Annotated in this window: 117 protein-coding genes and 7 pseudogenes; 23 read left to right on the top strand and 101 right to left on the bottom strand. The window is 40.2% G+C overall.

What is annotated here, in order from left to right:
* The first annotated feature begins 108 nt into the window (after positions 1-108).
* The 3 genes from M2444_RS27660 (at position 109) to M2444_RS27650 (ending at position 2,089) form a co-directional block, all read left to right on the top strand.
* Positions 109-1,101 (top strand): helix-turn-helix domain-containing protein, encoded by a 993-nt coding sequence (locus M2444_RS27660; RefSeq protein ID WP_280788596.1) that lies wholly within the window; start codon positions 109-111, stop codon positions 1,099-1,101.
* On the top strand, positions 1,098-1,565 hold the full coding sequence (locus M2444_RS27655) for a hypothetical protein (protein WP_280788595.1): 468 nt from the start codon (positions 1,098-1,100) through the stop codon (positions 1,563-1,565). Before M2444_RS27660 ends, M2444_RS27655 begins: the two co-directional genes overlap by 4 nt.
* Before the next feature lie 98 nt (positions 1,566-1,663).
* Positions 1,664-2,089: a hypothetical protein gene (locus tag M2444_RS27650; RefSeq protein ID WP_280788594.1), complete on the top strand. Its 426-nt coding sequence runs from the start codon at positions 1,664-1,666 to the stop codon at positions 2,087-2,089.
* Between the two features lie 356 nt (positions 2,090-2,445).
* Here M2444_RS27650 and M2444_RS27645 read toward each other — a convergent pair whose 3' ends face one another.
* Positions 2,446-2,787, bottom strand: coding sequence for a hypothetical protein (locus M2444_RS27645; RefSeq protein WP_280788593.1), 342 nt, complete (start codon positions 2,785-2,787; stop codon positions 2,446-2,448).
* A 539-nt stretch (positions 2,788-3,326) separates the two neighbouring features.
* Here M2444_RS27645 and M2444_RS27640 point away from each other — a divergent pair.
* Together M2444_RS27640 and M2444_RS27635 are read left to right on the top strand one after the other, a co-directional pair.
* Positions 3,327-3,818 (top strand): hypothetical protein, encoded by a 492-nt coding sequence (locus tag M2444_RS27640; protein ID WP_280788592.1) that lies wholly within the window; start codon positions 3,327-3,329, stop codon positions 3,816-3,818.
* A gap of 595 nt (positions 3,819-4,413) precedes the next feature.
* Complete coding sequence (locus M2444_RS27635) at positions 4,414-5,286, top strand: coiled-coil domain-containing protein (RefSeq protein WP_280788591.1); 873 nt, start codon at positions 4,414-4,416, stop codon at positions 5,284-5,286.
* A gap of 398 nt (positions 5,287-5,684) precedes the next feature.
* Here the strand turns inward: M2444_RS27635 and M2444_RS27630 are convergent, their stop codons facing one another.
* From M2444_RS27630 to M2444_RS27620, 3 genes are all read right to left on the bottom strand, one after another.
* Positions 5,685-5,864 (bottom strand): hypothetical protein, encoded by a 180-nt coding sequence (locus M2444_RS27630; protein ID WP_280788590.1) that lies wholly within the window; start codon positions 5,862-5,864, stop codon positions 5,685-5,687.
* The gene (locus M2444_RS27625; protein WP_076315906.1) at positions 5,852-6,079 is read right to left on the bottom strand and encodes a helix-turn-helix domain-containing protein; all 228 of its coding nucleotides are present in this window, start codon (positions 6,077-6,079) and stop codon (positions 5,852-5,854) included. The genes M2444_RS27630 and M2444_RS27625 overlap by 13 nt, the downstream gene beginning before the upstream one ends.
* A 201-nt stretch (positions 6,080-6,280) precedes the next feature.
* Entirely contained in the window at positions 6,281-6,520 is a 240-nt protein-coding gene (locus M2444_RS27620; RefSeq protein ID WP_280788589.1) for a type II toxin-antitoxin system HicB family antitoxin, read from the bottom strand.
* 167 nt (positions 6,521-6,687) lie between these two features.
* On the opposite strand from M2444_RS27620, the gene M2444_RS27615 reads away from it, so the two are divergent.
* Complete coding sequence (locus M2444_RS27615) at positions 6,688-7,443, top strand: LytR/AlgR family response regulator transcription factor (protein WP_280788588.1); 756 nt, start codon at positions 6,688-6,690, stop codon at positions 7,441-7,443.
* A 273-nt stretch (positions 7,444-7,716) separates the two neighbouring features.
* Here M2444_RS27615 and M2444_RS27610 read toward each other — a convergent pair whose 3' ends face one another.
* Positions 7,717-8,286, bottom strand: coding sequence for a transposase (locus M2444_RS27610; RefSeq protein WP_280788587.1), 570 nt, complete (start codon positions 8,284-8,286; stop codon positions 7,717-7,719).
* Between the two features lie 297 nt (positions 8,287-8,583).
* On the opposite strand from M2444_RS27610, the gene M2444_RS27605 reads away from it, so the two are divergent.
* Positions 8,584-9,342 (top strand): hypothetical protein, encoded by a 759-nt coding sequence (locus tag M2444_RS27605; RefSeq protein WP_280788586.1) that lies wholly within the window; start codon positions 8,584-8,586, stop codon positions 9,340-9,342.
* Positions 9,343-9,852: 510 nt separating this feature from the next.
* The gene (locus M2444_RS27600; RefSeq protein WP_280788585.1) at positions 9,853-11,574 is read left to right on the top strand and encodes a hypothetical protein; all 1,722 of its coding nucleotides are present in this window, start codon (positions 9,853-9,855) and stop codon (positions 11,572-11,574) included.
* 644 nt (positions 11,575-12,218) lie between these two features.
* Here M2444_RS27600 and M2444_RS27595 read toward each other — a convergent pair.
* The 11 genes from M2444_RS27595 to M2444_RS27545 all read right to left on the bottom strand — a co-directional run bounded on the left by M2444_RS27595 (position 12,219) and on the right by M2444_RS27545 (position 25,676).
* Positions 12,219-12,797 carry a hypothetical protein gene (locus M2444_RS27595; protein ID WP_280788584.1) on the bottom strand — a complete coding sequence of 193 codons (579 nt, stop codon included), beginning with the start codon at positions 12,795-12,797 and terminating at the stop codon, positions 12,219-12,221.
* Positions 12,798-12,838: 41 nt separating this feature from the next.
* Positions 12,839-18,778 carry an RHS repeat domain-containing protein gene (locus tag M2444_RS27590; protein WP_280788583.1) on the bottom strand — a complete coding sequence of 1,980 codons (5,940 nt, stop codon included), beginning with the start codon at positions 18,776-18,778 and terminating at the stop codon, positions 12,839-12,841.
* A 286-nt stretch (positions 18,779-19,064) separates the two neighbouring features.
* Positions 19,065-21,449: a CBM96 family carbohydrate-binding protein gene (locus tag M2444_RS27585; protein WP_280788582.1), complete on the bottom strand. Its 2,385-nt coding sequence runs from the start codon at positions 21,447-21,449 to the stop codon at positions 19,065-19,067.
* A 506-nt stretch (positions 21,450-21,955) separates the two neighbouring features.
* Positions 21,956-22,291, bottom strand: a complete 336-nt coding sequence (locus M2444_RS27580; protein ID WP_280788581.1) for a YolD-like family protein — start codon at positions 22,289-22,291, stop codon at positions 21,956-21,958.
* Positions 22,292-22,303: 12 nt separating this feature from the next.
* Positions 22,304-22,612, bottom strand: a complete 309-nt coding sequence (locus M2444_RS27575) for a helix-turn-helix domain-containing protein (protein ID WP_280788580.1) — start codon at positions 22,610-22,612, stop codon at positions 22,304-22,306.
* Positions 22,605-22,826, bottom strand: a complete 222-nt coding sequence (locus M2444_RS27570) for a hypothetical protein (RefSeq protein WP_280788579.1) — start codon at positions 22,824-22,826, stop codon at positions 22,605-22,607. The genes M2444_RS27575 and M2444_RS27570 overlap by 8 nt, the downstream gene beginning before the upstream one ends.
* Positions 22,823-23,023 (bottom strand): hypothetical protein, encoded by a 201-nt coding sequence (locus M2444_RS27565; RefSeq protein ID WP_280788578.1) that lies wholly within the window; start codon positions 23,021-23,023, stop codon positions 22,823-22,825. The genes M2444_RS27570 and M2444_RS27565 overlap by 4 nt, the downstream gene beginning before the upstream one ends.
* Positions 23,024-23,360: 337 nt before the next feature.
* Positions 23,361-23,876 (bottom strand): hypothetical protein, encoded by a 516-nt coding sequence (locus M2444_RS27560; RefSeq protein ID WP_280788577.1) that lies wholly within the window; start codon positions 23,874-23,876, stop codon positions 23,361-23,363.
* Positions 23,877-24,045: 169 nt separating this feature from the next.
* Positions 24,046-24,285: a type II toxin-antitoxin system HicB family antitoxin gene (locus M2444_RS27555; protein WP_280788576.1), complete on the bottom strand. Its 240-nt coding sequence runs from the start codon at positions 24,283-24,285 to the stop codon at positions 24,046-24,048.
* A gap of 123 nt (positions 24,286-24,408) precedes the next feature.
* Positions 24,409-24,789, bottom strand: a complete 381-nt coding sequence (locus M2444_RS27550) for a hypothetical protein (RefSeq protein ID WP_280788575.1) — start codon at positions 24,787-24,789, stop codon at positions 24,409-24,411.
* A gap of 20 nt (positions 24,790-24,809) precedes the next feature.
* The gene (locus M2444_RS27545; protein WP_280788574.1) at positions 24,810-25,676 is read right to left on the bottom strand and encodes a phosphoadenosine phosphosulfate reductase domain-containing protein; all 867 of its coding nucleotides are present in this window, start codon (positions 25,674-25,676) and stop codon (positions 24,810-24,812) included.
* Positions 25,677-26,162: 486 nt separating this feature from the next.
* Between M2444_RS27545 and M2444_RS27540 the strand changes: the two genes are divergently transcribed.
* Positions 26,163-27,800, top strand: a complete 1,638-nt coding sequence (locus M2444_RS27540) for an outer membrane protein assembly factor BamB family protein (protein WP_280788573.1) — start codon at positions 26,163-26,165, stop codon at positions 27,798-27,800.
* 156 nt (positions 27,801-27,956) lie between these two features.
* On the opposite strand, the gene M2444_RS27535 is transcribed toward M2444_RS27540, so the two are convergent.
* From M2444_RS27535 to M2444_RS27415, 25 genes are all read right to left on the bottom strand, one after another.
* Entirely contained in the window at positions 27,957-28,382 is a 426-nt protein-coding gene (locus M2444_RS27535) for a hypothetical protein (RefSeq protein ID WP_280788572.1), read from the bottom strand.
* Positions 28,383-28,504: 122 nt separating this feature from the next.
* Complete coding sequence (locus M2444_RS27530) at positions 28,505-30,403, bottom strand: reverse transcriptase/maturase family protein (RefSeq protein WP_280788571.1); 1,899 nt, start codon at positions 30,401-30,403, stop codon at positions 28,505-28,507.
* Between the two features lie 542 nt (positions 30,404-30,945).
* On the bottom strand, positions 30,946-31,380 hold the full coding sequence (locus M2444_RS27525) for a ThiF family adenylyltransferase (RefSeq protein WP_280788570.1): 435 nt from the start codon (positions 31,378-31,380) through the stop codon (positions 30,946-30,948).
* A complete protein-coding gene (locus tag M2444_RS27520) occupies positions 31,381-32,112 on the bottom strand; it encodes a hypothetical protein (RefSeq protein WP_280788569.1) in 732 nt (243 codons plus the stop codon).
* A complete protein-coding gene (locus M2444_RS27515; protein ID WP_280788568.1) occupies positions 32,069-32,704 on the bottom strand; it encodes a hypothetical protein in 636 nt (211 codons plus the stop codon). Before M2444_RS27515 ends, M2444_RS27520 begins: the two co-directional genes overlap by 44 nt.
* Positions 32,705-32,754: 50 nt before the next feature.
* Entirely contained in the window at positions 32,755-33,447 is a 693-nt protein-coding gene (locus M2444_RS27510; RefSeq protein WP_280788567.1) for a hypothetical protein, read from the bottom strand.
* Positions 33,444-34,133, bottom strand: a complete 690-nt coding sequence (locus M2444_RS27505; protein ID WP_280788566.1) for a hypothetical protein — start codon at positions 34,131-34,133, stop codon at positions 33,444-33,446. Before M2444_RS27505 ends, M2444_RS27510 begins: the two co-directional genes overlap by 4 nt.
* Before the next feature lie 15 nt (positions 34,134-34,148).
* The gene (locus tag M2444_RS27500; RefSeq protein WP_280788565.1) at positions 34,149-34,484 is read right to left on the bottom strand and encodes a hypothetical protein; all 336 of its coding nucleotides are present in this window, start codon (positions 34,482-34,484) and stop codon (positions 34,149-34,151) included.
* A gap of 344 nt (positions 34,485-34,828) precedes the next feature.
* Positions 34,829-35,599: a hypothetical protein gene (locus M2444_RS27495; protein ID WP_280788564.1), complete on the bottom strand. Its 771-nt coding sequence runs from the start codon at positions 35,597-35,599 to the stop codon at positions 34,829-34,831.
* A 153-nt stretch (positions 35,600-35,752) separates the two neighbouring features.
* Complete coding sequence (locus M2444_RS27490) at positions 35,753-36,115, bottom strand: hypothetical protein (RefSeq protein WP_280788563.1); 363 nt, start codon at positions 36,113-36,115, stop codon at positions 35,753-35,755.
* A 409-nt stretch (positions 36,116-36,524) separates the two neighbouring features.
* Positions 36,525-37,253, bottom strand: a complete 729-nt coding sequence (locus M2444_RS27485) for a metal-dependent hydrolase (RefSeq protein ID WP_280788562.1) — start codon at positions 37,251-37,253, stop codon at positions 36,525-36,527.
* A 19-nt stretch (positions 37,254-37,272) separates the two neighbouring features.
* Positions 37,273-39,219: an ATP-dependent DNA helicase gene (locus tag M2444_RS27480; protein WP_280788561.1), complete on the bottom strand. Its 1,947-nt coding sequence runs from the start codon at positions 39,217-39,219 to the stop codon at positions 37,273-37,275.
* A gap of 425 nt (positions 39,220-39,644) precedes the next feature.
* A complete protein-coding gene (locus tag M2444_RS27475) occupies positions 39,645-39,854 on the bottom strand; it encodes a hypothetical protein (RefSeq protein WP_280788560.1) in 210 nt (69 codons plus the stop codon).
* A gap of 372 nt (positions 39,855-40,226) precedes the next feature.
* A complete protein-coding gene (locus tag M2444_RS27470) occupies positions 40,227-40,850 on the bottom strand; it encodes a hypothetical protein (protein WP_280788559.1) in 624 nt (207 codons plus the stop codon).
* A 650-nt stretch (positions 40,851-41,500) separates the two neighbouring features.
* Positions 41,501-41,788 (bottom strand): hypothetical protein, encoded by a 288-nt coding sequence (locus M2444_RS27465; protein WP_280788558.1) that lies wholly within the window; start codon positions 41,786-41,788, stop codon positions 41,501-41,503.
* Between the two features lie 631 nt (positions 41,789-42,419).
* On the bottom strand, positions 42,420-42,614 hold the full coding sequence (locus M2444_RS27460) for a hypothetical protein (RefSeq protein WP_280788557.1): 195 nt from the start codon (positions 42,612-42,614) through the stop codon (positions 42,420-42,422).
* A gap of 68 nt (positions 42,615-42,682) precedes the next feature.
* Positions 42,683-42,937, bottom strand: a complete 255-nt coding sequence (locus M2444_RS27455) for a hypothetical protein (RefSeq protein ID WP_280788556.1) — start codon at positions 42,935-42,937, stop codon at positions 42,683-42,685.
* Positions 42,934-43,197 (bottom strand): hypothetical protein, encoded by a 264-nt coding sequence (locus M2444_RS27450; RefSeq protein WP_280788555.1) that lies wholly within the window; start codon positions 43,195-43,197, stop codon positions 42,934-42,936. Before M2444_RS27450 ends, M2444_RS27455 begins: the two co-directional genes overlap by 4 nt.
* 29 nt (positions 43,198-43,226) lie before the next feature.
* A complete protein-coding gene (locus tag M2444_RS27445; RefSeq protein ID WP_280788554.1) occupies positions 43,227-43,706 on the bottom strand; it encodes a hypothetical protein in 480 nt (159 codons plus the stop codon).
* A 191-nt stretch (positions 43,707-43,897) separates the two neighbouring features.
* The gene (locus M2444_RS27440) at positions 43,898-44,056 is read right to left on the bottom strand and encodes a hypothetical protein (RefSeq protein WP_280788553.1); all 159 of its coding nucleotides are present in this window, start codon (positions 44,054-44,056) and stop codon (positions 43,898-43,900) included.
* 29 nt (positions 44,057-44,085) lie between these two features.
* Positions 44,086-44,466 carry a hypothetical protein gene (locus M2444_RS27435; RefSeq protein ID WP_280788552.1) on the bottom strand — a complete coding sequence of 127 codons (381 nt, stop codon included), beginning with the start codon at positions 44,464-44,466 and terminating at the stop codon, positions 44,086-44,088.
* A 967-nt stretch (positions 44,467-45,433) separates the two neighbouring features.
* Complete coding sequence (locus M2444_RS27430) at positions 45,434-46,111, bottom strand: hypothetical protein (RefSeq protein ID WP_280788551.1); 678 nt, start codon at positions 46,109-46,111, stop codon at positions 45,434-45,436.
* A 17-nt stretch (positions 46,112-46,128) separates the two neighbouring features.
* Entirely contained in the window at positions 46,129-46,506 is a 378-nt protein-coding gene (locus tag M2444_RS27425) for a PadR family transcriptional regulator (RefSeq protein ID WP_280788550.1), read from the bottom strand.
* 57 nt (positions 46,507-46,563) lie between these two features.
* Positions 46,564-46,875: a hypothetical protein gene (locus M2444_RS27420; RefSeq protein WP_280788549.1), complete on the bottom strand. Its 312-nt coding sequence runs from the start codon at positions 46,873-46,875 to the stop codon at positions 46,564-46,566.
* Between the two features lie 1,025 nt (positions 46,876-47,900).
* On the bottom strand, positions 47,901-48,893 hold the full coding sequence (locus tag M2444_RS27415) for a hypothetical protein (protein ID WP_280788548.1): 993 nt from the start codon (positions 48,891-48,893) through the stop codon (positions 47,901-47,903).
* A gap of 307 nt (positions 48,894-49,200) precedes the next feature.
* Here M2444_RS27415 and M2444_RS27410 point away from each other — a divergent pair, with 307 nt between their 5' ends.
* Positions 49,201-49,893, top strand: coding sequence for a hypothetical protein (locus M2444_RS27410; protein WP_280788547.1), 693 nt, complete (start codon positions 49,201-49,203; stop codon positions 49,891-49,893).
* A gap of 108 nt (positions 49,894-50,001) precedes the next feature.
* Here the strand turns inward: M2444_RS27410 and M2444_RS27405 are convergent, their stop codons facing one another.
* The 6 genes from M2444_RS27405 to M2444_RS27380 form a co-directional block, all read right to left on the bottom strand.
* A complete protein-coding gene (locus tag M2444_RS27405) occupies positions 50,002-50,856 on the bottom strand; it encodes an ATP-dependent DNA ligase (RefSeq protein WP_280788546.1) in 855 nt (284 codons plus the stop codon).
* A 255-nt stretch (positions 50,857-51,111) separates the two neighbouring features.
* Positions 51,112-51,858: a hypothetical protein gene (locus tag M2444_RS27400; protein ID WP_280788545.1), complete on the bottom strand. Its 747-nt coding sequence runs from the start codon at positions 51,856-51,858 to the stop codon at positions 51,112-51,114.
* Positions 51,859-52,020: 162 nt separating this feature from the next.
* The gene (locus tag M2444_RS27395) at positions 52,021-53,268 is read right to left on the bottom strand and encodes a replication initiation protein (protein WP_280788544.1); all 1,248 of its coding nucleotides are present in this window, start codon (positions 53,266-53,268) and stop codon (positions 52,021-52,023) included.
* A gap of 1,227 nt (positions 53,269-54,495) precedes the next feature.
* Positions 54,496-54,825 carry a hypothetical protein gene (locus tag M2444_RS27390; RefSeq protein ID WP_280788543.1) on the bottom strand — a complete coding sequence of 110 codons (330 nt, stop codon included), beginning with the start codon at positions 54,823-54,825 and terminating at the stop codon, positions 54,496-54,498.
* Between the two features lie 219 nt (positions 54,826-55,044).
* Positions 55,045-55,356 carry a hypothetical protein gene (locus M2444_RS27385; protein WP_280788542.1) on the bottom strand — a complete coding sequence of 104 codons (312 nt, stop codon included), beginning with the start codon at positions 55,354-55,356 and terminating at the stop codon, positions 55,045-55,047.
* A gap of 61 nt (positions 55,357-55,417) precedes the next feature.
* Positions 55,418-55,780: a hypothetical protein gene (locus M2444_RS27380; protein WP_280788541.1), complete on the bottom strand. Its 363-nt coding sequence runs from the start codon at positions 55,778-55,780 to the stop codon at positions 55,418-55,420.
* Positions 55,781-56,056: 276 nt separating this feature from the next.
* Between M2444_RS27380 and M2444_RS27375 the strand changes: the two genes are divergently transcribed.
* The gene (locus tag M2444_RS27375; protein WP_280788540.1) at positions 56,057-56,593 is read left to right on the top strand and encodes a DUF3267 domain-containing protein; all 537 of its coding nucleotides are present in this window, start codon (positions 56,057-56,059) and stop codon (positions 56,591-56,593) included.
* A gap of 95 nt (positions 56,594-56,688) precedes the next feature.
* Here the strand turns inward: M2444_RS27375 and M2444_RS27370 are convergent, their stop codons facing one another.
* From M2444_RS27370 to M2444_RS27245, 26 genes and pseudogenes are all read right to left on the bottom strand, one after another.
* Positions 56,689-58,350 (bottom strand): P-loop NTPase family protein, encoded by a 1,662-nt coding sequence (locus M2444_RS27370; protein WP_280788539.1) that lies wholly within the window; start codon positions 58,348-58,350, stop codon positions 56,689-56,691.
* A 228-nt stretch (positions 58,351-58,578) separates the two neighbouring features.
* Positions 58,579-60,369: a group II intron reverse transcriptase/maturase gene (gene ltrA, locus M2444_RS27365; protein WP_280788538.1), complete on the bottom strand. Its 1,791-nt coding sequence runs from the start codon at positions 60,367-60,369 to the stop codon at positions 58,579-58,581.
* A 712-nt stretch (positions 60,370-61,081) separates the two neighbouring features.
* Entirely contained in the window at positions 61,082-62,230 is a 1,149-nt protein-coding gene (locus M2444_RS27360) for a Cdc6/Cdc18 family protein (protein WP_280788537.1), read from the bottom strand.
* Between the two features lies 1 nt (position 62,231).
* The gene (locus tag M2444_RS27355; protein ID WP_076179615.1) at positions 62,232-62,882 is read right to left on the bottom strand and encodes a hypothetical protein; all 651 of its coding nucleotides are present in this window, start codon (positions 62,880-62,882) and stop codon (positions 62,232-62,234) included.
* A 29-nt stretch (positions 62,883-62,911) separates the two neighbouring features.
* Positions 62,912-63,958 carry a DUF6094 domain-containing protein gene (locus M2444_RS27350; protein ID WP_280788536.1) on the bottom strand — a complete coding sequence of 349 codons (1,047 nt, stop codon included), beginning with the start codon at positions 63,956-63,958 and terminating at the stop codon, positions 62,912-62,914.
* A 111-nt stretch (positions 63,959-64,069) separates the two neighbouring features.
* Positions 64,070-65,257 (bottom strand): DNA polymerase III subunit beta, encoded by a 1,188-nt coding sequence (locus tag M2444_RS27345; protein WP_280788535.1) that lies wholly within the window; start codon positions 65,255-65,257, stop codon positions 64,070-64,072.
* The gene (locus M2444_RS27340) at positions 65,229-65,477 is read right to left on the bottom strand and encodes a hypothetical protein (protein ID WP_280788534.1); all 249 of its coding nucleotides are present in this window, start codon (positions 65,475-65,477) and stop codon (positions 65,229-65,231) included. The genes M2444_RS27345 and M2444_RS27340 overlap by 29 nt, the downstream gene beginning before the upstream one ends.
* A 65-nt stretch (positions 65,478-65,542) precedes the next feature.
* Positions 65,543-66,466 carry a hypothetical protein gene (locus M2444_RS27335; protein WP_280788533.1) on the bottom strand — a complete coding sequence of 308 codons (924 nt, stop codon included), beginning with the start codon at positions 66,464-66,466 and terminating at the stop codon, positions 65,543-65,545.
* Positions 66,467-66,656: 190 nt separating this feature from the next.
* Entirely contained in the window at positions 66,657-67,067 is a 411-nt protein-coding gene (locus M2444_RS27330; RefSeq protein ID WP_280788532.1) for a hypothetical protein, read from the bottom strand.
* Between the two features lie 40 nt (positions 67,068-67,107).
* On the bottom strand, positions 67,108-67,386 hold the full coding sequence (locus M2444_RS27325) for a hypothetical protein (protein ID WP_280788531.1): 279 nt from the start codon (positions 67,384-67,386) through the stop codon (positions 67,108-67,110).
* Between the two features lie 87 nt (positions 67,387-67,473).
* On the bottom strand, positions 67,474-67,767 hold the full coding sequence (locus M2444_RS27320) for a hypothetical protein (protein WP_280788530.1): 294 nt from the start codon (positions 67,765-67,767) through the stop codon (positions 67,474-67,476).
* A gap of 781 nt (positions 67,768-68,548) precedes the next feature.
* Positions 68,549-68,806, bottom strand: a complete 258-nt coding sequence (locus M2444_RS27315) for a hypothetical protein (protein WP_023559076.1) — start codon at positions 68,804-68,806, stop codon at positions 68,549-68,551.
* A gap of 257 nt (positions 68,807-69,063) precedes the next feature.
* Positions 69,064-69,259, bottom strand: a pseudogene (locus M2444_RS27310) (phospholipase D-like domain-containing protein); the annotation flags it as partial.
* A gap of 26 nt (positions 69,260-69,285) precedes the next feature.
* A pseudogene (locus M2444_RS27305) lies at positions 69,286-69,474 on the bottom strand (SpoVA/SpoVAEb family sporulation membrane protein); the annotation flags it as partial.
* Positions 69,475-69,649: 175 nt separating this feature from the next.
* Positions 69,650-69,805 (bottom strand): hypothetical protein, encoded by a 156-nt coding sequence (locus M2444_RS27300; protein ID WP_159067864.1) that lies wholly within the window; start codon positions 69,803-69,805, stop codon positions 69,650-69,652.
* 293 nt (positions 69,806-70,098) lie between these two features.
* Positions 70,099-70,446 carry a hypothetical protein gene (locus M2444_RS27295; RefSeq protein ID WP_023559073.1) on the bottom strand — a complete coding sequence of 116 codons (348 nt, stop codon included), beginning with the start codon at positions 70,444-70,446 and terminating at the stop codon, positions 70,099-70,101.
* A gap of 105 nt (positions 70,447-70,551) precedes the next feature.
* Positions 70,552-70,989 carry an Hsp20/alpha crystallin family protein gene (locus M2444_RS27290; protein WP_054943631.1) on the bottom strand — a complete coding sequence of 146 codons (438 nt, stop codon included), beginning with the start codon at positions 70,987-70,989 and terminating at the stop codon, positions 70,552-70,554.
* Between the two features lie 196 nt (positions 70,990-71,185).
* Positions 71,186-72,229, bottom strand: a complete 1,044-nt coding sequence (locus tag M2444_RS27285) for an ATP-binding protein (RefSeq protein WP_127600890.1) — start codon at positions 72,227-72,229, stop codon at positions 71,186-71,188.
* A gap of 158 nt (positions 72,230-72,387) precedes the next feature.
* Positions 72,388-74,562: a PAS domain-containing protein gene (locus M2444_RS27280; RefSeq protein WP_280788528.1), complete on the bottom strand. Its 2,175-nt coding sequence runs from the start codon at positions 74,560-74,562 to the stop codon at positions 72,388-72,390.
* 325 nt (positions 74,563-74,887) lie between these two features.
* The gene (dpsA, locus tag M2444_RS27275; protein ID WP_054943629.1) at positions 74,888-75,814 is read right to left on the bottom strand and encodes a dipicolinate synthase subunit DpsA; all 927 of its coding nucleotides are present in this window, start codon (positions 75,812-75,814) and stop codon (positions 74,888-74,890) included.
* A gap of 37 nt (positions 75,815-75,851) precedes the next feature.
* Positions 75,852-76,165, bottom strand: a pseudogene (locus tag M2444_RS27270) (YunC family protein).
* Positions 76,166-76,324: 159 nt separating this feature from the next.
* Positions 76,325-77,842: a phospholipase D-like domain-containing protein gene (locus tag M2444_RS27265; protein ID WP_054943628.1), complete on the bottom strand. Its 1,518-nt coding sequence runs from the start codon at positions 77,840-77,842 to the stop codon at positions 76,325-76,327.
* Positions 77,843-77,922: 80 nt separating this feature from the next.
* On the bottom strand, positions 77,923-78,129 hold the full coding sequence (locus M2444_RS27260) for a DUF1657 domain-containing protein (RefSeq protein WP_029197844.1): 207 nt from the start codon (positions 78,127-78,129) through the stop codon (positions 77,923-77,925).
* 116 nt (positions 78,130-78,245) lie between these two features.
* Positions 78,246-78,794, bottom strand: a complete 549-nt coding sequence (locus M2444_RS27255; protein WP_245237779.1) for a CBO0543 family protein — start codon at positions 78,792-78,794, stop codon at positions 78,246-78,248.
* Between the two features lie 62 nt (positions 78,795-78,856).
* Positions 78,857-79,330 carry a hypothetical protein gene (locus M2444_RS27250; RefSeq protein WP_280788527.1) on the bottom strand — a complete coding sequence of 158 codons (474 nt, stop codon included), beginning with the start codon at positions 79,328-79,330 and terminating at the stop codon, positions 78,857-78,859.
* Between the two features lie 715 nt (positions 79,331-80,045).
* Positions 80,046-80,249 carry a hypothetical protein gene (locus M2444_RS27245; protein ID WP_054943627.1) on the bottom strand — a complete coding sequence of 68 codons (204 nt, stop codon included), beginning with the start codon at positions 80,247-80,249 and terminating at the stop codon, positions 80,046-80,048.
* A gap of 237 nt (positions 80,250-80,486) precedes the next feature.
* Here M2444_RS27245 and M2444_RS27240 point away from each other — a divergent pair, with 237 nt between their 5' ends.
* Positions 80,487-80,660 (top strand): hypothetical protein, encoded by a 174-nt coding sequence (locus tag M2444_RS27240; protein ID WP_153784608.1) that lies wholly within the window; start codon positions 80,487-80,489, stop codon positions 80,658-80,660.
* 174 nt (positions 80,661-80,834) lie between these two features.
* Here M2444_RS27240 and spoVAE read toward each other — a convergent pair whose 3' ends face one another.
* Genes spoVAE through M2444_RS27220 form a run of 4 tightly spaced genes read right to left on the bottom strand, consistent with a single transcriptional unit; the run spans position 80,835 to position 83,587 of the window.
* Positions 80,835-81,185, bottom strand: coding sequence for a stage V sporulation protein AE (gene spoVAE, locus M2444_RS27235; protein ID WP_054943626.1), 351 nt, complete (start codon positions 81,183-81,185; stop codon positions 80,835-80,837).
* Positions 81,182-82,201, bottom strand: coding sequence for a stage V sporulation protein AD (spoVAD, locus tag M2444_RS27230; RefSeq protein WP_054943625.1), 1,020 nt, complete (start codon positions 82,199-82,201; stop codon positions 81,182-81,184). Before spoVAD ends, spoVAE begins: the two co-directional genes overlap by 4 nt.
* Position 82,202: 1 nt before the next feature.
* Positions 82,203-82,682: a stage V sporulation protein AC gene (gene spoVAC / locus M2444_RS27225; RefSeq protein WP_005832062.1), complete on the bottom strand. Its 480-nt coding sequence runs from the start codon at positions 82,680-82,682 to the stop codon at positions 82,203-82,205.
* A 44-nt stretch (positions 82,683-82,726) separates the two neighbouring features.
* Positions 82,727-83,587 carry a DUF421 domain-containing protein gene (locus M2444_RS27220; protein WP_054943624.1) on the bottom strand — a complete coding sequence of 287 codons (861 nt, stop codon included), beginning with the start codon at positions 83,585-83,587 and terminating at the stop codon, positions 82,727-82,729.
* 210 nt (positions 83,588-83,797) lie between these two features.
* Here M2444_RS27220 and M2444_RS27215 point away from each other — a divergent pair, with 210 nt between their 5' ends.
* The 3 genes and pseudogenes from M2444_RS27215 to M2444_RS27205 form a co-directional block, all read left to right on the top strand.
* Positions 83,798-84,004, top strand: coding sequence for a DUF1657 domain-containing protein (locus tag M2444_RS27215; protein WP_007781230.1), 207 nt, complete (start codon positions 83,798-83,800; stop codon positions 84,002-84,004).
* 508 nt (positions 84,005-84,512) lie between these two features.
* Positions 84,513-84,938: a phospholipase D-like domain-containing protein gene (locus M2444_RS27210; RefSeq protein ID WP_280788526.1), complete on the top strand. Its 426-nt coding sequence runs from the start codon at positions 84,513-84,515 to the stop codon at positions 84,936-84,938.
* A 71-nt stretch (positions 84,939-85,009) separates the two neighbouring features.
* Positions 85,010-85,128: pseudogene (locus M2444_RS27205) on the top strand (DUF421 domain-containing protein); the annotation flags it as partial.
* A gap of 182 nt (positions 85,129-85,310) precedes the next feature.
* Here the strand turns inward: M2444_RS27205 and M2444_RS27200 are convergent.
* The 4 genes from M2444_RS27200 to M2444_RS27185 form a co-directional block, all read right to left on the bottom strand.
* Positions 85,311-86,354, bottom strand: a complete 1,044-nt coding sequence (locus M2444_RS27200) for a YkvI family membrane protein (RefSeq protein WP_107338601.1) — start codon at positions 86,352-86,354, stop codon at positions 85,311-85,313.
* 221 nt (positions 86,355-86,575) lie between these two features.
* Positions 86,576-87,028 (bottom strand): CBO0543 family protein, encoded by a 453-nt coding sequence (locus tag M2444_RS27195; RefSeq protein ID WP_280788525.1) that lies wholly within the window; start codon positions 87,026-87,028, stop codon positions 86,576-86,578.
* A gap of 279 nt (positions 87,029-87,307) precedes the next feature.
* On the bottom strand, positions 87,308-87,781 hold the full coding sequence (locus tag M2444_RS27190; protein WP_107338600.1) for a hypothetical protein: 474 nt from the start codon (positions 87,779-87,781) through the stop codon (positions 87,308-87,310).
* Between the two features lie 79 nt (positions 87,782-87,860).
* A complete protein-coding gene (locus M2444_RS27185) occupies positions 87,861-88,211 on the bottom strand; it encodes a hypothetical protein (RefSeq protein ID WP_054943620.1) in 351 nt (116 codons plus the stop codon).
* A gap of 157 nt (positions 88,212-88,368) precedes the next feature.
* Here M2444_RS27185 and M2444_RS33670 point away from each other — a divergent pair.
* Positions 88,369-88,485, top strand: a pseudogene (locus M2444_RS33670) (bacterioferritin-associated ferredoxin); the annotation flags it as partial.
* A gap of 45 nt (positions 88,486-88,530) precedes the next feature.
* Here M2444_RS33670 and M2444_RS27180 read toward each other — a convergent pair.
* From M2444_RS27180 to M2444_RS27160, 5 genes are all read right to left on the bottom strand, one after another.
* Positions 88,531-89,628, bottom strand: coding sequence for a Ger(x)C family spore germination protein (locus M2444_RS27180; protein WP_054943619.1), 1,098 nt, complete (start codon positions 89,626-89,628; stop codon positions 88,531-88,533).
* Positions 89,609-90,766 carry a GerAB/ArcD/ProY family transporter gene (locus tag M2444_RS27175; protein ID WP_107338598.1) on the bottom strand — a complete coding sequence of 386 codons (1,158 nt, stop codon included), beginning with the start codon at positions 90,764-90,766 and terminating at the stop codon, positions 89,609-89,611. The genes M2444_RS27180 and M2444_RS27175 overlap by 20 nt, the downstream gene beginning before the upstream one ends.
* Positions 90,766-92,256, bottom strand: coding sequence for a spore germination protein (locus M2444_RS27170; RefSeq protein ID WP_280788524.1), 1,491 nt, complete (start codon positions 92,254-92,256; stop codon positions 90,766-90,768). The genes M2444_RS27175 and M2444_RS27170 overlap by 1 nt, the downstream gene beginning before the upstream one ends.
* A gap of 279 nt (positions 92,257-92,535) precedes the next feature.
* Positions 92,536-92,781 carry a hypothetical protein gene (locus tag M2444_RS27165; protein ID WP_054943617.1) on the bottom strand — a complete coding sequence of 82 codons (246 nt, stop codon included), beginning with the start codon at positions 92,779-92,781 and terminating at the stop codon, positions 92,536-92,538.
* Between the two features lie 12 nt (positions 92,782-92,793).
* A complete protein-coding gene (locus M2444_RS27160; RefSeq protein ID WP_028407024.1) occupies positions 92,794-92,997 on the bottom strand; it encodes a hypothetical protein in 204 nt (67 codons plus the stop codon).
* Between the two features lie 24 nt (positions 92,998-93,021).
* On the opposite strand from M2444_RS27160, the gene M2444_RS27155 reads away from it, so the two are divergent.
* Positions 93,022-93,255, top strand: coding sequence for a hypothetical protein (locus M2444_RS27155; protein WP_280788523.1), 234 nt, complete (start codon positions 93,022-93,024; stop codon positions 93,253-93,255).
* Positions 93,216-93,308, top strand: a pseudogene (locus tag M2444_RS33665) (YuzF family protein); the annotation flags it as partial. The gene M2444_RS27155 and the pseudogene M2444_RS33665, both read left to right, overlap by 40 nt.
* A 20-nt stretch (positions 93,309-93,328) precedes the next feature.
* Here the strand turns inward: M2444_RS33665 and arsB are convergent.
* The 4 genes and pseudogenes from arsB to M2444_RS27135 form a co-directional block, all read right to left on the bottom strand.
* A pseudogene (gene arsB / locus M2444_RS27150) lies at positions 93,329-94,012 on the bottom strand (ACR3 family arsenite efflux transporter); the annotation flags it as partial.
* Between the two features lie 55 nt (positions 94,013-94,067).
* Positions 94,068-94,412 (bottom strand): ArsR/SmtB family transcription factor, encoded by a 345-nt coding sequence (locus M2444_RS27145; protein WP_042131163.1) that lies wholly within the window; start codon positions 94,410-94,412, stop codon positions 94,068-94,070.
* Between the two features lie 109 nt (positions 94,413-94,521).
* Positions 94,522-94,845 carry an ArsR/SmtB family transcription factor gene (locus M2444_RS27140; RefSeq protein ID WP_375102297.1) on the bottom strand — a complete coding sequence of 108 codons (324 nt, stop codon included), beginning with the start codon at positions 94,843-94,845 and terminating at the stop codon, positions 94,522-94,524.
* A gap of 237 nt (positions 94,846-95,082) precedes the next feature.
* Complete coding sequence (locus tag M2444_RS27135) at positions 95,083-95,508, bottom strand: arsenate reductase ArsC (protein ID WP_042131164.1); 426 nt, start codon at positions 95,506-95,508, stop codon at positions 95,083-95,085.
* Positions 95,509-95,805: 297 nt separating this feature from the next.
* Here M2444_RS27135 and M2444_RS27130 point away from each other — a divergent pair, with 297 nt between their 5' ends.
* The gene (locus M2444_RS27130) at positions 95,806-96,300 is read left to right on the top strand and encodes an arsinothricin resistance N-acetyltransferase ArsN1 family A (RefSeq protein WP_042131165.1); all 495 of its coding nucleotides are present in this window, start codon (positions 95,806-95,808) and stop codon (positions 96,298-96,300) included.
* 109 nt (positions 96,301-96,409) lie between these two features.
* Positions 96,410-96,769 carry a helix-turn-helix domain-containing protein gene (locus M2444_RS27125; RefSeq protein WP_042131166.1) on the top strand — a complete coding sequence of 120 codons (360 nt, stop codon included), beginning with the start codon at positions 96,410-96,412 and terminating at the stop codon, positions 96,767-96,769.
* A 198-nt stretch (positions 96,770-96,967) separates the two neighbouring features.
* On the opposite strand, the gene M2444_RS27120 is transcribed toward M2444_RS27125, so the two are convergent.
* Positions 96,968-97,387, bottom strand: a complete 420-nt coding sequence (locus M2444_RS27120) for a universal stress protein (RefSeq protein WP_042131167.1) — start codon at positions 97,385-97,387, stop codon at positions 96,968-96,970.
* A gap of 24 nt (positions 97,388-97,411) precedes the next feature.
* Positions 97,412-98,875, bottom strand: a complete 1,464-nt coding sequence (locus M2444_RS27115; protein ID WP_081954204.1) for a SulP family inorganic anion transporter — start codon at positions 98,873-98,875, stop codon at positions 97,412-97,414.
* Positions 98,876-99,033: 158 nt separating this feature from the next.
* On the opposite strand from M2444_RS27115, the gene M2444_RS27110 reads away from it, so the two are divergent.
* The gene (locus M2444_RS27110; protein WP_042131169.1) at positions 99,034-99,576 is read left to right on the top strand and encodes a recombinase family protein; all 543 of its coding nucleotides are present in this window, start codon (positions 99,034-99,036) and stop codon (positions 99,574-99,576) included.
* A 423-nt stretch (positions 99,577-99,999) separates the two neighbouring features.
* Positions 100,000-100,536 (top strand): cupin domain-containing protein, encoded by a 537-nt coding sequence (locus M2444_RS27105; RefSeq protein WP_042131170.1) that lies wholly within the window; start codon positions 100,000-100,002, stop codon positions 100,534-100,536.
* Between the two features lie 696 nt (positions 100,537-101,232).
* Here M2444_RS27105 and M2444_RS27100 read toward each other — a convergent pair.
* Positions 101,233-102,489 (bottom strand): toprim domain-containing protein, encoded by a 1,257-nt coding sequence (locus M2444_RS27100; protein ID WP_280788522.1) that lies wholly within the window; start codon positions 102,487-102,489, stop codon positions 101,233-101,235.
* 955 nt (positions 102,490-103,444) lie between these two features.
* Here M2444_RS27100 and M2444_RS27095 point away from each other — a divergent pair.
* The gene (locus tag M2444_RS27095) at positions 103,445-104,437 is read left to right on the top strand and encodes a helix-turn-helix domain-containing protein (protein ID WP_280788521.1); all 993 of its coding nucleotides are present in this window, start codon (positions 103,445-103,447) and stop codon (positions 104,435-104,437) included.
* 38 nt (positions 104,438-104,475) lie between these two features.
* Here M2444_RS27095 and M2444_RS27090 read toward each other — a convergent pair whose 3' ends face one another.
* From M2444_RS27090 to M2444_RS27055, 8 genes are all read right to left on the bottom strand, one after another.
* Complete coding sequence (locus tag M2444_RS27090; protein ID WP_280788520.1) at positions 104,476-105,564, bottom strand: hypothetical protein; 1,089 nt, start codon at positions 105,562-105,564, stop codon at positions 104,476-104,478.
* 285 nt (positions 105,565-105,849) lie between these two features.
* Positions 105,850-107,571 (bottom strand): competence protein CoiA, encoded by a 1,722-nt coding sequence (locus M2444_RS27085; protein WP_280788519.1) that lies wholly within the window; start codon positions 107,569-107,571, stop codon positions 105,850-105,852.
* A gap of 533 nt (positions 107,572-108,104) precedes the next feature.
* Complete coding sequence (locus tag M2444_RS27080) at positions 108,105-108,278, bottom strand: aspartyl-phosphate phosphatase Spo0E family protein (RefSeq protein WP_280788518.1); 174 nt, start codon at positions 108,276-108,278, stop codon at positions 108,105-108,107.
* A gap of 53 nt (positions 108,279-108,331) precedes the next feature.
* Positions 108,332-110,044, bottom strand: coding sequence for an LPD1 domain-containing protein (locus tag M2444_RS27075; RefSeq protein WP_280788517.1), 1,713 nt, complete (start codon positions 110,042-110,044; stop codon positions 108,332-108,334).
* 105 nt (positions 110,045-110,149) lie between these two features.
* Entirely contained in the window at positions 110,150-112,015 is a 1,866-nt protein-coding gene (locus M2444_RS27070) for a phosphoadenosine phosphosulfate reductase domain-containing protein (RefSeq protein ID WP_280788516.1), read from the bottom strand.
* Positions 112,016-112,778: 763 nt separating this feature from the next.
* The gene (locus M2444_RS27065; protein WP_280788515.1) at positions 112,779-113,204 is read right to left on the bottom strand and encodes a hypothetical protein; all 426 of its coding nucleotides are present in this window, start codon (positions 113,202-113,204) and stop codon (positions 112,779-112,781) included.
* Positions 113,205-113,259: 55 nt separating this feature from the next.
* Entirely contained in the window at positions 113,260-113,709 is a 450-nt protein-coding gene (locus M2444_RS27060) for a hypothetical protein (RefSeq protein WP_280788514.1), read from the bottom strand.
* 330 nt (positions 113,710-114,039) lie between these two features.
* Positions 114,040-115,038 carry a DNA cytosine methyltransferase gene (locus M2444_RS27055; protein ID WP_280788604.1) on the bottom strand — a complete coding sequence of 333 codons (999 nt, stop codon included), beginning with the start codon at positions 115,036-115,038 and terminating at the stop codon, positions 114,040-114,042.
* Positions 115,039-115,343: the final 305 nt, after the last annotated feature.

Genomic DNA, 115,343 nt, shown 5'->3' with positions numbered 1-115,343 from the left:
TCAGCTGTAACGTGAGATTGGCGTTTGAAGGTGTCTTAGATCGCCGCTCTCTTCTTCAGATGGATTTGTAAGTATAAGATATGCAATAAGAGAAGAGGAGTCGAATTAATGGGAGAATATTTAAATATCAATCAAGTGTCCGAAGAACTTAAAGTAACCTTGTCCACTGTATATAAATTAATTGATCATCCTGATCCATTAAAGAAGCTTGAACCGGTTAATCCAGAGTCTTATCGGGGCGAAGGAGGTTATCGTTTTCGCAAAGAAGATGTGGAGCGGATAAAACCTTTATATATAAGCAAAGATCTCACTACAACTCAAGCTGCTGCACGTATAGGTAGATCCAAAACTTTTCTTCAAAATCTGATGAGAAACGGTGAGCTGTCGTATTACGAAGCATATTTTCGAGGAAAGAATACATTCTTTATAAAGGAAGAGGATCTTCTAGAGTATGAACAGAGCAAACCCTCTAACGTAAAGTCTAATACCCTTTATGATAAAAAAACAGGTGCATTCTTGTTCCAGCCCTACTTAAACAAAGAAAACGGTAGGATCGCTCGAATTATGGAAATGGAGCGGATAAGTACTATGAAAATAAAGGCTAAAATGATAGACGAAGGTGGAAAGGAAATTTCATATGAGGAAGCGATCGCTACATGGAAGCCGCTTATTCAATTAGAACGTAAGGAAACTAATAGCGCGTATGGGTATGCTTGTTTCAATTTCCCCATTCCTACTTTTTTAGATTCCATGATTTATACGATAATTGAGCAATTCTATCAGCATGTAGGGCCTGCTAATATGCGTATTTCAAAAGAAGAAGCTTCTCTAGTAGTGGAAGTGAAAAAATGTGTGTTGAAAGGTATTTCCCCTTTAACGTATCCAGACTTCATAGATAAGCTTAAATTGTATATTAGATCCGGAGAAATCATATCTGAAGGGGAAGATACAGTCATTAACACGTGCTTTTCACCGATAACATTCTACCTTCAGGAAAGTCGGAAATCCTTGATATTAAAACAAGCGTCTGAAAAAGGCATGACTATCCAGGAATGGCTCGAAGATCATTTTAATAACTATGAATGGGGAGAAGGCGTGTGATACAAATAAGAGTTTCATACAACATATATCTGATCAGTTTGCTGGATGAACTTGTATCCGATTTACTAGTAAGCAATCCTGAATATCGTATTGCAGGAGATATTGGTGATAATCCGATAGTTAATACACTAAGTCGTGAAGTTGGCCACAATCCTATGTATTATGCCTTACCCACGAAACGAGGGGTCACGTTTGATCTAACTAAATTGAGGTCATTGAGACAAGAGTTAGTTCAAATGAAAGAAGAATCTATTCAAATTGCTTTAGAAGTTATTACTTTTGAATTAAGCAGGATTAAATTAGATAACTATATAACTTGTTCAATAAAAGTTGATGTATTTGAGCTGCAGTATAAAGATTTTTCCTGGAGCGGCTCTGCAGAGAGTATCATTGCTGCAACTCTAAAAGTTGATGAAACTTGTGATGCTTCTGATTTCTGGATTGGAATTACTAGAGTTTCCTAATGATGTTGACTTGATTTGATTTATTGAATAGGTCGAGCGATATTAGCAGAAACACCACCGGCTGAATGAATAAGAACTAATACATAAGGAGTGGACTGATGAGAATGAATAAACACACAAAAAATATTATCATCACATCTGTGGTTACATTAATAGTAGTAGCAGTTACACAAAGCGTTGTAGATCAGCATTACTTTAAAAAAACAATGAAGTTGCAGAATGCTATGTTTACAACGACATTAAATAATTATCATATTTTAGAATTCAGAGAAATGATCGTAGATTACGCTAACGGTGATTTATCAAAAGAATATGTTCAAATACGAATAAATAAAATAGTGGATCCATTGTACAGTGACCAAGATACTAAGGAGTTAGCTTTTCTAATGGAAAAAGCTTCGGGCATTATTGAAGATGGGACAACTGAGGATTTGAAAGCATTTACTTCTAATGACTTTTCAGCTGCTTTAGCTAGTTACGCAGAAAAATCTAATATCGATCTTAAAAAATTATTTCCATTCTAAAAAAGGCGATCAGATTTATGGAGATAACTGCTTTCTTGGTTTATTCAAACAGCATGGACTTAATAAAGTAATTCACACTAGCGTAGATCTTAAAAGAGTCACAAGTAATGTTATGTGATCTAAAGTTGAAGTCTGGAAGAATAACCAACGTCAAAATATCTTGCTCAGCTATCTTGGAAATGAAGAAATGCTGAGGTTCTCACAGCTTTACGTCTGAAAGATGCACAATATAGATTTGAGGAATATAAGACGCATACTGCTCACTAGCGAATTCTAAAAGAGCCCGTTTTTAGGGCTCCAATATACAAACCAACTGCTTTCTTAAACAAAGAATAAGGTCTTAGACTACTGTTGGTTTATTGAACTGACGTTTCCCGATAGCTCAAGGACCGACTTAAAGGGGACTGCTTGCCATCAACTCCAGGTGTTGAAGTTGGGAATATCATTCCGAATATACCTACACCCCCGTAGTAGGAGTACTCGGTCATAAGGTCCGTCTGTTGCCTTACAATCGATAGTTCATGTACTGAGAAAAACAAATAATTTTTACTTCGAAAACCAACAGGTTCTAAAGGAGTACTTCTTTGGAAATAGGTCACTTCTTTCTTATAGACCCACTTTTCAAAATCCGAGCTATCAGGGTTTGTCCAAAGTAGAACAAGTAAGACTATACCCACCACGAGAATCAGTAGTCTCAAACCGAGCCCCCCTACACAGAAAGTACACTTAATAATATGTATGTCCAGCGCAATAAGGAGATGACTTGTTTTCTCGTTCATTATTGGTATTAAGTTTATTTATACTGCCCGTTAGATGATGCACAGTACGAAAATTTGATGAAAAGGGGATAGATGGTTGCAGAATGATTGTAGTTGTGTGGATAAGAGTGAAGAACGTTTTTGGGATGAAGATTTGGAATGTTGGTATGTAGTGCGTGAGTGTGACGATTGTGAATATTACTGGGAAGGACCAATTTACATTTATGATGATCAGGATCAGTATGGTAATACAAAGGAATAGTTAATTTCGAAAAAGAATTGGAGTGTTAATGTCCTGTTCGTAGTTACGGAGCTGTGGACTCAAATAATGTAAGAAGCAAGGATACCAATTAGCTATAATTAAGTAGTAACAGCCAAAGCAATTGAGGACCTGCAAAAGTTGAGGGTCTGAAAATAACGTTTTTCTAATAGTTGAAGCAGAAGCAGTCCAATAATATCTAATCGAAGGGAGCAAGGGAATGGGTGACTTTGCTGAATTAAACACTCGATTTAAGTTGAAAGTTGATACACCAAATGAAGTAATTGAGATAATTAAATATATGACTGGTAAGGGAGAAGAGCCTGCCACATTACCTAACTATCAAATATTTTCAACCGAAAATTGGGATACGATGCTGCGATCATTTTCCGATGATACAAATATAAGAGGAGAATTTTCTTTTTTTGAAAAACATCCCAGGTTCGATTGTTGGGAATTATGCGTTAGATCAGTCTTCCGAGATCGAAACGAGATAAAATCATTCTACAATTGGGTACATCCGTATATTGATAATATTTGGCTTGGATTTTTGGGATACGTAGTATTAGATGAAGTCGAAGAACACCCTTACTTAATTTATTTTAAAGATGAAGGTATACGTTTCATGAAAGTCTCATGTGATGAGCAGGAAGATTTTGCTCGGAATGAAGTTTTATTTAACTGGAACATTTTTGATGCTACTGGAAACTAAGCGCAGTTTGTCATGAACATGCAAGTGCTTTACGAAACACTATAAACTATCTGAATAGGAATGTTTATCTATGGAAGCTTTTAATATCATGGAGTTTAGTACATGGCCATTTTTTATGCAGATCTTAGGTATATTAGCAGCGATATTTCTAGTAGTTATGGCAGTAATTGTTATGCGATCACATAAGTTACAATGAACGGTCAGCGCTGGAACCTGCTGTACATGGATGAGACAAAATTACAAAAGCTAATATGGAACTCCGGTCACCTGCATAAGGCCACCGGAGTTTTTTACACCTTCTATAGACCGACTTTCGATCGACGAACCGAATCAAACAACTTTATTTTTCAGTGTCTAATACTTTATTTACTTTTTGACAATTGTCCAGAAATAATACGATGGTTTAAAGAAATATTCTATACTTAACACTTGGAATGTTATGAAATTATCTATATAATTAATATGAAGAATTTGCTTTAATCATGTAAGTATAGCCATCCTTTTAAGGGATGGCTTTCATAATAACTAAATGTATACAAACTGGATACAATTATACAAATGCATACACTAATTTAATAGGAGGTTTGGGTATACAATGGCGGATACAACAGTTAGAGTTGCAGAAGAACAAAAAGATGAAATTAATGAGATAGCTAAAAAAATAGGAGACGGTGCAAGCCAAAAGGAAGCAATATCCTATCTACTTCAGTTAGAAAAAGTAAAAAGGGAACAAGATAATGGTCGTTCAATTCCGAGGTTAGATGATATTAACCAATTTGCCTCACGTATTATTGGTATCTATACTGAAATGTATTTGACAATGAGGGATCAAGAAGAAGTCTCTCAAGAAGCAATTACTAATAGAAGGCTAGAAGTGGAGGAGCTCAAAGCTCGATTGTTCGAAACAAAAGAAGAACTAGAGAAAGTACAGGATGAAGCGAATCGAAAGATCAATGAAATCATTCTATCTGCAGATAAAAGGATCGCAGATGCAGAGGAAGAATTCCGGAGAGTGAACGAGCAAAAGGATTTAGAAGTTAGTCGTATTAAAGGTGAAGCGGCTCTGTCCAGGGAAACGGCCGAAAAAGAACTTCATCAAATGGAACTGCTAGTTAAGGAATCTCGAGAATCTAAAGATCAATCCGCTAAGTTGGTAGTTCTTGCTCAGGAAATGGCCGAAAATGCGAACATCAAGGCAGCTGCTAACGAAGAACTTGCTTTGAAAGCTAAGCAATATCAAGAGGAAATGCAAGAGATGAAGAGAGAGTTACAACAGATTAAGGATGAGGCTGAAAAGAAGGAACAGAACTTTATACGCGAGATTGAAAAGCTGCAGTTAAATGCTGAGATCGATAAAGAACGTGCTGTATTGGAGACGCAACGCAAAATGATGGATAAAGAGACTGAGCTGCGTGATAAGGTATCCGACCTACGAGAGCAAATCTCGGAATTAAGAAGCGGAAAATAGATTGGAATTATAGATGGCGTACGGTTTGTTTTCGTTCTTGATTCAAGAGAGTCAGGCGCTGATGGAAAGGGATCTTAATATACTCTAATCATAAACAGTAGGAGTAGGACATGAAATTGATGTCCTTAACTTCCACTGTTTTTTTGTTTGTGGGGAATGCATTGGTTAGATCTCTCGCTCGGCTTTAGGAGAATCAAGGGGTAATCTGAACCGGATCGGACAATATGTAGCCGTTCGCATCAATATATATAATTGCCTAAAAGAATCTAGTATTATTAGTGCGATGGTAGCTTATTCAAAGATGACACGTTATGGGTTTGATGGGATGGTTTAAACGATGGAAGGCGAAGAGGATGCTTATTTAGGCTGATGAGCCAACAGTGAGTATGTGACTGTTATCAGATTACACTAATTGCGATGTGCGAAAATGGATTAATACGATATTGGAAGCTGCTAAGTAAAACAGTTAGACTCGCCGATATATATTTATTGACAATATCAATGTTAACGGCATCGTTAACTATTCCACCTGGGGGAGTAGTTAATTCTACTCCGGCCTGCTGCTTCATAGTGGCCATTCGTACAGATCTGCTTCAGTACATCCCATGACTAGACAAATGGCTCTCATTTGTTCTGGTGACAATGGTCGTCTTGTATTTTCAAACTGAGAGATCATAACTCGTGACATAGAAATACCCGTCTTTTCAAATACCAAGATACTTAATTGATCTTGGGTCAATCCTTTTGAAAGACGAATAGGGCGCAACAGGCACATCCCACGGGATAATGCCATAATACCCTCCTACCATAAAAAGGGGTGAAGATGTTCGAGCGAATTATAACATATTAAACGCATTAATGTTACTCAATAAGTTTCTGAAATGAATTACTGATATAAAACCTTGAGTTTTCTTGAAGTGATTTGATTAAACGGATGAACGCAAAAAAACCGTACCCTAATAAGCTGGCGGCCGGGAACGGTTTTTGCACTGTGTTAAATTGCTGTTGAAATGAAGGAATTCGTGAATCTTGGAATTTCCATACGCAAAACCTTAGTTGCATATAAATTCAGGGACGGATTGGTCGCAAGAGAGATTTCAATTAGCTCTTTAGCACAGAGCAGTGCTTCTTCTTCCGTGTCACCTACAGCGCTGAGACGAAGTTCTGGAACATAAATTGAAAAGTTTTTTTCGGCATAATCTTCCTCGATTAACAAAGTGAAATCTTCTGACATGATGTATCCTCCCTAGGCATATGAAACTGTACTATTTATAGTACGATTATATCTTAAATATTGTGACTGTGAGAGAAAATACCTAAACGGTTTTAATTTAGGTGTAGATGGTAAATTTAATGTCGAAATATAACGATATATGAAAGAAAAAGAAAGGTGTTTGCGAAATGAATATGCAATTAACGGCAATTGTCGCTGAAAATAAGCCGTTGGACCGAGAAAAGTTAGCGCGTTATGCTCATGATTTAGGTATTGAAGTAGTTAGTAAGGTGGCATCTGGGGAATGGCTTATTGATGAATGTGAGAAATATGAACCAGATATCTTATTCTTAAATCTTAGTTTAAATGGGATTGACGGCCTATCAGCATACCAGATTTTATTGGATAGAGGAATTAAGCCCTACTTAATATTGGTTACTAGTAATATGGATTCAGAGCTGTTATTGACCGGACTTAAATTGAACTGTTTGGATATTCTAAACAAGCCAATAAGATATGAACAATTAATGGAAGCGGTTAGTAAAGCAAAGGATCTAGTGAAAAGAGACTTGTTGATTTCGAAATCAACTCCAGGCAGAATCATTAAAATTATATCCCTATACAAAAAGATATACATAAATGAGAATAATCTTATTTATGCACACAAATTGAAGGGGGGACACAAGTCAGTAGTATTTATAGAGGGGGAGTTCAAATCGGGGATCGAAACAACCACTACATTAACAGATATTCTAAAGCAATGTTCAAAACAGATTTTCTTATCAAACCCTTCTAATCTTATTAATCTTAATTATATTAAATCTGTATATGTCAGTGAAAAGTCGATGGGTACTTATATTATAAGACTTGCATATAACGATGTGGAAATTGAGTTGTCACGGAGGAAAAAGAGAGACTTTGATCAATTGTTCTCTACTATATAATAGTCTGACCTCGATTTCTCATTATGTATCCCTTAGTTGGAACTATAGTTCTCAGAATTCGTTGGCAACTTGAAGTAAAGCACGTCTTCGCTCAAGAAGGAATATCTGCATATTTGGATAGCTTGCTCGAGAAAGATTCACCTCTCATGTTTTGACTCTTCAATATAAACCGTGTGATAATTTTTTTCCTCTGGAATATCGGAAGTTCTATTTGTTTTTCTCCCTTAAAATAATAGCTTTACGTTTGTTCTTATTACGCCAGCGGAGGTATGCCTAAATAGCTAAAGCCAAGTCTTGATGTTTGGCAAAATCACTGCCCTCCAAAACAAACTTTCGAAGCGGTCCGAAGTGGCATTCAATTCGGTTGAGCCAAGAAGCATATGTTGGCGAGAAGGTGAGTTCGACATTGTTTTCAAAAAGCCCCCAAGTCTTCACTTTATGATGATGATGCGGCGAGAAGTTATCGAGGATGATATACAGACGCTCTGTACGGGGAAATCGCCGATGAGGCACAGCAAAAAAACGAAGAATATCTTGGTGTTTCTTCGTTTTTGAGGCATGCCCGTAAAGTTTGTAAGTCTTCAGATCTAAAGTAGCGAGCAAGTGCTTAACCTCATGGGGACGGGTATAGGTTGTACGTAAACGAGACGTTTTGCGCTGCTGAAACCAGCCTTTTCCTCGATAAGGTTGAAGTGACAAAGGGCCAAGCTCATCGACACAAATACACGCCCATCTACCGGAGGACTGTCGTATAGCTCTTCGATTCGTTTTTTTAGATTCAAATTCCGGATCGTTTTCGAATCCGATGATTTGGAATCGTTCGATGCAGGTTCGGATCGTCATGCGGTGCTAGCGCTTCAGCATGTACGTCCAGCGGATGCTGATCATCTCGCCCGGATTTAGCCGAAGTGTTAGACTTTGCAGAGCGTTCAGTAGCCGCTCAAGACGGCCGGCAATTGGCATCCGCTACGGTGAGCTACAATTGAGACACATTATAACTATCGTTGACCTCCCTCTTGTTATATAGATCGCAGTAAGTTGATTGTATAAAGGGTAGAGTAGTACTCAACGTTAGCCCTCAATTGATACTTATCTGTATGTATAGGCTCAACTTAAATAAATTTAGGGATGGTGAAAAGAATGGCAATGTATGTTTTTAGGGATCCAGCAAGAAAAGTAAAACTATTGGCTAGAGACGCATTTAAAGAGGACAAGGGGGTTCGCTTTTATTGCCCTAATCCAGCATGTGATGCCCATATGTATATCTGTGGTAAGGAAGGTAGTACAGCATTTTATTTTAGCGCAAAATTTGCGAATCATAGTCATATAAAACAATGCCTTCATTATAAATCTAATAATTTTGACCCGAATAATTTCAACGAGACTGATTTTGACTTTAATAAAGCACTCTTAGCTTTAACTCTTCAAAGCAAACCTCAAACTAAGAAGTTAGAGCCCGGGAAACATGGGCAGGGATCAGTTATTCCGAACCCCCCTCGTACGATACTTCAAATATATGATTTATGTACCGCTTATGATTGTACAGATACATACAACGGAATTATTATTGGAACAATGCTTCTATATGACGGTAGCGCTCATATGTATCGAAAAAGCGCTGATGTTATTGGCTGGAGAATTATTGAAGCAAAACGAAGTAAACCTAAGTTTTATGATTCTGAAAAAAAAGAAATTTACTTGGTTGCCCCAAAAGGAAAACAGAAATTTAAGTTTCTATTGCGGTTTGTAGATGATCAGCTGTACAAGGCAATACAGAAAGAGTTTTATGAAAATAAGGACAACACTATTATTGTAGCAGGAGAGTGGGATTCTTTTGATACACAAAATGAATTTTCAACAAATGTGTTAAACAGAAGACAAGTGAAAATTCTACCGTAAAAAAGCTCGATTTTGGGCATGCAGAGTAATTCCTTCCGGATGTCACCTAATACCGATACACCGGCGCGTTAGCAACTAGAGTTCATATTTGAGGGGGATTAAAAGTGGGTACGGTTTTTGTTGTTGCTGTTTTTAATGGGAGATATGCAACTGGATTTGCTTCAACGTACAACAAATGAATAATTGTGCGAAGAAGGATTAGGTATTGCATTAAAGCCCTTGATATATAAGGGCTTTTTTTAATGCAACCAGATCTGCTTCAATGAAAACATGAAGCAAATCTAGTTGCAAACCGCACGATTGAAGCAAAACCAATTACAAAAAAACAATGGTTTCTATAATTCGACTGAATTAGAATCAACGGACAACAGTCTAAAGAAAAAAAGATGGTTCCTTAGTTCCTTAATAGTGTTTATGTGCAGATAATAATGTACAATTATGGTGAAAGGTAGTATCTCAAGTGGATGTCGAAAAGGATCATCAAGATAAACTTTTCGGAGGAGGATTATCATGGAATTTACTGATGAACGACTTGATATACGGGAAGGTAACGAGTTGGCCCGTTATTTTGCATGGCTCAAACATGATATTCAAACAATCCGTCATTCGTGGGAAACGTCGGGAAGGGATTTGCATTCTATCCAGATCGGCAGCTCATTATATACCAGCACCTATGGTCTATTAGGATTTGTCACCGATTTGGATCAAGCAATAACAATATATGAATTAAGTGCTAATGATTCTAATCTTAGGAGGCAAATAAGCATCTTTGAAACCTATTCTTACAGCATTAGATCGAAACTTATGAGACTGTGGACAGCTTATATAGTAAGACTTCTTGATGGCCTTTCACAATTACCTCCACAATACATAAAACGAAATGTTCAACAGGATCTAAACTTTCTCTACAACATTGAATTTGAACGAATTTATAACTTGATAGAAGCGGACAAATTCGCAGAGATTCTTGAGTTGAACACTTCAAATTTGTACGACCGATTTACTCAAGAAAATGCCATACCTTCACCTATAAAAGTACTAAATGATGGAACAATGCTATGGACAGTCGGACAAGCGGAGCGGTATAAAAAGAATTTGGAATATACACATACACGCAAATGGAAGTTGCTTATCCCTATCGACAGAAGAGAACAAATCTTCACATTAGAAACAGATGATGATGATAGCCTTGAACCTCACGAACGTGTTTATGACTTCACTAACAATGCAATTGAAATTTTTAAGGATATAAGATTCTGTGATTTTTCTAGTGAAGAATACAGCAAAATAATTATTCACATTTCTAAGAAAATAGCAATATTGCCGGAGGTATACTCTTCATACGCTCATCAGTTATTTAAAGAAGGCAAATATAGTGAAGCTTTTGATGCGTTCAAAAAAGTGGTTGAGTACTGCAGGCCGGTTATTCCGAAAAACTTCACAGGTAAAATATTCGATGGAAACCAAGACTATTATCAGTACTCTCTTAGTTTTTTGAGCTATTTGTATTATTTAAAGGGGGATGTCGGACACGCATTAGGGTGTTTGGAAGCATTACAACCACATTTAACGCTCGATTATTTAGACAATACAGATGGAATAGAAATTCTAACGCAAGATCCAACCAGCTATAAAAGATGGTTTGAGGTTAATTTCATTCATGATTACGAAAACATGTCTCCAGCGGATAAAGAGTGGATTTCATCACCAACCTTAAGGGAGATTGATTTATCTTGCCCCCAAAAAATACGGCTTGATTCTAACTATAACCGCCAATCTGAATTCCAGGTCACAATGTCGGTGCGAGAGGAAATTAAGAAAGAACGCCTCTTGTTTGCATCCATTGTCGCAACTCTCGTTACGCTTGATGAGCATGCGATTAATAACGATCCAAAACGAAGATGGGAAGGGCTTGGCCGGGCAGAAGGGGGGATTATATTTAAAAATGCAGCTGTTACCTTCCAAAGCGATGGGGTTAGAGTTAAAGATACTGAAATTCCGTTGGAGGAGCAAAATCTAATTTATCCGTTATTAACAGCTCGGGTGATTAATCGTGTATGTGATTACTATATTTCGACAACTACTGGTACTGTTGAGGAGAGACTCTTAAAAGCTGCATGCAAATGTGTAGACACGAGGAAACACAACCTACAAAGTATTTTAATGGAGATAAAGAATAATAAAACTGGGCGTTATATTGATTCCTGGTCAGGTTTTTTTGGAACGAATTGATGTTTATCTAGATTGATGGTGGCTCTGTAACTGTCCGCCGCCTGGCTCATCGATCGCTGGGTATACACCCACCGTCACAGGCGTGTCGGCAGCAAATCCTGGCGTCATCTGGAAGCGCAAACTTGATCTAAAACTGCTCGATTTGAGCGGCGGCACTTACGCGTCGGTAGCAAAGCCTGGCTTTATTTGGAGCCCGGAAGTGTGATCTACAGCTGCTCGATCCGACTGCCGGCGCCAGCGTCCGAAGCGAAGCCTGATTTAACCGGGAGTACCAGGAGCGTGATTCCTTAGAGTCCTTGATATATAAGGGCTCTTTTTAATGCAACCACATTTGCATCACACAGCTGTAACAATGCAATCGGATTTGCTTCATCAACGTACAGTAGGATAGGGTTACTAATAAGCCTTTCATACATATGCACAAAATACGGATTATGTGTATATGTCTCTGTAATGATGACCTTTTAATATAAAAGAAACCACATGGGAGTTATTTCCCATGCGGTCCATAAAATATATCGGGTTAAATTTGTACATTAGTTTTAAACGATGATTGATAATTGAATAAGCACAATAACCCTATCATAAATAACGAGTATTATCTTGTAGCAATTTCGTATTGATGTAGTCAAAAAAATCAAGCATCAAGTAATTTTATGCAAAATATGAGGCGTCACCTGCCTGTAGCCTTTAAGACTATGATTACTTATTTTCTTATCAATCCCAAAAACCCATCGCACCACATTATAACTATTAAGACAGAGTTCATGAACATCGTCATTATAATTAACAAGCACCTCAACACCTAATGCTGAAACAATTAAATTATTAACCATCTCAGGAGATAACAATACTTCCGACACTTCATCATAAAAGGGTAGTGTACGTTCATCTAACATGTCGCTATCAAAATATGGAAAATTTTTTGTGTCTAGAGAAACACTTGTCTCATAAACATTTTCTGTTTTATTTAGAATTACTACAAATTCATTGTTACTAACAATACCATTTATTAATATAATTCTCCCTACCTCAAGCAGCTCGATAATTTCTTTAGTTTCACTTTCACAAGAATGAATTTGCATATCATCGAAGTCCCAATTTCTCACAGATTCAATCTTATTGATAGATGTATTAAATCCTTTATTCTGTACGATACTAAAAAGCCAATTAAGATCTATCATTTTTTTTGTGAATATAATTAAATCAATATTAGCACTCACTTTTGCACCTTCCTCAATTCGATTATCTCGTTGCTATTCTATCATTGCGATTCTCTCATTGCTCTAATTACTCTTGTGGAATCCGCACCAGGATAAAGACTAATAAAACTACCATTTTCCTTTAGTCTCAAGAGATTCTTACCTTGTAAAAAATAATATTCATTAAAATTTTTATCAAACACAACTCTATCTGGATTATTATATATATCCTTAATTTGATTTGTATATCCCATTCTATCCATTCCTGGATAATCCTTCTTATGCTTGGCAAACTTTTCTCCGAATTGTTTGTTATCAATTGTAAGTTGAGGGATTTTTAGGGCTGTCCCTTTAACATTATCTGGCTTTGAAGCAGATAAAGGTGCCGTGGCCACCTTCATTAAGCTACTAAATCCGCCCATCACTATCATATTTCCTAAAGGGACTGCTTCTACATATTCTTGATATTCAGATTTGGTCATAAACTGCCAAAACGATTGTTTACTCATTTCATCATTTGATAACCATATTATGGAGGCATCAGCTCGATAATACCCACGCAATACTCCATTATTTATATATGGCATACCTTCTATCATTACATCTGACATTTCATATTTTTGTGGACTACTCGAACAAAATCCAGCATGTGTATTATTTCCATTAGAAGAAACGCAATAATTACCTGATGGATCGCTATAAATCAACGGATTATTATGCACATACGTATAAAGGTTCTGACTCTGTGGATTAGTAATCTGCCCTTCATACGTATCCTCATTCAAAAACCGTCCCAAACTCGGTTCGTACCACCTAGCCCTCAGATATTGGAGATCCGTTGTATCATCCCACAGCTCACCAGAATATCGGAATGGATTATGCACAGTTTCCTCTTGTTTAGTGATATTTCCCCAGATGTCATAAACGTATTGGTTTAACACATTTCCCTGCTGGCTACGAATCTCTACAATATCTCCATGACCATTATATGCCGGATAAACGATACTTCCATCCGCATATCGAATGTATGCTAACTGGTTTCCTCTCAGGTAGCTAGCTACCAACTGTGGCTGGCCGTTTACCAAAATAGCCTCACTGATGATTTGGTCTCCATCATAATAATAACGGGACGTGACGCCCTTCTCTGTACGTTCAACTAGAAGACCATCCCCGTTATATTTGTAGTCTACTACTTCCCCATCTACAACCGCTTGGGTCAACCGATTTTGCTTATCATACACATAGGTTCTATCTGCAAAGGACTCATGTGTAGCACCGGAAACCAGCGTTTTTCGGTTGCCGCGAACATCGTAGGTATACGCCTCCCCTTGGTTCTCTGTACTGGTCAGAATCTGGTTTAAATCATCATAACCAAATGTATCGATTATAGAGACAGTTTTCTCCCCACTTTGGGTCCAGATCCTACTTTGAATATTCTTGTTGAGATCGTACTTATATTGGTAATCGTTCAATGAACGACCTGCCAGTTCCTCGTTTACCCGGGTCAAATCCAGTCCCGCATATTGATACGTATGACGCAGCCCGCTGTCCGTATCCACCTGTTTCAAATCTCCATTTTTATTATAGCTATAGGAAATGGTGGGCTGCTCCAGGTTAGCTCCTATGCTTTTCAGTCGATTCATTTGATCGTACGCATACTTGCTCACAACACCAAATGGACCTGACATTTCAATAGGGTTGCCGTTGGCATCATACTCCAAAATCTGCATCTTTAATTTATCCGGATAGGTAATTTGTTTCAGTAGTCCCGTATCCGAGTCATATTGATAGGAGGTGATTCCCATTTTGTCACTCATGGACAGGCGGTTACCTACTAGGTCATAAGTGTACTCCACTGTCTCATCGGGGCTGATTTTTTTCCATAACTGGTTGCGTTTGTCATACGTATAGTTCGTCGTTACTCCATTGCGATCCTGCTGAGATAGGAGATTCCCCGTATTGTCGTAGCTGTTGATCGTGACCTGATCCTTCTCGTCGGTCTCGGTCAGCACTAACCCGAGCTCATTATAGGTCTTCTGCTTGCTGCTGCCGCCCGGATAGGTCACCGATAACTGGTTGCCCAGCATGTCATATCCGTAATGGGTAGTTTCTCCCAACGCATCGGTTACCGCAATTAGCAGACCGTTGTCATTGTAAGCGTATTTCGTTGTCGAGTTGCTATTCGTCTGCTGCGCGATTTTGCCATTTACCTGATTATAAGTGTAGCTAGCAAGCTGACGGATCACACTTCCTGGAGCCTCTTGCTCTTCAAGCTTAATTTTTTGGCCATACAGATTAAAGGTCTCTATCTGGGAATAACCTTCTCGTGTGGTCGACGTAATCGTACGAAGCTCGTCGTTATACTTTTGAATCGTTTCCGAAGCATCCGGATACTCTACGCCGGTAGACCGATTCCAAGCGTCATATTGGTATAGATTCTTGTTGCCCAGAGCATCTTGAGTCCAAGCTTTTCGTCCGAATGCATCGTATCCCGTACTGGACTTCTTCTTATAAACACCTTGTTCCCAGATTCCGCTCTGAACTTGCCAACCCAGTGCGTTCCACTGGGTTTGGCTGACCGCTTTATTCTCGTCGGTAACCGTTATCGTATTCAATAGGTCATCATACACAGCGTTGAGATTCGATTGATCAGCAGCATGGGTGACAGTTGTTACCCGGCCCAATAGGTCGTAGGCGTAAGTGGTGCGACGGTCTTCTCCATCTGTTGCAGCCGTCAATTTCCCGTTTGTAGAGTCGTACTCTCCACTCACCGACACCGTGCGGGTCTGTCCTTGGGCATCGCTCACATCCATTTGTTGCTTCACCGGGAAGGCATGGTTTCTGCTATCGTACTCCGTTGTCGTCGTAATGTTCTTTTCTCCATTACGCACAGTCTTAGAAAGGATGTTCCCGTAGGAATCGAAAGCATTAAACGTAATGTTTTGTAGCAGCACTCCGGCAGCATTATTTTTCCGCATGGTAATGCTCGTAACCTGACCTTGGGAGTTTCGGGAATAGGACGTATACCGTAGAACGCCTTCATTGGCCGGCTCAAGCGTGCTTAAAATCAGGTGCCGGTCGTCATAGATAGACGTAATTGTACGCCCTTGAGCATCTGTAGCCTCGATCGTGTTACCGTAATCATCATAAGAAGCGCGGGTCGTCAGAACATCTCCATTTTTGTTATTGGAGGTGGTGACCTTCGTTGCTGACTGAGCCGGATACGATCGGCCGTCTACATACTTTCCGTACTCGTAATTTGTGGTTTTACTTAGTCCATTTGCGCTCTGCACCGAAGATTGCAGGTAGAAACGGGCCGCTGTCTCGGTATCAATGTAATCCTTCCGGTAGTTAAGTAAAGTTTCTGTCAGACCGTCACTAAGGGTGGTCGAGAAGTTGAAATCCTGGTTGGCGGACGATCCCATGTCAGTGTTGTTATAATACACCGACTGCCGGTTATATTCGGAAGACGTGCCGTTTTCATAGATAATCAGATCCCAGCGTGAAGACAGACGGAAGCTCTCATTATAGGAGCTTTCTCCGAGGTAACGCTTGACGGGCTGATCCTCAAAGTCGTACTTGGTAATCGCTCCTGTCGGATGCTGCACCTGGGAGATCAAGGCGTACGGGTTAGTAGCCTCTCGCTCTGTATGGTCGCTGAACAGATTAAAGCGAGCGTTTTTGATCTTATAGCTGTACGTGGTTTTCCGACCTATCGGATCTCTGACGCTATCCAACAGCTCTATGCCTTCTTCCGTATGTTTGTTGTACACGACTTTCCGGCTTCCTTGCGTCAAGGTAACGGCCTGCGATGTGTATTCAATCTCAATTGTATTGCCAATTGCATCCTTGATCTGGCTAAGCAACTTTGTACCATAGGTTGCATTATTGACATATTGAAATTTAATCGTATTCTGATTGGAATCTGCAATTTGTATTAAGAAACCCTCTGCGTTGAAATACTGCTTACGCAGTCCATCGGCGCTAGTTAGCACATACTGCGATCTCTCGTCGTTTACTGTCACCGAGGTATCCAGGGCAAAACTGATACCTTGCCATTCACTTCCTTTCAGCGCACCATTCTCGACGGTAAACCTACCACCGTCTCCTGGATGAACGATACTCTTGCCGTCTTTTAGTTCGATAAAAGGCAGATTCCAGCTCCAGCCTTTTCCTATGGGGTACATCTTCTCTGCTAGCGGCTTGGTGGTCCGATTATAATATTCATACCCGGTGCCGACGCCGGCTTTGTAAGAATATATAGAAGTACCTGCGGGAGAATTTACGTAATAGCGAGCCGTTTCCACCCCATTGTTGCTATCCGCACCGAGGAAGCCTCCTGCGGAATTGTTCAATTGGGTTTGCGCTGCAACTGCATCGCGATATTCATCAAATGTGCCTCCCAAGTACGACTCGATGGACGTATTCGTCCCCTCTACTTCCCGTGGCAGAACCCAGGCCACTCCGTCCCGAGAGTACTTATAACGTACACGTCCACTGCCACTAGAAGTCCAGGCTGTGTATCGATCAGGAGAATAATATGCAGCCCGTTCAACATAGCCCCCATATTTCTGAGTATATTGCCGGGTGTCCGGAGAGGCCTTCGTCCACACGGTGCCGGAATAATTGGCTTGAAAGGTTTTGGTGCAGATATAACCGGGAGTACCATTGGTAGCACAATCTTTGATAGTTGTAGTTCCGGTTCTAGTCAAATCGCCTGTATATCCTTCCGAATCGGAATATGGAATTTTCTCGGGGACTTCACCGCTATCTTTTTTCAGCTCCCAGACTCCTTTAGCACTATACGCGCCTTGTAGATCACGAGTACGGCTACCCGTGGCGTTTTTGCTTTTGGCTGGCGTATAGGAGCCGGTTACAGTCACAGGATCTACTTTTCCTAGCACCCCACTATATCCATTCTGAGGTGCAACGGTATCCGGAAAAGAGTTGGTGGCTGAAGTTCGGGACGCTGTCAGATAGACAGAGTCCATAGGTACTAAGTAAGTGCGGTTCGGAATCAGATTGACGCCATTCCGTGCCTCTTGCTCTGTATCGTAGACCCTATCGAGAATGGGCTCCTGAAGCACAGAACCGCTGGAGTGGTCAGTCACTCCATCTGCATTGTAATCGTACTCAGTAACCATTTTTTCACGCAGATATACGTCATACTTGGTAATTATGGGGACTCGTTTAACATTATAAGTGACAGCCCATCGATAATAGTCATAATCGAAAGTTCGAGAACCATAATCCATATCGTAGAACTGTGCGTCGCTGCTGTTATACTGACGACTTAGGGTAAACGAAAGTCCATTTCGTCCCGGCAACGTCAGATCGTCGCTTAGGAGCGACAGTCCTCCGCTTATACTAGAAATAGACTCATTGCTTGAGCCGATAGAATAAGGCGCTTCGCTGAAGGAGTTTTTCGAATAAACCGGCGGCTTCTCCAGTTTTGGATTTTCTGGCGCGTCCAGAGTAGTACTTCGCAGTAGAGAGCTTTGATTCGAGTATACATTGGAGATGACCGTCTCGGAAGCTTCCTCCGTAGCCGGATCACTGTATACGATACCCGTTACGCTACTAATCGGTACCAAGGGAATCCCTCGAAGGGCGGGTGAAGGAAGTTCGTTATACACCTCTGTGCTTACGACAGGAGAAAGATTAATTTCGGAAGAGCTAAATAGCAGGAGGGCTTCCTCATAGCTGATTTGCCGATCTTCGGATTGGTAGAAAAGATTGTAAATCTCATTTAACGAATAACCCTGATCCATCTGGCTTTGGATGAAAACTTCAGTAGTTTGAAAACGATCTAAAATATCCTGAATAGTTAACTGATAGACTTCGTTGCTTGATAAAACAGAATCGGAAATTACCGGAATATCTACAGCTTCTGCTTGCACAATGGATGTCGACATATCGCCCAGTAAATTAATAAAAAGCATAATAGATAGCAGAAAAGCTATCGTACTTCTTGTAAATACTCTTCTAGCTTTGCCCATCATATTTTCCCCTTATTCCATAGATTGGTTAGTATATTTTTTTATACAAAGTTTCTTCAAAAAAAAAATTACGTTCCTATCACTCAGTAAGTCAGAGGATGGAAAACATGAATATTTACCACTACCTTTTATAAATCCCCATTCCATTGTATTCAAAATTGACTAGAGTTAATGAAGTAGGGAAGGGCACAATACGAATGTTTATGTAAAACCACCGTAAATCCGCCTCCAAAAACAGTGATATTCTTTAAAAAAGTAAAATCATTTTGACTATGCGAATTTTTATTTATTAATAAGCGATGTCCATATCATATTTGTCACTTCCGGCAACAACAATCATACTGCTGAGATCAACTTCCGGAAGATTTTTCAAAGGAATACGCAGCTCTAATATTGCACTGGTATACACATTCCTTGCTGGGTTCTCTTTCATAACCTTGACAGATTGATAGCCATCGTTGGAATAGTCACCACTCCAATCCCACTTCCATAATTTCGTTTTTGGATCATAGGAATGTATAGTAACATCATCATTGTGCCAACTGCCGATCTCAAAGGATACTTCTCTTGGTAAAGGGGTGTTATTTCTCGTGAAACCGCTTCCTACCTTCGGCGAGGACAGATAGATAAAATAGTTATCGTTATCATAGCCATGTGGATTTAGCAATTCATACTCTTTGGTTCCGCCAAGCTCAATCATCACATACAGGTAAGTACTGTCAGTATTGTAATACACGCCCCGAATATCCCGCTCCGGCTCTTGAGTATCTAGCTCGGTATTTATAAAATCATTGGGATTGTCATAAATAAATGTATATTTGTTGTAAGTCCACTCAATTGGATTACCGTCTGCTATCGATTTACTCAAATTTGTTGTATTAAATATGGGGATCTTCTTGAGCATATTTCCATTATTATCATAGGTAAACTCGACAATTGACCCATCCGGATATTCCATCGATTTTAAACGATTAGATGCATCATACTTATTCTTGTTATCAATTTCGACGTAATTGCTATAAGTCCATTCGCTCCATGCGGAACCATTATAAGATCTGACTGCAAAATAATACCCTCCACTGCTCAGCTTATTGAAATCGACATATTTGGACGAAAATCCAGTTACTTTACTGGCTTGAAAATATGTAAGTGATTTCTTTGAATAAGTGAATTTAACGGCTTCGAATTGGGTCTGCGTTAATCCATTGACTTCATTTACTGTCCAGTTCAATCTAACTGAATTCTCATCCACCATAGTCGCTTTAGCTTCAGATACAATCGGACTAGCTATTCCATTATAAACAATGCTGAGCTTGGGAAATTTATTAGGATCGCCCGACCAAGGAGTTGTAAACTCCATCCTTCCTGAACCGCTCAACCCCATCGATACAGTGCTCTTGGTCAACAAATCGTTCTTAACGATGGAAGTCACATCAAAGGTATAGAACTGATTTGCGGTTGTAATATTGACTGAACTACCCTTGATTGAATTATTGAAAACGGGACGAGAATTATAGGTCACACCAATATCGGGCAAAGTTTGATTTAACGCATACGTAGTAACAGTGCTAGTACCAGCAGTTATACTGGGCGCGAACAATTGCAGGCTGGCTGAATTTATTTGAGCTTTTCGAATAGAATCAGTCAAATCGAACTTGAGATACGAATAATATTGATAATATTGACTGACAATACCGACTTTCATGACCGGTTCCCAAGTATAGGATTGATTGGCGTTATTAGGATCGACATATTGTGCCCTCACAGGCAAAATTGTTGTGGTGGGGTCTATGGTAATCGGGTAGACCAATCCGGTATCATCATAAGAGATTGTCAGTTCATTATCTTTCATTTTTGTTTCAATTTCTCGGTAGGTTTTGTTGCTGTCATATAGGTAAGAAGGCATCATAATCAAGTTTTTCAAGTTGCTGCTGCTTTGCTGGATTTGGAATTTAAAGGTGTCGGGGGCTTCTTTGGAATGAAGAATAATATTCTCCTTAATGCCTATGTTTGTAACCACCAGTTCAATATCGCTGTCTTGCCATACATCCTTGTACACAATAGCGCTCTCTTTATCTAATGCACCCAAAGAAGACGTTCCCCCCAGCGGTGTAATTGTAATACTTTCTTTATCCTTCCCTATGGTATATCCCATTGAAATATCATTGGGAATATCTACGCTAAACGGAACTTGAAATGCAGTGAATGAAGATGCATTCAAAGATCTGTTTTTTTTCGTGTTTGAGCTATAGTTTTTAGAATTTGCGAGTTCGAGCTTTTTCAAATGTGTATCTTTGGAAACTGTCTCTGGGATAGCATTTACTTCAGAATTTTTCGTAAGCTTTGTATTAATATCTTGGTACTTTCCTGTCTCATCCAAATAATGAACGGGAACTAGTGAGAAATCCTCTCTTATTTTTCCATCACTTTGCAGAAATCGCTTAGAAAACAGCGTACGCTCCTCTAGGAGTTCTGTTCCTGATTGTCGTACACTCTGCTTTGTTAGATTCAAATTATCGGAAGGCGTTTTCATTTCATCGAACATTTTGGTTCCGCTTACAATATTGTTCGCTTCCTTCGCCAAACCGTAGGTATCAGAATTTATTGTCGTTGTACAGAAAAAAAAGGTTAAAAAAATAAATCGGCTAATCTTTTTTAATTTTTTCTTTTCCACCGAAACTCCACCTCTTCAATGTAATTTAAGTACACATTCAAATTTGCGCAAAGGTTTGCACGGAACTAAAAAGCTCTCGCTCGGCATTCAAATGAATTATACTGATAAAGGTAATTAAAGTAAATATATGTATTTAGATCTTTTTGTCGTAATTTGTATAATAATCAAAAAAAATAATGATTTTTTCGCAAACAAAAGCAAAAAAATAATCACGGTATGGTTTTTCAGGAATAGATAGAACGTAAATATGATACGAAACAGGTGGACCTTCTTGTTTCCACTTTCAAGCTATGTAAATTGGCTAGCATGGTCTCCATAGGTTCAGAAAAAAACCTGCACTCATAAAGAGCACAGGTTTCTTTCTAGCAGTTTTATCCCTATTCATATAATAATATAAGCATTCATCTATTAAAATATACATTGTTATACTATTATCTTTCGAAAATATTATTAGATAATCAAGTTATAGGTATCAGAATCATTCATTTTCATTAATACTATATCTACTATACATTAGCACTAATAATATCATCTATTTTGATCCAATCATAGTCATCGTTTGGCCATCTCATTTTGATTTGATTCAATTGTTTATCGATCCTCGTAGCAATTCCTTCGATAACTATATTCTCATTAGGGTCGAACATAGTTAATGTGATTGCACTATGATCCTCAATTGACTTAGCCACCACTTCATTGATTTCATCCCATGCTTGTGGATCAAGCTCGGGTTTGTAGCGAATCTCTTGATTACGCTGATCTGCAATTATACGTCGTTCGTGTTCCGGCATAATCATTCGACTACTCTCCCAAAGTCCATTCCCTTCTAGCTTTTTTCTCACTATTTCATCCTCCTAATATTTTGTCCAGTATTCGATATTACCTCCATCCACGCCCCACCCTATCTCGTGTACGTCTGTCTGGGAGGTTTTAAGTCTTATGTCAGGAGTTTCCCAACCTTTAATGATTACAGCCCTCTCTAAGGCAGCGTGGGGCTCCCATTCGATATAATCTTTATCAACTAGTTCTTTAAATGCCTTATAAATTTTATCGGGAGTGCGCCCGCTTTTGATCTCTAGTTCTTTGAGGGTTGGCATATGAGAATGATAAACCGAAGAATGTTTCATTATCATAATTAGCTTACGTGCTGTGTCGCTAAGCATGCCAAAGCATCCTTAAGGCGCTTAACGCGTTATCTTTACGTTCATAAGATTCTCTGTGTTCCAAACCTATATCAAATCTGTAGATGGCTATGATGTGCCCAAGGAACTTTTTATCCGCTGATATTTTTCGGATAATCCATGGGTATTTTAGCAGCTCACTAAATACTGTAAGGGCTGAAGTAGAACTCACATTTCTTTTGATAAATTTACTCATGCTATTTCTCCTCTTTTTTTAACCGGTTGCCAAGCAAGGATATTATCGTTTAAAAACACTCTTGGCGCTCCGTTCCTCAAACAAGTAGCGCGTATTCTGCCGTTACGAATACCGTCCACATCTATTATTCGTTGTGTAATCTTCCCGCTTTTATCCTGATACACGATTTCAATTCTCTGGCCAGTCTGTATTTGCATAAAGAGCGCCTCCGAATAGGAACGTTTGTTTTCATTATACACGAACACATGTTTGTTTATCAACGTTTTGAAATAATTAACTACTTTCATTCAAGCTATGTGAGCATGTAGCTGCAGACCATACTAATGGTGTAGATAACCAATCTGGAGCGATCCTAAGCCGCTCCAATATCTATTGTTGCTTGTCGTTTGAGTTAATCGTCGAATTCCTTAAACAACCACCCAGGCATGTTGTGCAGGGTGATTATAATGACTTGAGTTTGAAGCGGTGTAAGTGCTATTTATTGACTCGAGTGTTCTTTTTCATACATATTAATGTTACGGCTGCAGGAGTGTTTTATGTAATCGATTCTCTATCATATTCATGCATCATATCCTCGATCCACTCTACATCTGTAAGAACTTCATAACAATCTACAGTCATGCGACCGTTAATTCCAGCTGCAGAGTTATCATCGGTATCCTGGGAGTCAAATATAGTGAGGACTCTATACATGATTGCAAGCAACTCAACTAATAAACCGCGATAAGTACTTTGAGATAAGCCAGGGAAGCATGCAGTAATAGATGGGTACGAAGCTTTAATTGCTACATCACTATCCCATTCACCTTCAAATGCCATAAGTGTGCCTTTTGCTGTGATCAGATTTTCTACTGACAAAATGTACTTTTCACCGGTACTTGTAAATAGCCCGAACGCTGCAAAGCGTGCTTTAATACCACCATATTTCGGTAACATGATGGATACTTCTTGAGCATGCTGTCCTAAAACCAACCTATTAATGGACTGCAAATAATGTGTGGTTTGTTCACGAATTTCTAAATGAGTGCATGTTAATGATTGCTGCTTCATTAATCGATTCCCCCTAAATAAAATGAAAAGAGGAAACACTTCTCCCAGTGGTTACTGTGAGAGGTGTTTCCTCTTGAAATGGTAATTATTATGTTTGAGTTAAAGATATCATTGGTAATCAATAAATTCAAATAAAATTTTCAATTAAACTGCCTGCGGATCGAAGACTCTATTTTTGAGTAACAACATCATCGAAGCAAATGGTCTCGATGATAGCAGTGTCTTTAGGGATGGCTCTACCCTGTTGTTTAGCAATTTCAAGCTCGGCTTGTACTAAATCTATAGCATTAGCTCGCGCTTCTTCTAAAGTATCTCCTAAAACACCAAGGCGAAATACTGGAATATACGCTGATACATTCCCCTCTGCTTTATCCTCTTCAAATAAGATCTGTAATTTAAGTGCTGTCATTATCATCATTCCTTTCAGAAAATTAGTAGTGTTTAATGGGGCGGCTAACACCTTGTCAGGCCACCTAATTGAAAAATAGAAGTGAGTTTCCCTTCTATCTCTCTTTAGGAGCCCGAAATATTATTAACTAGGGCTTAATTTGCTTAATAGATTTCCGTTTTTATAACTATGGATACGGGTCATATTACCTGTTCTCGTATTACAAACGTATAGGCGATCCGTACTCTTCGCTAGATTGTTCGGTTTTAAATCATCGATGTTACCGATCCATTCATTTTCAAAAGAGTAAATGGCATCCTTAGTTAATGGAATGAAATGTGTTCCACAATCATATACAAACCAAGCGAATTTGGAGCATTGCTCCATTGCTTTCAAGTCTTTTTTATAAAAGTCGCAGTGGAACTTAGAATGTATAACAACCTCTTCTAGGATTCTTTTCATGCGATTAATCAATGAAGGGTGTATTTGTTGAACAGGTTTTTCTATAAATATCGATCTACTCATGTAAAATTCCTCCCGTTTGGCTATATATATGCTAGTTCCGCGCTCCACATTATGCTGTGTAAAGAAAGCTGGTCTTCTTGGATGAAATCGCTAAGAGAAAGTGAACCTCCATTACGGCTTTTTAAAGTGTGACCTAAGTCAACCTCCATCTGCTTTAAGTACTCCCAATCCTCAGGGAATAGTCGTGAGGTACGCTGCATTTCCGAAGCTGTATTAAAGATGCAAAATTTACAGGAACAGCGGCTTACCCACTCATAGCAGGGATGTAGTTCGATTCCATAATCCGCGGCTAATTGGCGCACCTGGTGTTTAAGCATATCTTTAATGGGTTTCAACCAATGAACGGTGCGATTCTTTTTGTTCGTCGCATGTGCCGAATGAAGCATGAAAACAGGTTTCTTAGATCGTTCCTTAGATTCTTCAGATCGTTCACCAGTCAATAACAGGATCTTGCAATTATCGAATTGACGAACCCACTTCGCATAAACATCTCTTTTCATATACGAAGTGCAGAAACGGCAGCTGGAGTCCGGAAACATTTTACGGTCCCGAATTCTCTCTTCTAAACTTAAATCACCCCATATAACGATTAAGGGCAGATCAAGTTTTTCGCTTAAGTACTGAAGGTATCCATCGGTCTGCGGCCAATCAAACAATTGTCTTTTAGTCGTATCTTCTGGATCTCCATCGACACGCATATGGACAAGCTTGATTTTTTCTTTTGGAATATGATACCCGTGAAGGGCTACAAGCGCCGTTGCGACACTATCTACCCCACCCGATACATTGACATGAACTTCATCATATTCATGAAGCGGGAGCATCTCTGAAGGCAACTCAGTAAGTACATACTGCTCAGCTGTACGACTAATATCTACCGGATCCACTTTATCTCCTCCTATAGGCACAAAAAAACCATGGAACGCAAAAAGACACCAAACAGGTGTCTATCGTCTCCATGGCAAAATAAGCCCTAATATTTATGAACTGGTCGTGTTCCAGTACAACTCCAACTCTGTCGAATCACTAACGACAAGAGAAAATTCGATGAATCATAATATATTATATTTACCACATTTACAGATATTCGTCAATAAACTGCAATTTATAACAAAGAAATGATTGATAGACTAGAACTGAGCGTCTTCACCGACAGGGACCTGTAAATTGACTTATAAACTCAAGCTTTCCAAATGTTAATAACCATATATATTTTGCCTACAAGTTCTGGAAATAACGCGCTAAAGGTGTTATTTTGAGCACTGATTTTGTGACATATTTATTAATTCTTTACATTATAATATAATAATTAATTTTGATATATTCAGGTGATGTTATATCTATCGAGTGTAAGAAGAAATCGGGGGAGCGTCATGCGTAAAATTCAATTATTTGTAATCATCTCATTAGTAACAATTCTAACAGGGTGTATGAAAGAAAGTGATGTTCAAATACCAGATAAAGAAATTCAAAAAGAGAATGTGTATTTTCCTATTTACCCGTCATTAGATGAAAATAACGTTTACTTTGGAGCTGGGACGGGGAGCTTTTATGCACTTGATAAAAAAAATGGAGCTCTGAAATGGGAAAAAAAAGCTGTAGCAAATTTGGTTAATACTACAACAGTAACTAATAATGGTATCGTTGCCTACAGAGATGAAGCCTCCCTTATTGGCGTAGATGCGATAAGTGGTAAGGAAAAATGGAAACTAAAAGATAATCCTTCATATCCATATATCGCAAGTGATGGATCGCTTTATTATTCAGGGATAAATCAAGGTACAAATAAAGAGATGATTAAAAATATAGATATCACTACGGGTAAAACAAATTGGGAGTATGAGACGGTGGCAGAAACAGCATCACAACCAACTTTAGTTGATGATGTTTTATATATTGGTGGATTTAGTTATATCTATGGTTACAATATTAATTCAAACGAATATTGGGAATACAAAATCAACGAAGAAGAAAATAAAGCTTTTGGAGTTATACAAAATCCTCTAGTAGTAACTCAAAATAATGTTGTTTTTGGAACAGGTGGCTTTATCTATGCTGTTGATATCAAAACTCATCAGCTGAATTGGAAATACGAAACTGAAATTTCGAACGGAGATTATTATATTAGCGCATCTAAGGGAGATGTCTTTTTAGGGGATGGAGACTATATCATTGCTATAGATGATGCATATGGAACCGTAAAATGGAGATTTAACGCCAAAGGACTAAGTGCACCAGCGACAATCGAGGAAGAAATTCTTTATTTCGGTAGTGGAAATTACCTGTTTGCCATAAGTGCAATTGATGGATCTGAAATATGGAAGTATAAATCAAATGATACTGTTGGCTCAAAACCTGTTATTTCTGATGGGCAAATTTATTTCGGTTGTTTTGATGGATTTTTTTATGCTGCTGATATTAAAAATGGTCAAGCGATTTGGAAGTACGATTTGAATAATCATAAAGTGAGCAATTGGAGGAAAATCGAAGAGAAAACAATACCTGAACCAAGCGTGTCAGATATTGTTGCATCTAGTAATTCAACCGCACAAACAATTGAGCAACCAAATCCAATAGAAACACCAGAAACCATTGAGCCAAATAATGAAGTGGATTTCAAGAACTGGGAAACCTATAGAAATGAAAGATTTGGTTATATTTTTAAATACCCTAAAAATTGGAACCTGGGTGTATTATCCGGAGATATGTCTAGCATTGAAATTACTAAAGGAAAAGAAGTATCTCTGAGTGCATATGCAGGTTTTTATATGGAGGAATTTGCTAAAGATCTTACTAACTACGATAAGATCAAGTTGAAAAATAATGAAGAGGCTTATCTTCTTATCACTTTAGGTGAAGAAATTACAGAATTGGATCTTAGATATATTCTAGATAATAGTATTGAGTACTTATTAGGATTCAAAGTATCAACTAAGTACTACAATGAAAACAAAGAAATAATAGATGCTGTTATTAATAGTTACGAATTTTCTAAAGGTTTCGATGGATAATTGCCGTAACCAAAAGAGACTTCTTTCAAGGAGTCTCTTTTTTTTGTCTTGTTGAAGAAAAAACGTCTCTAGAATAAAAGTAAATCCCCAAAGATATGCAATCAACGGGGATTATTGTTATTAACTCTTTATATTTTAAAATACTTCCGACTTGGATTACTTTACTGGGTAAACTTCATCTGCATAGATTGGACGGCAACTGCCAAAACGAGCGTCAAAATTATTAAAATGTACGACAACACTATTAGTACTAAATAACTCGTTAAGGACAGCAGAGATTTGAAAAGCGGCCATTTCATTTGCGATCATTCGCTGCGGTTGATATGGCTCTAGTCCACAGTTGTGAGAAGGTGGAATAGCATCCTTCGCATCGATAGGATATACCGAATTAAGAGCTGGCAAAATGACCTCTCCTGCTTTCTTAAGACCTACAACGACTTGACCTGAATACCCACTTTCCAAATTGTCTAAGACTTCTTCCGGAGTCCACTCTTCCTCCGTCTTATCTTCAGGAATAAACACTCCTTCAATACCGGCATCGATGTAAATCAAATCATCGGTTTTATTGAAGTATTCATTCATGATGTTTCGTGAATAGTCGTAGGGTAAGCCCCAAGCGCCAAATATGTTTACGCATACCGGTTTCTCAAGGCTCCCCTCGGAACCGGACTTGAAGCTTTCACCTCATCCGGCTCTCCAGATAACTAACATCCTACATATTGCCTAAGTGTACCTTTGTGTAAATCCACGTGACAGTTCCTACATAGCGCTATAGTTTTTCGTTGTCTCGCTATCATTACTCTTTCCCATAGCTCCTTACCCTTCAAACCCTTGAGTTTACGTACATGGTGCATCTCTAGTTCTACCCCAGAAGTACCACACCATTCACAAGTGTCTGCAGCAAGTCTTGCCATAAGGCTTCCTCTTCCAGTGTAGATAAGCTTATTAGGTATTTGATCGACGTCTACATCAACGAACGCCTTCTCGGACCGCTTAAATGGTCCATTAAAAAGTTTGTTGATCTTTAGCTTCCCTTTGCTGTTCTTATATGTAACTGCAAGAGCGCCATCGATTGAATACTTTCGGCGTATCTCGCTTGCCGATGTCCTATATTTATTGGCGAGCGTCTTCTGAAAGCTTTGATGAATAATGAAGTACGGATGGTGAAAATTGAATATGTTATGTGCAAGCTGGTAGTAGTTATAAAAGCCTCTAATTGTTGCATTGTACGATCTGATGATTTCAAGTTCATCAAGATTAGTTAGAGGTTTGTTATGTCTGGCTCTCCAGCTACCATCTTGTCCAATTGACATATATCCGTTCTTCAAGAGAAACTCTCTTACTCTGTCGTGAGGCATGCGTAGTATTACATTCCCGTTGAGCTGTTTTACTAAGCCCCTCTTCGTTGGAATACCTGCATTTGATCTCGCGATTTCAATTTCGTACCCAAGAAATCTAATTGGCTTTGAATTGTGAGTGATGAAAGTTTTCTCCTCGCTGAGATTCAACTTCAACTCTTCCTTAAGGAACTGCTTGATTTTCTGTTTTAGTTCTGCCGCATCTTCTTTATTTCCGATTACACTGATAATAAAATCATCTGCATACCGGAAATACTTTAGCCTACGAAACCCCGCGTCCATGTCATCTTTGCTTGACATACTACGTTGAATCAGCTCAGATTTCCTTATCTTACCTAAGATTGTCTTTTTCTCCTTCCGATCAGTGCATGCCGCGTAGTATTTGCGGTACTTTTTGACTTGGAAGTTGGCGCTACCCCAGGCATTACTGTGTCCCCTTGCATCTCCCTTATTGAATTTCTGAATAAGGTTTTCCATAAAAAAATCTAGTTCACCTAAATATATATTGGAGAGTATTGGGCTCAATATGCCACCTTGCGGAGCGCCACTGAAAGTCTTATGATACACCCAGTTTTCCACGTATCCAGCTCTAAGGAACTTACGGATCAGATTAAGGAATCTTTCGTCCTTAATCTTTTTACGAAGGATGTTTATAAGAATATCATGGTCGATATTATCAAAGAATCCTTCAATGTCCCCCTCAACCCACCATTTAGTACTTTTACATCTATCCCTTATCTTAAGGATTGCTGTGTGACAGCTACGACCAGGTCTATAACCAAAAGAATCTTCAGAAAAGGTCGGCTCATATAGGCATTCCAAAATCACTCGGACTGCTTCTTGAACTATCTTGTCATCCATTGAAGGAATGCCCAATGGACGCATCTTACCGTTCTTCTTTTTGATATACGTCCTTCTGGTGGGGGTGGGACGAAAGCTTTCGTCCCCAAGAGACTTGATCATTCTGTTAATTCTATCGAGACTATACCCATCGATTGTCTTTCCGTCATAACCAGGCGTCATATTGCCTGGGTTAGAAGCTTTTCTCGAGTAGGCTCTTAAGTACAGCTCGGAATTGTAAAGAATACGATACAGATTCGTGAATTTAAAATTCTCCACTTTAGTCTTTTCTTGTAGGATGTCTAAAACTACATCAAGTCTCTGCATGGTATTCCACCATAACCTCTCGTATGTTTTAGAAAAGTAATCCTGCTCTCCTTCGCCAGCACCAGTAGTGTCACTCATGCCTCCATGAATGTGTGGGCGTCTTTCACGCTTCCGAATTTACGGCAATCCCTGTTAATTCAGGTTCCTCAGACTACTACGAGAGCTCCGACACCATATTGGATATTCATAGACCATTGTCTAATAGCTCATTCAGAGCGTTCCAACGTAGGTGTTCTCCGTTTAACCCTTAGCTGATATTTAAGAAACTACTTAGGCTCCCATTTCGCTCTTGTAACCTGCTTATTGTAGGCGGCTGAATCTACGGTTGACGTATGCGAGGATAACGAACCCACATAACCTAAAATTCACCTTCACTCTTTCCCACGATGACGTGAAGGGGGGCGCGTTCTTCCCTCCTAGAGCTTGGGTTCAGGCAATTCAGCTTTAGCCATATAGTTTCGTCTCACTCCAGAAGCACTCAGAATCGACGTGGTTTCAATTCTGCCACTTCTTCTGTTACCATGCGATTGTCCCCCAAGCGGTTTCCCTTTGAGGTAAGGTATGGAGTGGCAAGAGGCCACACTCTTGGCAGGCTTCCCTGTCATTCAGCTAAATGTCTTTTACGGACGCACGTTATCCACTGCTCCAATCAAGACTTTTTGAATATGTTGGTTATACTCATGACGATAATCCGTGAGAGTAAACAACTTCTCCAGAGATTCAACTGATTCAATATATGAATTTGTATAGGACCCAATTTTAAGTCCATAAGTTGAACCGTATCTCTTAGATAAAACATCGGCTTTTTTGAGTCCAATATCTGAAGAGATAAATGGTTGCCGAAGCAAATTTTTGTCTTCAATTGAATCCGGATCTGCTATGAGCAAAAAGGAATTCACATTACTAAAAGCACTCATTATTTTTGTAATTCGCTGAACTGCATATCCGCCAGTCCCTCCGCTACCAACGATCACGATATAATACATCATTCTTGAAATTGAAGGTAGATTATATTGTGATTTCTCTTTTTCATGAAAATCGAATAATCGAATCATTTAAACGACCTCCTGAGAGGTAATCACAACGCGATTTCTCCATTTTTGAGGATATGGTGTATAAGGAATTAGGTTCCACGAATCATCCTGGTTATCGTAGTTACCATCTATCCAGACAGACGAGAGAAGCGGGAGGAATTTACCTGCAACTCCAGCACGCGTCTTGATGTCAAAACGAATAACGCCATCTCCCTTTATCATTCGGCCAATTACACCATATAACATAGTGCCAACCTCATCATTGTCATCAATAGTACTGAAATAAGCTCTCATCGTATTGTGGGAGTGTATTTCAGCAACTCGCATGAGATCTGGTCTAAATTCAGTGTAATTCGGATCAATTGATTCTTTACTTACTTTTTGATGAGGCACATTCACAACATATTTTTTATTTATGCGATCCCAGTAGAAAACTCCCATTACCTCGACTTCTAAATCGGAATAATCCGAGAAGAAAGAGAGTAGCTGTAGCATTAAATGCTCAGGAATCTTCGGGAGGGAAAGCTTAAAGCCTTCTTGGCATTGATCTAAACTATTTCTTTCAGGAAGCTGGGATACGAGCTGCTGGAACCCTTCCCAATTCTGAAGTTCATCGATATTAGATCTGGCAACAAAAATACCAATTAGATTCTCACGAACTTCATAGAATCCATCCTGAGCTGCTAAGATATTGACTATTTCTTTATTTTCAACTAGCTCCTTTGCGGTAGAAAAAAAAACCGCGGGAGCCATCAATAAAAAAGGCTCCTTTCGAACCCTTAATAATAATCGGTACGATAATGTTTTGTTTTGCATCCCAGTCCATTTTTGTTCTACCTTTAGAACACTCTGGATGATCTTTCTGTAAGGCTTTTCGTACATCATCCAACGTGGTCACTGATAATTTATCGAGCGCAATATATTTGGTAATGGGACGGTTTATTCCGGCATAGCAGATAAATGTTGTACTCGTGAACACTGGTTTCTCTTCGGACTTGGCTACAGCAGACTTGATTGCAGTAGATGGTGAATTTCCAGCAAGTTCATTTTCATCTGCTGCATCTTCATTTTCTTGTTCATTATCAGACAAGGCTTCTCTCTCGCTATCATCCAGATTAGCATCATCGCATCCATCCTTAGAGCAAGAGACTGCTACAGATTGTTTACTCGGATCTGAGGCGTTATGCTTGCCATTCAGAATATTCGAGAAACTATTTTTATCACATTCTTTATTATCAGTAGATTTATTTAAATCCTCTGATTTCGTTTCAGCCGGGCTACTGAAGCCACCGCTAAAATAATCAAAGAGACTTGAACCACCATAGTTATCGTTATTAGTTGTCATTTTTATATCCTCCAGATTCGATCATTTTATTTTTATAATCATTGCTTGAACTAGCTAAATTCATTAACCCAATTAAGCAAAGTTTTTCCCGAATTTTTAAGATATTCTTCCGGGAAATCCTTCCCTTTTAACTTTTCTAATAATTCTTTATAGGACAGATTACTATTATTTGCATTATAGTAATAGCACTCAGTATTAGAAGAGTTAAAAAATAGTTCTGGGATCGTTGAAAGCTGTGATAACCGCTTAAGAATAGGACGCTCAGTTGACCCCCAGCAAACAACAAAATTATCTACATTAGAATAAGGAAATTGATAGATCTCTGAATCTTCATTTAGTAGACCATAGCTTTCAGTGGCGCCAAGAAACACCTTTGAGATAACGTATTCATCTTCGCGATGAAGTAGTTCGAACCCAAAGATAAGTCTAGGAAATGGAACTTCCTCAATTTCTTCCCTGTATAAAAAAACCGATCTTCGATGAGGAGCTACCTCTAGAAAGCAAGTACACTTTGAATTGTCATTATTTACTGAATAATACAAGGTACCACGTGGCAAGATCGGTGTAGCTAAGCCACCTACCTTAGCTGAGTGCGTTAACGCTTTAGCTATCGTTTCAAAGGTATGATATCCTTCGCCTATTTTGATTCCATCTTGATAATCTTCGACGTACGGTAGACTAAAATCAGATATCTTAACAAGTTGTACATTTCCTTTATCTTCTATCTCTAGGGATAAGTTCATGCTACCTCATCAGCCTCTCTATTATTTTTTGCCTTCTTATTTACTTCTGCAGACGAACTAATCAAGACAACCATATCTTGCTCTTGGAGAGAATTCTTACTCACATCTGTCTGGATTGTCGAAGACTGCAATTCCTTATCTATCTTCTGCAGGAGAACACTTCGAAGACGTTGCACCAATGTATTTTTTTTTGAATCTATGAGCTGTTGTACTTCATAACGTATTTCTAACAATTGCTTTAAAAAGTTGTGGTTGTCATCGGAGTATCCTAAAAGCTCGATTACCAAGCCATTGGATGAATAACTACCGGTCATTTCTCGATCCCCATACTCTGAGTCGGTACGCATTAGGTGATTAATGTTTTGTACAATCTTTAATTCTTCTTCTGGAGATAGAAGCGACAGCAGTTCCTTCATCTGAGGGAATGGGAGCGTTAGGGTAATGTTTTCACCACCAGAATCTTCGTACTTTTTTTCGTCGATTTCATATCCGCCAAAAATTCGAGTTATACACTCATTAAAGACCGTGAGCTGGGAATCGATATCAGTGTAATAACTACTAAGATAATTAATAGGAACACTACAAATGTCGATACCTGCATCATGAGTCATTTTTAGCATGACCATTGAATCGAATTGGGATTGCAATTGTATTACGTCCTCACTATAAAGATAGCTACTCTCCATTTTTTACACTCTCCTTTAAAAAAAATTGATATCTTCTGTTTGCTTAATAGGTTCGGTTTTTTTTAAACTCCTAACAGCCTGTCTATTATGTAAATATTGATGGATTACATTATCTTTGTTTGGATTAAACAGAGATTCTGAATCAATATAATCCTGGTCGCAATAACCATATGCTTCGTGCATTGCGGTCATTGCATCCTCTACTGTGAAAGCATTCCAGTCCACAGAATTGCTTTCTCCATCAAACCCAGCTTCAATAGCTATAAATACACCAGGCTTAAATCTCGGTGAATTTATAGATGTGCCTGATAGATGCTTTCTGAAGCTATAGAGATCAATACTAATTCCCATTTTTTATCCTCCCTTGTTTTAGGCACAAAAAAAGCCGTGGAAACCAAAAAAAGCATGCGAAAAATCGCATACTTATAGTCTCCACGGCTGATTTAGCCTACATTTTTTTAAGCAACACTTCTGTTGCTCTTCTCACTCTTTCATCGAATCATTAACGACGAAGAAAATCAATTAAATCTTAATAAACTTATTATAAGCATAAGAAACTATAGTGTAAAGATAGGAGAACATTATTGTACATAGGAATACCATCTCATTTCACAAACTTTATTTTTTAACTCTACTATTTTATTTTCATTACAAAGAGCCTTATTACTGTATGTAGCAAGACTCATTAATGAACTTTACTTTTCGTATAATTTCAAATCTGGTGCAACAGAATGAAGTCTGGTTTCTTCACTTAGTACAATTGCCCATTTACCATCAATCTCAACCATTGCTGGTAGAGTACCATCTGCTTCTGGTAAAATGTAGATTGATTCAGTATATGAATAATCTATAGATTGTAATTTATCTAAAACGAATTTCTTATATTCCGTTAAGTTGTAGAGTAAATTTGAAGCATCGTTAATCACGATTCTAAAATCGTCTTCATAAAGTAAATTTAGTGAGGTTAGAGATTTATCCGTTCCATCCGTAAAAGAGATGAAAAATTCTTGGTTAAAGCCTAATGTTATCTGATACTTCTTTGTTTTAAAATCTTTGAAAATATTCATTGCAACAAATGGTAAAGCGATTTTTCTTTCTTTATCATATGTTTGAGCTTTAGCTAAATTCACATTGCTTGGTGCAAAGGATAAATTTTCAATGAGACAATTAAAGGCGTTGTTATCGTGATGTTCTACAATAAAATTTTCAGCTCGAGCTTTTTCAAAATTATCCAGTCCGTACCAATGAATCATTACAACTTGATGTAATGTTTTAGCCCTTAATTTTTTTGAGTATGTAAAAATATATGTTTTTTTCTTTGCTTTTAAAGCATCGGTATTAACGTTCCAGGTGACAGTATTAAGTTTCTTAAATAAATCTGCGTCATAGGTTGTATATCCCATGAAACCATTTTCTTCATTTCTAAAATATATCCTATCTGTAGTAGCAGTTAAATTAAGTTTCACAAACAGTCCTCTTTTCTCTATCTATCTATCAATTATTTTAACTTGGACTTTTAATATATTTTTCTGAATTTACAAGCCACTCATATTTAATATACGGTAGGCAACAATGCAGACCTTCTGTATTCATAGCTGCTGGTTCCCTTATTATATTTTTTAAAAGAGTGCTGTACTTATTAAAATAATCAAACCAGTTAAATTCATAGACTGTACAATACTTAAGTGGAACTTGTAGTGAAGAATAATGTCCCCCTCTTTGAAGTTGAAACCGCAAAAATCTCCTTTTAGAATTTGTTGTTCTACTGATTTATTTGCTACGAAACAAAAAATAGGTTTTTTAACGATATTTTTATTTTTTATTGAAATATATATACCCATGTTTATATAGTTATGTTTTAAGGTTTTAGAATTATAGCTTTTAGCAACATACTTCTTTTTATTGATAAGTTCAGCTAGTACATTTGAATGTTGAACAGTATATAATTCTAAATATTCGTTGGTTTTTGTTGCGAACTTCAATTTTATAGCCACCTTATGAAGCATTTAATTGGATTTTTATTAACCCCATGATGTAATCAATAATTACAAAATTAGCTTCATTTCATATTGCCCTTCAATTTTTTTAAATCTTGAGCCACAATCTTCAGTTCAGTATAATAACATTTGAAATTCAATTCTATTTAACTCATGGTCTAAAAAAAGATGCGATATTCGGCCCCAGTTGATTCCCTTCCCTTAAACCAATTTCAAGAACTCCTTAAATAAGAAGAAAACTAAAGCATGTACAGCTCCTAATATCTCAATTTTAACACATATTGGAACTATCCTCCTAGCTAGTACGTTATTGTTCAGTCTATTACATTATTTTCTTCTGAAAGTAAACATATCACTAGCATGTAGTATTCCATATTGATGAGGATAATGGATATCAGAATATGAAATGCTCCAAGTTTACTCTGCGAAAGAATACGAACCATACGAGAACGAACGTGAGACCGATACAGAGGTTTTCTATCAATGTGCCTTTCATAGTCCCAGTACTCATCAGGCGTAGCTTCAGACGGAAATCGAACGGTGGTAATGGGCGAATTCCATGGTTTGTGAGTGCATCAGCGAGTAGATGAATTAGATAAGATAAGCCACCGGCGATCCATAGCGCATGTCCATAGGTATAAGTTGAAAAGTAAAGAAGTGCAGTCCATCCAAGTACACCGTATAAAGAGTGGGTAATCCCACGGTGAGGCACTAGAGCACAGATAATGAGCAGGCAGCCGATGATAGTGCTCCACGGAATATAAGACTGACCAAACAAGATCAGGCAAGCGCCAATCAGGATCATCATGACGTTCCGGAGTGTTCGGGTTGGCATAAAAGATACGAGTGCAGCTAGAATGGCGATGACTGTGTTCCATGGTGCGAGTTCAGTTCCATAAAAATAAACGAATGCAGCAAGTGCGATAAGTACGCCCTGCAGAAGACGAAGTAAAGATGTTGGGAGTGCTCTTGATACTAAAAGTGAATTAGGTTCATCGATATCCGGAAGAAGAGAACTAACCACAGTTACAGCGACTACTGGTACTGTTATTTTATAATCGGCTAACCCTAAGATCGAAATAGTAACTCCGGTACTTATTGCTAAGTGAGCTCTTCCCATCATATGAATCAACAACCTTTCTTTAGCAAGGTAGTATGTGAATGATATCCTCTAATTTTCTTGAATATTGACACTTTGGGAGACTACGAATGACTCTTCCCCCATATCTCTTGGTTAAGATCCTATTATCTAGAATGATAAAAGCGCCTTGGCACTTCATGGATCGATTTAAACGCCCAAATCCTTGCTGAAGCTTTACCATCATTTTAGGGAACATATAATCAAAGAAACTGCTGCGCTTGGCTTTTTCAATGACGGCGAGCTGGGCTTGGATTAATGGCTCATTAGGCTGAGGAAAAGGAAGTTTAGCAATTACAACTGTTGTTAATGCATCACCAGGAACATCTACGCCGGTCCAAAAGCTTGCACATCCAAGTACTATTGTTCGTGGATTGGTTTTTAACTGATGAATGATATCCTCTCGATCGCATCCAGGGAATTGAACTAGAAGGTTAAGCGAACGTTCACTGCAGTAATCTTCGAGACTACGAGCAACACGGTTCATACTCTCGAAACTGGTGAATAAGACAAGCATTCGGCCACCGCTATATAGTAATATTTCTTCAATTTTGTGTGGGAGGTATTCGTCATACTCGTGACTACTGGGGTCAGGTGCATCATCGGGGCAAATAATCATTGTTTTCTTCTCATATTCAAATGGGCTGTCTACTATAATGGTTCCATACTCTTTAAGACCGAGTCGGCCAGCATAAAACGTGAATGTTTTTCCCTCTTTAGTACTCGTGGACATGGTAGCGCTCGCCAAGATTACAGGTACCTTGTCGAATAAACCTTTACTTAATATAACTTTTGGGTAAAGAGGAGCGGCATGGAGTATGACATTGCCTCTGCCTTGAATCGTAGCCCAATATGCCCAAGAATTCTTCTCGTTTGAGCTAATGAATTCTAAATCATCATTACCTTCAAAGAGTTTTTCAGTTAAGTCTGATATCCCTCGTACCTTTAAACTTTTGACTTTCTCAATGAAGCTAGTTAGAGTAGCACAGACCTCGGAAATTTCAATCTTTGTTGTCATGAGCTTGAAGGCAAGCAATCCCCCCTGATCATCTCTCATCTTCTTTCCTACTTGAGCGTACACTTCATCAATTTGCTGGTGAAAAGATTGACGAAGCTGAGCAAGCTCAATTTGACTTCCATGATCAAGTTCCGAGAATGCACTTCGTTTGAAGATTGCTTCAAATAAAATTTCAAAACGGTTGATATCTACTTTCTTTTCGAAGACATTGCAGCATACATCTTCTATTTCATGTGCTTCGTCAAAAATGACGGCATCATATGCTGGAAGAGTACCATTCCCCGTCTTCATTCTCATTTTTAGATCATTAAAGAAGTAAGCGAAATTTGTAACAATTATATGGGAGGTATACATTTTTCCTTTTAGGTCTTCTAACATGCAGTTGCTTGGTTTAGTAATGGCTGGACAATTGGAAGCACTAATCTTTTTCCACACATTGTCTTCAACATCGAATCCTAGAGCCGCACGATCCCCAACCCGTTCTTGTTTTACCATCTTTGAAATCTGACGTACAAGTTTAGCTTCAGAATCATTACTGCGTAACTTTTCTTGCCAGAGTGTTTCTAATTTTGTATTACAGATATAATGATCCTTTCCTTTGACATGTTGGAACTTAAGTGATAACTTCTCCATCTTAAGGATGTTAACTACCCTTGGTAGCTCCACATTAACGATTTGATTCATTAAAGGGATCGTATGCGTACAGACAATAACTGTTTTCTTATTAACGACAGCCCAGCGAGCTGCAGGAGTTAAATATCCAAGTGATTTACCAGTGCCGGTGCCGGCTTCGCAGATTAAATGCTGTGAATTTTCTAAAGATTCGCCAACCTTTTTCGTAATCATTATTTGGGGGGCTCGTGGGATATATCCATTTACTAGCTTAGACAAATGTCCTTGAGCCCCAAAAGCCCGTTCAATAAAATCCTCCACAGCGAATCCTCCAATTAATATAGTAATATAATATATATGTAATATATTAATATATTAACAAAAGCGTGAGAAATATCAACGAAAACCATCATCATTATTTAGTAACAATGCTAATTCTTTCAGCACATATGATGTCTCCAGTCGCTGCCTATATTCAAAAAGTTAATGATAATACCATACACTAAACCATGAACACAAACGCCAAAATTCCAAATAAACAACAACCTAAGAAAGACTTCCATCGATCTAAACTATTCCCAAGCTTTATTGATCTAATGAAAGCTACTAAACCGGCCACGATAAGAATTGCTCAGGAAAAGAAACTATTCCAAGCATACCCCAGATTGAAATCAATAAATAATAAATTGTAAATGCTTTTGCAGGAAGCTTGTTAATAAAAGCCATGGTATCACTCTCCGACTTATTTATTCAGCTAAAATTTTGGAAGCATCCGATGCGTAAAAGTATTCATTTTGTCGATCTTTATACTCCTTCGGAATTTCCTTCCCCCAATATTTTGCATACGAATGTAATGTCCTCTTGTTCCCTCCACGTCCAGGTTTCCCAACATAAAATTCGAAATAATTCTTGGGTTTGCTAGTAGGATCAAAAGCTCGTTCAATAAAATCCTCCATAACGAATCCTCCTTAATATTCTAATATAGTATTTAATTGAAATACTAATATACTAACGAAATGGAGAGGGAAATCAACCAAAATAACTCAGAATAATCTTGAGTTGAAATTATTAATCTTTTATCACATGTGACGTCTCCAATAACTTTTGGTGGGACGCATAAATTCAGGGAGATGTCCAAATTGTTTTTGGTATCGGAATTCATCCGAAATTGTTCTGAATGAAAAGTATACACCCGTAATTCCCACTACAATGAATAATACAATCGGCAAAATTTCTTTAAGAGCAAGTAATTGATTTAAACTTGGCATTTAAATTCACTCCTATTCTTTTATTATCTAAGACTTTTTGAAACATCTGAAGCAAAAACATCATCTAGTCTGCAATTTTATCGCTGTATATTTCGCATTATTTGAATATCGAAGGTGGAATTCAGCAATTCCATATTCTTTTTTAGAATCTTCCAAACTGGGTTCAACTGCTCTTCCTTCAATAATAAGGCGCTCAATAATTCCTAGCCTATCTTTATAAGCAGCCGTTTCGACTTTCTCAACTTCCTCAATTAGTACAAAGTATGTTCTCATGAAGAAGGGATTATTAAGTCCATCAGGCGCAAAAAAAATGCTCTCTTTTTTCTCATTAACAGCAATTGAAAGCCCGTATCCCCCATCGTTAACCTCAATAATTCTTGAGAACGTACCCACTACTTTTTGTTTCCATTCTTCAATATTTTCAAATACCTTGATCTTTTGTTCTAGCATTTCTAAACCTTCAGATATGTTTTTTGCAGAAATTACTGGTAACCATGATCCTTCGTTATTAAAGTAAGATGCCAGTTCAATTGCTTCGATATCAGCACCTTCTGTGATTTCTCTGATTTGGTCCAACTGTTCAGCAAGAGGCGAAGCAATCACCCATAGTTCTGTGCCATACCGAAATCGCCAGCTTTGAATATTCCAACCTTCATTACTTACCAATTTGTCGATTGTATTCAATGTTATTGAAAATCCCACCTTTATTTAATGTATGGAACTAAGCAGAAGCCTAACTTTAATTAAATCTCATTCTATAGACAGGTAAACAAAAGAGAAAATTCTTCTGCTTCTTCTTTAGAATAAATTACAATAAAAGCTCGAACAGAAATATCAGTGATGTTTAAATGTGTTTTGATTTTTTTAGTGCAAGATCAATTAAAACAATAATAATCACAAAAGCCTCCAGTGAGATCAGGGATCTTCCAATAAAGGACAACGGAAGAAACCAATTCATCCATACTGAGATAAGAATTAATAGCATTAGTGCAAAAGCAAATATACTAATCCATTTAGTTGCAAATCGATTTAACATTATGTAACACCCTCCCAATGGCTTATTTCGTTTGACGCTAAAGTTCTGACTATAAATGGATTACGTACTCTATCAGATATTTGTTGCAATTTTCAATGGTTTTCGCTCATTTCTTGTGAAAAAAACGAAAAGAAGGTTTTTTCACAAGTTAGTTCTAAGTTTTTGAGAGCTTTATCTTTCTCTTTTTCTAAATATCAATTATCATTATTGAGGTCTGTTATTTCTTCAAACATTTTTATATCCTCAAGGTAAAAATGCCTTAAACTGTCTGCTGTAAATACACGCACCATCATCCCTCTTAATACAATTTGATATTTTGTAATTTCACCAGACGTTCGTCAACTGGATAATGCTTTTTAAGGTATAGAAGAAATGCATCATTTAATTTTTCATGTAACATTTTTGTAGTTTCAAAAATCAGTTTAGAATTATTAAGGATTTTCAAATTACTTTCCCATTCTCTCAGATCATCAGGCGTGCTCTGATTAAGCACGTCTCTCACTCTAAGTCGTTTTAACTGTTCACGAGCTTCTTTGCTCTGGGGGAATATTATTAAGGAATTGAGAATATTACGAATATAACTCATTCATATCTACCTCCATACAACTTAATATTCAGACGGTGTTCATTTCAAAATTGATTCATAAACCATTCGAATTGTCATGCATTCCTCTAGGTTATCTTTATAATTATCCGACACCAGAATATTTATAGCTTGATCAATAAGCACAATTCGATCAGCTATTAAACTACTTTCAATCGATCTATGTAGATGTAAGGTAGAGCGTAGTCGATCCTCTCTGACTTTTAAATCCTTAATCAGCCAACGTTTATCAGTGTAATCAATACTAGGAAACCGACTGAAAATATTGCGAATCTTTCTGTTCCTGAAGTAATTAAACATGTGGATCTAACACCTCCATACAACTTAATATTCATTCTGTATCCTTATTCCCAGTAATTGGGATGCGACGAGTCACTTTCATAAATGTAATCAGAATGTATCCCCCCCTAAAACAGACCCAATTATGCCCGCTAAATATTTTTCACTATATAAGAGATATGAACCGCTGGTAAAAAAGAATATTGTTAAAAATACATCTAAATACACTGTTTTTGAAACTTTTTTCATATAAGCCTCCCTTTGTACGCTTGCATTCAATATGTTGTGGAACAGACAGAATCATGAAGTACAAAAACCAACTGAACGATTTTATTCAATATGTTACGTTGCCTATAACATCAAATTGATCTTCGTAGTAATCTTTTAATTCCGGCTCACCTGAGTGATTAAACAACACAGTAAATTTTTGCTGATCTTTTCTGTCAGAATGAACCTGCTTTACCGTAACGCCTTCTTTATCAAAGTTCACATCTTTTGAATCTTTGATTTTTACAGGTCTTTTTTCCACGTATTAAACACCCTTCCTATGAACGAATATATTCATTGAAGATCATTGCCCTCATAGTCGTGATTTAACTATTCTCCGTCTTTAGTTGAAAGAACATTAGTTCCGCAATCATGTTGACTGAATCGATTATATTCATTCGTCCAAACTTGACAGCGTGGACACCACATTGTTACGACTTGTATTCTTTTTATTTTTGCCATCGCTCCGCAACGGCAATGAAAAAAATGGGTTCCATCCAGGTATTCTATTTGTGATGGTTTGTCAAAAATGTGATAGTGCTTACCTGTCAATTTTTCAAGCAGCTCATAGAGCCATTCTTTCATATGAACACTCCATGTTCATTTTGTTTCATTATCATTTCAGAGTCATAGAGGATTTCAGATCTCAATCCTCCGCTACCTGGAACATGAAGCTCATCTAATATTTCTAGTCGGTCCCAATACTTTTCTTTGAAATGTATCCATGTATATTTTTCTTCAAATTTTTCTTGCTCATTCAAGCCTATCATTTCATCATCTGCTATTTCTATTTGCCCTTCGGAATCGATTTCATTCCTTGTGATTTTGTATATAACTATAATCAATAGGTTCCCCTCCCTTTGTACGCTTGCATTCAATATGTTGTGGAACAGACAGAATCATGAAGTACAAAAACCAACTTAGCGATCCGCTGCTTTTCTAATGTGTAGTCCATTAGAGCTTGTAAATTATGAAGCGATTTTTCAGGGAGTTGATTTTTTTCGTAAACGATTAGATTTATGAATGGAAGCCCTTCGCAAGACGCGCCCTCATCATAAAGTTTTATTCTATCATCGTATAGACTCTTAATAATTTCTAATATGGCATTAAAATCTGGAATATCCTGATAAGTATGACACTTTGGATTGAGACCTAAAAATTTGTTTGGTTTTTCTGTTAGATCTACATAATAAACATCACCTGCATTTAATAATGAATTTGCAAATGATTTTAATTCTTCCCTCTCAATTACCCAATTGTATGTTCTACCCGATCCAGAAGGGCCAATTATTAGATTACTATTCTTAACCATATCCTTATCTTTTTTAAAGAAGATACGTGGTAATTTGGCCATCTCAATACACTCTCCTATTCATTTTGTTTCATAACTCCCAGGGAACATAATTTTATCGAGAGCAGTTTCACGTTTTCTGAATAATAAAATGACTTTTTTAAGATGTGATGAAAGTGATGTTATTTCATCATCACATATTATTTCTCCATCTTCTTCTAAGTAGAATTTAAATTCTTTCCCTGAATTGAGTATTAACTTACCTGAACCTTCACCGATCCACGAGCTTCATGAAGCTTTATTTTACCCGATATTTCGTTTTCGCTTATATCTAATAATGGCACCAATTTAGCGTTAAATTCATCTAAAGTTTGCTTATATCTACGACCTTCAGGGTGGTTTTCATTGATCATTACGATTACTCCTTTATGAACCGATTTATTCAATATGTTTCTATCACATAGAATCCAGATTCCCACCTTTTAATCAGATGCTCGAATGAAAGCAGACAATCAGGCAATTCATTTTTCACCAGCTGCAATAAGTTTTTCTTCTCTACAATCCGAAGACATTCAGTGGGTTCCTTCAACTTTGTAATAATATACTCTGTTTGTTCTTTCGTTAAGCAATCAAAATAGTATTGCTCTCCAAATGTAGGAACAAAATCAACTTCAATTCCTTGACTTGAAAACAATTTATAAAGCTTACTTAATGAGGAAGGGTAGATATAATTCCCTGGTTCATATCCTAATTTCTCAAAAATATAGTCACCAAATTCCTCAGTTACATTGAAGCTTTTAAAGCACTCAATACTATATCCCAATACCGAAACATCTCCTTTCTAATACACTCACGCTATTCAATTTGTATCTTTGTCAGATCTGCCCCATATTTTATTGATAGCAAAAGTAATTGCAGCGAGCGAGCCAATCACAGAAATTCCAATCGGAGTAAAAAGCCACGTTATTAAAGCCATATAATAGTTACATCCTCTCTATTCAATATGTCTTCTTACCTAGTAGAATATAATTTCAACGTCTTCTGACTCGTACAGACGTTTGACTGCATCATTACTAAAATCAATGTACTAATTACCAATTCCATATTCTGTTTTTATAATTGAAACTTTCATCTTATACCTCCACTCCGAATGTACCGGATTATTCTTTTTGATTCATCAAGTCTTCAGCTCCAGGAGTTCTACCACGAATTATCCCTATACATTGATGATCTAGCTCCAGAAATCAGTTCCTCCCGGATACTCAGACTTCTAATATTTCTTAATCTCTATTTCGCTTTTCTTCAAAGACAGTCAAAATTTGCTGCAGAAGTTTGTGTTTTAAATGCCGGTATATGTTCGAAGCAATATACCAAAGATTCGTGTATTAGATTCGGGTTACTTCTTGGCATCTTACTTTGCCGCCTTACACACTGCTGGTATTTATGATTAGTACCAAACGAATTATTGATCGACTTTTTCCATTGCCGAGAGGATGGCCACTCTACAGTTGATGTGAAAGGAGCGGGAACCGTTCATAACACATCTGCACTCATAAATACTAATATAATAATATATTAATTAAGTAATATGGGTAGTTAAGACTCTTTAGCTCCCATTGGTAAGTATCATGACAATGCATAATTTCTAATAATTAATCCGATAAGAAACAACAATATACAAAATACGAAAATATATATCTTTTTTTCTTTATGATCAAATATTTCCACGATAAGTATGAAAAAACTAGTAGCAAAAAAACAGTAGGCTAATAATATGAGTAAAGAAGATATCATATCGATCTCCTTTCATTGTTTCGCTTATCTTCAAAGTCAGTCAAAACTTGCTCCGGAAGTTTGCGTTTCAAATGTGCCGGTATATCTTCGAAGCAATATACCATTGATTCGCGGTTTAAATTCGGAATCCTTCCTAGCAGCTCCCACTCGGCATTAGTCAGGTTCGCTTTACACTTCAGGCATTTATGGTTAGAGACCGCAAATGATTGCATTGGAGCGGCTCCATCCTCCACTCCTGCAGGTGGTCCACTCTGTAGTAAATGTACAAGCGCTGGGTTCCCTGCCCAGTCCTCAAGCTTGTAGGGGGCGAGATCCTTCCATCCCATCTCATAAGTATCAATCGCATCGATGAAAGCTTCATTGACTGCCTGATCGACCGCTGTACGTATTAACTTGGGCTCGGCAGCAGGATCTCCATTCATAATCGATACTCCGTAGCCATCACGAGTATAGGGTCCGATACGGATCTGTACGATCGCCTTTACATAGCGGTGTGGCACACTAATATCGAGCTCCTTAATCTCCTTATCCCACTCACTGCCTGTTGCAGTCTCAAGTCGATCTGTATAGACCTGGTTGGGGATATAAACCCCCTTCTTATCTTTTCTGTGTGTTACTGTCCCTTCCGGAAAGCGCTGCTTCAGCGAAGCTATGATCTCCTGATAGTTATCCATCCTCTCATACCTTTCTATTAGTCATATTTTTTCATGATTTTAGAGAACCGTTCATATACCTGGATGGCCATGTTTACTTTTTCCGGTAACTCTCGTAGCAGCTGCTGAAAATACTCTTCTCCGGAAGGTGTGATCTCATAGTAGCGGTTATAGCGGTTATCGTTTTCCCATCTACTAGTGGCATGCCCTTTTTCGGCTAACTTCTTCAATCGCTGTGACAGGTAGGAATCGTTCACGCCTACGCCATCAAGCGCCTGAATAATAACTTGGTCAATTTGTTTACCATAACGCTCGCCCTTCTGCAGCTCAGCCAGAACCATGAAATCAATGACTTGCTGAACTTTAACGACTGAACCAAGCGTAGACTCTTTTTCAACCTTATCTGTATTTCTCATTTGTCTGTATCCTTTCTATAATCCAATCGCTATGCTTATGGAAAAATAAATGAAGTATTAAACTACTTTTAGTTTGTTCATAGCATTTTGGAAAGCTTTCTGGTATAAATCAATCAGATTGGCAAGAACAACAGTAAAGTCATTTTGATTACCGTACTTCTGCTGAATCTCATGAATCTCTAAGGCTGATGGTGAGAAGTAGTCATACATTAGTGCAATATCAGTTTCACTAATTCCTCTAAAGTGAATCTCAGGAGCCTCTATGACTTCGAAATACCAAACATCATCGTTATTCAGTTGATCTATGGAATACTTTCTCAGTAGTTGATCACGAACCCAAGTAACATGACCTTTAAGTATCCAAGGCATTTGCCTTTTCATGCGATCACCATCCAGTCTGTAACATCTTAATATCTTTTCCCTACAGTAACTCGCCCGATGGGGGAGAGCTAAATCCCGCTCCTAGCACAGAGTTACAACCCCTCAAAGAGAATTCCTTATACTCCTAATTATACCATAACACGCGTGATTTTAACATACGTGTTAGCACGTATTCACATTATTTAGCCGCATCATTCCCCTCTTTATCTGTATCTCCTCCCTTTATACCGCACTTCAACACTCTCCGTACTTAGACTCCACTTAGTAACAGAATTCAACTCTACATCTATATCCGTGTTTATTCTTTTGCTATCTACGTATCCAGTCGAAAAGTTCAACTCTACTACTAAATCCGGATCAAGTTACAATTTTAGATGGTTTGGGGGGCGGGGCGGCGCGGAAGGCAAAAATCGGGTTAAAAGGTAAACCCAAAAGATCCAAAAATGCAGGTTACACCTGCAGGAGTTTATTATCGGCTATGTTGAAGAAATGGGTTCAGAAATAGACATAGGAATCATAGTCTTTCCTGGATAGATTCGTGAATATGCTTACGTGCAGTGTCCCAAAGGGACAATACACATAAATAGAATTATCGATGTAGCTAAGCAGCCGTATCGAACGAACAAAATAGTAGCAAACAATCAGTGAAAGAAGTAGAAATGCAGGGATCAAGCTCGTAGGAGCTGGACGCTGGGGATGGCATGCGTGTAAACACGTATGTTTAGAACACGCGGTTTTAGTGAAAATCTATGTTCGAGGTCCTTTTTTTATAAAGAGATTAGACCTGGATACGTATGTAGTTATGATTAGTTATGATTAGTTACGAATTGTTGATCTTACGCAGAATTCTGAATGGTTAAATCGTAAGATTCGAAATGAAAGTACTAGATGTTCCAATAATAAAACCAGGGCAATGGTCTGGAAAATCAAGTCCTAGACTACCCTGGTTTTAACAATTCAAGTTTGGTTAAAGGATCAGATCAGCGGTTGTATGGAAAATTCCCCACTTAGTTCTATATTATGTATTTTTTATGGTTCATTTTGATCTCAGCCTTGATAATATCATGCAACTTTTTAATAACCTTATTGTATTCCTCCCAATCATTTAAAATTCCATTAAGAGGATCTTCAAAATCGTCTATATCTATTTCCTCGTAATCTTCCCAATTCAAGGGATTCGCTGCATGTTCCCAAAATTTATCCTCATTTTCTTTTAATGATTTTTCATAGAAACTGAGCTTATCTTGGATTTTTTCGTCAGCCTTTGTGAGGTTCTCCCCTAAAACGCTTGTCGCCTTTAGAAGCACGGATCTAGCGAGCGGAACTGTACCCTCAAGCCAGTATACAAGTTCGAAAATAAACTTATTAGATTGATTTACATTATTCTCAAATATACGGATAATTTCTGGCCGCGATGCTTTGAGCTCTAAAAACCCAACATAATTCCTTAATTGCTTTATTCCTTCGGCTTCCTCGTCAAAGGCTCTCTTGCTTTTACTTAAGGTGATGTGCAAATCTTGTGCTTCACGAATTGCCACATTAAGATTGCTGTTAAGTTCTCTTACGGTTTCGATTTTCGTTATTGATTCATTATGAAGCTGCTTCATTTGATTGAGCCGTAACTCCACCTCTTCCACTTTAGATGAAAAAGTCTTTTTGGAAATCCAGACAAATATACCACCGAATAATGTAAGTCCAGCAACAATAACAGCAAGCAACGACAATAGAGCATTAATATTTCCTTCAAGAATAGCTATTCTTGATTTTTGAGTATCTATTAATTGCTGGGTGATTTCTTCCTTCGTAAGTGTATCCCCTGGTAGCTGACCCATTGTCTGAAGTTCTTCTTTTGTGGCCATGTCCATCTTGAGTTTTTCCAAACTGTTTTGCAATTGATCGTTCGTAACAAAATCGCTTTCCGTTGCTGCATTGACGTTTAAACCCACTGAAAAGATACTAATTAAAATACAAAACGCCAGTACCTTAAGCCTAAATGTTTTATTCATGTGTCCTCCTAGTATTTATCCACTTTAAATCCCCTAAAGAGTAGGAAAGACTAAGAAAATTTCCTAGCATCCTTCTTAATCTCATCAAATATTACCACATGCTGAATAAATAGAGGAATGATATTGTATCCTCCCGTAAGTTAATGTCGTTCCCAGCCTATTAAAATTCGGTTGGTGATTTATTTTTCTATTAAAGCTCAAAATAGTCCACCTTATCCAGGAACGACTAAGCTATAAAATCGTATAGATTTGTAATGGATATAACATCATAGAACTTCATCATTTCTAGAGAAGAAAGAGGTTGCCTATGAGCAAAAATAAACCTAGTAAAAAACAAAGAAAAAAACATAAAAGAACCAAGAATATCCCTGTACTAGAGAGTGGACCTCCACCCGTCCCCCCAATAGGAATTGAGCTCTTAAAAATAAGAGAGAGCCTCACTAAGATTTTGGATAAGTTATTCAGCATTGCTAAATGGGATAAAAAGCTCTACTTAGACAAGATACGTTTTGCTTTCTCTCCATTTATGCTCATCCCATTGATTGTTTCCTGGATAGAAGCTCCAATTCATAAATTAGGTGCAGCACCTCATGTGCTACAAAGCACATTTCCAATCATTCTAAAAACAGTTGAGATTTGTAATACGGTTATGTATTGGTTACAAACTAGTGGATATATCCAGATCGTATACCTTCTGTTATCCATGAAATTCATTCAAATTTTATACAAACATAATAAGCATGATAAGCAGCTTCAAGAGAAAATGACCCCATCGCTAATTTGCAAAATGCTATTCGATTTAGTATTACTTTACTCAGCAACGCAATATTTTCCTGGTGTGCTTGCAACTGTTTCAGCTTGGGCTATTCTACCGTTTCTCGTTATAACTCTAGCTTACATAGCTAGTTTAGGTCATTATCAAAAACAAAAGGGATCCTATGATCCCGATCAGATGTTAAAACGGGAACGTAGGAGAGAAAAAAAACGTCATATAAAATAAAAAAGCAGTAGAATGCCCTATTAAGAATAAGCATTCTACTGTTTTTTTATTGATTTAAATAATTATCTACCGAAAGATTCATTTATAAGGTCATTAACCTTAGAATCATCATACAATTACCCGTTCCAGGACCGGCAATCTCAGCTTCCCAGCCTTTGTCCAGTGACGAAAGCGAACTTCTATCTTCACAAATGGCTCTACATAAACAAAATCCTTAGTTTCTCGAATAACCGCCTTCTTTAGAAATGGAAAAGTTGCTTTCCCGATCGGTGTGTTAAGGCCGTACTCTAATAGACCAACTGGGATGATCTTACCACCGCGCTCGACGCCTATAGACCAAGCATGTGTTTTCTTTGAATAACCCGTGACAAAGCATTCTTCTCTATTATATACAACGACGCGTTGCCAAATCCCCCGAGGTCTTTGTCCCTTATAATAGAGACTATCTCTACGCTTTAGCACGATGCCCTCCAGTTCTTGCTCGCGGCACTTTTCATAGAGAGGAATAAAACCTTGCTCTACATATCGGATGCGTTTAATGAACTCATTCTCCTTCACCGCTTCATCAAGCAGTGCTTTACGCTGCATTAGTGGTAAAGCGGTCGTATCTTTCCCCTTGTATGACAATATATCAAAGGCCACAAAGCACAATCCAGGTGTAATCTTCTTTTGCCGTGTAGACTGAAACCGCGCCATTGTGGATGCAAAGTCAGGTTTTCCCGTACTAGTATCACAAACAACGATCTCACCATCTAGTTTGGTTCCAAATTCAATTGCAGCTGTCGCAGCTTCAGTGATCTCATCAACTCGAGAGGTTATTTCATTATGATGCCGGCTATATATTCTCGTTCTGCTCTCTTTGCCAACAATACCGCGTATACCATCTATTTTTAGTTCTGCTATATGAAGATCTGATTCAAATGGAACATCCACTTCATCTAGCAACATTGGATCAGTAAACATTATCATCACCCATTATAGCGTAACAAACTCTATGAGTGATTGATATCGGTAGATGGTGGTAATCATCATTAAACATCATAAAATAATGGTCTAGGTAGCCGCTTATACGTTGCAGGTTCAATGTATAAACCCTAGATAAAGAAATGTAAACCACATTACCCCGAGCTTATATGTATTCGTACAGATTCAACTACCCTGCCCTATAGATTAAAGAGGCTGCCATACATATACGTGCAGCCTCGACTGTTGTCATTATTAGTCTATTGTTCTCCGATGGTGAATCGCATGCCAGCGAAAATATACCTGGGCAGGACCGTTCCATGAGGGAACCCGTTTCCCTAATAGCTCGGATATTTTATTAACCAACCAGTCTGTTCCGTCTCTTCGGATGGGCACCACGTTACCGTTTTCAACTCCTATCCAGCCATGTTCAAATAGCGCATCACACCCGAATTTGCACATAGGGAGTACAATATTTTCATCCTTGCGTTCCTCATCGCTAGCTTTGGACCGTTTTTTGATATGAGCTACAATAAGAAACTCAGGTGGTAGCGAGGTACCACAAATAGCACATGCCTCCAGTTCCCCTCTGCCTAACAAATATTTGCGAAGTCCTGGCTGCTCACGCCGCCTTTTCGTCACGACCGTCGTATCCGTGGGACCTTCAAACGTAAAAGTCTCGTTTTCGCCTTGCTGGGTGATCTTGGGTTCAGAGAACAACTGCATCTGATAGATCTTACGGAAAAAATCTATGCGTGAACTATTAAACGTCGCCCCTGTGTAATTCAGAACCAAGTCCTTTAGTTCCTCGTCGCCATCCCATGTTTGTTTCCAACCCTCACCCCAGTTCACCCCTACCATGTTTAGCTGACGTTTAGCTCCTTCTATGGCTATCCTAAGCCCAACTTCTCCTCGAGGTCCTCTTAATACATATTCTTTTCGAGCAGGATTCTTAACATCTACATACACAAGCTCAACATCTACATCTAATATTGATTCCATACGAAACCTCCAATTAAATCATCTTATCCCACGAGTTTAACTGCCAGTTAGCCAAATGCTATTCCCATTCAAATACTACAATTAACTCAGTCTACTAGTTTATATTCATTTAACCTCTATATTGATTTCCTTAAAAAAGACCCTACCACAACGGTAGGGACTCTAAAGTAATATTTGTTCTTCCTTTTCTGATTCTACATATTTAAATACCTCTTTTGCCTTGCCATCTGTGAAGTCTTCGATCTGCAAAGGTCTTTTATTGTTCATGGAGCGCCGATCTGAGGTGGCCACAATGTCTTCCATGATTTTTTGTTTCATGGAAAGCATACCTTCAGCTTTCGTTGTGATTTCCTCTCGAATACACTGCTCATAAAAGAAAATCGATTTGCCGATCCTATCATTTAACCATTTCAGCGAAGTGGTTTTATCATCTTCATCTTCCGGATCATACTCACGCTTAGTATCCGCGTAGTTATCTTCAATTGCTCTTATTATGTAGCCGGCTATATTACTTACATCCATATTACGTTTTTTATCGTATACATACTGTACGTTCTCACGTATAAGTACTTCACCATACTTATGGATCAGCTCTTTAGCTGTCTTTTTATTAATTTCAAAACGGGCTAACAAAGCGATGAGATCTTCTCGCGCGATATATTCCGCATCATTTAATCCTTCACGTCCTCCACGAGGGTTCGGGAAGATATGAAACACGATACCAACCACCTTAGCACCTTTTTTGATCTCTTCGAACGTAAATTTTATATCTGTCTTAGCTTCTAGTTCCATTTGAGAGGATAGTAAAATACGATTTTTCAAATGACTGTATTTCACATACTTACCTTCTTCCAGCTCAAGCATATCCCGTAACTGTTCCAGCGTAAATCTTCTCTTTTGGAGCGGGAGATACTGTTTAAGTAGCTTGTACAACTTGGAAGAGTAAAAGCTCTTCAAATAAAGCACATTCCACATTTTAAACTTCGTAAAGTTTTGCTGGAGCTGTAGTAAATAAGGGCGTAGCATTGAAGAAAACTCAAGCTCTATCGTACCTTTACCATGATAGTACCTTGCTGCTGCTAACCAATGTGCTGACAGAGTGGATTGCATGCTCTTTTCTTCAATTATCACCTTTTTATCCTGTAAACCCTCAACAATATCACGAACGCGTTTATAGAAATTCTTTTCAGTAAGGTCTAGCTTCTCAGCAATATCCTTAACCTTGAAAAAATGAGTCTTAAATTGTGTATCATCTGGATGAATCCTAGATGCTAGTATGTATATTAGTCTCTCTTCGTATAGTGTGAGATTAGTCCTGGCCTCAATTAATGCATTAGATTCCGAAACGATGTAATGATCCGAGATGGCATCATGTTCGAAATCGAACTCTAACTGCTCTTTCTCTATCATGCGTTACCCTCACTAAACTTTATTTAATATATAGATTGTATTGTACCTTGAATGTATTATCTACTCCCTTCTATGTGGCATTTTTTTCTTGAATATTACCCACTATCAGAGCTGTAACTCTAATTAATGCCACATTATAAGGAGCCTGAGTACTCAAAACAGCTAATTTGATGGTGTTTTTATTAAAGTGCCACATGAAAAGGAGTCAAATGACGTTAAAAGTGGCACATAATTGATTGTTCACTCCCGTAAGTGTGGCATTTTAACTAAAGTGCCACATTAAAAGGAGTCAATTGACGTTAAAAGTGGCACATAATTGATTGTTCACTCCCGTAAGTGTGGCATTTTAACTAAGTGCCACATGAAAAGGAGTCAATTGACGTTAAAAGTGGCATATAATCGATTGTTACTCCCGTAAGTGTGGCATTTTAACTAAAGGCCACATTAAAAGGAGTCAATTGACGTTAAAAGTGGCATATAATCGATTGTTACTCCCGTAAGTGTGGCAATCTAACTAAAAGCCTCACTTATGGGAGTACTATAGTAACTTTTTTATTGCTATCTTAATAAACACTCCTTTTTATGTGGCACTTAGGCTAAAATGCTCTTAGAACAGACTTATTTCGGATGTAAATCAGAGGAGATTTCACTCAAATCCATGAAATTCACCTCTGATTTTTAGGACAGCCACAGTGCCAAATGCCACAAAAAAGGGATTAACTAAACGATGTACAACTGATCTTATAATAACTCCCTTGTAAGTGGCACCTATACTCCCTTTCATGTGGCATTAGACTCCCCTTCATGTGATACCTTATACTCCTATCTTTGTGGTCATTGACTCCCTTTGATGTGGCATTTAACTCCCTTTTTAGTGGCACTTATCTATATTTATCCCTTACGCCATCTAGCATTATCCTCTCTTAAAACAATAAACATATTAATAAAATAAAAGACTATAAACACATTAATAAATAATTACGTATATCACTTAAGAGATTAAGAGAATCATCATCAAAAAAATCCATAATTGAAACCTTCTCTATACTTTATTCTCCTAAACTCTAATTAAGAACAATGAAAAACTTCATAAATAGTAAATCTTACCTATAATGACCCAAAAAGCAACATAGCAAAAAGCGCTTTAGAACACATCATCTACCTTAAGGTTTGTTTTGGTTGATATGATAGACTCAGTAAAAACCGGTATCCTCAGCATGCAAATAACTATCCGATATAAACAACTGCACCCTTACGTTGAAATGCAGTAGGTAGTTCTTCCGCAAGAGGATCTACATTCTCAAAGAAATATTCTTTATCAGCATCATTTAAATTAATAGCTGCCCATTTCTTTAAATGATTTAGTTCATCAAGAATGATAGGTAAGTTTCCTTCAGTTACCTCAACTCCTAATTCAAAAAGTCCAATCCGCCGCAAATCTAGTGCTTTAATGCCGGGTAACCAGCATCTTTCAAAAAAAGATAGATAAGCAACTTGTATGTAAAATTTACTTTCAAAATCATTCTGCGGATTTTTTATTATTACACTGATTGCCATTTCTCAATCTCCCTCCCGTAGGTAGCACTAAATTTATAATCAGAATATTCTTCTCAATGCTGATTTACAACGTTCTCATTCAGTCCTTGTCTTAACTCTACATGGTAACCCATACAAGAGAGACAATGTGCACGTAATTGCTCAGTAGTTGCTCCTAAACTATCGATATCCAGTTTTAGATTAACAAATATCTCACTCACTAAGCTTCAAAAGAACATTTCATTCAGGTAATAATGCTGATCTCAACTGATAATTTTTTCTCATAAATTCTCTCTGAACTAACACTTTATTAATGGTTTGGATCACCTTAAATTGAATTTTATCTTCAGCATTAAATGAGCTATCATTTTTTAAAAACTCTTTTAAACTCACTAATCGTGACACTGATAAATCCCATAGTTTTCTTTCAATAGCATCACCAATTTCAATGACTGTTTTCCCATTTATTCCAACGGATATCTCATGAGAATACACTGAAAATAGATGGTTTCCATCAAACATAAGTTTAGTTTCTGGTTCCTCATACATCATTTAGCCTCCCATAATATTATATATATTATTATATTATTTATATAATATAATTGGTTGGTTATTAATTCTCAGTTTCATTCTTAGAAATAGATCTTTTTATAAAAAAAGAGTTTGCCCATTGTTCCAAAGTAATCCCATGTTTCTCTATAAATTTATCAGTTTCATCTTTCTTATCAAAAATAAATAACTGTCTATCCTCTTCCTCATCTACTGATTTACCACCTGGTAAACGACCATAATTGTATTCATTAGGCGAAGCATGAAGCAATCGTACATACTCACCAGAAAGAGAACAAGCTCCAGCAAGAGCAGTATTATCAATATTCTCTGGAGCAAGCGAACCATAGATCGCACAATGAGTCATTTCTGCATTAAGCTTGTCACATAAACGGCACGTCGGGTATATTTTCTGTTTCATTACCATTTGGATAAAACCTCCATTATTCTGTCTGTTGAGATTATCATATAACGGAAGTTCTAAAACTCAAAATATTTTATTCACGTAAAAATTATACGAATATATATAAGAAATTATCTTATATTCATAACGAAAATAAACAATATTAACCATTGCAGATTTGAAATCGTAGGATAGAACCTACTTAAACCGATCACATATAGCATTTAAAATTAGATAGCCTAGAATATTCAATAAAGGACAAGTTCCCTAATACAAGTCCTATAGAGGAGAGATAAATTTATGTATACTATCAATCAAAAAGAAAAACGGACAAAAGCTATCTATTTTAAGATAGGAGTAGCTTCAATAATACTTATGTTATTTATGACTTTGGTTGTAATGGGACTTAATGATTTTTGCGAACGGCTTATAGATTTTGATAACATCAATTTGCAAACAATTGTTTTCTTTATTTTGCTCTTCATTGTTCTCCCTCTATTTCATGAAAGTATACACTGGGTTCTACTTAAAAGAGGTAATGAATCAGGAAATATTACATTCCGTTATAAATCAGTTACTTTTGACGGGAAAGTATCCAAACTAAGATATACCTGTCAGATTATATCTCCGTTCATATGGATATCATTATTTCTAGCGCTCATTACGTTTTATTCTCCAGGCTATGAAGGGATCTTTGCTTCATTCATCCTTGCTTCACATGCCGCAGGTTGCAATAGTGATTTATACTCTTTTTATATTTCGCTAAAACATTGGAATCAAATTTCTTATGTCACTGATGATGATGATCATGTGTATTTTCATTTTCATGAGGATTAGTAATCAAGCGTTACGCTGCCATTAGCTTAACAACAATAAAAAAGGGAAAGCAATGATTCAGCTTTCCCTTTTTTAGTTTCTACATAGTAATTTATTTAAAAATTAAATACCATCTGCCCCTCAGAAACGTTATACGACTTTTTCCTCTTAGTCACTGGTGTCTTTCCTTCAACAAGAAGTTCAAGCTTCCATTCGTTATCTCTCATAACATTTGATTCAACCGGCTTAGTTGTCAATGCTAACAACCAACGGCGGAAATCGATATCGTTTAACTGTACCTTACTAGGATCCCAATGCAGTTCATAAGGTTCCAAGAAAGATGTTTTTGTTACAGTTAACCCATCAACCCCTAGATCAATGTTATTGGATACATACTCAATTTGTTGTTCAAAGCGCCCATACATATCTTCTGGAGCGATGGAGTGTGCCCAAGATATTAACGCTTCTTCTACCGTTGTTCCAAAATACGTAGAGATAGTAGGAAGTTTATCAATAAGAATGTCTTCTTCTAAACCTGTTATTACTGTTGTTGGAGTAATAGGAACCAAATGTGTAGGTGTAACAGACATCTTGCCCCAAATGGATTCAGCACTCTCTACTCCAGCAATATTGTTCCCTACAAAGCGTTTAGCAAGTTCATTCGCCAAACTTCCTCCGGAACTTTCCGTTAAGGCAGCAAGACCATCCTGACTAAACTGTCCTTCTAAAGCAAGCGCTGTAACCATTTTCGTGGCCATAAGATTGATCGCTAATTCCTGCATCGTACCTTTATAACCGCTATATACAGTTTCACATAGCGCCTGCTGACCAATTCTCCAATGTCGCCGGCTTGCTTGACGAACAATAGATAATCGATACCCCGTTTGATAAAAATAGAGTGACGGGAAATTCAGAAGATCTAAACCTGTACTCACCAAAATTGGATTCGTGAGCATAACTTGAATTCCTTCTTGTTCCCGCTCCGCAATCCAAGCTTCCCGTAGCGGCCCATCTACACTGGATTCTAGAACACCTGTTTTGATTCCGCGCTCCTCAAATAAGGTTTGTAAGCGCTCGAGTGTACCCAGCTTTCCAGTGTACGTAGCATAGACTCCAACTTTCCGTCCCGCTTTGATCCTTGCCCTAGCGAATTTGATCAGCTGCAGTTCTTTTGGATATAACAACCGATCGCTAAGTCGATAGCGCGGCGAGACAATCTCTTCTCCTGTGTCAGGATGATAGACACCTTTAAAGTTGAATGGTACATCCGGATAGGATAAAAGTGTATTAAGTAAACTTCCGAGTAAGACAGGTTGTCCACCTGCCTCAATTTCTTTCTGTACAGCTTTACGCAATAGATCAGATACTTCATTCAAGTTCTTTTCCAAATACCACGAGGGAGCCAATAATCGAATACCCTTCTTCACTATTCGTTTAGTGCGTCCTGGCTTTCGGTGAATTCTCGTTGTACAGGATACAAGGGTTCTTTCTCCCCCAAGCTTAACGTTCAAGGGCCCTTCCTGCAGCTCCGGTAAAACTTCGAACATATCAGACATCTGAATAAAGCAGGCGACGTCACTTAGCATGTCCGTGAAAAGCTGAGGTGCAGCTGCCGGCAATTCCTTTACACTAGTTCGAACAGGAGATCCATTACTGGAAGAATTCAATGCATTATCCTTACGAATTTTAGTTACCCTTTCTCGTACGCCATAAAGATCGATCCATTTCCCAACATCGCCCCAATTAAACCCCATTTGCTTCAAACGCTGTGGAAACATACGAAAAATAAGCTCAAATAGGTTACTAGAATATCCGTTGAGCAATGTGCCGGTCATTGCAATGGACCGTTTCGCACAGCCCATTAATACATGGAAAGCATGAGCTTGAGCGCTGCCACCCGTTAATAGCCATAGGTAAGGGTTTGATGCAATCGCTCCCTTTTCCCCGGCTCCACACCGTACGTGAACCTTTCAGTTCATACGGCGTTCCATCTACTAGTCTACCTATTACACCCTATTTAGCTTACAAAGGCTCCTGAGTTGGTTCAGTTTTCTCAACTGCATTGCGTTGTGATTAAAATAGTGGAGATATTTCTTAATAGTCTCTTCGTTCGTCGCGTGTATCAGCCTATGAATGTCCCGGTGTACAATTGTAAGATTCTTAAAGTCATCTCCCCCACCAAGGTATGTAGGGGTTTTATGATGACAGTGAACGTCTGATGCTTGTAACGGGATTCCCGTTATGGCGCATCGTCCCTTCTGCATGGAGTAAACTGACAACCGATTGTCCATGTATTCAACGGATCGGTTAGGCAGTTTGGACCTCATAAGTATTACAATCTGTGAGTCCCATGCAAAATCTCGATCATTGTCAAACGGATTCGTGGATTGGGAGTAGTTCAAGTTCGGAATGGACTTGATGTTCCCTATTGGGAAGATGTACAAATCTCCGATCTTATATGTCCTCCTCGTGACAGGATAGTGTCTCCTGTAAGTCGCCTCCGGCGGCAATCCTGAAGGATATTCATAGGATGCGATGTTCTTAAGACGATACCTCAAGGTTTTCATGAGCCGGAAATCAAGGTCACGGAAAGCTACAGTCGCATGGGTAGCATACTTATAATAATAGTGCATACCCAAAATGATCGAGTTGTAACGATTGATGTTCTCCGAGCTCGCGTCCTTATGGATTGATTCAATCTGTCTCTTCAAAGTACCCTGCATTTGCTTGGTCTTCTTATCTGAGACATAAGTGAAAGCGACAATCTTATGCCCTTTCTTAGCGGTCTTGAACTTGTAGCTCAGAAATTCAGAACTTTTCTTCCGAAGGTTAATAACTCGGGATTTTTCCGGGGATATGTCGAGTTTCAACCTATCCTTTAAGAACTTACGGACCGCATGGAACCATTTGTATGCAGTCGTGCAATCCCGAGCCATTATCCTGAAATCATCAGCATATCGGACGATGAATCCTTCTTTCATATTGCTTCCGTCTCTCAATGCTCGGTACTTCTTATCGTTGCATGAGTAAGTATGGCGGGTTTTATCGAAAGTTTCCCATTGATTAGCTACCCAATGATCGAGGTCATTAAGAACCACGTTCGAGAGCAGCGGGGACAGGATACCACCTTGCGGAACTCCCTTGGTTGGGATGCCTTCACCCTTTATGGGGGCTTTGAGCATTTTACTGATGACTGACAGCACGCGCTTGTCCTTTATTCCAATGTTCCATAGCTGCTTGATAAGCAAATTGTGGTTCACGTTGTCAAAGAAACCCTTGATGTCGATGTCCACTGTATAATGCAGTTTGTTGATGTTAATCAACGTCTGCACCCTTGCTATAGCATGTCTAGTCGATCGGTTAGGTCGAAATCCGTATGAGTGATTGTAGAACTTAGCTTCGCAGATGGGCTGAAGAATATTCAGGAACATTTGCTGGACTAAGCGGTCTATGATGCTAGGGATTCCAAGAGGTCGCTTGTCTCCATTCGGTTTTGGAATCCAGACTCTTCTTACTTCCCGCGGGCGGTAGTTTAATACCGTTTCCCGCATGAATTGTATGAAATGGGTCTGATCCTGTTCTGCCATGTGTATGATCGTGTATCCGTCGGTGCCCTTGGTTTTGGAACCCGTGTTGGCTTTAATCATGCGGTAGGCCAAAAGGATATTTTTGTCGGAGATGATCATTTCCATGAGGTCTCTGAAATTACGCTTCCCGCTCTTACTCTGGGCGTAAAGGTCTTTTTGAATCTCCACTGATTCGTAGTATTTATTGCCTCTGGACGTCTTTGTGTTCATCGGTGTAGGACCACCCCCTAAGAGTGAATCCAACTCACCTTCTTACCCGAAGGATGAACTTTAGCAAGCTAGAATGTAGAATGGTGATCTGTAGACTTGGGGCTATCCCTCCACTGTGTTTCCACAGTTTCAACGGTACTGTGCCCCTACTTTCACAACAGCAAACACATTTCGGCTGAAGCCTTATAGTGACCCTTCCGGTGATAGCCGTTTGGTATGAAGGTCTGTTGCTTACAACGTTCCGATAGATTTAGCTGTACATATGCCTTTAGGTGCCTGCTTTGTACCCGTGAGCCTTATAGCCCCATTGTTGGCTATCCCGACTTTCATAACGAACAATCTTACTCATCGGTATCTCACCCCGCTTCACACGGTAGCAAGGGTTTCCCCAAGCTTATGCCTCTAGATACGTTCATTCGCAGGTTTGTCAGTCCCACCCTTGGGACATTCTCACCGTGGACATTTTATAGCGCCCCGGCATATCCCGATCCATATCTTTTCCTGGAGCGGGATACCCGCTCCATAAATGACTTAGGAGCGGTTCTACCGACTTTACCTAGCTTCATACCCATTGGACTATCATCTTACAGAGCATGTAGGAGTATTAGGCTGTTGGTTTTAGCTCGACATGGCGGCCTCATTCCCAACATCAATCTATCAGTTGTATCTCAAAAATCGAGACCAGCAATTTCGCTCCAAAGGAACTTATATGCTAACGTTTCGCACGTTCATGGCATTCATCTCCAATAGCTAGATCAAATTTATTTTTGAAATAACGCTTAAAGAGATCTGCCGGTGATACTTTTCGTGGAGCTGGACCTACTGGCTTTTTTGCTTGCCCAGAGTAACTGCTTTGATCATGATTTTTCGCCGTCCACAAGGAAGCATTGCATTTCCGCGTGCCCATTTCATAAACGGGTGTTTTTCTAATGGATCCATCCGATTGAAGTTCTTCGACATGTTGAGTTGCTTTCAAATAGGAAACCAGATTGGAACAAAATAGATTGTTTTTTCTTCGAGTAGGTTTCCCATGCTTATTAAAGAAATCTTCGTACTCCATCGGTACTAGATCTCTCTCTTCTTCTTTCATGAGTAAACCACCACAGTCCGGACAAACCCATCCCTTAAAGGCTGTTTTTGTAATAGGTTTATCCTCGCTACCTCCCTTTGGGATACAGGTATACGTACGATCTACCCACTTAGCTGCAGGAGCATTAACATATCCTAATTTGGCTGTATCCCTTGCAATAATATAGACCTCTATCTTTGTAGGAGCGGTCTCCATTTTTTCGCTATCTCTTAAGTGGATAACATCAACATAATTATTCAAAAACTGGACTTCAAATAACTCTTTATTTAGGAGAAGTCCGACTTCACGCTTTGTTTTCTCAATGAGATGGTTCGGAACCATATATATTACGCGGCCTCGCCCATGAAGAACTTCTGAGAGCAGTGCGAAAAAGGTAGCAATACTCATAGCCGTTTTACCGGTGCCTGGTTCACCAATAAGAAAAAGATTACGTGATTTACGTAGACCTTTAATCAAAGCAGTTACAAGGTGAGCTTGGGACTTAAACAAAGGCCGCTTAAAATGATTAAGAATCTCAAGCGGTTCATCTCTCCCTGGGTGATGGATCGGCACATACTCTTTATCCAAGCGCCGGATTAAATCCGCTCCGAACATGGATAAATAATCCCCTATGTTTTCAATGTCCATAAGTGTATTGAGTTCTCCCGCTCCTATAACCCCATTTTCTGTCTCAAGCTCTGCTTCGTTTCCCTTCTCTTGAACACCTGACTGCTGATCGTTGATCTCTAATAGCTCATCTTGGCTTTTTTCCATAACCGCAGGATAATTCAAATTAGACAACCTCCTGTACTTGTTCATCTTCTGTGAGTATTAATGCGCCAGTCTGAAGACCAAATGAAATACAGCCATCAAGCACATCTTCCTCAACCAGTAATTCATAAACGACCAATTCAGGATTATCATTTGAAAAATCATGTACGTTCAAAGGAACTAAGCCTTTACTTTTTATTAGCTGCTCATAGAGATAAGGTGTCCACTCTTCAAGCAATGGTGTCTCATAATACGAATCAATGGTCCAAAAAAGCTTCTCATGAATGTTCCCATCCCATGCGAATATGATATAGCCATCTTTTTGGCGTTCTAATACCTTTTCACTCACGACTAACCCAGTAACAAAAGTATCATCCTCGCGTAAAGACATATGCTTATATTTTCCGGATGGATAAACATAAAGTGAGCTCTTATCATAATCTTTTTCACCAATCCGTGGTGCATGAGATATTCGGAAGAAAACATCACTTTTCTTCCGAGAATGATGAAATTGAGCAAACATCGCCTGCACTCTGGAATCAATATCAATGACGTTTGCATACACCAACTCATTCTGTTGCTTTCGATCTTTCTCATTTACTTCACGGGTTACAATAATAGAAGTATGTGTTTTTACATAAATATCTTTATGCTTAAACTCCATGAATTTCATATTTTCTATTCCTCCAGATTCGTTCTTTTTTAGCTTTGAATAGTACGAATGTTGCCATACCGATCTACAATTTTAAAAGTAATCGTAAACTTTTCACGTTCGGTAATTACGGTTTCATTGTCTGTTACCTCGGTAGTACTAATACTCTCTTTTTTGACAACCCCTTTAAGAACATGAAGAAGTTTCCCACTTCCCACTTTTCCGTTCAGTTTTCCAGAAGCCATTCTAAGTACTCTGTGCATTTCTTTGTCTGGGAGGAGCGGCTGCAGTCGTTCTGCAGGCTTCTTAGGGGTTGACCATTCCATCCCTTTACGAGTGAGTGAAGATAGGCGTGATACCTCTCTCACATGATCTACGTCGATATGACTCGAGCGAAATAGCTTAGGGCTAATGTTTCCAGGAAACACTTTATATAGTGGGGCCTCTGCCATCGGAATACGTTGTAGTTCGCTTCCCTCAAGCATTAATCCCAAGATTCGCTGTACCTCATTCCTATCAATATATTTAGTAGCCCTCTTTCTTCCGATCGTATACACCTGATTGAAGGTATCGTCATGGGAGGCATATACACGGATATCATCCAAATTGGCCACCAAAATATTCACTATATCTTTGGTCATACGACCACGAGGGATATTAAATATTAGGATTCCATCCACAGCAACATAAGGAAAAAGCTGCCGAAGAAACCGTTTTTCTTTACGCTCCATCTTCGATTCTAACGTCTCGCTATCGTTATCATAGGGAGGATTAAGATACATGAGTCTAAAGGTGTCTCTGCTGATACGACACTCTTCATATCCCCCATATAGAGCGTAGTTCGCACGTTCTCGAAGTTCGAGATACTTCTCTTCATTGGGCTCAATCCCGAAGGTTACCGCCTCAGTGCCTTCTGTCATGACATTCAATGCATTTCCACTGCCGGCACAAAAGTCGGCTACAGAAAATGCGGATTTCGGAAATTGAAGAAGACTACGAATACACAGCGTATCCTGATCTTTAGTCTCAAAATTGCCCATTCTCACTTTGTTATGAATAACCCGGTCAAACATATCTTTCATCTGATTGGACGACATCTATTTCCCTCCTAATTTTTAGCCAAAAAAAAGAGCTGCAACATGAAGCGCAACTCTTTTAGGCATCCTGTTAAAGTAATCCCACACACCATCGCTACTACTAAGCCCTTGTTATAGGCACGGAAGTAAAACTGCAGTTACCGATGGATCACCTTCTAATGTCAGATACCCAGGGTTCTTCGAACCACTCACTCGGATCTGAACATTTTTGGTTTCTCGGTTGCCCAGAAGTAAAGCTTCACGTAGATACTTTCCATTAAATTTCATGACGGGGAAAGAAGCATTAGCATCTAAAATAGCTGTAGGAAATCCTTCTGTCAGTGCACTGTTTTTTGATTGAGTATGAACAACAAATTCTCCTGTTGTATCAACTTCAAGCGTCACACGATTATTTTGAGCATCCAGTGACAAAGCACGATAAAGTGTCTTATCCAGCTCCTCTTTAGATAAAGTAATCGTGATTCCCTGGTCTATCCCCTTAAAAGCTACAGAAAGATCAGGAAAAGTCGCATCAATCAATCTACCAAAATAGACAATGTTCTTATCTCTTAGGATTAAGTAAGTACTCGTTACTGCGAATTGAATCGCAACCGAGTCTTTTAATGAATCCACAATCTGTTTAAAGTTCTGTGCAGGGACAATTGAGGACAGAAACGTTTCCGGAGTATCTATAGGGATGTCCGAAACAAATCTACTAATCCGATGACGATCCGTTGCTTGGAATCCTAATTTCCCCTCATGATTATAGATATGTATACCATTCAGTGCGGGTGTTTTTTCATCCGTAGCTGTAAAAAGTGATGTAACAGCAGCTCTTCGAAGAGTCTCTAATGAAATAGGGATCATATCTGTTTTCCCCAAGACGGGAAGCGCAGGGAATTCATCAGAGTCTAAGACACTAAGATTAGCCTTACCACTCTTTCCATATTGAACATGCACTGATGATTCCTTTCTTGTCAGCGTCAAACTACCAGCAGGCAACCGCTTAATAAGTTCGATCCCTTCTTTTGCTGGGAACAAATAACTCCCCTTTACCCCGCCTGTATTTTTCACCTCCATCATCTGCAGCACGGATTGACTAACGTCTACAGCCGTGATGAACAGAGTATCACCATTCAAGTCAAACTTTATCGTTTGCATGATAGGGATAGCGCTCGATTTAGGTATAACCTTCCCGCAGATTGTTAGTGCATTCATGAGGGCACCGTGATCTACTACAAAAGCCATCTCACTCGTTACCGCTACTTCTTCTTTTTCATCCACATGATTTTCATGACGCTGCTCCAAAAGTATTTCCATTATTATCTTCCTCCCAGTTTTTAGGCACAAAAAAAGCCATGGAAAATAAAAAAAACATACCTGTGGCATGCTTCTTAATCTCCATGGCAAATTCTATGCCTGTTATTTTTTTATCCGTTAACCGGATATACTCCTTCACTCGCCGAAAAGGTAGACGGCGGTGAAAATAAATACCTTTCGTAATATCCGTATTATAACAGTTCAACGTCTTTACAATCAATATAAATGGTTCTCATACCTATAAAATAAAGATACCCTCTTTTTGAAGAAGGTATCTTTATTAATTTATGAGTTACCAATGATTCTCTTGGGTAGTTCTAATCCTTCCGGAATCGAAATGTAACAGCGCGTTAGAAGAAATCCAATACAATTGACCTGCATGCCTTCTAACAGACTGTACCCATTTTTAGTAGATACCAGTGAATATACATGATATTCTTTGAACTCTTCGAGAATCATTTTTAAATGTTGCTGTGTTAAGCCAGTCCATACATTCCCGAAAAAACTTTGATCGTAACTTACCCGCTTCACGAAAAGTGGATGTGTCACCGCTGTTTTGTTCGAAGATGGAGGTATGACTACGCTAGCTTTGTTAATGAATGTGTCAAAATGGTACTCGATAACCAACTCTTGTATCAAGGATTCTGTCATTTCCCCATAAAAGTTGAATAACCTTCCATGACAATACTCAGTTAATACAGTGATACCATCCATAGTACACCAGATCATAACATTCTCACTAACCTCTAAACCTCTTGACCGGAGCATCCCCTCACATATAAATCCAAAACGTCCTAACTCGAATCCAGAAGAGACTTGTGAAGCAAAATCGATCAGTTGACGCTTGGATTCATCGGCGGCTTGCTGGACACTGAGTGGATCAGTAGAGCGAGGTAGATATAGCGTGATTTCACTTTCACTTTCATTCTCTTTAATATCATAGTAGATATTTAATTTTTGACAGAGAGCACGAACGGCATGAACTGAAGGATCATCTATACCATAATCTATATGGCAAATCGACCAGTCCCCTTCGTGATAGGCAGAAACAAATGTTGTGAGAATGTCAGCTACATCTTCATCTACAATATCAAATCCGAATTTAAAATCAGCTGATAGGAACATTCTTTCTAATTGCTTTATATGTTCTTTACTTATATAAGTCTTGGGTAACTCTTTAATTTCTATATTTTCTATGGTCATTGACACTATTATCACTCCTGCTTCTTTTTATCACTCCAGCTTAAATCTCGTTTACAGATTCTTTTCCATTTCCGTTCGAATTACAGCTACTCGAAGCACCTATAACTCTTGACGAGAAATGTAATCAGGGATTGCCTGAGGAAGGGCGTTTGATTACCAACGCTCTCCAAAAAGAGGGGGAAAGTTGAGATAAAATCTAATAAAACTCAATCACTCTCAGTTCATTCACTACCAGTTTGATTTTTCTATCTCGAATAATAAGACGATACTTAAGCATCGAAGTTGAGCTATGATCAGTGTTGTCGCCAACTTCATATTCCCAGAATCCATCTTCATGCTCGCTTATGTTTCTAAAGATATCTTTCACTACATCCTTTTTCTTAACCAATTTTTTCAGTCTGGATATAGACAACGGATATCTAACAATCACGGGATACAATCTCGAGAATGGAACTAAATCCTTTATTAAGGTATTAGCATTTTCTAGTCCTACGTTATGAGCTGTATTGGTTTCCTGTGAGATATTAGAGCATAAACCCCGTTCTACCCTTTTATTTTTATCTGAGCTAATGCCAACAATCTTCATGACCATATTCAAAAGTGTCATCAGCGTTCACATCCTTTCATATTTACTATTTCAGTTGAGATCAATTGCACAGCTTATCACTCCATGAACCCCAGCTATGCAAAAGCGCTACCGGTCCATATGTACTCTTTCCGTCAATTCCCATATACAGCAGATATCGAATTCCTTCTACGGTACCTTTATAGTCACTCGGCTGTTTCTCATATTCTGAGTACAACATGATGGGTTTGATTTGTAGATCTTCAACCTGGTTATTCATGTTCATCTCTTGAGCTGCTGCAGTTCCTACGCAGATATCAATAATCTCTCCATATGTACTAACTAAAGCATAGATATACATGTTTTCCCCCTAGAATGTTCGATTATTTAATCCAGCAGCAAAAATTATTTGCTTGTCACAGAAGTAGCTTCTGATCCTTTTTATTCATTAACTCCAATCATTACGAAGCTTTTGTAATGATTCTGAAAAGGACTCACTCCCATCGAAAGCGTACGCCCATATTTCTTCACTAAACACTAATACCTCTCCGTCAACGGCTAAATGATAAAGGGTGGCGGATCCATCCTCGGTTGTATATTCACTACTCTCTTCATCCAAGGAACCATGCTCTTTAAGATAATTGGTAATGATGATTTCAACAGTGGATGTGAAAGGAATGAGTTCTAACCCATGAACAGTACAACGAGCAATACCACCATCGATGATTTGCAAAAGAAACATTTATATTCCTCCTATGACAAGCCCCTTTCACCGCGGGGACTGTCTTATACTTCCCCGCGGCAGGGAACAACAAAAAGAAGTGATTGCTTAGCAATTCACTCCTCTTTATCTCCTATCAGATGAGGTTAATTGACCCTCAACCTTATCTTTAATAGTCCACTTTAGCGGGGATCGTTAAATGATCTCTCTAATCAGGACTGTAAAAGTTGTTTATTAGTCAAAACGTACCGATTAAACTTTGGAACAAGTTGACTACTCCAGATTCAAGCTTTATCTCTTAAAATGGCAATATTGAAGAACGCATACTGTGTAATTCCCCAATACTCCTTGTTCTAATTGAGTTTTTATTGGTTACACACCGTCCCTGTGTAAACCGTGAATTCACTTTTCTAAAATTTCCACAAATACGTCTAGAAATCAAATGTTTAAATCGGACCTCGTTCCGACTCGATAATTGTACTTAAACAACCTCCTCGGTATATATACTAATGGTGGGGTACAGTCCCCTCCTTGCACTTAGAGCAAATAGGCTGCCACGATTGGTTGTTCTGGTAGTCTATTTGTCTCTCCAGAACTAAACATGCAGAATTTAAACTTTTCCAGACGAGAGATGCATATGTAAATTTTTGTACTAAGCCCTCGTTGTCCCTGTTATTTTTCTTACTCTAAGGATTTAGCTGTTTATGATTATTCGCTTCGTCATTACTGCCAATTTCAACATAATATACGCTAACGTTCCGTAGACGGTTTCCTGTTCTTCATCCTCTCCCTCGGTGATACTTTATTTCGGAGCGAAACCATGCAGCAACAGCAGCTCATATGTCGCAAGGATGCCATTAGAGTCGCCGTATCGCGTCTCGTAGTGCTGGAACATGTCGTGAAAAAGGCGGCGTAGGCCGATTCGGCCGGAAGGGGAGGCTACCGAGGCGCTGGCGCCGATCGCTTTTATCGCATGGAGAAAATCGCGCACCGTCGGGTACCGTTCGATGCGGACGTTTTGGCGGCGCCGCGGGTTCATAAACCCGGCTGCGGCCAGCATTGCGTTCCACTCCTTAGCTGTATGCAGCGGCAGGCCGTGGCGCTGCGGCTTCAAGCCCTGCGCACGGTAAGCGAGCTCGAATGCGGTATGCAGCTCTCGAAACGTCTCCAGGCATTACAGGTGAGCGTTACTCCTAGTTCTTTACACAAATCGTCATAAATCTGTTCTGTAGGATGCTCCTCTATGAAATGTCTTGTAAGAAATTCATACCATACCTGGTGCGTTAACCCGCGAGCTATAACAGCGAGGCAAGCAGATTGCTCCGTGAGTTCCCGCGCTACGCCGGCGCTGTACAAAACTTCGCACACCTTGTAATTGAGGCGATTGCTTCTTAAAATCATAATTCGCCGAACATACCACAGCCGTTTCCTCATCGACGACCATCACCTTTGCGTGCAGCATCCCTTTTTCGTACATGTAAATCTGTACCCGGCTTCCGTAGTAGGTACGGCTCCTATCTTAGAAGCCGGGCACATGCTTTATCCACGAGGCTTTGCTACGAGCGACGCAAGAAAAGAGAAAATGATCGCTGCTGAAACGCCGGCGCTCGTTAACTCAAAAATCCCGATGATGATGCCGATCCATCCATCCTGCTGCAGCTCCTGAAGCGCACCATGAACCAGAGAGTTTCCAAAACTGGTGATCGGGACGGTCGCGACGGCGCCCGCAGCTGAAAAAGACATCTTATCTTATATGAGAGATAATCAGGAAAGGAGGGATTGGGGCAATGACTGTAGCTACTCAGGTCAAAACTTGCCTGGCTTCGCTGAAAAGCACCCAGGGAAGAACCGCAATTCAAGGGCTTCTAGTCCATCCATGAACAAAACCGGAAGCAGATCCCGGCTAGGGCAGCAAATGATCCGCAGCTGTACCGCCGATGTACTGCTGCCGATCCGCAAGGCAGACTAAATGAAGAATGGTGTCGGATACACTGCCTTCCGCTGCCGCCTTCGTATCCTCCCGCTCTTCAGCCCCGCAAACCTTGCATACGCTGATCACGATTACTGCTCCTCGCGAAATTTTGCAGTTGCCATGCCTGTATCCCTCCCAAATCTTGCGCAGCTTGCTTGTCAGGTCGCCTCCCAAGCCAAGGCGCGCTGGTTGGCTCGGGAGGCTGAAGGCGCTAGGCAAGGCAGGGGTGCAAGTCTCGTTCGGCATGTTGCTGAACCTTTTGCGCGGCATTTGGGACTTATTTGCAAAGAAAATCGGCTGAATGGTTTTGGGGTATACGCATCGTCAAGTGAAAAAACGACCGCCTTCTTTTTAAAGCGATCGTTTTTTCACTTGCTGTTCTATTGATACTGCCGTGGCTGCAAATTCTGATTCTGCCAGCTCTGAGCCATTGGCCAGCCCGCATTCTGCACGCCGGCTTGTTGTTGCGCTGTTTGTTGAAGCTGAGAACAAATTTGCATCGCCTGCTGCATCTGCTGTATGGCAGTTTGATGTCCTTGCAGAACAGATTGAATGGTTTGAACCGCTTGACGTTCTTTCTGGGCCAGCTGATCCAGTTGGGCGGCGTTTTGCTGCTCCTGTTGCAACATTTGTTGATACATGTTGCTCGATTGCTGGGTTTGCTGGATCAACTGTTGAATAATCTGCGCGCATTGGCTTGCTTGCTGTGAAAGGTTTTGTTGATACACGATTTTTGACCTCCTTCAATATGGTAGGACTTCATCCCCCAAAGCTTATTATGTGCAAGCGCCCATTTTTCATGTAACGCCTATATTGTGATCTCACAATTCATTTTAATGAAACTGCACATCAATTTGCCGTTGGGTATCGGCTTTTAATTTCGGCATGCGAACTTCAAGGACACCGTTGCGGTACGTGGCTGTCGTTCCTTCCGTTTGAACGCGTGATGGCAAAGACACCGACCGTTGGAACCGTCCGACAAACCGTTCTTTGCGATGTATTTGTTCCTGCTTCACTTCATTCGCTTGCTTTATGGTCCCACTAATTGTAAGCATGTTTTCATCCACATCGATATGAAGGTCTTCTTTTTTATCCAAACCAGGGATTTCACAAGAAGCAATCACTTCATGTTCAGTCTCAAATACATCAATACGAGGGGTAGCAAATCCCAGACGCGCGCCTATTTCAGGAAAACCTTCGTTAAAAATTTTTTCCAAATCCCTTCTCCATAGATCGGTATTGCGAAACGAATCCCAAGGAATGAGCGGCATGTAAGTTCCTCCATTGTCACATTATCTTTTTTTTCAGCTTTATTTTGTACTCTTCGGAAAATATTATTCTTTGCTACCCTGCATAGTTGAATTGGAATATGCCTTTGGTCAGAAACTCCCGGCAATAGCCCCCGAAAAAATTTTTTGAGGGTTTGTTGTGTAGCCATTGGCATTTACAGCAATGTTACCGACAATTTTAAGTTGTTCCCGTAAATGTCGGTAATTGAACGATAACATTTGTGCCGACCTCCGAGCTTTCGAAATTCAAAGAGCCCCCCATTTTTGCGATCATAGCATGACTGAAACTAAGCCCAAATCCGATAGCGTCCGGTTTACTTGTAATAAACGGTAGGATGATTCGGGACTGCAGATCTTTTGGAATTCCTGCTCCTTGATCGCGAACAATGATGTGGATATGATTATCCGTAATGTTTATTCGGAGCGTTAAGACAGAACCTGGGGGACTTGCATCTAATGCGTTGTCAATGATTTCTTGCAGCGCCGCTCGCAGCAGCTTGGGGTCTCCTAACACAAAGCCGTTTCGCTCCGGATATTCCAAAGCGAAACGCACTTTTTTGTCTAGTGCTTGGATTTGTATACCGGGAACCCATTCCTGCATGAACGAAATGACGGAAACAGGAACAAATTTCAATTCGGAAGGCTTTCCAAAGAGCAAAAACCGCTGCAACGCTTTGTCGATCGTCTGAATTTGCTCATCGAGCAGCTTAAAGTATCCTGTCATTTTCTGATGAGGCGGAGATGCCGCAAATTGCAAAACGGAAACATGATCCTTCGAACTTTTTTCCAGAAGTTGAAGCGTCCCTTTGATTACCGCTAAAGGATTTAAAATGATATTGGCTGTGCCCGCCGCCATATGCCCAATCGTTTCCCTTCTTTCTTTCTCACATTGAATTTGCACGTACTGTTGAAAATCTTGGATATCGGCCATTAGAACAAAACATTCCCCTTTTAACTGAGGGTATACATAGGCGATCATGGATCGCACTTTGCCATCTAACTTCTCTTGTACGAGTACTCCCGGGTAATTCTTTTTATCCTGCAATACTTGCCCCACGATCGCTTGTATTGCCGAGTGTGCAGGGAATTCTTCTTCGGGGGTTACTGAGTACCATGTGTTCATGGTTGTATTTAACCATAAAATTCTGGCTTCTGAATCAACGACAGCCAGTCCAATATCCATTTGATCGGAATTCATAAGGAACTCTACGATTTGCTTCATCTCTATTAACGTCCTCCATTTGCTTCCTCCATTAACTCCCTTCCCGGCCACTTATCATGTGCAAACTGCAGTAAACAAGCGAGCGAATTTCTCGTCACGAAGTGGATGGGTTATGAATAAAATTAAACCCACTTTCAAAGAAGTTATTAAATTCGTTGTTACAGAGCGACGGGAAACGATACGGTGAAAGTTGTACCTTCACCAACCTCGCTTGCAACCTCAATATTCGCATTGTGATACTCTGCAATCTGATAACAAATGGATAGCCCGAGACCCGTTCCTGTCTCTTTCTGCGTAAAAAAGGGTTGTCCGATCTTTTGCAACAATTCTTGCGGAATTCCAACCCCGTTATCCCTTATGCTTACTTTAACCCATTCATCGCATCGCATTTGTTCGATCCAGACAGTTCCCCCTTCAGGCATCGCTTCAATGGCATTCTTAATCAAATTAATAAATAACTGTTTGATTTTATTTCCATCGCACCGGATCTGCACGGATTCCTTGGTTGGATGAAAGTGAATTTCAACATTATGTAAAGTGGCCTGCGCCTGAAGCAGCACGACGATATCCTGAATCAGCTCGGAAAGATCATGCCGCGTCATGTTCATCTCTTGCGGTTTGGCTAAGGCCAGCAGTTCATTTAGAATAAGTTCGATACGAGTTAATTCATCCTTCATAATATCGTAGTACTTACTTCCATTTTCGTTGCCGGCGCTTAACAATTGCAGAAATCCTTTCAGCGCGGTAAGCGGGTTTCGAATTTCATGCGCAATTCCCGCGGCCATTTGACCCGCTATGGATAATTTGTCTGCCTGATGAGCAGATTGCTTGGCTGCATCAAATTCGGTAATATCGTGCATGACACAAATGCCGCCCACAATTTTATTGTGAACAATGATCGGCTTCCCATGACAGAGAACGAGGCGATGCTCGCCATTCGACTTTTTAACGACCATTTCCAGATCGCGGAAACTTTCGCCCCGATACGCCCGATAAAGCGGGACGCGTTCCTTGCTCAACAGCGTTTTTCCATCCGATTCATACAATCCGTATGTAGAACTCCAGTGTTCGGGAGAAAGAGGTATCTGTACGAATTCGTGCAATTGTCTTGCGGCTCTATTCATGCTTGTCAATATCCCATTTTCATCACAAATCACAACGCCGACATCCATCATTTCGACAATACCACTCATGACACGTTCTTGAGTAGCCAGGACGTCTTCCAGCGTCTTTCGGCTCGTGATATCTCGAAAAACCTTAACTATTTCACGAACATTGCCCGAATCGTACCGTAGCGTGTTGCTTACGACCTCCACCCAAACAAAGGAGCCGTCTCTTCGACGTAATCGCAAAATGTTGACATAACCGTCTTCATTCATCCACTCTTGCGAGTTGTCCAATTTTTCTATATCGGGAGGATAGAACAGTTCCCAGACAGGTCTTCCTATCAATTCCGTCGCATCATAACCCAGCAATGGTTTGCACGCCGGCGATATGTAGTAGATAATGCCATTGATATTCAGTGTAGCAATCATTTCCCCCGTGTGGTCCGCTAACAAACGATACTTTTTCTCGCTGTGCTTCAGGGCCTTTTCCATACTGGATTGCAGGGTAATATCCCTTGCGATGCAATGCAGCCCTACGAGTTCATTCTGAATGAAATTCGGGATATGCAATACGCTGAATTTTAATATTTGGCCGTCTTTCGCTTCAATTGAAGTTTCCATTTCAAACCGGGCATTGGTATACGTTTCCGTCACGTGCTCCAGACTTTTCCAAATGATGTCTCCAAGTGTTCTTTCCAATTCGTATAAGTCATAGCCCAATAATTTCGTGCAGGCGCGGTTCACATAGCTGATACTTCCATCCAACATGACGTCGTAAACAAGATCGGAATGATTGTCAGCAAGCATTCTGAATTTATCCGCGTATTCCTCGTTCAATTCAACAAGCCTTTTGCGATACGTGATCTCCTGAATCTGGATCAAGAATATCCTTTCCGGATATTCCTCCACTTCGATGATCGATAGGGTTGTCGTTCCCCATTTGTGTCTGCCGTCAAGACAAATATAACGATTTTCCATTTCGACATAATCGGAATTACCGCCTAACAAGTCATTGATGGATCCGTTATATAATGGAACGTCTTCCGTATAAATGATATCATGTATTCTCATTCGCAGCAGTTCTTGTTCTGTATAGCCCAGCATGTTGCATAGCGAGCGATTGACCATTTCCACTTCCCCGCCGAGCCGAACCATAGCTTTTCCGACAAGTGTATAATGAAATGCGTGGTGGGCGACAGGATGCGAAAGCAAATCTGAAATATCCATTGTGCAAGTAACCTCCGACTGTGCAATAAGCGTATAGTTGCATACGTAACGTTCTTCTGTTAAGAACCTATGTATGTACTCTATTATATAGGTCATTTGTAACAGTTGGAACAAGATTCCGAGACCAACTTAACTTGGAGTCCCCGAACGCTAGCCATGGAAACGGAACCGACTTGTGATCTGCGAAAGAGCCGCTTCACCACGCACTTCATCATCCGAATTCTTACGAAAATAAGACGGAGGCCGGCAAAGTTGCCAGCCTCTATGATCAAGTATACACAAGTAATCACACCTTCAATTGATTCGTTATTCAGTGTTCACGATCTCATATCCCGGAAGGACAGGAAAGTATGTCCATTTGCTCTCGGTTTCGACTCCGTTCGTCCTGGATCAATTGACATAACGTACTCGCCAATATACGTCCAGCCGTTCTTGGCGCGACCAATCCAGGTAAACTTGGTGCCAACAAGGCCTTGATTCCACGTTTTTCGGCAAAACGAAAATCAGTCCCACCAGGTTTGGAAGCCAAATCAATAATGATAGCGTGATGCGGAATACGGGTTAAAACACGAGAACTAAGAATATGCGCCGGAACTGTGTTAAAAATAATATCCACATTTACGCCTTCATCGTACAAATCTTTCGTATTAAACGGCTCAATCCCCATCTCCCAGGCACGTGCAAACTCCTCCGGTTTCTGCACACCCGCTTTGACGCGTGCCCCCAGGCGGTGAAGCATACCGGCTAACGTAAGACCGATTCTCCCCAAGCCCAGCACCATACAACGCGAACCATGTATGGTAATGTCCGTATGTTGAATGGCCATCATTAAGGCGCCTTCCGCAGTGGGAATGGAATTGAAGATGGCAACATCGTCCCTGCTGAATAATTCAATCAGATCGATCCCCAGTTCCGCGCAAAGGTTCTTCAAGTAGGACTTGGCTATGCCAGTATAGACTTTTGCGTGTTTCGGCAAGGAAGACATATATTCCTTGTTCAGCAATAGCGTTTCAGCTGAAAATGAAGATTCTACTCTGCCATGGTCGTCTGTACCGACAACCGGTAATATCAATATGTCCGCTTTGCGAAGAACCTCCTTCGTAAGCTTGGAATAATGGACTTCATGAAGTTGTTCGTGCAAATCTTCAAAACCGATTACCGCAACATTTGCATCCAGGTCAGTGAATGACCGAATGATTTCAAGATGCCGGGCATCGCCTCCAAGGAAGACAATATGCAGACCCGTTAACAAAAAATCCCCCTACTTTCCTTAAGAATGGACTCAACAATTACCTGCCCCCGCTTACCATCTTTAAAAGCGCATCTGCTCCTTTCATTCCAGGGCGAATTCCGCGTAATTCCGCCTCTGTAGTAACCATATCGAGTGGGGCATCCAGCAATTGCTTATGGTTCGCACCCCGGTTGCGCGTCCTGCGACAATGCGGCGATCGTTTAATTTCTCATTTAACAAACGGATATCCAGCGCGCCGCACATGATATATCCGTGATCGGTTGTGATGGCAAGAAGTGTTGTTTTGGGCAGGGCGACCTCGATACTTATAACCTGATGACCTTCCACTTCAATCGGTTTCATCATGATCATCTATGATGCAGCTCCTTTTTTTCTACACTATATGCCGGGCGTGATATTTGCACCATAGACGGTAGCCCAAATCCGATATTACTTGTCTTCGTTGGAAGCCTTCTCCCCTTTCGCCAGTGGAAACTGGACTTCGATTCAATTCCATGTAACTTTTGAGATTTATAACAAAGGAGACAACAAACGCGCCGCTTGATCAAGCATGCGCTCGGAAGAAGTACGATGCATATGATCTTCCAAACGATATGGAGTAGCCTCGGCGAGATCCCGTTCGAATTGTTCCGTAAGCTCCCGGGCCACATCGGAATGATACATCACTGCACACACTTCGTAGTTTAAACGGTAACTACGGAGATCGTAGTTGGACGAACCCACTTCGGCAATCTCGCCATCGATAATCATGACTTTCGCGTGCAATACCCCTTTGTTGTACTGAAACACATCGATCCCTGCTTCCACGAGTTCGCCATAATACGTACGGCTTGCAGCTCCTGCAACTTTAGGAATCACTTGGCGCGGCACCAGTAATCGCACTCGAACGCCACGCGCCGCGGCTGTTTTGATGGCCATCATGATATCCGCATCGGGTATAAAATAAGGGTTGGTCACGTCGATGGTTCGGGTCGCCTGCGTCAGGCAGATGAAATGCATTTCCCGAATGACCGGAGTAGGCAGCCCGGGATTGCCTTCGAATATCTGTATATAGACGTTATGCGAATCCTTGGACGGGGAAGCTTTTCCCATGAGGGTGCCTTCCATCGTTCCCAGCTCCGATCCCCATTCCCATCCGTATCCGGATCGTTCTGTTTTGCCGGATAGAAATGGATGAATGGCTTTATCGTCTGAAAGTTGGGCCGATTCAGGGATAAATTTTGCCTTTCTCGTTGAATGGAGCATGTCCGGTGACGCCATTTTCCAGTGAGCCTCAAAAACGGCTTTCACATCATCCGCTGTTTCGCCGGTTAACCGCATATGAGTGTCGCGCCAAAAACCGACATCCGGCTTCATTCCAGTATACTCGTCCCCAACGTTGATTCCTCCCATGAAGGCTTCCTTTCCGTCGACGATGACGATCTTGCAATGATCCCGGTATGTCAAGTTGGATAGTACCCAGGGGATTCGCAAGGGAAAGATGGTCCTGCATTCAATGCCTGCTTCCATCATCCGGCGAACCGCATGTTTGGGAAACGACCGGCTTCCCCAGCCATCCCTTATAAAACGAATGTTCACACCGGATAAAGCCCGGTCAATCAGCACATCTGTGATACGTTTACCGATATGGTCATTCCGGTATATGTAATATTCCAGATCGATTGACTTTTGTGCGGCCTGAATTGATTGAAGGAGTTTTCCGTAGGTTTCCATCCCGTTCGTGAGGATTTGGACGGAACCGGTTCGAAGGCCACTGACAGACAAAGGTTGCAAAGCCCGAGCGATAACAAAAGCGGAGTCACCACATGCTGTAGGCAACGCTATTGGGTTATTGTGCGAAGAAACGAGCTTGTCCCGCCGCATTTGCACAGGATTCGTGACGAACAGGTAACAAACGAATCCGATAATCGGTAATACAAGTCCGACTGATATCCAAGTCAACGCTTTGGCGGGGCGTCGCACCTCCCGAACCGCAATGATGATCAATAGTGCCGTATTTACTAGCCATAATCCTGCTATCCATGCCAAGAAAATCAGCCTCCCAATCCAGTCATCTACGAGGGAATAAAGGGGCAGCCATGCCGAGAAGAGATCGGCATGGCCCTTTATTAGAAACCTTTATACTGCGGTTCTTCCTGTTCAATTTGTTGTAACCGTGGAGTGACCTGGTCAATGATGTTTTGTGTCTGTTGCGCTGCATTTGTGAAAGTGGTTTTGGCCTGTTGGTTTTGTGTGTTTAACGCAAACTGTTCAAAGCTGGCCTGCGCGCTTTTTAATGAAGCTACAGCTGTTTTCACTTGAGAAGCTACCGTCACGTTGATCACCTCCTGAAATGGCATCCATATGTAATATGTCAACCTGTCAGAAAATTAATGAATGGTAAAATTTGATGATTGGCTATTGTCAGGGGTTAGAGTCTTCCTGAAAAGACTTACCGCAATCTATGCCCTTCTTGGCAATGCTTGAAGCCAGCAGGTACAGCCCTACATAGATTAGGAAACGAATATGTATGTTTCCAGTGAACGGGGTGGTATAAATCGGCCATTTGTGAGACCGGCTCGGCCACAAAAGCGGAAAATCCCCCAAATAGGAGAGCTTTGAACAACGGATGTATGCCAGACTTGTACTGGTGTAAGAACATAACCGTGACGGGAAGAAGTGAAAAATTCCATGGAAAATTGGCCGGCATGAACGGTATGACTTCCCAGTGATAATGCCAGAGTCCCATGGCAATCCCAAGCTGGTCCAACCACGATGTCACGATAATCATCGTAAACCCGGATAGGAGAAACTGTCCCGTAGCTCTCTTATCCCGAAATCCGATCCAAAATAGCCAGGGGCATATCGATAAACCTACTCCAAACCACCATTGCCGCGTAAACAGTACGTGAGTGCGCCAAATGTCAGTCATGTTGCGGTGTGCTTCAACAATCAATTGATAGGCTTGTTCGATTGCATGATGAATCTGATTTTCGTCCACTGATATGCCACCCCTTTCCGTTATCCGCTTACCGATCATTTTTCATCCGATATGTGCCTGTTTTATATACGCGAGTTTCCATACAGTATATTCGACGTTACAAATACGCCGACCGGCGGCAGCGAAGTTGAAGGCGGTTGCGGTGGGATATAGCCGCTATACCCCGCCAAGCTTATATCAGTTGTCGCTACCCAGGTTCCATATTCGCCCGCCTGTAAAGAAGAGGGTAGCATCCGCAGACGTCCGGTGAGAACCAAATGCCGAAGTTGAATCTTGACATCGTCATAGATGGTTAATTGGCCGGAGTAGGCGGCGTAGGGGGAATGAAACATGATCTGCTGCGTGCTTTCATTCCAACTTCCTTCAATCGGAATCGGCGTTCCGCGAAATTGGATGGTGCCTTGAATTTGCTGGTCCGGCAAAACACGCATCACTAGTTTGCCCCACACAACCGGTCTTCCGGCGACAGATGCATGAACTCCCCATATGGAAAAGGGAGGTAAACTCTTTGTACTTGTTTGAGCCGCAACGGACATGATTCATCACTCCTCAAAGTTAGATCACGTCATTATATGCGTCCTCGGAAAAAATGCCAGTCACTGGGCAAGAATTCTTTGCAGATAACCGAACATGATCAAGTAAAAGAAGATGGACTTTCTCTTATACTGGTTGTTTCTTAATGCAGACAGGTTTCGAACAAAATTGTTTCAACCCATCCCAGTTGCCCCAGATGCAATTTTTACATCGATTTGGTTGTCTTGGGGCAGAGGTAGTCCAGTTTTTAATGCTTGTACTGAATGTTGGTAACATGCAGGCATCCGCCTTTCCAAATTTATGCAAACAGCATTTAAGTTGTCCAGAAACGAATCATCCTATGCAGTTATCCGCATCGTGAAAGTCCGCTTGGATTTGATCCCATCTACCCTTGTCCCCTGCATACAAATATCAAAGGCCGGAGCAACCCATTTTGGGCAACAGCCGGCCATTTGGTCCTATTTCGCAGGCATTCTACCGATGGCTCGAATCGCAAACATTTTTCACACACCGATTCTCCCAGTTGTTGCAGAAGTCCTCATATACTTGCTCTACGCCACAGTCGGATAGCATGTGCCTGGCCAAAAAGTCATACCAGAACTGGTCGAAAGACAAGGGCATCCGGGTTCCATATTGGGAACGAAGGGTTACATAGCGGTCCCAGATTTTGATTCGGAATGCTGCCAATTCATCACATCGCTCCATGTCGGTTCGCCTTTAAGCGACGCTGGTGTCGCTGGATATTTCTGACGTTTTCGCTTTTTCTTCGGAGAGCTTTTGAAATTGTTTCGCCCTTTCCAGATGAAAGGTACGTAATTGTTCGTGATACTGAGCCATTTTCATGTGCCAATCGTACATTTGCCTGACATAAGCGGCCTGGTCATGCGTATACATGGGCATTACCTGTTTGATAAACTGCATTTGAAAACATTCCTCCTTGGGTTAGGTAAAGTTGAACTTACAGCATTAGTCTATGGCAGGCGCATAGAAGCGACAACGGCATCCGCCCGGTTTCCGGTCATTTTATCGGGTTGGTTGTCTATATACAGGCGGAAACACAGCCTTTTGGGGACCTGACTCCTATGATGCATAAAGGATATGAAAATCGGAATAATATCAGTTGCATATTCTGAAAATGGCGAATGAAAAGGAGAAATTATGGAAAAAAGCGAACTTAAATCACAATTTAAACAGCGAATCAAAACGACAAGTAACAAATCTCCAATAATCTTGGATGGAAAGGCAAGTGAAAATGTTCCAACCGAGCCGAGTTTAATGGAGCGAACCAAAGAAGTGATGGAGAATATAGGAACCGAAATAAATAGCGTCTGACAGTATATGGCTTTTATAGCTTGGTCAACGTAACCTTTGAGATTATCGATGGGGACATTCCGTACAGATTGGAACAAGTAAATGTTTCTCATAATCAAAACCGGCCGGTTAGGGATCGCCCTGACCGACCGTTACAGTGTATTTTAGCCAACGAAATTCGGATTGGGCCCCGTATTATCCTTTGGGTTTTACAAACAATGCAGCGAGAAACGAAAAAATAATCGCAGCAGATATTCCGGCACTGGTCACTTCGAAAATTCCGGTGATGATCCCAATCCAGCCATTGTTCTCTAGTTCTTGAAGCGCACCATGGACAAGCGCGTTACCAAAGCTTGTAATCGGGACCGATGCTCCTGCCCCGGCAAATTCAATCAGCGGGTCATACCATCCAATTCCATCGACAATCGCGCCCAGTACAACAAGCAAGGTCATGGTGTGGGCCGGTGTAAGTTTCAAGATATCAAAACAAAATTGTCCGAAAACACAGATTGCACCGCCCACCAAAAAAGCCCAAAGAAAAATCATAATATCTCCCTCCCTGCCTCTATGGATACGGCATGAGCGATACAAGGAATGCTTTCCCCTTGTTGAAATGAAATCGGGGATAGCAGCGCCCCCGTAGCGACAACGAGGATTCGTTTCAGTTCACCTCTTCGCATCCGATTTAGCAAATGTCCATAGGTAACAACTGCCGAACAACCGCAGCCGCTTGCTCCGGCCTGAACCATTTGGGTTTCATAATCGTAAATCATCATCCCGCAATCGGAATATTCGGTTTGTTCGATGGGAAAGTTATGTTTCTTAAACAATTTACAGGCGATTTCATATCCGACTTTCGCAAGATCGCCGGTAACGATCAAATCGTAATAACCCGGTTCAATTCCCAAATCCCGAACATGCGCCTCAATGGTGTCTACCGCTGCAGGAGCCATCGCTGCGCCCATATTAAACGGGTCTTTAATGCCCATATCGATAACCCGGCCAATGGTGGCAGAAGTAACAACCGGTCCGTCACCTTCCGTGGATATGATGGCAGCACCGGCCCCGGTTACCGTATATTGGGCGGTTGGCGGTTTTTGCGAGCCGTACTCGGTCGGATATCGGAACTGTTTCTCCGCACTGGAATCATGGCTGCATGTCCCCGCCAACACAAATTTCGCCGAACCGGAATTTACAAGGTTAGCTGCTAATGCCAGACTTTCCATCGAGGTTGAGCAAGCACCAAACACACCGATGTAAGGGATCGATAATGTTCGCGCGGCAAAACTGCTGCTAATGATTTGATTCATCAAATCCCCGCCTATGTAAAACTGTACTTGTTCTTTTGTCAACCCCGCATTTTCAATAGCCAGTTTTGCCGCTTCTTCAATCAATACCTTTTCTGCTTTCTCCCAGCTCTTTTGTCCCATCATGGATTCTCCATGGACAATGTCAAAATCTTTGGCCAGCGGGCCTCTTCCTTCAAATGGACCCACTACCGTTGCTGTTGATCGGATGAACGGCTTGTTCTCAAATAGCCAACTCTGGTGTCCCTTTAACATATTAAGAGCCTCCCCCGCCTTTGATCAGCAAATGTACAATTCCTACCGCAAAGGCGGCGACTGTACCAAATACAATAACCGGTCCAGCCAGTTTAAACATTTTACCGCCAACACCGAGCACCATACCTTCACTCTGATGTTCAATCGCAGCGGATGCCATCGAATTCGCAAATCCCGTCACAGGCACTGCGGAACCCGCACCAGCCCATTGGGCAAACTTATCGTACACCCCCATGCTGGTCAGAATGACAGAAAGGAGTATCATAACCGCCACGGTAGGGTCCCCAGCTTTTTTCTCATCAAAGCCGCCCCAATGCACAAACATTTCCTGGATGGCTTGTCCAACCAAACAAATGGCCCCGCCGGCTATAAACGCACGAATGAAGTTTTTGAGTATGGGCCTCGGAGGTTCGACGCTTTGCGCCAATTCTTTATATTCCTGTTGTACCCGCGTTAAATTTTTCTTTATATTATTTGCCATGAACATCCTCCTCGATTTTCAGCTGACGTATAATTAGCGAATTGTTAACGAATCAGCAATGGTTTAACTTCATCAATAATCTTTTCTAACGCTTTTGAACATTGCTCGTACATCTGCTTTGTATTTTGTTCTTTGGTAGATAAGCCAAACATTTCGAGATCCGCTTCACACTTTTTCAATGTTGCAAGCAACGCGGCTTTTTTCTGGGGTTTCGGTACTTTGATCTGATCATCAAATAAATCAACGTATAGCTGGCCATAGGAATCCACCTGTCCAAGAAATACGTTATCAATCGAAACACCTAATTTCTCCAGTTCCGTATCCAGCCATTTCCTGTTTAGACCTATCGTGGCAAGCGGTTCGTCCATTATTTTTCCATCCATAATGACCGATTGAGGTTCTTGTTCTGGCCCGACATTTATTCCCAGGTGTTTAGGCGTTAACGGTTGATTTTCCTTGGTTAAAAGAACGCTAACGTCACCGCTTGACTCCATGATGGCGAATTCAACATCGGCAGCTTTGAACACATTCTTTATTCGAAGCTGTTCCATAAGTTCATCCGTGGTAATCCTTTCTTTTTTTAGGTTATCCTCCATGATCTTGCCGTCCTTAATGAGCACTGTTGCTTTGCCGTCGAATAGGTCTCTTGCCGTTTTGCTTTTCAGCTGTAGAAATTCAATCCCTAAAGAAACAACGGTCCAAACCGTCATCGCAACCAAGCCTAAATACCAATTGGTCTCCAGATCCAACGAAACGTAAGCTGCAAGGCTGCCGATCGTGATTCCGGTGATATACTCAAACAATGACAGCTGTGATACCTGCCGTTTCCCCAATATCTTCGTTAGGACAAAAAGTACCCCCATAGCCAACAACGTTCGCAAAGCGATTTCTACCCAATCCGGCATAATATCACCATTCCTTTCCAATCACATTAATCGACAAAAGTTAATATGTCCTAATTCCATTATTTTCATGCATTTCCATTTGAATTTTTTTCTAACGTATACTTTTGTTGCGAGACGGAAATATTAATTTCGGTATTGGGAGAATGTAAGCATCTATTCCTATTACCCCTGAAACATTATCCTATCCTAAGGTAAAGGAGGTGACATTCCGTGACAGTTGCTTCTCAAGTGAAAACGTGCGTAGCATCTTTAAAAAGTGCTCAGGCGAGTCTGGAACAATTTGCTTTGGAAACACAAAATCAAGAAGCAAAATCGCTCTTTACGAATGCGGCCCAACAAACACAACAAATCGTGCAGCAAGTAGAAAGCCGCGTACAACAGTTGGAAAATGAAGAGCCTCAATATAAGGGGTTTTAAGAAAAACAGACAAACCATGAATATTGAGGACATGGCTTGTCTGTTTTCATCGGTGAACAGATTAGAAAAGAGATCAAACCCTACAAGTTGAGTAGGGTTTGATCTCTTTTCGCCACTATTCTTTTGTTTAGACAGCTAACCTTGGATAAACCTAAACACTGCCGCCCCCATCGCCACTGCTAAAGCTGACAGTATCCAAGTTCCCCCTCGGCCCAACGCACGCCCATGGCTACGGCCGCCAAATGATGAAGGTTGGAATTGAATGCCGATCTTTTTTCCCCATTCGCTTCCCTTGGGCGCTGTCCTATTGGAGTTGCCGAAATCATTGTAAGATTGTTGTATTCGATGGTCAGGAAGCTTTTACTGGAGGCATCAATATCGGGGATGAATATACCGGATTAAAGTCGAATGTCGGCTTTGACGCGACACCCATATTCGAATAGTGGTTTAACCTTCAAACGAACTGCAAGCAGTCTTCGACGCCCATTGGAATATCGCGCCTTACTTTGTGCCAGATGCAGACATTATTATGGCGATTAAAGCAGCTTTGGTTCGCGGTGTCCGAGTGCGCTTAGTTCCCCGCCACGTGGTATCGATCATCGTTGGAGCTGCAAGTCGGACCTACTATGGAGAACTTTTGGAAGCCGGGGTTCATATCTACCTCTACAATAAAGGCGTGTTGCATGCGAAGTTAATGATCATTGACGGAGAAATTGCCGAGACAGGCTCCTCAAATGTTGATTTAAGAAGCTACCGTCTGAATTATGAAGTGTGCGAAGTTGTGTACAGTTCTGAAGTAGCACGAAAACTGGCGGAACAATTCGAGCATGATCTTGCGGACTCCATTCCCTTACGGATGGAAGTCCCGCCTCAACGCACGCATTTGCAGCGGATTCTCGATCAAACGGCGTGCTTGCTTTCACCAATCATTTGATGAAAGAGGAAATGAAAAGTTGTTTCTTCAATTCTCAATTGAGTTCTTGCTAGGTTTTGTAGGATTGTCCATTGTCCATCATTACAAAGATGTTAGGGAAAAACCAATTTAGTCAAGTAACACCGTTTGACTTCATTTCAGCTATTTTTTAGGTGAAGTCGTTGGAAATACTCTATATGACATGCAACTGTCTACCCTATGCTGTATTCTTTATTCTTATGGAGGTCATTTATGTTAGCTATTAAGACGGCAGGCCAAAAGTCTTGGAAATAAGAAGTTGGATCGATGGAACCCTGTGCCTTAATTCCGATAGTAGCATAATTACCCAATAGTTGGATTTCGTGCCGAATCAACTTATAAAAATATGGAGACTTAGTCCCTGGGCATCCGTTGAGCTGCTAAAAAAATAAGAAGTATCAAACCCATATACCCAAATAGCGGATAAAGATAAGTAAGTAAGGAGGTGAAACCGGCTTGACTAATCAAAAAACTAGCAAGTAATATGCCAAGAACTAACCAACTTTTAGGAAGATTATATAGACTTTGGATTTGACGAGAAATTCCGAAAACATTGCCTATCAATGTGGTGAATATTTCTCCATAGATTACGAGCAAAAACAATACATGAAAAAACCGCCCGAAATCTCGAATAATCTCGGCCATCGGAATATCGTATTGAAGAATCTCGGGCATCTTTGAGCTCATTGCAAAATGGCTGACAAGAAGCATAAAACCAAGACCAATGCCTCCCCAAAACCCTCCCCATTTTAATGCGCTTTCGTCATCCACCTCACTCCCCAGAGGAACCATAACGGCTAGAATAAAAGCAAAATTCAATCCTGCATACACAAACGGACTCACGAACCACTTCAAATTGTACAGTTGTTGGTTCTGCCAACCGACTATATCAAAAATATTGTCTATTCTGACAACCTTTACGACAAGGAGAATAGTGAAAAAAAGCATCATGGGAACGACTAACGAGTTTACGAACATAATTCCGCTGATTTCCTTCGTCATCACCAGATAACACAAAACGATGCTGATGATAATACCCAGTTGATAGGGTAGACGGAGTTGTTCTTCGAAAATGGTACCGGTTCCTGAAAGCATCACGGCCGTTACCCCAAATAGAATAATAAAAGTCAAGGCATTTGCGACTTTGCCGAAAATCTTGCCAAACAGATAAACATTAAACTCCTGATATGAAAATGCTTTGATATGGTGAGCTAGAATCATCATTTTAGTGCCGATCCACACAAAAAGAAAGGTGCTGCATAAAATGCCTAATACCCCATAGGCTCCGTATACCGTGAAAAACTGCATAATCGACTGTCCTGAAGCAAATCCGGCTCCCACCACGGTTCCCGTATATGTTGCGGCGATTTGTATTATCATATTTGTGTTTTTCTTCATATTTCACCCATGTCCTGGTAGAGAATAGAATCATTAAATTCTATGCTTAAAAAAAATGCTTATTCCAAAAGGAACTCGTTGTCAGCCGTTATGACGAGAATCGATAGTGGTCCGGTAGATCATCAATTAACAAACTTGAGTCTTTAACAATGACATGGTAAATATGCAGCTCATGAATCTGGGCATGATTTTTGGAATCGGTAAACTTATGGTTTTGGCCTTTATTTATCTACCGAGGATGAATCTGTGCAATCAACGCCCCGCTTGGCGATGCTCGAAGCCAGCAGATATAGCCCCACATAGATAGGAAACGAATATGTATGTTTCCAGTGAACGGGGTGGTATAAATCGGCCATTTGTGAGACCGGCTCGGCCACAAAAGCGGAAAATCCCCCAAATAGGAGAGCTTTGAACAACGGATGTATGCCAGACTTGTACTGGTGTAAGAACATAACCGTGACGGGAAGAAGTGAAAAATTCCATGGAAAATTAGCGGGCATGAATGGTATGACTTCCCAGTGATAATGCCAAAGTCCCATGGCAATCCCAAGCTGGTCCAGCCACGACGACACGATAATCATCATAAACCCGGATAGGAGAAACTGTCCCGTAGCTCTCTTATCCCGAAATCCGATCCAAAATAGCCAGGGGCATATCGATAAACCTACTCCCAACCACCATTGTCGCGTAAATAGTACGTGAGTGCGCCAAATGTCAGTCATGTTGCGGTGTGCTTAGACAATCAATTGATAGGCTTGTTCGATTACATGATGAATCTGATTTTCGTCCACCGATTCCACCCCTTTCCGTTATCTGGATCCCCATCATGTGCTCTTCTGTTGACAAGACGATGCACCAGCGATTCCATTTCCATACCCTGCACAGAACCCGGCAACGATCATTTTTTATCCGTCAAGGCCATATTTGGGGACAATGACGGATAGGTGCCTGCTTTATAACCGCGAGTTTCCATACAGTATATTCGACGTTACAAATACGCCAACCGGCGGCAGCGAAGTTGAAGACGGTTGGGGCGGGACATAGCCGCTATACTCCGGCAAGCTTATATCTGTTGTCGCTACCCAGGTTCCATACTCACCTGCCTGTAAAGAGGGGGGGAGCATCTGGAGGCGTCCGGTGAGAACCAGATGCCGAAGTTGAATCTGGACATCGTCGTAGATGGATAAATGGCCGGAGTAGGCGGCGTAGGGGGAATGAAACATGATCTGCTGCCCGCTTTCATTCCAGCTTCCTTCAATCGGAATCGGCGTTCCGCGAAATCGGATGGTGCCTTGAATTTGTTGATCCGGCAAAACACGCATCACGAGTTTGCCCCACACAACCGGTCTTCCGGCGACAGATGCATGAACCCCCCATATGGAAAAGGGAGGTACACTCTTTGTACTTGTTTGAGCCGCAACGGACATGATTCATCACTCCTCAAAAGTTGGATCACGTCATTATATGCGTCCTCGGCAAAAATGCCAGTCACGGGGCATGGATTCTTTACAGATAACCGAACAGGATCAAGTAAAAGAAGATGGACAGTATCGTCATCGGGATGCTCCAAACCGGCTTTGTATGATGAAAGCGAAGCATCAGAAACATGTGTACATCAAAGAAAAGCGACCACCAGCAATTCCAGCCGTGGGAGTAGGTAATATAACCGAGGCGATATCCAACCCATTCTACACCGATATAGATCAGCACCCATTTTGCAATGTGAACCGCAGCCTTCCATTCGACTTCTGGAAAACGAGTCAGGTAGAGAAAAGCAGTCAAAGGATAAATGCAAAAGGTGTGCAGCATCACAACGCCGGTATAATTGATCAGTTGATCCGGTTCCAGACGCCACACATAAAATTTTTCGTGCGAAAAAAATTCGTAAAGATTTGGAAGCTACCTTACGATTCCAGAGGCGTCGAACGTCAATTCCTTTCACACATCCTGCAAGGGGGAATTCCTGTGGATTGCTGCGCACCTTCCGATCATGCCGGAATCGTATGTTGACCGGATCAAAACTCAGGTACAGGCTGGCCGCTGCGCATGCGAAATCCACAATCCGCAGGGGACTTGCTGTTTGGGGAATGTGAGCGCTTTTGTACGCGGCTTCAAACGTTCCATGTCATGAAGACGCGATCATTGGCGAGTGACACAGGGCGCGCGAGCTGCGTCTTCATCGCCGGTCCGCATGCGAATCGAGCATCCCGGTATGCTCCAACTTCAACGAAACATGGATCGTCACGTCCATATCCGGCCATCGTTGGTTCCACTGCTCACGGGTAAATGGCCGGCCCTTCCATCCTACCGTGTGCATGCCCAGGCCGAACGGGTCGACACATAACGACTGCGTTCGACCGATGACTTTCTCCAGCTTTTCCTGGGTTCTCCGTTCAAGCGTACGCTCGAACTCCTGCAGTTCCCGTGGGCTGTCCGTCTTCTGTCCAGCGGGGACTTCTTCCACCCGTCCTTTAAGCATCACGTCAATATGAACGTTCCGGAACGAATCGGTGAAACGAATTTGCCGCTCGGTTTTGATACTGCCGAGCACGACATCCGCCGCTGGCAGCGGCACCGTCTTTTGAACGCCTCTCTTTTCATGCAACATTTGGAAAAAGACGTCATCGGGCAGCGAAACCGTCCCGACCATCTTATCCCCGCGGAACAGCGCCGTCCCGGAATAACGAAGTTCATTGTTCGCGACGGCGTAATAGGGAAGAACCGGATCGGCATAAGGGTTGTACACCCTGGCCAGGAATTCATGCACGTTGCTTGTCGTCAATTGCCCTTGCTTTTCGTAGTGCGCAAACATTTTGTACAGATACAAGTCGATTTCCTCCTGCCCGCTCTGCATCTGCCTGTTCAAATATCCGATCATATCGCCACGCACAACAGAGAGAAACACGCGGCTGGAAATTTCGGGATCACGCAGTAACGTATCGAGCAGAGACGTCAGCCCCCGGTTAGCCATGGCTTCGGAGAAGAAAATCATTCGGATCTGCCCCCCTTTCGTTTCCCGGTAATACTTCAAGTTTCGTAAGTATCTCCCTTCGATTAACGTATTGGAGGACGTGGTAATCACGCTCTTTTTCTCTTTCTTCAGCGGGGGAATGATGGTAGACAGCTTTACGGATCCGTCGTTCCCTTCATCCAGATAAAGCAATACAACCGGCGATATTTCCTCAATGGTATTGGTTTTATCGACAAACGAGCAACCGCCGAGAACAAGCAACGCCAGTAATAGAAGAAGCGGTTTATGACGAGCCGCCGGCATGTCGGACCCTCCATTTCCTGCGAATCGTGATCCATCCCAAGAGGAAGAAGCCAAAAGGCAAAACGGTATAGGTGCTGGCATCCAGCCATGAAAGCCAGGTGATCCACTCCTTGGCTTTCCATTCATCCGGCCATATCCAGCGACCGGCCATCCATGTCAGCAGAAGCATCATCAAAAACGCCAACCAAAACGGCGCTCTTCCTTCTGAAAGACGACTGCGCGCAAGACATTGGATTGCTCCCGCCGCATACAATAGAAGGATGGCGACGACGTAAACGACGGAAATGGCGTAGGCTGGAATCAGAATCATTTCCAGCCGTTCGGCGAAAGGAAGCTGAATATACCGGATCAGATCGACGATCGGCAAGTCTTGCCGCTGCAAATAATCAGATCCGTAAAACGTCAGGCAAATGACAAAAAAGAATATGTATTCGAATGCGGTAAATGCATTGGCGGAAATCAGAGCCGTTTTCAATTTCTTCGCGTCTACCGCCTCTTTCGGCAATGCCAGCATATATTCGGGACCGGAGAACGCCGCCCATATCGTAAGAAAGGTTTGCCAATCTCCCTTGGGCATGTGCTCCGGAAGAAGAGGGAGCAGATGGCGGTATTCGGCAGCCGGCGGAAACGCAAACGGCACGTACAGGAAGGTAACCCATATCGTGCCGACAAACGCAACGATCGCAAAACGAACGGTCTTCTCCATGCCCAATCGAGCCAGGTATACGCAAGCACACAATAGCAGGATGCCAAACAACGTAGCATGTAAGGCAGGAAACAAAATATGATGCACAATATCGACATAACCCATCATCAGCACGATGCCTTTCATCAAAACAGCGAACAGCCCCGCAAGCAAAAACAGGAAAGACACCGCCGATCCCAACGTGCGGACGATGCCGAGATAACCGCCGGGCGTTTCTTTCCATGCAAAACAGCGGGCAATCATCAAAATGTTGAGGTGCGAGCATCCCGCCGCCAGCAGGATGAGGCCGATCATAACCGGCTCCGCAAGCACACTGGGCAAATATAAAAGATAATATAACGTTTGCATCCGGTTCGCCCAGAAGGCGAGGGACAAGAAACCGAAGGGCGCTGAAATCGAAAACAAACCGGCCGAACCTACACGAGAAGCCATCACGGTTTCCTCCCGGTAACGCGCATCCGCTGCAGCGGCTTCAAATAAGCCGGCCTTGTGCGCATCCTGGACAGCGGAGCACGAAATACCGTATCTTTCCAGTCGCTTGCGAAAAACGGGCTCAGCGGGGACAAATACGGTTGCCCGAGCGAAGTCAATCCGTGCAGGTGGATGCACAGCCAGAGCAATCCGAACCCAATGCCCCACATGCCCAGCCATGCCGCCAGAATGAGCAGGGCAAATTGGAGCAGTTTGCTCGCGTTCGTCATCAAATAATTGGGTACGAGAAACGAGGCGATGGCGGAGATGGAGATCACAATGACCATCACATTGCTAGCGATCCCTGCATCCACGGCCGCTTGACCGATGACAATACCGCCCACGATGCCGAGCGTTTGGCCGGATTTGGTTGGCATGCGCAAACTGGCTTCCTTTAATATCTCCAGCGTCAGCAGCATGAGCAGCGCTTCCCAGAACGGAGGATACGGAATTTCACTGCGGGATTGCATCAGGACAAACAGCATCTCCAGCGGAACCATCTGATAATGGTGAACCGTCACCGCCACGTAAGCCGGGGTCAAAAACAGAGCAATTACGAACGCGACAAAACGAAGCCCCCGCAGGAAGCTGCCCACCATCCATCGGTGAATATAGTCCTCCGGGGACTGAAACAGATCAAAGAACGTAATGGGCGCTACAAGCGCAAACGGCGTGTTGTCCACCAGCCAGACCACTTTGCCGCTGGCCAGCGCCGCGGCCAGCACGTCCGGACGGTCCGTCTGTTGAAATTGCGGAAAAACGCTGTTGACGTGGTCCTCCATCAAAGCGGAGATATGGGAGGAATCGAGAAGAACATCGAAATCAAATTGATTCGTTTTCATCTCTGCGATCCGCACCAGCTCCGGATTGACAATACCCTCCATGTACAGCAGCACAACAGAGGTTTTGCTTAACGATCCGGCGGTCCATTTCTTTGACTTTAGGCTTGCTACGGGCAGCCGGCGACGGATTAAGGTCAAGTTTTTGTCAAGGCGCTCGTTCAGGCTGTCTTTAGGACCGTACACAATCGATTCCTGCTCGGAAGAATCGATAGTGCGGCCGAGTTGATCCTGCTTTTTGACCGCGCAAACGTTCCCGATCTCATCAAAAACAAGAATTCCTCCCTGCAGGATGAGTTCTTCGGCTTGCTGCAACGTCGTTACGTCCACCCGATCTTCGGAAATCACCTTTTGTCCTGCTTGTTCGTCCGGGGCATGCAAAAGGGGAAGCACGATGTCGCTTTCGACCTGTTTTTGATCCACAAAGGAACGGATGTAAAACAGCTTGACTTTCCGCACTCCCGCATCCAACTCATGCACCTGTGCATCGTGAATATCGTGAAACAATTGCTGCACGTGCTGCGGAGACAAGTTGCCTGCGGGAGGTTGAGTGTCGGCTTCATTTGGCGTATAGCTTTTGTCTTGCTTTTTAAACCAGCCGATCCAATGCATCGGCTCCCCTCCTTTCGCATTTAGTCCATGTATTATTTTTCCCGATATGACAAAAAACATGCCTCGCAGTTCCAGGTTGTTGGCAGTCCTGAGATTATGAGTCGGTTCGTGAAAAACCACGGGCTTCCTACGAGGCCACTGAAAAAAGTCCCCTCGCCTTCTTTCTGCGATGCAAAAAGTCCGTTTTTAGCCTGTGAGACGGCTTTAAACGGACTTTTCCTTATTTTCCTGCAACATCAAACTTAAAAATCGATGCATCACAGAAAAAACGTATCTTTTTCAGCGGCCTCCTTCCTGCCGATGACTTGATTCGTGAACATTTCGCAAACACTGATTCTCCCAGTTGTTGCAGAAGTCCTCATACACTTGCTCGACTCCGCTGTCGGCTATCATGTGTCTGGCCAGAAAGTCGTACCAGAACTGATCGAAAGACAAAGGCATCCGGGTTCCATATTGGGAACGAAGGGTTACATAACGGTCCCAGATTTTGATTCGGAATGCTGCCAACTCATCACATCGCTCCATGTCGGTTCGCCTTTAAGCGGCGCTGGTGCCGCTGGGTATTTCTGACGTTTTCGCTCTTTCTTCGGCCAGCTTTTGAAATTGTTTCGCTCTTTCCAGATGAAAGGCACGCAATTGGTCGTGATATTGAGCCATTTTCATGTGCCAGTCGTGCATTTGCCTGACGTAAGCGGCGTGGTCATGCGTAAACATGGGCATTGCCTGTTTAGTAAACTGCATTCAAAACCATTCCTCCTTGGGTAGGTGAATTTTGAACTTACAGCATCAGTCTATGGCAGACGTGTAGAAGCGACACCGGCATCCGCCCGGTTTCCGGTCATTTTTATCGGGTTGTTTGTCTATACACAGGCGGAAACACAACCTTCCTTACTTCGGCATAGGCTAAATGGTAACGAGAATGAGGAGGAGATTTCATCGTGTATGCTTATCCGAATGGAATGTACAGGGAAACGGCAAATCCCGCATTATCCACAGTAACCTTGGTTGACCCGTATTTTTATCACACCTTGCGCTCGCTTCAAGGAAAGCCGGTGGTTATTGAAACGTCTCGGGGCCCTGTTCGGGGTACGATAACCGACGCCTTCTCAAACCAAGCCTCACCCTTTGTCTTCAGTGCAATCACTCGCGTCAATATTCCAGCTGCAAATGGAATACCCAAGTAAATCATTACGCTTTCCGCAATTTGCCCCATCGTAATATCAACGACTGCTCCCTGTACGCCAAACCATCCGGGCATTACAGTGATGAACAAATATGCAAAGACGGAATAAAAAATAATTTGGAATATGGAGTTAAAAGCTACTAAACCTGCTGTATATTCCGGGTCGCCTTTTGCCAGATCACTCCATACGAGAACCATAGCGATACACCGAGCCAAACCTATCATGATCAAACCGATCATGTATTCCGGCATATCGCTCAGAAATAAGATGGCTAACAGAAACATTAATACTGGACCGATAATCCAGTTCTGCACCAAGGAGAGCAGTAGGACTTTCCAGTCCTTAAATACTCTTCCCAGTTTCTCAAACTTCACTTTAGCTAGCGGTGGATACATCATCAGAATCAATCCCACGGCTATAGGAATTGAAGTCGATCCTACCTGCATCTTCGATAAACTTTCCGAAAAGCTTGGCACCAAAAAGCCGATCAAAATTCCAATTCCCATTGCCGCAAAGATCCATAAGGTTAAATAACGATCCAAGAAAGACAACTTCTTTTCTCTTTGACTCATAGTGATCAATCTCCTTTGATAAGTTTTCCTTATCACTTAGATCCTTGTACGTATATTAATTACAAGAAATTCTAAGACCTTTCTTATCGAGCTCTTCCAATTCATGATCTTGTGAAGGAACAAAGTTCAGCAATTTCTGAATTAACTCATTATGATTACTATTAGAATTGATCGAATAAAAAATCCATTGACCCTTCCGATTTTCCTTTACCAGACCTGCATCCTTTAGTTTGCGTAAATGCTGACTGACAGACGGTTGACTCGTTTTGAAAACTTCGACAAGTTCGCATACACAGCATTCTTGCTTCTCCAACAGTTTCATCATGGTAAGCCTCGTTTTATCCCCCAAAAGCTTTAATACCAATGATATTTCATCCAAATCATCTAGAGAAAAACTCATATTCCGTTCCTCCTTTTCCTCCATCATTATATAACCATATGCTTATATAAGCAATAGGTAATATACAAATCAGCATCTGCTTAGTCCTTTGTGAAATTAAATCATTCGATTAATCACAATCAGCTTCAGTATAGTTCTCTTTTAACAAAGACAGCAACGTCTGAGTATCGGGTAAGGTATCTAGAACGGTTTGAATAAAGGGTTTATCATCCATATCAAGTGAATAGTATACCCATTGTCCACGTCTTCTTTCCTTAACCATTCCCAGCGCCTTTAATTTCCTTAAATGCTGGCTGACATTGGGCTGAGTCATATCTAAGATTCCCGCTAGATCACACACACACCATTCTTTATCTTTCAGTAGTCCCATTATTGTGAGTCTGGTTTTGTCACCTAATAATTTCAGTTTTTCAGCCATTTCCATATCGAACATATACACAGTCCCCTCAAGAATACGAACAAAATAATATATAATCATATATTATTGTTTGATTCCTTCAAAATCAAGAAAGGCTATTTCTGTAGGTACATTAGCTTAATTCAAGAACATCTATATATTCTAATGATTTGTCTTGGATAATCGTTCAATAAACCACTTCTTTTAAATTGTTCATCCACATGTCCACAACTGAATATACGATGATACTACACCCGATATCGATAAAGATTTTTATTCGTTAACTGGTATGTTCATTTCCTTCAATAGTGCAATAACTTTCTGTTGAATTTCGTCCCTTGCAGCTCTTACGTCTCCCAGATGGCCGTTAAGTGTTAGCGGATCAGTAACATTCCATTGAATATTTTTGATGGCAAAGGGAACGATTGGACATTTTTCATTGACTTGTTCACATAACTTTATAATGACTTTCGATTGCATAAACGTTTTCATATCAATTGTTTTTGAGCTTTTGTTTGAAATATCAATTCCTATTTCCTTCATGACTTCAATGGTATATGGATGGATATCTCCGGATTCAAGTCCGGCACTTTCAGCGACCACATGATTACCACCATAATGTCTGGCAAAAGCCTCGGCTATTTGACTTCGGCAACGATTCTGGATACAAAGAAAATAAAGACGAATTGGTTGTTGCATCTTCTCAGCCCCTTTCTATTTGTATATAATTATATAATTAAATTGTTATATTTAAATCGTACTTTGTGTTAACGCAATGTAAAACAACAGTATATAATTATTCTATAATCCTGATTTGGCAATCTGAATTTTTCCAATTATATTTTGCAACTTTTAGAATTATACTATTTATGAGGTTTAAATAGACACCTGATGCTAATGATTGAAGACGCATACCCTATCTCTCCTTCACAAAGAGCAACGGTAGTTACAACCATAAATCAGCAAATGACTTAAATTCAGAAGGAGTGTTCAGATATGTCTACACTCAACGTTCGTCATGCAACATTACAGGATTTGAAAAGTATTCTTCGGATTTACAATCAGGGTATCGAAGATCGGATTGCTACACTTGAAACCGAGGAAAAAGATTCGGCTTTTATGGAGGGATGGTTCCAAAATCACCGAGGTCGCTACAGCATTTTAGTAGCTGTAAGAGAAGACGAGGTGATAGGCTGGGCCTCTCTTAACCCCTATTCCCATCGGTGCGCCTATAACGGTGTTGCAGACCTCTCAATTTATATTGATCGTCACTTTCGTGGACAAGGTATAGGAAATACCCTCCTAGAAGTCTTGGAAAAATCTGCACTGGAACAAGAATTTTATAAAATTGTACTATTTACCTTTCCATTCAATCAAGCAGGTCAAATGTTATATCAAAAAAGGGGCTATCGGCAGGTTGGAGTTTTTGAGAAACAAGGAGTTATGGATGGAGCTTTTATAGATGTGTTGATTATGGAAAAACTGTTGTAATCAACAAAAAATATAATCATATCTCTGCTTTGAATAGGTCTGTCTATCAACTACTTTCTGTGTAAGTAAAGCCGATATTCTCATCGAATGATAAATGAGGTGTTACAACATGAGCTTAAATTTTTTTGATCACCGTGAAATAATTGCTAAAAACTTGGTAACCTTCCTTCGGCAGAAAGGTTATTCCAAATTGTCTTTATCTAAACTAACAGACATCTCCCGAGCTACCATAGATCAGATTATCAAAGGAAAATGCCTAAACTCCATGGAGTATAATAAGCAAATTGAAAAGATTAATATAACATTTGAACTTTCAGATAACTATTTTATAACCCCTCTCATTTCTATAAATCCAATAACGTATACTTACTCAGATCAGTGTGCTGACCCAGAGAAAAGTACAGAAGTTAAAGAATTGTTGGATGGCTTGAATAACGTTCTTGATATTTATTCTCTTTACTTAAAGTAAGTAGGTGATTATAAGCAAAAAACGCATTGAAAATCTAGACGAAACCATTGGACGTTTTTTTGGAGATTAACGCGTAACGTTAGTACTTGTGATCCTTGAAGATTTATTCCATTAATCGGCTTGATTCCAGAATCAAAAGATCCAACCTCGACACTCGTCGGGGATGGATCTTTAATTTTAGGTAAAAGCAAGCTTTTGCTATTTTATTATCATTACAGGACAATGCACTCTTTTTACAACCTTATGGCTGACACTTCCTAGAACCATCTCTTGGAGCGCATTTAATCCCCGGCTTCCGATGATAACCATCTCCACTTTTTCCTTATTGGCATATTCAATGATTGTCGGGCCTGGTTCTCCATGCAGAATCTTTAATTTATAAGCAACATTTCCTTGCTTCAGTATTTCTTCGACAAGCGCCAGCTTTTGCCGTCTTTTGAGTTCTAGCTCTTCTCTGCCTTGGGTATGCAGAATTTCACTCTTCGATTTAGAGAAGTCGGCAACGCTAATCACATCTATCTGGCAGCCTGGTGTTAAAGATACCAGCTTTACCGCTTCTTTGGTCGCTCTCAGCGAATTCTCTGACCCATCTACAGCTAATACGATCCGGTTATACATCCTTCATTCACTCCTGAAGTCAAATTAGTGGGCACTTAACTTTGCATTGGCATCATTATAAACAGCCAGTTTATCAACGATCTTTTGGCTTGAAGAATTCAATCCTTTAATTTCAATCCTGTTATTGTTCTCCCGGTATTTAATGACTACCTTGTCAATCGCTCCAACGGCTGAGTCATCCCAAATATGAGCGTTTGAGAAGTCCACTACAATATCGGAATCCGTTACTGTGAAGTCAAAGGTATCCACAAAGCCGTCTACAGAGGCAAAAAACAGCTGACCTTCGACTTCGAATATGGTTTTCGCTTTTTCCACGCGTTTCCGGACTTCAATATTGGAGATTTTGGATACAAAGAAGACCGCACTCAAAATCACCCCGGCGATGACACCTTTGGACAAGTCATGGGTAGCCACCACGATAATAACCGTTACGAGCATCACCGCTGCGTCGGTTCTTGGGGCTTTTAACAGGTAAGTAAACGAGGACCAGTCAAAAGTACCAATGGATACCATAATCATAATGCCTACCAGGACAGGCATTGGAATTTGCACCACCCAATCGCCTAGTACAAGAATCAAGAACATCAGGAACGTGCCCGCCACCAAAGTTGATAGCCTTCCTCTTCCGCCTGATTTGACGTTAATCACCGATTGCCCGATCATAGCGCATCCAGCCATACCGCCGAAGAAACCGTTGATTACATTCGCGATTCCCTGACCTCTGGCCTCCCGGTTCTTATTGCTGTCCGTTCCTGTCATATCATCCACAATAGAAGAGGTTAGCAGCGATTCCAGCAGGCCGACAATAGCCAGTGCAATGGAATACGGGAAGATGATTTTCAGTGTCTCCAAATTAAACGGAATATCAGGAATAAAAAAGGATGGCAGCTCTTGCTTAATAATACCGAGATCCCCCACTGTGTTCAGGTTAACCCCCGTGAAAATGGCTATTACCGTCAATACAAGAATGGCAATCAGCGGAGCAGGAACCGCCTTGAAAAATAAGGGAACAACATATACAATGACTAACGTGATCCCGACAAAAACATACGTCATCCCGTTAATTCCCCAGAAGTGTGGTACCTGGGCCATGAAAATCAGGATAGCCAAAGCGTTGACAAACCCAATCATAACCGGTCTCGGAATAAACTTCATCAGCCTGGCAATCTTGAGAACACCGAACACGAGCTGGATCACTCCAGTCAGTATCGTTGCTGCAAGCAGGTACTGAAGCCCATGCTCCTTGACTAGCGGAACCATAAGCAATGCCATGGCTCCTGTAGCTGCCGATATCATACCTGGCCGACCGCCTACAAAAGCAATAATGACCGCTATACAAAAGGACGCATAAAGGCCAACCATAGGATCAACACCGGCAATAATCGAAAATGCGATGGCTTCCGGAATCAGCGCCAATGCCACGACTATCCCTGCCAGAACATCTCCCTTCACATTAAAAAACCAGTTTTGTTTTAGTTTCTCAATCACTCTGTTTCCCACCTCTTATTTTTCGGCACTGTAATCTTAAAGATGACAGGCCGGTTTTCTACAAACAGTTTAGCATCAATCTTCCCATAATGGAACCTTTTAGAAACAAAATTTTGTGGTATGATAACGGCAGGTTTATAAAGTAAGGAGCGTACAAAATGCGTATTGGATATATGAGACCTTATCAAGACGATTTGAATTACGAAGCACAAACACAAATGTTAACCTCTTTCTCATGTGATACCGTTATTGTTGAAGAACACGCCTCAGCGAAGCGGCGAACCCATCTTAACCATATGATGAGCAATTTAAATCCTGGAGATACCATCATAGTTGCTAAACTATTTGCCTTTGCGGATTCCACCCGCCACCTTGTGGAGCTGCTTGAGGTTCTGGACAGTCAGCAGGCTTATATTTACTCCATAACGGAAAATATAGACACCAGCAAATCTGAAGGGTATTCATTTAGTGATATTGTGAAGCACCTGGTAGAGTTCCAAAGTGATGTGATTAGCGAAAAAACCAAAAGAGGACTCTTTGAAGCGAAGCAAAAGGGGAATGTTCCCGGGCGCCCCCGAAAAGCTGATGAAAACGTGGAGAAAGCGATCTTTATGTATCAGTCCAAAAAATATACACTCACTGAGATTAAAGAACAAACGGGAATCAGCAAATCCACCTTGTACCGGTATTTAGAGAACTAATTGACTTCGGTGATCGATAATGAACATTGAACTCATACATTACTTCGATCTAATTAATTTCTGAATAAGGTGTTATTACTCCAGTTCAGCATTTTCTTTTCATCTCTTCATGAAAAAATCATATTGATTGTTCACACTAAATACATCTACCCTGAAGTGAAATATGTTAGAACTGGACGGTATACAAACACATCCGAGCGAATTTCAGAGGTCTATCCTGATTTTCGCTCGGATGTGTTTAGTATTGAGAGGCAGACTTTGTAGGATAGGCGAAGAATTAAATTAGGATGTCTACAAGACTTCTCCATCTAGTTTGTCTTGTCATCATTTAGGCTCTTGCCCATATTTTTAGGTTTTGCACTCCTTTATATAGGCAACTACATATGATAAAAGTAAACACTAAATCTAAAGAGGAGAATGAGTATGTATCATAAATCATGTCATCACTATCACTGGCATAATCCTATGCATAACAGCAAGAATAAAAACTATCAGGGTTATCATCCTCAATATAATTGGAATAATACCAATAGTAATCCCTATGAGATAATGAATTTAAGAGATTATGGACAATGTCCACTTGTAATAAATATTGACCAGGCAGCAAAGCAAAACAATACTTACCGGACCGCATTATGGACAGGGAATTATTTTCAAGTGACTTTGATGAGTATCAATATTGGCGATGATATCGGATTAGAGGTCCATCCGACAACTGATCAATTCATACGTATAGAAGAAGGTCAGGGACTTGTTCAAATGGGTGATAGGAAAGATAATTTGGATTTCCAAGTGATGGCCTATGATGACTATGCAATTATGATACCTGCTGGAAAATGGCACAATATAACCAATACAGGGAATAGTCCCCTTAAAATTTATGTTATCTATGCACCGCCTGAGCATCCATATGGAACAGTTCATGAAACAAAAGCAATTGCAATGTCTGCTGAAGGATAGCTAAATCACGGTCCGGAACCAGCAATGAAGGAATTAGGATGCTAATCCGAATTCATCCTTTTTATAACGGTATAATTTCAAATCTATTATATACTTATTCTCTTCTTTATCTTCTGACTTTAATCCCCTAAGTGTATTTATTATTTCGATTCTTCTTTGTTATAGTCTCGCATAGTAAAGTCTATTGTTATCGAAAACCATATTATTTCAAAATAATAATCATTTTACATTAAAATCGAAATTTTTTCTTACTGCCATAACAGCTTCCAACGAAGGCTGTACTTATCTTGTTCCAATTCACTCAATGTACCCTGGGAAATACCAATCAAAACGAAAGTTTGACCTGACTCAGTTTGTTGATTTTTCTGATGTTTTTTATTTTATCACCAAGAGTTTTCACTCTTTCACCTCCTATATAAATAAAAAAACAGTCCCGAGGAAGGTAAGTACTTCTTCAGGACTGTTAGTATGAAGTATTTAATTTAGTCTTAGATGACTGTTTAACTATAGTTTTTCTAAATTAAGCATAAAACTTTATTGTTTAGAACAAAACCTTATTGTCATGACACACACTTTTTTATTACCGGATACCAATCATTATTTCACAACTATAATGTTAATTCCACAACTTTAATGTCTATTTCAAAACTTTAATGTCAATTTCACAACTATGATATCACCAGACACTAATTCAATTTATTCAATCATCGCGGTCAACTGAGGCAAATAGCCATTGTCAACGAGATCGTCGATTCCCTTGCCTAAAGTTATATCCCACATAGCCAGGCTTAAAGACATATCTGTGTTCTTTGCAAAAAATTCTGCGCATAGTCCTAGTGTCTGTTGTACCTGTGGTGTGGTAACAATGTCGGCATCAAATGCAATCACTATATGTTTGCATCCCAGCTCTTTCAATACATCCAAGATCAAACTGTAGGTTCCTATCCCGGGAAGTCCTATAAAAGGTTTGAGTAAAGCTTCAGCCCCTTTATCAGCTTTTATCGGACCTTCAGTTATCCATACTTCAGAGCAATCTATAATGTCGGTTGGCATTTCTCCAATGTTCCAGTACGGAAGACATGGGGTCGGCAAGGCTAGATGATAAGGGAGCGGATTACCAATAGAGGAACCGTTTTTCTTGGAACCGCTACTCCACCACCAGTACCGCAGACCTTGCTTGAGTACAACACTGAATACAAATTGCTTCGATTTTGAATAACATTCTTTCTTGTCCTTCTCTGTAAGGATGACTTCTAGCTCTTTACCCTGAACATAGAGTTTGCATCTAGCACGCCGCATCCCGAATTGATTAGGTTCTAGTTCCTTCATGATTTCGCCCTTAATCGCACCTTCCATAACGAGTTCAAGCGGTGGATCATCTACACGAATCTGCCAGCCTGTAATTTCATTTGTTATTGATCGGAACGGAATCATTAGCCCAGCAGCTCCAGCCATAGTCCAATAAGAACTATAGGTTCCTTCTTTAGCGAAAAAGCCAGGAACGCCTAATAAATCATTCTGATCACTCACACGATTGATTACAGCTTTAGCAATTTTATGTCTATTCGTACTTGGCATTGTCCGGTATTGTCTTAGCTGGATCTCCTTATCAGAGAACTGGCGGACATTACGTAGATGATAGAGATGATCACTCGACAGAGACATTTCTTCGATCATCGTGCGATAAACCGCATTCAGGTGAGAATTAGATTTTTTGTCTATCGACTCATCATACATAATCTCCACATTCGTCTTAGGAAGTGCATCCGGATCAAGATAATGCTTATACTGACGTCCCATAGTCGTATCAATATAATCATCAGAAGGTACCCGCATACAGCGCACGATGGTTTGTTCATGGTTAATGGCACACCATCCTTCATGGCCGCAGATCGGACATACTGACTGTATCTCGTACCATCCAGGTTGCTTACGAAGGCTACGTAATTTCATTTTTATGTTTCCCTCCTATTTTTAAATTCAATTCCTGTTGCCTTTCTATCACTAATATTTTTTTGCCTTCAGAGAGTACACCGTAATCCGCTGCCTCTCCCGCCAAGAGAGATAGAGCTTTCATACAGAGTAAGAATCTAAGATTAAACCCAGTTTTAGATTTATAACGTTTTCCAGGATTGCATCCAAAGGTCTGGAAAGCATAAAAAAAGACACATTTCATAAGAAATGTGTCTTCAGGTTCATAACGGGCATCAAAAAAAGGACATACTTATAGCGTATGGCCTTATAGCGTCCATTATTTTACCTATCGCCTCTCGGCATCCCACTCTTCGCTGATATCGGACTGCGAAGAAAATAAATTGATTTCGTAATGTTTAGATTATAGCACCAGATCAGATTCGGGTAAACAGATAATACTAGGGCAAAAAAAAGAGCACCCCAACTTCGGAAGGTTTCCTAAGCTGGGGTGCTCATTGCGTGCATATAAGGTTTGATCAAATTTTAGCATAACATCACACTCATAGCAAGTGGCGCCATTCGATTAATTCTTCCAAAATTCTCTTTACTGAAAAAAAATATTATGCTATATTCGAAGTGCGTGCAAGACTAGGGATAGGTCTATCCATTTATAAAAAATGGAAGATTTTTAACCCTTTATTTTGTCGCACACAATTTTAATTGTGTGTTTTTTCAGTTTAACCAGAGTATCAATTTTTGATGAAAATGTTTTAGCTGCTACCAAATATATGAGTAAAATAAATAGAAAAAAAGTCCCTATCGCGAGTACATTTAATCTCTGCGGCCGCCAAGCGTCGAGAATAAATGTTAGAGGAATAGGAACTTCACTTATTAGTATTTGTGATTTTATTCTATCACAGACTTTTTGAAAAGTGAAGTGCCTACTCTTCTTCAATGTTGCCTTTTTTTAGGGACGTAAAAGGAGAGTTTTTTTATGCTTGAAAGGAACCTTAAGGGTACGAATTATAAGCTAAGCTACTATCGTTATCGTCAAACAGGTGCTGAGGAATCAAAAATCCGTAGAGTTGGAAATGCAGATCAAATCTATATGCAAAAAGAGATTGAAAAGATCTATATCACTGAAGATGAAGTGAGACGTTTTTCATTAGATAAACACGGGCAAGCCATCCCCTACGTAGACGGTCATATGACAATAATTAGTAACTACATATTCGATTACTGGGGGCATTTTTTATCTGCAGAAGGTATCGCACTCTATGGGCATCTCAAACGTTATTGTTATGGTGACAAGGATTACTGTTGGCCAGACCTCAACCTCATCTCTCAAAAGATGAATAAAAGCCGGAATACAGTAAAAAAATATATGACTATCCTTGAAAACTATGGTTTTGTTCTCATGTTTAACGTTCAGAATGCAGACAAGAACAATATGGAAGAAAGCCCTCTGTTCAAGGTGAGAAAAAAGGTCCCCTTCCTCCCTATGGATCTTTATGAGCAGCTGCCGGCAGAATTAAAGCTTGATCACGATCGATACATGCAATCCATTATAGAGCAGTTTGATCAAATTCTTAATCTGGATCCATCTATCGATTATAGCGAGGTATATGAGGATGTAATTAGTACTGGAACTGTCGTACGAAAACGAAAAACTCCCCTTGAGCTGGATAATGAGATGCAAATCCAGATTAAGATGCTAGAGAAGACTATAACTGAAGATGATAAGCTTATTTGGAATGCAGCACTTGAGATAATGAGTAAGAGAATGACCAAGCCATCATATGATACGTGGCTTAAAGGTTCCTTCTGTATCAAAAAGGGATTATCGTACACGGTGTATGCTCAGAACGAATTTGTATCTAACTGGATGAAAGACAAATTACATACAATGATTCTAGAAGCTCTACAGCAGGCTGGAGCTGACTTTGAAAACATTGAATACAGGTATATCACTTCTGATGAAGTGTAAATGAACGAAAAAGCCATCCGTATGGATGGCTTTTTTCTCTATAATCTCGTTACTGCAACCTGGTTTAGAGACGAACGTTCAAGTTCCTCCAAATCACGTTGAATGATATCTTCTGTTAAGGACTTCGTACCGGCTACCCATTTTTTCTTTTTCCGTCGATCAACGACTGCATGAAATGCGGTGATGGAATCAAAATCCGACGAGGATGCGGGCCGACGCGCTTGAGAAGTTATTTGATTATTCAACATGCGTTTCATAAGATCCACTCCCTCTTTTAATAAGTCTGGATTTTGGAAATCACCCGAAAAACAATATTTATTGGGTAATATAAATTTACCACGTTCAGATGCCATATTCAATGATATCCGGTAATCCTCCACGAGTGCCTCTTTTAAAACGTGAAGTTTATCCTCTACTAAAAGGCCTCCGAAATCTGGGAACCGTTTATCAACATTAAACATATACCCTGTATTTTGAAACCATTTATAGATCAAAATCACATCATTAGGTGTTATTTTTAATGATTCGAACTCACGAACGTTAAGAACATGGCCAAATTCATGTTCTAGCGATTGAGCGCAGCGCTCGTGGACATTCAACAACCTGAGATTTTCGAGCAAATTATTCTGTTCATCTGTATCCATTTGTCCTTTTAAAATAAGAGATCTAGCTTCTTTCAGGTAGAGTTGCTGCTCTTCAATATACCTTTGTTCGGTATCATCAGGCAAAAGAATAATCCGTTCTTTTGGAGAAGAAGGAGACTTATACATAAGTGCAATTCCATCACCTGCTAAATGAGAGCGAAAACGAAAATAGAGATTAAATACTTCCACTTCTTGAAGGCGGGCTCCCCGACGTGATGCAATCTTAACCCCACCATTCATTTCATGCTTGGTTCTCGGAGGAAATGTATATTGAACTTGATCACTGTGTTGGATCAGTTCTAAAATAAGTCCAAGCTTTTCACGAACATTGCGGTAACGAGGTTTCTCGAATTCAAGATTAATTTGATCAAACTCATCCCACGTACCGTATTCCACTTCATCAATTAAGATATGACAATCATCATCTTCTAACCCAAGATAAAAGATATCTGTTACATAGTCTATTTTAATTAAGTTATCCAATATTTCAGCTCCCTGTTCTCACCTACAATACAATCCGTCATTATGCTTGTCCAAGTATCAATATTCCTGCTGGATGGATTTTTACTCGCCATACATGTAGAACTCGATTTCTGTAAGTTTTACAGATCTGGGCGTCTATCTACAGATCATAGACACTCTAATCCAATAACATCGTATAACAACATGATTTATGTATTTTCTTTGAGATTATATATATTGCCAATATTATCATAACTTAGCATATTCGTGTTTGTTTAACGATCTTAAGTTAGATTAATGACAGTTTCAGTCTGAGATTTTATTTTCCCATGACAGAATATATTTTTGTGCTTCGCTTAGTACCTCACTTAGATAAATGAAATTAGATTCTGTCATGTGCTCACACAGAAGATATGATCGTATAATACTGCGGCATTTGTTCTCAAGCATGAAGATGATGTTTAGTGGCAGCTCGCTCACCTTTGACATGACACGAACTTCATCAATGATCTTCAGAATTACAACCTTATCAGTTATTAGCCTAGTTCCATCATCTCTAACACCGTGTTTGCTGGTTGTGCTGACCTCGCTCCTAGCTACTGTTAAGATGTTTGATGGCTTAAGAATATCATGTGATGATAGAACTTTGTTACTTCTATCCTGGACAGTCCACATGGATTCCATAAACTGTTGTCCGATTGTAGCTACACTCTCGTGTTGATAGCCCTCCAGATACATCTTAAGAAGTATATTTTCTCTATGAGAATTAAGTAAAGGCAGATGATTGGCGCGAATTCGTTGATATTTCACAGTTGTACTCCCTAAATTCTCTAATACACCACATTCATTTAATCGCTCAATATAATTATAAAGTGTGAAAATGTAGTTCGCGCGCTCATTAGAATTGAATTTTATACGAAGAAACCCGTTTTCCTTAAGTTTCATGAATCTATTTTTAGTATTATCTAACCATACCTTCGGATCTTTGTTTTTCCGGATGAAATAATCCCACTGACTAATGATGTCATCAAACACCCATAACTGCCACATTTGCTTTGGGGTCTTAATTAAATCAGAATATTGAACCTCTACATGTAGCATCGCGGGAAAATTCTCTGGGATGATATTGTATTTTTTCGTTAGACGTAGGAATATTGTTTTCTCTTTTTCCGTCATATTCTTTGTGAGCGCAATACGTTCAGAAAGGATATCTCGATAATAAATTTTCATGTCCCTCTGTTTTTTTTCATTCTCAATCTGTTCTCGCCTAGCTGTGATTTCCTCATTGATTGCCTTTTGCCGAGCCTTTTCTATTTTATTCCGTTGATGTTCCTCTTTTTCTCGATCTATCCATTCAAAAAAGTCAGAATACTCTTTTATCCATAACCTATGATCGTGTATATACATTTCGTCTAAGGTTGATTGGAAGGATTTAAATCTATAGGTACCTATACCAGCAAGTATCCTAACTCTTTCATTCGGTACATCTAGATAAGCTAAGTAACTTTGCTTTTTGTAAATTGAATCCTCCAAACCAATAAATCGAATATTATTATCATCGACTGAACGAACAATCTGATGGTTAAGAATCCAAAAATCTTGGACGTTTGCCGATTCATAAAGCATGTGTCGCTCTAGCCAAAGAGCACCGGTAATTTTTGAACACTGAAATTCAAAAGCCCATCTCGCTCCATCTGGATGTATTACCATGATGTCGGAACGTTGCTTTGTTTCGAAAAGATAATACTCCATCTGAACCTCACTCTTAGGATAAATTCCCTTTAACCAGGTATATAAAAGGAATTTACCAATACGGTGCGTATCGGACTCTGGTTCACTATAAGGGTTCGGATTGATGCAAACCTTGTGATGTGCAAAGTGTGGCTTCTTAGAGCCTGCCCGATATATTACCATCGAGTGACAATCCGGACAAAGTAAAGAACAAGATTTGGAAAGTGATCGCATGAGGACTTCATCTTCCTCGAAAGAACAAAATCGTTGTTGGGATTCATTTACTGCGATAAACAAAGCAATTCACCAGCCATCTTTAAATAATGATAAAACAGCACATTAATTCCAATATTCAACAAAAGTATCAATTTCCCTTTTACTTCTTAAGGATAAAGTTATTGTTCCATTTATTTCACTGAAATCTAGATGGCAGAGGGTCATAAAGAGCTGTATTTTGTTTTCAGGACGTATCATATTGATTACAATTCTTATAGAATCCAGCCTCTCAAATTTTGAGAGACAGACTATAAAATAATGAAATGCCGCCTATCAAAAATTGAAAGACGACGTATATCAAAATTTGAGAAGCGAATTATACTCAAATTTACCGCTTCTCAAATTTTGAAAGGCAGAGTTTCAATTTTTTATAAGCGATTCAGCTTCTCGAAATTTGAGATACTATCCTTCAAAATCTGAGATACCCCTTCTCAAAATCTGAGTAACTCCCTCTCAAATATTGAGAAGAAATAATAAGAACTAAATAAGACTTATTTATTAATCCTTATAAATAAGAAGATCATTAAAGGAGTCATCAACAAAAAAACGCACGGCTATTCAGCCGCACGTTTCAATTTATTTAATTTATTATATTGATTAAGCAATGTATCTAAGTCTTTTGACTTTTTTAACACCTCATTTGAGGTTAATCCACTTTCCAACCCAACTCTATTTAGTTCAGTTCGTTGATCCTCTATCGCTTTTTTAAGATTCAATGATTCATTCACCACTGAGTTTTCCCTCCCAGAATTAATGTCCTTGATAAAGAGTCAAAGCCACTTTAATTCCAAAACTCTTTATTATGGAGAATCTCAGAGTCACTGAGAACTTTCCACCACTTTCGAAAAGCATCATTGATTGACTTTCGTTCATCGTTCATTGGATATGGTCCTTCATAACGGGTACCTGTAACCAAATAGGAATCTGTTATTCCTCGTTCTTCTAATTCATCCTCAATCCAAGATTCAAAAGCTCGTGCAAATAATTCGTGATCCCGCTTCCAGTAAGCTCCCCGTTCACAGGCGTCCAGATAAAAAGAGCTATAGTTAGTCGGAACGAAATATTCGGTTGGAACTTCCCTTCCTTCTTGTACGAGCATGTTGCAGTACATGATTCCGATTTCTTTCCAATCCTTTGAATGAAGTCGATAACGACTACTATTGAGATCTAACATCGTTTTGTTGATGTCGTAGTTGTTTCTTACCAGGTAATCTTTGATACCTTGAACATAATTCGTTTTATTGACGGGTAAAGGATTAGGTACAACAAAACGCATCAAACCCTTTCCCTCTTTTATCGTATTCATCAAGTTAGCAAATGCATAACTGATATTCTCAGGCAGGAATTTACCTGGCTGATTTCCGGATAAGGCCGTTTGCTTACCATTCATATAATCATGAGAGTACGAATAAAGATTGAAGTCCAAGGCATGTGCCCATTCGTGGCACTGAGATCCTCCACCTCTGAATTTTGTTAAATTCATCAAATTCTCTTTAGGTTCGAAATGAGCACTCGCGTTCCCACTTCCTCTAGCCCCAAATGCTAACCCTAACTTTCCATATAAAGATATGGATTTGCGCGGAATCTGAAGAATAGCAGCTAAGTCCGCCCAAGCATTTCCGCTACTAAGAACATGGTAACGACCAGCTGCGTCCTCCATCCAGTTACCAAACTGAATCCCTCTAAATCCATATTCCTCTATTAAGTCCTCTGGTTTTCGCACTCCTGACGGTTCATTAGAGAGTCTTACAACCTCTTCCGGTACTTTTCGCTGCCATTGATTCTTTGTCTTTGACGCATCCTTGTTGCCTTTTTCCCTATTAGCCCAGTTCCACTCTTTACTTTCTTCTGAAGAAAATGCTTTGTTCAATAGCTTCTCATAATTTTTTGCGGCAGTTTTGCCGATGAAAAGTAATCTAATCCGTTTTCCCAAAGAAAGCCAGAATCGATAATTCATTAATTCTGGATCAATCTCTACTTTTCGTAAATTAGTTGAGTAAACAGCCTTCCAAAACTCTCTCTTGAACTGATCAATCGTATTTTTAAACAATTGTTCAGTGGTCGCTTTAGAAAGACGTAATTGTAGCTCCTCAACCGCTTGTATAAAGTACCTCCGCTGGTTGATATCGTCTGCTGGACGCTGACTCACCATACTCCATAGAAGCTTTACCCCGTATGCAGCCTCAGAAGTAAATCCTAACTCTTTCAAGTTTTCAGCTTTGAAGTTATCCAGCAGTTCATTCTTAGATACCAACTGATAGGCTTGCGCTGGATCTTGCTCAATGACCTTTTGCCACTCGCCCGAGAATTTAACAAGAGCCGATAGATGTTTCTTAGCTCCCTGAAGCTCTTCTCCGCAATCGTAAGCATATTCCTTACTTCTACCGCCAACATGGCTTGTAGGCGGTTGCACAAGGGTTAAAGAAGGAGTTTTTTCTGTTGATGATCTTAAATAATCCTGAGAGAAATAGTCAAATAGCGATATTTGTTGCATTTCTATAAAACCTCCATAGATCTCCCCGTCGTATGCGGGGAGATGTGATTTTTATCTGCTCCGCATAAGCAAGGAAAACTATGAACTTGACTATGATTTGAACGGTTATTTCAAGGATGCCAACTTACTCTTCTTATCTGCCATAATACGCTGGATAATCTCCGCGTCTTCTGAAGTGAACTGGTCGATACCGGTTCCATAGGGATCAAATACCGGATTGCAAAGAATACGCTGAAAACCTGACTTTTTAAGGTTAAGCAGTGCATAGATCGCATCCCTAAAGCGTTGGGTGATAGGAAATCCTTCCACAGACTCACGCTGCTGAACCATTTGATAGGCGGTTAAGATTTCACTTTCACGCCACTCAATTTGCAGCCGCTTCATTGCTTGAAGGATGTGAGTCCTACTGTCGATGGTTAGATCACCAATCCCGCGACCGATTTTAGCCGGCAACATTGAAGCGGCCGATCCACCTTTTCTTTGCATTCCTACGATCCCCCCGTACCGAATATCTTGTGCAATATTCTTAACAATGGAACGGAAACGATAATATTTCTCGTATTCTGGATGGGTTCCTTTAATTAAATTCCCCATGCTTTTATCATTACCAAGCGTACAAAGGTAGCATCCCATTCTCGAATTTTTTCCGCAGGCCATGATTGCATCGTTATCATTGACTACAGCAGCTCCTAAAGGGCATTCTGTACCTGCAGCTCCGCTATAAAAAGAGAGTAACTCAGTATTACGAGCTCCTTTTCGCCATGGTGCCCTGTGGTACGTAAGATACGTAACCACTTCCTGTCTCGTCCAGTCTCTGATAGGGCTGGCTGTACGAATGCTACTGACAGGATGACTACCGTAGAAGTCATCACCGAAAAATTTGGTGAGACTTCTTTTTCTTGTCCCGCTTTCATTGTCACGACTACCCAGCACCAAACATGTCTCCTCTGATCCTTCCGTAACAAATACATTTTCCAAAAATACGCGTGCTGGATTGATCTTCAATCTTCGTACACAATATTTGAAATTTACGGATGGACTTTGGTAACCACGTCCGATCAAACACACCATTAGCGTTTCATCTTCTTTTGGTTCAACAATGTGATATTCGATCCAAGGGAAGTTTGCTCTTAGTGTATCGCGCAACTCATGAATGATTTTTAAGACACCAGGATTCTCAACTAGTGTATCGGCAGATATGACCCATATTTTCTTTGTCGGATCTGGATTCTTCAGAGCATGCTCAAGCATGAGCTGAAGTGTCAGTCTCGAATCGATCCCTCCGGAGTGCAGAAGACCAATAAGCGTGTGCTCATCATAGATTTTTTTAACTCTCTCTCTCGTAACTGCTAGCAGCTCCTCATCCACCTTTTCTAGAACGTCCAAGCTCTCTCCATCAGGAAGTGTTCTCTTATTTTTTTTAGTGTCTGTAATAAGAACATCTAAATCAAAAGTAAGCTGACAACGATCCTCTGGATATTGGATTGGTTCATAGTGTGCTCCATAGGGCGGGATGTTCTGTTGCAGGTAAAGTTCTACCAGCAAACTACATTGCTCCTTGAAGCAGTAGATTTGGAACTTGTGCTTTGGACTTTGTAAACTACTGTCCATATCACCATCGAGATAAGCATCGATGGCAGCTTGCTCCGGGATTAAGATACGAAACTTGTTTGACTCCATAAATGAAAAGAGTTTTCCTGCTACAGTGTCCCTTTTGAACAGCTTATCCCATGTGATTCTGCTGTCCGGAGGAATACAATCCTCTTGTGGTTGATCATCATTTAGAAAATGATGAAAAACATAATAGAATCCGTGAAAGAAAACCCCTGTCCAATCGCGAATCACTCCATGAAATAAAAAGCCTTCTTTTTCTAGGTAATCCCACACATCTGTAGCTGTTCCATTGTATTGCTTAAGTTTTTCGGTAACTGCTACCTTGATTTGATTCTCTGTAAACTCATAATGCTCCATAAGTTCTCCTTTTTTAGGGCATAAAAAAGAGACCTAAATACATCACACAAATCCCGTGTGGTATTTAAGTCTCCTATATTACCCGTTATTTATATTGCTAAATGAAACTAGCGAGCTCCAACTTTACCGAAATAGTTAACGGTAAAGAAAATTAATATCTTTCAAAGTATCTTTAGTATATCTTAAAGTGGGAATAAGTGTAAACTAATAAAACTAGCATTATCTTTCTTGTAAGCGAATGTATTGCTTCATAGGGTTATTTAAAAAAAACGATAAAAACAAACATAATTATCATAAGATAAATTCCCCAGCTAAAATTGATGTTTTATACGTGTATTCACATGTATATCAGCATACAATATGTATACATAGGCATTTCTAAGTCAATTTCATTACCAATGTTCATCTCCAATGGGATGAAGATTCAGACAATCTGGGAGATTTTAGACTGGATTTGTATATTTCTGAATTAATAAATGGTCATACTCAGAATATTAATTATTAGATTGGCTCCAATATAAAACAGCGTCAGTCTTGGACGGGAAATAAAGTCCTAGACTGACGCTGTTTATTGAAATAATGTTACCAATTGGCTTAATAACAGAGAATGCTTGCTATCGTAACTTTAATTTAATTTTGGTAAGTTATTTGCCCTGCCAAAATGAATTCGACAGTCACCTATTAGAAATCGTTCGGATGCACTTAAAAGTATTATGTATACGCTGAAGTATAATAACGTTATTTTTGGATGAGGTCATTAATTTCATAAGATCACCCCAAAATAGTCCCAATTTACACCTAACGGTTTTTCTTCAAGGCAATCTAATACAGTTGGTCCTAGCTCCTTGATTATCGAATAGGATAAATTCATCTCTCCTATTATTTTTGACTTCCATGCTTTTGAAGTTGCTCCACCTTTAGACTTTGACAAAATAATCTTCTCTTGATTTAATTCGATTAATTCGTTGGGTGTCAATCGTGGCTGAATAATCTTTACAAAGTCAACTCCATGATATTTTTGATTCCACAGATCCAAATGTTTTTTTGACGAATCATATATAACACATAGATATCCTTGTGATTCATAGCCACTTTCCCGAAGAAAACGTACGGCGGTAATTAATTCAAGGAGATCTAAACGCAGACTACGCTCTTTTGAACCACGAACATCTGAAGGTGTCTTTGACATGCCTAAGATGTATTTCAGTAACAGCCCCTCCTCATTACTTCTTTACTAAATTTGATTAGTTTCCATCAAACCCTCCTGCTGCTATTAAATCATCTAACGGAGTATTAGTTCCATTTCGTACTTTTTCTTCATATTCCAACCTATCCTTTTCTTCACTTTCTATTCTCATTTGTTCAAAGTAAGCCTCGTTTCGTTTATCGGCCTCTTTTGTTAAATTGTTATAATAATGCTCCCTTACTTGATTCGCATTACCAATCACAATTTCATAGTAGTCTGATAACTTCCCCTTCGAGTGAATAAACTCTATTGGCTTATACCTAGGATATTTCTTTTTTATTGAATTGAATTCACTACGTAAACTATTGTAGATATCAAAGAAAATATTATAGTAATGCATATGTGCCGCATCAAAACTACCATACTTCTTAGATTCAGATCTGATTTTTTCTTCAATAATAGCTCTAATCTCTTGACTATTCATAATATTTTTTGGTATTTTCTCCATCAAAAATTTCACCCCCAATCAGATGCAACCGTTCTCGTTAGGTATCGAATATCATCGGTTCGGTTATCAGTTAGATACGTGCAGACCTCATCATTGGTTTCTTTGCAGAAATCTACTTGATTATCTTTTCTTATAAAATAAAACAGACCGTTAGTCTACTGTTTATATTCTTATACAGTAGTAGCGAATCAGATATATCCAGCTTCCGGATCGCATGAACAGAGATGCAAATGACCTTCAGGAAGTAGTCTAATATGTGGATTTGATTAAAAAAAGACATCCCACAAGATAAGGATGCCTGCAAATAATATTGAAATATATTTAGTTTGATCAGAAAGCAAAGCTAAACTGCCCATCTTGATCTCTTGCCATTCCATACTCTTTCTTCTGCTTTTTCAAGCCGGCATGCCGCCTGAAGAACATCGCACAAATCTCGTTTGCGTAAGCGCTTATGACTCGTCCACACACGCTTTGGCCAATCATTTCATAGATTCGATATTCGGGAACATGCTTGGGAAACTTAAACCAAGCCGGAATACTGAAAATCTTTCGAAGTTCAGATATGGTTAAGAATCTCCACTGATCTCCCGCTTCATTAAGTACATAAGAGTTACTTGCACTATGAGAACGGTATCGTCTTGGAATGCATTGTAACTCTATGTCATCTGCACCCACAAAAGTTTTTTTCGTACTACGCTCCGCCCATGAGTTGCTCTTTTCTACTTTTTTAGAAAAGCTCTCAAACCAGGTGTCAACTGACTTCCAACTGTGCTGCGTATTAGCTGGATCTAAATAATGAGATAGCTTATGACGCCGGAATATAGGTGCCTTTGGCTCTCTAAATTGTTCGAAGTCCTCTTGATCCTGTAGAAATAGAGAGTACGTCCGTTTTCGCAGAGCGATGCTACCAAAATCATAACTGTTAATTTGGGTAGGGCCGATGAAATACGGATATTTCGGAGTTAAGAGTTCTTTTAAATCATAAAAACTTGCTGAGTCATAAAATCCGGGTACGTTCTCAAAGAAAACAACCCTCGGTTCTGCTGCCTCTAATATCTTGTACGTACCTAATATAAGATTATTAAAATATCCCTGATCACCAGGACCTATGTTGCTATGTGAGGAGCAATCTAGCGATACGAACGCTACATCAGCCTTTGCAACGGTATGACAATCCTTTAGATCTCCTTGAAACAAAAAGGAGTACGGGAAATTATGTTTAATAACCTCCGCGCTATCCTCCTCTAGCTCGATCTCCTGTACTGCCGTGTAGTAGCCAGAATCTACAAACATTGATGTTCCTATTCCTGCTCCCGCGCATACAGACAGAAGGCGAATACGCTCGTCTGAAGGGGATTCAAAGGTGTCACTCTCAAACAGACGAAATTTTAAGGGACGAACAATGATCTGAGAAAAGTCCCCATGCTTATATACACTGATTTCTATTTTATCTTGAATACAAAGAATAGATGAATATTTGGATCCACACGTATCAACAAGTGGCCGTGCTTCCCCACTGATACGATTAACCCTTGATGACGGTAATTGTCAAGACAGTTGTCGCGATTTCATAGAATATATGTAGTCAGTTTAATTGTTCTTCATCGGTGTCCATAACTCCGTCTTTTTCGGGA

The sequence above is a fragment of the Paenibacillus sp. PastF-3 genome (assembly GCF_029893135.1).
Lineage (GTDB): Bacteria > Bacillota > Bacilli > Paenibacillales > Paenibacillaceae > Paenibacillus_AQ > Paenibacillus_AQ nitricinens.
This window is presented reverse-complemented; position numbering and strand designations above follow the sequence as displayed.

What these genes read in the sequence shown, in the direction of transcription:
- M2444_RS27660 (WP_280788596.1), top strand. Translation starts at nt 109, where the DNA reads ATGGGAGAATATTTAAATATCAATCAAGTGTCCGAAGAACTTAAAGTA.
- M2444_RS27650 (WP_280788594.1), top strand. Translation starts at nt 1,664, where the DNA reads ATGAGAATGAATAAACACACAAAAAATATTATCATCACATCTGTGGTT.
- M2444_RS27640 (WP_280788592.1), top strand. Translation starts at nt 3,327, where the DNA reads ATGGGTGACTTTGCTGAATTAAACACTCGATTTAAGTTGAAAGTTGAT.
- M2444_RS27635 (WP_280788591.1), top strand. Translation starts at nt 4,414, where the DNA reads ATGGCGGATACAACAGTTAGAGTTGCAGAAGAACAAAAAGATGAAATT.
- M2444_RS27630 (WP_280788590.1), bottom strand. Translation starts at nt 5,864, where the DNA reads ATGGCCACTATGAAGCAGCAGGCCGGAGTAGAATTAACTACTCCCCCA.
- M2444_RS27625 (WP_076315906.1), bottom strand. Translation starts at nt 6,079, where the DNA reads ATGGCATTATCCCGTGGGATGTGCCTGTTGCGCCCTATTCGTCTTTCA.
- M2444_RS27620 (WP_280788589.1), bottom strand. Translation starts at nt 6,520, where the DNA reads ATGTCAGAAGATTTCACTTTGTTAATCGAGGAAGATTATGCCGAAAAA.
- M2444_RS27615 (WP_280788588.1), top strand. Translation starts at nt 6,688, where the DNA reads ATGAATATGCAATTAACGGCAATTGTCGCTGAAAATAAGCCGTTGGAC.
- M2444_RS27610 (WP_280788587.1), bottom strand. Translation starts at nt 8,286, where the DNA reads ATGACGATCCGAACCTGCATCGAACGATTCCAAATCATCGGATTCGAA.
- M2444_RS27605 (WP_280788586.1), top strand. Translation starts at nt 8,584, where the DNA reads ATGGCAATGTATGTTTTTAGGGATCCAGCAAGAAAAGTAAAACTATTG.
- M2444_RS27600 (WP_280788585.1), top strand. Translation starts at nt 9,853, where the DNA reads ATGGAATTTACTGATGAACGACTTGATATACGGGAAGGTAACGAGTTG.
- M2444_RS27590 (WP_280788583.1), bottom strand. Translation starts at nt 18,778, where the DNA reads ATGATGGGCAAAGCTAGAAGAGTATTTACAAGAAGTACGATAGCTTTT.
- M2444_RS27575 (WP_280788580.1), bottom strand. Translation starts at nt 22,612, where the DNA reads ATGCTTAGCGACACAGCACGTAAGCTAATTATGATAATGAAACATTCT.
- M2444_RS27570 (WP_280788579.1), bottom strand. Translation starts at nt 22,826, where the DNA reads ATGAGTAAATTTATCAAAAGAAATGTGAGTTCTACTTCAGCCCTTACA.
- M2444_RS27565 (WP_280788578.1), bottom strand. Translation starts at nt 23,023, where the DNA reads ATGCAAATACAGACTGGCCAGAGAATTGAAATCGTGTATCAGGATAAA.
- M2444_RS27560 (WP_280788577.1), bottom strand. Translation starts at nt 23,876, where the DNA reads ATGAAGCAGCAATCATTAACATGCACTCATTTAGAAATTCGTGAACAA.
- M2444_RS27555 (WP_280788576.1), bottom strand. Translation starts at nt 24,285, where the DNA reads ATGACAGCACTTAAATTACAGATCTTATTTGAAGAGGATAAAGCAGAG.
- M2444_RS27550 (WP_280788575.1), bottom strand. Translation starts at nt 24,789, where the DNA reads ATGAGTAGATCGATATTTATAGAAAAACCTGTTCAACAAATACACCCT.
- M2444_RS27540 (WP_280788573.1), top strand. Translation starts at nt 26,163, where the DNA reads ATGCGTAAAATTCAATTATTTGTAATCATCTCATTAGTAACAATTCTA.
- M2444_RS27535 (WP_280788572.1), bottom strand. Translation starts at nt 28,382, where the DNA reads ATGAATGAATACTTCAATAAAACCGATGATTTGATTTACATCGATGCC.
- M2444_RS27530 (WP_280788571.1), bottom strand. Translation starts at nt 30,403, where the DNA reads ATGAGTGACACTACTGGTGCTGGCGAAGGAGAGCAGGATTACTTTTCT.
- M2444_RS27525 (WP_280788570.1), bottom strand. Translation starts at nt 31,380, where the DNA reads ATGATTCGATTATTCGATTTTCATGAAAAAGAGAAATCACAATATAAT.
- M2444_RS27520 (WP_280788569.1), bottom strand. Translation starts at nt 32,112, where the DNA reads ATGGCTCCCGCGGTTTTTTTTTCTACCGCAAAGGAGCTAGTTGAAAAT.
- M2444_RS27515 (WP_280788568.1), bottom strand. Translation starts at nt 32,704, where the DNA reads ATGACAACTAATAACGATAACTATGGTGGTTCAAGTCTCTTTGATTAT.
- M2444_RS27510 (WP_280788567.1), bottom strand. Translation starts at nt 33,447, where the DNA reads ATGAACTTATCCCTAGAGATAGAAGATAAAGGAAATGTACAACTTGTT.
- M2444_RS27505 (WP_280788566.1), bottom strand. Translation starts at nt 34,133, where the DNA reads ATGGAGAGTAGCTATCTTTATAGTGAGGACGTAATACAATTGCAATCC.
- M2444_RS27500 (WP_280788565.1), bottom strand. Translation starts at nt 34,484, where the DNA reads ATGGGAATTAGTATTGATCTCTATAGCTTCAGAAAGCATCTATCAGGC.
- M2444_RS27485 (WP_280788562.1), bottom strand. Translation starts at nt 37,253, where the DNA reads ATGATGGGAAGAGCTCACTTAGCAATAAGTACCGGAGTTACTATTTCG.
- M2444_RS27475 (WP_280788560.1), bottom strand. Translation starts at nt 39,854, where the DNA reads ATGGAGGATTTTATTGAACGAGCTTTTGATCCTACTAGCAAACCCAAG.
- M2444_RS27465 (WP_280788558.1), bottom strand. Translation starts at nt 41,788, where the DNA reads ATGAGTTATATTCGTAATATTCTCAATTCCTTAATAATATTCCCCCAG.
- M2444_RS27455 (WP_280788556.1), bottom strand. Translation starts at nt 42,937, where the DNA reads ATGAAAGAATGGCTCTATGAGCTGCTTGAAAAATTGACAGGTAAGCAC.
- M2444_RS27445 (WP_280788554.1), bottom strand. Translation starts at nt 43,706, where the DNA reads ATGGCCAAATTACCACGTATCTTCTTTAAAAAAGATAAGGATATGGTT.
- M2444_RS27440 (WP_280788553.1), bottom strand. Translation starts at nt 44,056, where the DNA reads ATGATCAATGAAAACCACCCTGAAGGTCGTAGATATAAGCAAACTTTA.
- M2444_RS27430 (WP_280788551.1), bottom strand. Translation starts at nt 46,111, where the DNA reads ATGGATAACTATCAGGAGATCATAGCTTCGCTGAAGCAGCGCTTTCCG.
- M2444_RS27425 (WP_280788550.1), bottom strand. Translation starts at nt 46,506, where the DNA reads ATGAGAAATACAGATAAGGTTGAAAAAGAGTCTACGCTTGGTTCAGTC.
- M2444_RS27420 (WP_280788549.1), bottom strand. Translation starts at nt 46,875, where the DNA reads ATGCCTTGGATACTTAAAGGTCATGTTACTTGGGTTCGTGATCAACTA.
- M2444_RS27415 (WP_280788548.1), bottom strand. Translation starts at nt 48,893, where the DNA reads ATGAATAAAACATTTAGGCTTAAGGTACTGGCGTTTTGTATTTTAATT.
- M2444_RS27410 (WP_280788547.1), top strand. Translation starts at nt 49,201, where the DNA reads ATGAGCAAAAATAAACCTAGTAAAAAACAAAGAAAAAAACATAAAAGA.
- M2444_RS27405 (WP_280788546.1), bottom strand. Translation starts at nt 50,856, where the DNA reads ATGTTTACTGATCCAATGTTGCTAGATGAAGTGGATGTTCCATTTGAA.
- M2444_RS27400 (WP_280788545.1), bottom strand. Translation starts at nt 51,858, where the DNA reads ATGGAATCAATATTAGATGTAGATGTTGAGCTTGTGTATGTAGATGTT.
- M2444_RS27395 (WP_280788544.1), bottom strand. Translation starts at nt 53,268, where the DNA reads ATGATAGAGAAAGAGCAGTTAGAGTTCGATTTCGAACATGATGCCATC.
- M2444_RS27390 (WP_280788543.1), bottom strand. Translation starts at nt 54,825, where the DNA reads ATGGCAATCAGTGTAATAATAAAAAATCCGCAGAATGATTTTGAAAGT.
- M2444_RS27385 (WP_280788542.1), bottom strand. Translation starts at nt 55,356, where the DNA reads ATGATGTATGAGGAACCAGAAACTAAACTTATGTTTGATGGAAACCAT.
- M2444_RS27380 (WP_280788541.1), bottom strand. Translation starts at nt 55,780, where the DNA reads ATGGTAATGAAACAGAAAATATACCCGACGTGCCGTTTATGTGACAAG.
- M2444_RS27375 (WP_280788540.1), top strand. Translation starts at nt 56,057, where the DNA reads ATGTATACTATCAATCAAAAAGAAAAACGGACAAAAGCTATCTATTTT.
- M2444_RS27370 (WP_280788539.1), bottom strand. Translation starts at nt 58,350, where the DNA reads ATGTTTCCACAGCGTTTGAAGCAAATGGGGTTTAATTGGGGCGATGTT.
- ltrA (WP_280788538.1), bottom strand. Translation starts at nt 60,369, where the DNA reads ATGAACACAAAGACGTCCAGAGGCAATAAATACTACGAATCAGTGGAG.
- M2444_RS27355 (WP_076179615.1), bottom strand. Translation starts at nt 62,882, where the DNA reads ATGAAATTCATGGAGTTTAAGCATAAAGATATTTATGTAAAAACACAT.
- M2444_RS27350 (WP_280788536.1), bottom strand. Translation starts at nt 63,958, where the DNA reads ATGTCGTCCAATCAGATGAAAGATATGTTTGACCGGGTTATTCATAAC.
- M2444_RS27345 (WP_280788535.1), bottom strand. Translation starts at nt 65,257, where the DNA reads ATGGAAATACTTTTGGAGCAGCGTCATGAAAATCATGTGGATGAAAAA.
- M2444_RS27330 (WP_280788532.1), bottom strand. Translation starts at nt 67,067, where the DNA reads ATGACACTTTTGAATATGGTCATGAAGATTGTTGGCATTAGCTCAGAT.
- M2444_RS27325 (WP_280788531.1), bottom strand. Translation starts at nt 67,386, where the DNA reads ATGTATATCTATGCTTTAGTTAGTACATATGGAGAGATTATTGATATC.
- M2444_RS27320 (WP_280788530.1), bottom strand. Translation starts at nt 67,767, where the DNA reads ATGTTTCTTTTGCAAATCATCGATGGTGGTATTGCTCGTTGTACTGTT.
- M2444_RS27315 (WP_023559076.1), bottom strand. Translation starts at nt 68,806, where the DNA reads ATGCTGGCCGCAGCCGGGTTTATGAACCCGCGGCGCCGCCAAAACGTC.
- M2444_RS27290 (WP_054943631.1), bottom strand. Translation starts at nt 70,989, where the DNA reads ATGCCGCTCATTCCTTGGGATTCGTTTCGCAATACCGATCTATGGAGA.
- M2444_RS27285 (WP_127600890.1), bottom strand. Translation starts at nt 72,229, where the DNA reads ATGAAGCAAATCGTAGAGTTCCTTATGAATTCCGATCAAATGGATATT.
- M2444_RS27280 (WP_280788528.1), bottom strand. Translation starts at nt 74,562, where the DNA reads ATGGATATTTCAGATTTGCTTTCGCATCCTGTCGCCCACCACGCATTT.
- M2444_RS27250 (WP_280788527.1), bottom strand. Translation starts at nt 79,330, where the DNA reads ATGTCCGTTGCGGCTCAAACAAGTACAAAGAGTTTACCTCCCTTTTCC.
- M2444_RS27245 (WP_054943627.1), bottom strand. Translation starts at nt 80,249, where the DNA reads ATGCAGTTTATCAAACAGGTAATGCCCATGTATACGCATGACCAGGCC.
- M2444_RS27240 (WP_153784608.1), top strand. Translation starts at nt 80,487, where the DNA reads ATGGAAAAAAGCGAACTTAAATCACAATTTAAACAGCGAATCAAAACG.
- spoVAE (WP_054943626.1), bottom strand. Translation starts at nt 81,185, where the DNA reads ATGATTTTTCTTTGGGCTTTTTTGGTGGGCGGTGCAATCTGTGTTTTC.
- spoVAD (WP_054943625.1), bottom strand. Translation starts at nt 82,201, where the DNA reads ATGTTAAAGGGACACCAGAGTTGGCTATTTGAGAACAAGCCGTTCATC.
- spoVAC (WP_005832062.1), bottom strand. Translation starts at nt 82,682, where the DNA reads ATGGCAAATAATATAAAGAAAAATTTAACGCGGGTACAACAGGAATAT.
- M2444_RS27220 (WP_054943624.1), bottom strand. Translation starts at nt 83,587, where the DNA reads ATGCCGGATTGGGTAGAAATCGCTTTGCGAACGTTGTTGGCTATGGGG.
- M2444_RS27200 (WP_107338601.1), bottom strand. Translation starts at nt 86,354, where the DNA reads ATGAAGAAAAACACAAATATGATAATACAAATCGCCGCAACATATACG.
- M2444_RS27190 (WP_107338600.1), bottom strand. Translation starts at nt 87,781, where the DNA reads ATGTCCGTTGCGGCTCAAACAAGTACAAAGAGTGTACCTCCCTTTTCC.
- M2444_RS27180 (WP_054943619.1), bottom strand. Translation starts at nt 89,628, where the DNA reads ATGCCGGCGGCTCGTCATAAACCGCTTCTTCTATTACTGGCGTTGCTT.
- M2444_RS27175 (WP_107338598.1), bottom strand. Translation starts at nt 90,766, where the DNA reads ATGGCTTCTCGTGTAGGTTCGGCCGGTTTGTTTTCGATTTCAGCGCCC.
- M2444_RS27170 (WP_280788524.1), bottom strand. Translation starts at nt 92,256, where the DNA reads ATGCATTGGATCGGCTGGTTTAAAAAGCAAGACAAAAGCTATACGCCA.
- M2444_RS27165 (WP_054943617.1), bottom strand. Translation starts at nt 92,781, where the DNA reads ATGGAGCGATGTGATGAGTTGGCAGCATTCCGAATCAAAATCTGGGAC.
- M2444_RS27160 (WP_028407024.1), bottom strand. Translation starts at nt 92,997, where the DNA reads ATGCAGTTTACTAAACAGGCAATGCCCATGTTTACGCATGACCACGCC.
- M2444_RS27145 (WP_042131163.1), bottom strand. Translation starts at nt 94,412, where the DNA reads ATGAGTTTTTCTCTAGATGATTTGGATGAAATATCATTGGTATTAAAG.
- M2444_RS27140 (WP_375102297.1), bottom strand. Translation starts at nt 94,845, where the DNA reads ATGTTCGATATGGAAATGGCTGAAAAACTGAAATTATTAGGTGACAAA.
- M2444_RS27135 (WP_042131164.1), bottom strand. Translation starts at nt 95,508, where the DNA reads ATGCAACAACCAATTCGTCTTTATTTTCTTTGTATCCAGAATCGTTGC.
- M2444_RS27130 (WP_042131165.1), top strand. Translation starts at nt 95,806, where the DNA reads ATGTCTACACTCAACGTTCGTCATGCAACATTACAGGATTTGAAAAGT.
- M2444_RS27125 (WP_042131166.1), top strand. Translation starts at nt 96,410, where the DNA reads ATGAGCTTAAATTTTTTTGATCACCGTGAAATAATTGCTAAAAACTTG.
- M2444_RS27120 (WP_042131167.1), bottom strand. Translation starts at nt 97,387, where the DNA reads ATGTATAACCGGATCGTATTAGCTGTAGATGGGTCAGAGAATTCGCTG.
- M2444_RS27110 (WP_042131169.1), top strand. Translation starts at nt 99,034, where the DNA reads ATGCGTATTGGATATATGAGACCTTATCAAGACGATTTGAATTACGAA.
- M2444_RS27105 (WP_042131170.1), top strand. Translation starts at nt 100,000, where the DNA reads ATGTATCATAAATCATGTCATCACTATCACTGGCATAATCCTATGCAT.
- M2444_RS27100 (WP_280788522.1), bottom strand. Translation starts at nt 102,489, where the DNA reads ATGAAATTACGTAGCCTTCGTAAGCAACCTGGATGGTACGAGATACAG.
- M2444_RS27095 (WP_280788521.1), top strand. Translation starts at nt 103,445, where the DNA reads ATGCTTGAAAGGAACCTTAAGGGTACGAATTATAAGCTAAGCTACTAT.
- M2444_RS27075 (WP_280788517.1), bottom strand. Translation starts at nt 110,044, where the DNA reads ATGCAACAAATATCGCTATTTGACTATTTCTCTCAGGATTATTTAAGA.
- M2444_RS27070 (WP_280788516.1), bottom strand. Translation starts at nt 112,015, where the DNA reads ATGGAGCATTATGAGTTTACAGAGAATCAAATCAAGGTAGCAGTTACC.
- M2444_RS27065 (WP_280788515.1), bottom strand. Translation starts at nt 113,204, where the DNA reads ATGTCAAAGACACCTTCAGATGTTCGTGGTTCAAAAGAGCGTAGTCTG.
- M2444_RS27060 (WP_280788514.1), bottom strand. Translation starts at nt 113,709, where the DNA reads ATGGAGAAAATACCAAAAAATATTATGAATAGTCAAGAGATTAGAGCT.